This is a genomic window from Vibrio tapetis subsp. quintayensis, from assembly GCF_030409945.1.
Taxonomy (GTDB): Bacteria; Pseudomonadota; Gammaproteobacteria; order Enterobacterales; family Vibrionaceae; genus Vibrio; species Vibrio quintayensis.
The window spans coordinates 1-115,343 of the sequence record NZ_JAUFQV010000011.1; the positions used below are offsets into that span (position 1 = coordinate 1).

General features: G+C 41.7%; 104 protein-coding genes and 6 pseudogenes (1 of these 110 running past the window's edge). 21 read left to right on the forward strand and 89 right to left on the reverse strand.

The window, feature by feature from the left end; genetic code table 11:
• The 9 genes from QWZ04_RS03425 to fkpA form a co-directional block, all read right to left on the reverse strand.
• Positions 1–469, reverse strand: a 469-nt coding sequence (locus tag QWZ04_RS03425) for a GTP-binding protein (protein WP_290324954.1), incomplete at its 3' end; no start/stop codon positions are given.
• Positions 470–613: 144 nt separating this feature from the next.
• A complete protein-coding gene (gene fusA, locus QWZ04_RS03430) occupies positions 614–2,710 on the reverse strand; it encodes an elongation factor G (RefSeq protein WP_290324956.1) in 2,097 nt (698 codons plus the stop codon).
• Positions 2,711–2,860: 150 nt separating this feature from the next.
• A complete protein-coding gene (gene rpsG / locus QWZ04_RS03435) occupies positions 2,861–3,331 on the reverse strand; it encodes a 30S ribosomal protein S7 (RefSeq protein WP_102523309.1) in 471 nt (156 codons plus the stop codon).
• A 105-nt stretch (positions 3,332–3,436) separates the two neighbouring features.
• Positions 3,437–3,811 carry a 30S ribosomal protein S12 gene (gene rpsL / locus QWZ04_RS03440; RefSeq protein ID WP_005417208.1) on the reverse strand — a complete coding sequence of 125 codons (375 nt, stop codon included), beginning with the start codon at positions 3,809–3,811 and terminating at the stop codon, positions 3,437–3,439.
• A 238-nt stretch (positions 3,812–4,049) separates the two neighbouring features.
• On the reverse strand, positions 4,050–4,331 hold the full coding sequence (gene tusB / locus QWZ04_RS03445; RefSeq protein WP_290324972.1) for a sulfurtransferase complex subunit TusB: 282 nt from the start codon (positions 4,329–4,331) through the stop codon (positions 4,050–4,052).
• 58 nt (positions 4,332–4,389) lie between these two features.
• Positions 4,390–4,746: a sulfurtransferase complex subunit TusC gene (gene tusC, locus QWZ04_RS03450; RefSeq protein WP_290324974.1), complete on the reverse strand. Its 357-nt coding sequence runs from the start codon at positions 4,744–4,746 to the stop codon at positions 4,390–4,392.
• Entirely contained in the window at positions 4,743–5,147 is a 405-nt protein-coding gene (gene tusD / locus QWZ04_RS03455) for a sulfurtransferase complex subunit TusD (RefSeq protein WP_290324976.1), read from the reverse strand. The genes tusC and tusD overlap by 4 nt, the downstream gene beginning before the upstream one ends.
• Positions 5,144–5,824, reverse strand: a complete 681-nt coding sequence (locus QWZ04_RS03460; RefSeq protein WP_290325513.1) for a helix-turn-helix transcriptional regulator — start codon at positions 5,822–5,824, stop codon at positions 5,144–5,146. The genes tusD and QWZ04_RS03460 overlap by 4 nt, the downstream gene beginning before the upstream one ends.
• Positions 5,825–6,060: 236 nt before the next feature.
• Complete coding sequence (gene fkpA / locus QWZ04_RS03465; protein WP_290324978.1) at positions 6,061–6,840, reverse strand: FKBP-type peptidyl-prolyl cis-trans isomerase; 780 nt, start codon at positions 6,838–6,840, stop codon at positions 6,061–6,063.
• 191 nt (positions 6,841–7,031) lie between these two features.
• Between fkpA and QWZ04_RS03470 the strand changes: the two genes are divergently transcribed.
• On the forward strand, positions 7,032–8,030 hold the full coding sequence (locus QWZ04_RS03470; RefSeq protein WP_290325515.1) for a WD40 repeat domain-containing protein: 999 nt from the start codon (positions 7,032–7,034) through the stop codon (positions 8,028–8,030).
• A complete protein-coding gene (locus QWZ04_RS03475; protein WP_102523314.1) occupies positions 8,023–8,253 on the forward strand; it encodes a SlyX family protein in 231 nt (76 codons plus the stop codon). Before QWZ04_RS03470 ends, QWZ04_RS03475 begins: the two co-directional genes overlap by 8 nt.
• 181 nt (positions 8,254–8,434) lie before the next feature.
• On the opposite strand, the gene slyD is transcribed toward QWZ04_RS03475, so the two are convergent.
• The 4 genes from slyD to kefG all read right to left on the reverse strand — a co-directional run bounded on the left by slyD (position 8,435) and on the right by kefG (position 11,733).
• The gene (slyD, locus tag QWZ04_RS03480) at positions 8,435–9,022 is read right to left on the reverse strand and encodes a peptidylprolyl isomerase (protein WP_290324981.1); all 588 of its coding nucleotides are present in this window, start codon (positions 9,020–9,022) and stop codon (positions 8,435–8,437) included.
• 97 nt (positions 9,023–9,119) lie between these two features.
• Positions 9,120–9,320, reverse strand: a complete 201-nt coding sequence (locus QWZ04_RS03485; RefSeq protein ID WP_290324983.1) for a YheV family putative zinc ribbon protein — start codon at positions 9,318–9,320, stop codon at positions 9,120–9,122.
• A gap of 17 nt (positions 9,321–9,337) precedes the next feature.
• Positions 9,338–11,122: a glutathione-regulated potassium-efflux system protein KefB gene (gene kefB, locus QWZ04_RS03490; protein WP_290324985.1), complete on the reverse strand. Its 1,785-nt coding sequence runs from the start codon at positions 11,120–11,122 to the stop codon at positions 9,338–9,340.
• Entirely contained in the window at positions 11,122–11,733 is a 612-nt protein-coding gene (gene kefG, locus QWZ04_RS03495; protein ID WP_435433581.1) for a glutathione-regulated potassium-efflux system ancillary protein KefG, read from the reverse strand. Before kefG ends, kefB begins: the two co-directional genes overlap by 1 nt.
• A gap of 115 nt (positions 11,734–11,848) precedes the next feature.
• Here kefG and QWZ04_RS03500 point away from each other — a divergent pair, with 115 nt between their 5' ends.
• The 6 genes from QWZ04_RS03500 (at position 11,849) to crp (ending at position 17,515) form a co-directional block, all read left to right on the forward strand.
• Positions 11,849–13,768: an ABC transporter ATP-binding protein gene (locus tag QWZ04_RS03500; protein WP_290324987.1), complete on the forward strand. Its 1,920-nt coding sequence runs from the start codon at positions 11,849–11,851 to the stop codon at positions 13,766–13,768.
• Positions 13,768–14,256, forward strand: coding sequence for a TIGR02444 family protein (locus tag QWZ04_RS03505; protein ID WP_290324989.1), 489 nt, complete (start codon positions 13,768–13,770; stop codon positions 14,254–14,256). Before QWZ04_RS03500 ends, QWZ04_RS03505 begins: the two co-directional genes overlap by 1 nt.
• An 8-nt stretch (positions 14,257–14,264) precedes the next feature.
• On the forward strand, positions 14,265–15,269 hold the full coding sequence (locus tag QWZ04_RS03510; RefSeq protein WP_290324991.1) for a hydrolase: 1,005 nt from the start codon (positions 14,265–14,267) through the stop codon (positions 15,267–15,269).
• Between the two features lie 198 nt (positions 15,270–15,467).
• A complete protein-coding gene (locus QWZ04_RS03515) occupies positions 15,468–15,680 on the forward strand; it encodes a YheU family protein (RefSeq protein WP_290324994.1) in 213 nt (70 codons plus the stop codon).
• A gap of 89 nt (positions 15,681–15,769) precedes the next feature.
• Positions 15,770–16,639 carry a phosphoribulokinase gene (locus QWZ04_RS03520; RefSeq protein ID WP_290324996.1) on the forward strand — a complete coding sequence of 290 codons (870 nt, stop codon included), beginning with the start codon at positions 15,770–15,772 and terminating at the stop codon, positions 16,637–16,639.
• A gap of 243 nt (positions 16,640–16,882) precedes the next feature.
• Positions 16,883–17,515 (forward strand): cAMP-activated global transcriptional regulator CRP, encoded by a 633-nt coding sequence (gene crp / locus QWZ04_RS03525; protein WP_102523323.1) that lies wholly within the window; start codon positions 16,883–16,885, stop codon positions 17,513–17,515.
• 157 nt (positions 17,516–17,672) lie between these two features.
• On the opposite strand, the gene QWZ04_RS03530 is transcribed toward crp, so the two are convergent.
• The 7 genes from QWZ04_RS03530 to QWZ04_RS03560 form a co-directional block, all read right to left on the reverse strand.
• On the reverse strand, positions 17,673–18,464 hold the full coding sequence (locus tag QWZ04_RS03530; RefSeq protein ID WP_290325002.1) for a DUF1338 domain-containing protein: 792 nt from the start codon (positions 18,462–18,464) through the stop codon (positions 17,673–17,675).
• 211 nt (positions 18,465–18,675) lie between these two features.
• Positions 18,676–20,133 (reverse strand): succinylglutamate-semialdehyde dehydrogenase, encoded by a 1,458-nt coding sequence (astD, locus tag QWZ04_RS03535; RefSeq protein ID WP_290325004.1) that lies wholly within the window; start codon positions 20,131–20,133, stop codon positions 18,676–18,678.
• Positions 20,134–20,158: 25 nt separating this feature from the next.
• Complete coding sequence (astA, locus tag QWZ04_RS03540; protein WP_290325007.1) at positions 20,159–21,178, reverse strand: arginine N-succinyltransferase; 1,020 nt, start codon at positions 21,176–21,178, stop codon at positions 20,159–20,161.
• Between the two features lie 146 nt (positions 21,179–21,324).
• A complete protein-coding gene (locus QWZ04_RS03545) occupies positions 21,325–22,545 on the reverse strand; it encodes an aspartate aminotransferase family protein (protein WP_290325009.1) in 1,221 nt (406 codons plus the stop codon).
• 376 nt (positions 22,546–22,921) lie between these two features.
• Positions 22,922–23,500, reverse strand: coding sequence for an aminodeoxychorismate/anthranilate synthase component II (locus tag QWZ04_RS03550; protein ID WP_290325011.1), 579 nt, complete (start codon positions 23,498–23,500; stop codon positions 22,922–22,924).
• A gap of 165 nt (positions 23,501–23,665) precedes the next feature.
• Positions 23,666–26,929: an ExeM/NucH family extracellular endonuclease gene (locus tag QWZ04_RS03555; RefSeq protein WP_290325013.1), complete on the reverse strand. Its 3,264-nt coding sequence runs from the start codon at positions 26,927–26,929 to the stop codon at positions 23,666–23,668.
• A gap of 23 nt (positions 26,930–26,952) precedes the next feature.
• Positions 26,953–28,026, reverse strand: a complete 1,074-nt coding sequence (locus tag QWZ04_RS03560) for a porin (protein WP_290325015.1) — start codon at positions 28,024–28,026, stop codon at positions 26,953–26,955.
• Positions 28,027–28,834: 808 nt separating this feature from the next.
• On the opposite strand from QWZ04_RS03560, the gene QWZ04_RS03565 reads away from it, so the two are divergent.
• Together QWZ04_RS03565 and QWZ04_RS03570 are read left to right on the forward strand one after the other, a co-directional pair.
• Positions 28,835–31,786 (forward strand): ExeM/NucH family extracellular endonuclease, encoded by a 2,952-nt coding sequence (locus QWZ04_RS03565; RefSeq protein ID WP_290325018.1) that lies wholly within the window; start codon positions 28,835–28,837, stop codon positions 31,784–31,786.
• Between the two features lie 22 nt (positions 31,787–31,808).
• Positions 31,809–32,684, forward strand: coding sequence for an endonuclease I family protein (locus tag QWZ04_RS03570; protein WP_290325020.1), 876 nt, complete (start codon positions 31,809–31,811; stop codon positions 32,682–32,684).
• 99 nt (positions 32,685–32,783) lie between these two features.
• Here QWZ04_RS03570 and trpS read toward each other — a convergent pair whose 3' ends face one another.
• From trpS to pilM, 12 genes are all read right to left on the reverse strand, one after another.
• The gene (trpS, locus tag QWZ04_RS03575) at positions 32,784–33,800 is read right to left on the reverse strand and encodes a tryptophan--tRNA ligase (protein ID WP_290325023.1); all 1,017 of its coding nucleotides are present in this window, start codon (positions 33,798–33,800) and stop codon (positions 32,784–32,786) included.
• Positions 33,801–33,920: 120 nt separating this feature from the next.
• Positions 33,921–34,607 (reverse strand): phosphoglycolate phosphatase, encoded by a 687-nt coding sequence (locus tag QWZ04_RS03580; protein WP_290325025.1) that lies wholly within the window; start codon positions 34,605–34,607, stop codon positions 33,921–33,923.
• 72 nt (positions 34,608–34,679) lie between these two features.
• On the reverse strand, positions 34,680–35,354 hold the full coding sequence (rpe, locus tag QWZ04_RS03585) for a ribulose-phosphate 3-epimerase (RefSeq protein ID WP_290325027.1): 675 nt from the start codon (positions 35,352–35,354) through the stop codon (positions 34,680–34,682).
• Positions 35,355–35,502: 148 nt separating this feature from the next.
• Positions 35,503–36,324 (reverse strand): Dam family site-specific DNA-(adenine-N6)-methyltransferase, encoded by an 822-nt coding sequence (locus QWZ04_RS03590; RefSeq protein WP_290325029.1) that lies wholly within the window; start codon positions 36,322–36,324, stop codon positions 35,503–35,505.
• A gap of 69 nt (positions 36,325–36,393) precedes the next feature.
• On the reverse strand, positions 36,394–37,839 hold the full coding sequence (locus QWZ04_RS03595) for an SPOR domain-containing protein (protein WP_290325031.1): 1,446 nt from the start codon (positions 37,837–37,839) through the stop codon (positions 36,394–36,396).
• Positions 37,840–37,964: 125 nt separating this feature from the next.
• Positions 37,965–39,050, reverse strand: coding sequence for a 3-dehydroquinate synthase (gene aroB / locus QWZ04_RS03600; protein ID WP_290325033.1), 1,086 nt, complete (start codon positions 39,048–39,050; stop codon positions 37,965–37,967).
• Positions 39,051–39,074: 24 nt separating this feature from the next.
• Positions 39,075–39,593 (reverse strand): shikimate kinase AroK, encoded by a 519-nt coding sequence (gene aroK, locus QWZ04_RS03605; RefSeq protein ID WP_102523338.1) that lies wholly within the window; start codon positions 39,591–39,593, stop codon positions 39,075–39,077.
• Positions 39,594–39,784: 191 nt separating this feature from the next.
• Complete coding sequence (locus QWZ04_RS03610) at positions 39,785–41,224, reverse strand: type IV pilus secretin PilQ (protein WP_290325037.1); 1,440 nt, start codon at positions 41,222–41,224, stop codon at positions 39,785–39,787.
• 143 nt (positions 41,225–41,367) lie between these two features.
• Entirely contained in the window at positions 41,368–41,907 is a 540-nt protein-coding gene (locus tag QWZ04_RS03615) for a pilus assembly protein PilP (protein WP_290325039.1), read from the reverse strand.
• The gene (locus QWZ04_RS03620) at positions 41,897–42,514 is read right to left on the reverse strand and encodes a type IV pilus inner membrane component PilO (protein WP_290325041.1); all 618 of its coding nucleotides are present in this window, start codon (positions 42,512–42,514) and stop codon (positions 41,897–41,899) included. The genes QWZ04_RS03615 and QWZ04_RS03620 overlap by 11 nt, the downstream gene beginning before the upstream one ends.
• Positions 42,511–43,077 carry a PilN domain-containing protein gene (locus QWZ04_RS03625; RefSeq protein WP_290325043.1) on the reverse strand — a complete coding sequence of 189 codons (567 nt, stop codon included), beginning with the start codon at positions 43,075–43,077 and terminating at the stop codon, positions 42,511–42,513. The genes QWZ04_RS03620 and QWZ04_RS03625 overlap by 4 nt, the downstream gene beginning before the upstream one ends.
• The gene (gene pilM / locus QWZ04_RS03630; RefSeq protein ID WP_290325045.1) at positions 43,061–44,056 is read right to left on the reverse strand and encodes a type IV pilus assembly protein PilM; all 996 of its coding nucleotides are present in this window, start codon (positions 44,054–44,056) and stop codon (positions 43,061–43,063) included. Before pilM ends, QWZ04_RS03625 begins: the two co-directional genes overlap by 17 nt.
• A gap of 142 nt (positions 44,057–44,198) precedes the next feature.
• Between pilM and QWZ04_RS03635 the strand changes: the two genes are divergently transcribed.
• Entirely contained in the window at positions 44,199–46,709 is a 2,511-nt protein-coding gene (locus QWZ04_RS03635) for a penicillin-binding protein 1A (RefSeq protein ID WP_290325048.1), read from the forward strand.
• A gap of 175 nt (positions 46,710–46,884) precedes the next feature.
• Here QWZ04_RS03635 and oxyR read toward each other — a convergent pair whose 3' ends face one another.
• Positions 46,885–47,781: a DNA-binding transcriptional regulator OxyR gene (gene oxyR, locus QWZ04_RS03640; protein WP_290325050.1), complete on the reverse strand. Its 897-nt coding sequence runs from the start codon at positions 47,779–47,781 to the stop codon at positions 46,885–46,887.
• Between the two features lie 305 nt (positions 47,782–48,086).
• Between oxyR and QWZ04_RS03645 the strand changes: the two genes are divergently transcribed.
• From QWZ04_RS03645 to QWZ04_RS03655, 3 genes are all read left to right on the forward strand, one after another.
• A complete protein-coding gene (locus tag QWZ04_RS03645; protein ID WP_290325052.1) occupies positions 48,087–48,815 on the forward strand; it encodes a glutathione peroxidase in 729 nt (242 codons plus the stop codon).
• A gap of 92 nt (positions 48,816–48,907) precedes the next feature.
• A complete protein-coding gene (locus QWZ04_RS03650; protein WP_290325054.1) occupies positions 48,908–50,359 on the forward strand; it encodes a dihydrolipoyl dehydrogenase in 1,452 nt (483 codons plus the stop codon).
• A 186-nt stretch (positions 50,360–50,545) separates the two neighbouring features.
• The gene (locus QWZ04_RS03655) at positions 50,546–51,880 is read left to right on the forward strand and encodes an MATE family efflux transporter (RefSeq protein ID WP_290325056.1); all 1,335 of its coding nucleotides are present in this window, start codon (positions 50,546–50,548) and stop codon (positions 51,878–51,880) included.
• A gap of 132 nt (positions 51,881–52,012) precedes the next feature.
• Here the strand turns inward: QWZ04_RS03655 and cysE are convergent, their stop codons facing one another.
• The 4 genes from cysE to QWZ04_RS03675 form a co-directional block, all read right to left on the reverse strand.
• Positions 52,013–52,834: a serine O-acetyltransferase gene (gene cysE / locus QWZ04_RS03660; RefSeq protein ID WP_290325057.1), complete on the reverse strand. Its 822-nt coding sequence runs from the start codon at positions 52,832–52,834 to the stop codon at positions 52,013–52,015.
• A 127-nt stretch (positions 52,835–52,961) separates the two neighbouring features.
• The gene (gene gpsA, locus QWZ04_RS03665) at positions 52,962–53,996 is read right to left on the reverse strand and encodes an NAD(P)H-dependent glycerol-3-phosphate dehydrogenase (protein WP_290325059.1); all 1,035 of its coding nucleotides are present in this window, start codon (positions 53,994–53,996) and stop codon (positions 52,962–52,964) included.
• 179 nt (positions 53,997–54,175) lie between these two features.
• Complete coding sequence (secB, locus tag QWZ04_RS03670) at positions 54,176–54,646, reverse strand: protein-export chaperone SecB (RefSeq protein ID WP_290325062.1); 471 nt, start codon at positions 54,644–54,646, stop codon at positions 54,176–54,178.
• A gap of 203 nt (positions 54,647–54,849) precedes the next feature.
• Positions 54,850–55,284 (reverse strand): rhodanese-like domain-containing protein, encoded by a 435-nt coding sequence (locus QWZ04_RS03675; RefSeq protein WP_102523351.1) that lies wholly within the window; start codon positions 55,282–55,284, stop codon positions 54,850–54,852.
• Positions 55,285–55,659: 375 nt separating this feature from the next.
• On the opposite strand from QWZ04_RS03675, the gene gpmM reads away from it, so the two are divergent.
• Together gpmM and QWZ04_RS03685 are read left to right on the forward strand one after the other, a co-directional pair.
• The gene (gpmM, locus tag QWZ04_RS03680) at positions 55,660–57,198 is read left to right on the forward strand and encodes a 2,3-bisphosphoglycerate-independent phosphoglycerate mutase (protein WP_290325064.1); all 1,539 of its coding nucleotides are present in this window, start codon (positions 55,660–55,662) and stop codon (positions 57,196–57,198) included.
• An 82-nt stretch (positions 57,199–57,280) separates the two neighbouring features.
• Positions 57,281–58,432, forward strand: a complete 1,152-nt coding sequence (locus QWZ04_RS03685) for a murein hydrolase activator EnvC family protein (protein ID WP_290325066.1) — start codon at positions 57,281–57,283, stop codon at positions 58,430–58,432.
• Positions 58,433–58,508: 76 nt separating this feature from the next.
• On the opposite strand, the gene QWZ04_RS03690 is transcribed toward QWZ04_RS03685, so the two are convergent.
• The 33 genes from QWZ04_RS03690 to QWZ04_RS03850 form a co-directional block, all read right to left on the reverse strand.
• A complete protein-coding gene (locus QWZ04_RS03690) occupies positions 58,509–60,422 on the reverse strand; it encodes a polysaccharide biosynthesis protein (protein ID WP_290325068.1) in 1,914 nt (637 codons plus the stop codon).
• Between the two features lie 80 nt (positions 60,423–60,502).
• Positions 60,503–61,051, reverse strand: a complete 549-nt coding sequence (locus QWZ04_RS03695) for a sugar transferase (RefSeq protein ID WP_290325071.1) — start codon at positions 61,049–61,051, stop codon at positions 60,503–60,505.
• 12 nt (positions 61,052–61,063) lie between these two features.
• A complete protein-coding gene (locus QWZ04_RS03700) occupies positions 61,064–62,002 on the reverse strand; it encodes a UDP-glucose 4-epimerase family protein (RefSeq protein WP_290325073.1) in 939 nt (312 codons plus the stop codon).
• A gap of 12 nt (positions 62,003–62,014) precedes the next feature.
• Entirely contained in the window at positions 62,015–63,136 is a 1,122-nt protein-coding gene (locus tag QWZ04_RS03705; protein ID WP_290325075.1) for a glycosyltransferase family 4 protein, read from the reverse strand.
• 39 nt (positions 63,137–63,175) lie between these two features.
• A complete protein-coding gene (locus QWZ04_RS03710; protein ID WP_290325077.1) occupies positions 63,176–63,982 on the reverse strand; it encodes a glycosyltransferase family 2 protein in 807 nt (268 codons plus the stop codon).
• A complete protein-coding gene (locus QWZ04_RS03715) occupies positions 63,972–64,892 on the reverse strand; it encodes an NAD-dependent epimerase/dehydratase family protein (RefSeq protein ID WP_290325079.1) in 921 nt (306 codons plus the stop codon). The genes QWZ04_RS03710 and QWZ04_RS03715 overlap by 11 nt, the downstream gene beginning before the upstream one ends.
• The gene (locus QWZ04_RS03720) at positions 64,889–65,326 is read right to left on the reverse strand and encodes a dTDP-4-dehydrorhamnose 3,5-epimerase family protein (RefSeq protein ID WP_290325081.1); all 438 of its coding nucleotides are present in this window, start codon (positions 65,324–65,326) and stop codon (positions 64,889–64,891) included. Before QWZ04_RS03720 ends, QWZ04_RS03715 begins: the two co-directional genes overlap by 4 nt.
• On the reverse strand, positions 65,327–66,427 hold the full coding sequence (rfbG, locus tag QWZ04_RS03725; protein ID WP_290325084.1) for a CDP-glucose 4,6-dehydratase: 1,101 nt from the start codon (positions 66,425–66,427) through the stop codon (positions 65,327–65,329). It lies immediately after the preceding gene.
• 5 nt (positions 66,428–66,432) lie between these two features.
• Entirely contained in the window at positions 66,433–67,203 is a 771-nt protein-coding gene (rfbF, locus tag QWZ04_RS03730; RefSeq protein WP_290325085.1) for a glucose-1-phosphate cytidylyltransferase, read from the reverse strand.
• Between the two features lie 21 nt (positions 67,204–67,224).
• On the reverse strand, positions 67,225–68,163 hold the full coding sequence (locus tag QWZ04_RS03735) for a glycosyltransferase (RefSeq protein WP_290325086.1): 939 nt from the start codon (positions 68,161–68,163) through the stop codon (positions 67,225–67,227).
• Between the two features lie 3 nt (positions 68,164–68,166).
• On the reverse strand, positions 68,167–68,847 hold the full coding sequence (locus tag QWZ04_RS03740; protein WP_290325088.1) for a class I SAM-dependent methyltransferase: 681 nt from the start codon (positions 68,845–68,847) through the stop codon (positions 68,167–68,169).
• A 3-nt stretch (positions 68,848–68,850) separates the two neighbouring features.
• Positions 68,851–70,350, reverse strand: a complete 1,500-nt coding sequence (locus QWZ04_RS03745; protein ID WP_290325090.1) for a lipopolysaccharide biosynthesis protein — start codon at positions 70,348–70,350, stop codon at positions 68,851–68,853.
• 17 nt (positions 70,351–70,367) lie between these two features.
• Positions 70,368–71,510, reverse strand: coding sequence for a hypothetical protein (locus QWZ04_RS03750; protein ID WP_290325091.1), 1,143 nt, complete (start codon positions 71,508–71,510; stop codon positions 70,368–70,370).
• A 19-nt stretch (positions 71,511–71,529) separates the two neighbouring features.
• Complete coding sequence (locus tag QWZ04_RS03755; RefSeq protein WP_290325093.1) at positions 71,530–72,300, reverse strand: oxidoreductase; 771 nt, start codon at positions 72,298–72,300, stop codon at positions 71,530–71,532.
• Between the two features lie 4 nt (positions 72,301–72,304).
• Positions 72,305–73,105 (reverse strand): nitrilase-related carbon-nitrogen hydrolase, encoded by an 801-nt coding sequence (locus QWZ04_RS03760; protein WP_290325095.1) that lies wholly within the window; start codon positions 73,103–73,105, stop codon positions 72,305–72,307.
• The gene (locus tag QWZ04_RS03765) at positions 73,105–74,424 is read right to left on the reverse strand and encodes a glutamate-1-semialdehyde 2,1-aminomutase (protein ID WP_290325097.1); all 1,320 of its coding nucleotides are present in this window, start codon (positions 74,422–74,424) and stop codon (positions 73,105–73,107) included. Before QWZ04_RS03765 ends, QWZ04_RS03760 begins: the two co-directional genes overlap by 1 nt.
• A 3-nt stretch (positions 74,425–74,427) precedes the next feature.
• On the reverse strand, positions 74,428–75,144 hold the full coding sequence (locus QWZ04_RS03770; protein ID WP_290325099.1) for an acylneuraminate cytidylyltransferase family protein: 717 nt from the start codon (positions 75,142–75,144) through the stop codon (positions 74,428–74,430).
• On the reverse strand, positions 75,144–76,205 hold the full coding sequence (locus QWZ04_RS03775; protein WP_290325101.1) for a nucleotidyltransferase family protein: 1,062 nt from the start codon (positions 76,203–76,205) through the stop codon (positions 75,144–75,146). The genes QWZ04_RS03770 and QWZ04_RS03775 overlap by 1 nt, the downstream gene beginning before the upstream one ends.
• A gap of 16 nt (positions 76,206–76,221) precedes the next feature.
• Entirely contained in the window at positions 76,222–76,875 is a 654-nt protein-coding gene (locus QWZ04_RS03780; RefSeq protein ID WP_290325518.1) for an acetyltransferase, read from the reverse strand.
• Positions 76,868–77,941 carry an N-acetylneuraminate synthase gene (gene neuB / locus QWZ04_RS03785; protein ID WP_290325103.1) on the reverse strand — a complete coding sequence of 358 codons (1,074 nt, stop codon included), beginning with the start codon at positions 77,939–77,941 and terminating at the stop codon, positions 76,868–76,870. The genes QWZ04_RS03780 and neuB overlap by 8 nt, the downstream gene beginning before the upstream one ends.
• Before the next feature lie 38 nt (positions 77,942–77,979).
• A complete protein-coding gene (neuC, locus tag QWZ04_RS03790) occupies positions 77,980–79,146 on the reverse strand; it encodes a UDP-N-acetylglucosamine 2-epimerase (RefSeq protein WP_290325106.1) in 1,167 nt (388 codons plus the stop codon).
• A 64-nt stretch (positions 79,147–79,210) separates the two neighbouring features.
• Positions 79,211–80,356, reverse strand: a complete 1,146-nt coding sequence (locus QWZ04_RS03795; protein WP_290325520.1) for a LegC family aminotransferase — start codon at positions 80,354–80,356, stop codon at positions 79,211–79,213.
• A gap of 484 nt (positions 80,357–80,840) precedes the next feature.
• Positions 80,841–81,818: a polysaccharide deacetylase family protein gene (locus QWZ04_RS03800; protein ID WP_290325108.1), complete on the reverse strand. Its 978-nt coding sequence runs from the start codon at positions 81,816–81,818 to the stop codon at positions 80,841–80,843.
• A 97-nt stretch (positions 81,819–81,915) separates the two neighbouring features.
• Positions 81,916–82,899, reverse strand: a complete 984-nt coding sequence (locus QWZ04_RS03805; protein ID WP_290325111.1) for a hypothetical protein — start codon at positions 82,897–82,899, stop codon at positions 81,916–81,918.
• Positions 82,900–82,952: 53 nt separating this feature from the next.
• Positions 82,953–84,164 (reverse strand): acyl-CoA reductase, encoded by a 1,212-nt coding sequence (locus QWZ04_RS03810; protein ID WP_290325112.1) that lies wholly within the window; start codon positions 84,162–84,164, stop codon positions 82,953–82,955.
• On the reverse strand, positions 84,148–85,266 hold the full coding sequence (locus QWZ04_RS03815; protein ID WP_290325114.1) for a LuxE/PaaK family acyltransferase: 1,119 nt from the start codon (positions 85,264–85,266) through the stop codon (positions 84,148–84,150). Before QWZ04_RS03815 ends, QWZ04_RS03810 begins: the two co-directional genes overlap by 17 nt.
• Before the next feature lie 15 nt (positions 85,267–85,281).
• Entirely contained in the window at positions 85,282–86,691 is a 1,410-nt protein-coding gene (locus tag QWZ04_RS03820) for an AMP-binding protein (RefSeq protein WP_290325116.1), read from the reverse strand.
• Positions 86,692–86,704: 13 nt separating this feature from the next.
• Positions 86,705–87,412, reverse strand: coding sequence for an MBL fold metallo-hydrolase (locus tag QWZ04_RS03825; protein WP_290325118.1), 708 nt, complete (start codon positions 87,410–87,412; stop codon positions 86,705–86,707).
• Positions 87,390–88,430, reverse strand: coding sequence for an N-acetylneuraminate synthase family protein (locus QWZ04_RS03830; protein ID WP_290325120.1), 1,041 nt, complete (start codon positions 88,428–88,430; stop codon positions 87,390–87,392). Before QWZ04_RS03830 ends, QWZ04_RS03825 begins: the two co-directional genes overlap by 23 nt.
• Before the next feature lie 6 nt (positions 88,431–88,436).
• Entirely contained in the window at positions 88,437–90,221 is a 1,785-nt protein-coding gene (locus tag QWZ04_RS03835) for a thiamine pyrophosphate-binding protein (RefSeq protein ID WP_290325122.1), read from the reverse strand.
• 20 nt (positions 90,222–90,241) lie between these two features.
• Positions 90,242–90,718 (reverse strand): 3-hydroxyacyl-ACP dehydratase FabZ family protein, encoded by a 477-nt coding sequence (locus QWZ04_RS03840; protein ID WP_290325125.1) that lies wholly within the window; start codon positions 90,716–90,718, stop codon positions 90,242–90,244.
• Between the two features lie 9 nt (positions 90,719–90,727).
• Positions 90,728–90,964: an acyl carrier protein gene (locus QWZ04_RS03845; protein WP_290325127.1), complete on the reverse strand. Its 237-nt coding sequence runs from the start codon at positions 90,962–90,964 to the stop codon at positions 90,728–90,730.
• A 179-nt stretch (positions 90,965–91,143) separates the two neighbouring features.
• On the reverse strand, positions 91,144–92,334 hold the full coding sequence (locus QWZ04_RS03850; protein ID WP_290325129.1) for a UDP-N-acetylglucosamine 4,6-dehydratase: 1,191 nt from the start codon (positions 92,332–92,334) through the stop codon (positions 91,144–91,146).
• Positions 92,335–92,730: 396 nt separating this feature from the next.
• On the opposite strand from QWZ04_RS03850, the gene wecA (QWZ04_RS03855) reads away from it, so the two are divergent.
• Both wecA (QWZ04_RS03855) and wecA (QWZ04_RS03860) read left to right on the forward strand, forming a co-directional pair.
• Positions 92,731–93,810 carry a UDP-N-acetylglucosamine--undecaprenyl-phosphate N-acetylglucosaminephosphotransferase gene (wecA, locus tag QWZ04_RS03855; protein ID WP_290325131.1) on the forward strand — a complete coding sequence of 360 codons (1,080 nt, stop codon included), beginning with the start codon at positions 92,731–92,733 and terminating at the stop codon, positions 93,808–93,810.
• Positions 93,811–94,040: 230 nt separating this feature from the next.
• On the forward strand, positions 94,041–95,120 hold the full coding sequence (gene wecA / locus QWZ04_RS03860; protein ID WP_290325133.1) for a UDP-N-acetylglucosamine--undecaprenyl-phosphate N-acetylglucosaminephosphotransferase: 1,080 nt from the start codon (positions 94,041–94,043) through the stop codon (positions 95,118–95,120).
• Positions 95,121–95,228: 108 nt separating this feature from the next.
• Here the strand turns inward: wecA (QWZ04_RS03860) and QWZ04_RS03865 are convergent.
• Positions 95,229–95,480, reverse strand: a pseudogene (locus tag QWZ04_RS03865) (transposase domain-containing protein); the annotation flags it as partial.
• A 45-nt stretch (positions 95,481–95,525) separates the two neighbouring features.
• Between QWZ04_RS03865 and QWZ04_RS03870 the strand changes: the two are divergent.
• Positions 95,526–95,747: pseudogene (locus QWZ04_RS03870) on the forward strand (IS21 family transposase); the annotation flags it as partial.
• A 9-nt stretch (positions 95,748–95,756) separates the two neighbouring features.
• Positions 95,757–96,497 (forward strand): IS21-like element helper ATPase IstB, encoded by a 741-nt coding sequence (istB, locus tag QWZ04_RS03875; protein WP_290325136.1) that lies wholly within the window; start codon positions 95,757–95,759, stop codon positions 96,495–96,497.
• A gap of 104 nt (positions 96,498–96,601) precedes the next feature.
• Here istB and QWZ04_RS03880 read toward each other — a convergent pair.
• From QWZ04_RS03880 to QWZ04_RS03915, 8 genes and pseudogenes are all read right to left on the reverse strand, one after another.
• Positions 96,602–98,152 (reverse strand): annotated as a pseudogene (locus QWZ04_RS03880) (IS3 family transposase).
• 10 nt (positions 98,153–98,162) lie between these two features.
• Positions 98,163–98,384, reverse strand: a complete 222-nt coding sequence (tnpA, locus tag QWZ04_RS03885) for an IS66 family insertion sequence element accessory protein TnpA (protein WP_290325138.1) — start codon at positions 98,382–98,384, stop codon at positions 98,163–98,165.
• A 193-nt stretch (positions 98,385–98,577) separates the two neighbouring features.
• A complete protein-coding gene (locus QWZ04_RS03890; RefSeq protein WP_290325140.1) occupies positions 98,578–99,642 on the reverse strand; it encodes a DUF1972 domain-containing protein in 1,065 nt (354 codons plus the stop codon).
• Entirely contained in the window at positions 99,639–100,187 is a 549-nt protein-coding gene (gene rfbC, locus QWZ04_RS03895; protein ID WP_290325142.1) for a dTDP-4-dehydrorhamnose 3,5-epimerase, read from the reverse strand. The genes QWZ04_RS03890 and rfbC overlap by 4 nt, the downstream gene beginning before the upstream one ends.
• 12 nt (positions 100,188–100,199) lie before the next feature.
• Positions 100,200–100,772, reverse strand: a pseudogene (locus QWZ04_RS03900) (SDR family oxidoreductase).
• A 104-nt stretch (positions 100,773–100,876) separates the two neighbouring features.
• Positions 100,877–101,014, reverse strand: a pseudogene (locus QWZ04_RS03905) (dTDP-glucose 4,6-dehydratase); the annotation flags it as partial.
• Positions 101,015–101,027: 13 nt separating this feature from the next.
• A complete protein-coding gene (locus QWZ04_RS03910; protein WP_290325145.1) occupies positions 101,028–102,464 on the reverse strand; it encodes a phosphomannomutase in 1,437 nt (478 codons plus the stop codon).
• A 62-nt stretch (positions 102,465–102,526) separates the two neighbouring features.
• Positions 102,527–103,960: a mannose-1-phosphate guanylyltransferase/mannose-6-phosphate isomerase gene (locus QWZ04_RS03915; protein WP_290325147.1), complete on the reverse strand. Its 1,434-nt coding sequence runs from the start codon at positions 103,958–103,960 to the stop codon at positions 102,527–102,529.
• A 139-nt stretch (positions 103,961–104,099) separates the two neighbouring features.
• Between QWZ04_RS03915 and tnpA (QWZ04_RS03920) the strand changes: the two genes are divergently transcribed.
• On the forward strand, positions 104,100–104,273 hold the full coding sequence (tnpA, locus tag QWZ04_RS03920; RefSeq protein ID WP_290325149.1) for an IS66 family insertion sequence element accessory protein TnpA: 174 nt from the start codon (positions 104,100–104,102) through the stop codon (positions 104,271–104,273).
• A 685-nt stretch (positions 104,274–104,958) separates the two neighbouring features.
• Here the strand turns inward: tnpA (QWZ04_RS03920) and QWZ04_RS03925 are convergent.
• From QWZ04_RS03925 to QWZ04_RS03970, 10 genes and pseudogenes are all read right to left on the reverse strand, one after another.
• A complete protein-coding gene (locus QWZ04_RS03925) occupies positions 104,959–105,975 on the reverse strand; it encodes a hypothetical protein (protein WP_290325152.1) in 1,017 nt (338 codons plus the stop codon).
• Between the two features lies 1 nt (position 105,976).
• Positions 105,977–107,191: a glycosyltransferase gene (locus tag QWZ04_RS03930; protein ID WP_290325154.1), complete on the reverse strand. Its 1,215-nt coding sequence runs from the start codon at positions 107,189–107,191 to the stop codon at positions 105,977–105,979.
• A gap of 81 nt (positions 107,192–107,272) precedes the next feature.
• Positions 107,273–108,280 (reverse strand): glycosyltransferase, encoded by a 1,008-nt coding sequence (locus tag QWZ04_RS03935; RefSeq protein WP_290325156.1) that lies wholly within the window; start codon positions 108,278–108,280, stop codon positions 107,273–107,275.
• Positions 108,277–108,891 carry an acyltransferase gene (locus tag QWZ04_RS03940; protein WP_290325157.1) on the reverse strand — a complete coding sequence of 205 codons (615 nt, stop codon included), beginning with the start codon at positions 108,889–108,891 and terminating at the stop codon, positions 108,277–108,279. The genes QWZ04_RS03935 and QWZ04_RS03940 overlap by 4 nt, the downstream gene beginning before the upstream one ends.
• Positions 108,892–109,016: 125 nt before the next feature.
• Positions 109,017–110,396, reverse strand: coding sequence for a lipopolysaccharide biosynthesis protein (locus QWZ04_RS03945; RefSeq protein ID WP_290325159.1), 1,380 nt, complete (start codon positions 110,394–110,396; stop codon positions 109,017–109,019).
• Between the two features lie 145 nt (positions 110,397–110,541).
• A pseudogene (locus tag QWZ04_RS23530) lies at positions 110,542–111,606 on the reverse strand (ISAs1 family transposase).
• Positions 111,607–111,837: 231 nt separating this feature from the next.
• Positions 111,838–112,875 carry a glycosyltransferase family 4 protein gene (locus tag QWZ04_RS03955; RefSeq protein ID WP_290325162.1) on the reverse strand — a complete coding sequence of 346 codons (1,038 nt, stop codon included), beginning with the start codon at positions 112,873–112,875 and terminating at the stop codon, positions 111,838–111,840.
• Between the two features lie 3 nt (positions 112,876–112,878).
• Positions 112,879–113,412 (reverse strand): acyltransferase, encoded by a 534-nt coding sequence (locus QWZ04_RS03960; RefSeq protein ID WP_290325164.1) that lies wholly within the window; start codon positions 113,410–113,412, stop codon positions 112,879–112,881.
• Positions 113,405–114,466 (reverse strand): glycosyltransferase family protein, encoded by a 1,062-nt coding sequence (locus tag QWZ04_RS03965; RefSeq protein WP_290325166.1) that lies wholly within the window; start codon positions 114,464–114,466, stop codon positions 113,405–113,407. The genes QWZ04_RS03960 and QWZ04_RS03965 overlap by 8 nt, the downstream gene beginning before the upstream one ends.
• Before the next feature lie 87 nt (positions 114,467–114,553).
• On the reverse strand, positions 114,554–115,343 hold the 3' portion of the coding sequence (locus QWZ04_RS03970) for a DegT/DnrJ/EryC1/StrS family aminotransferase (protein ID WP_290325168.1). It continues 332 nt past the right edge of the window; the window shows 790 of its 1,122 coding nt (coding positions 333–1,122); the start codon falls outside the window, past its right edge; the stop codon is at positions 114,554–114,556.

The following is a 115,343-nucleotide window of genomic DNA, read 5'->3' on the forward strand; positions in this document are numbered from 1 at the left end:
GTTCACGAACTTCCATCTCAACTAGCTCTAGAAGCTCTTCATCATCAACCATGTCACATTTGTTCATGAATACGATGATGTAAGGGATACCAACTTGACGACCAAGTAGGATGTGCTCACGAGTTTGTGGCATAGGGCCATCTGTCGCAGCAACAACTAGGATACCGCCGTCCATTTGCGCAGCACCAGTGATCATGTTTTTAACGTAATCGGCGTGTCCTGGGCAATCTACGTGTGCGTAGTGACGTTCAGGTGTATCGTACTCAACGTGAGAAGTAGCGATTGTGATACCACGCTCGCGCTCTTCTGGAGCGTTATCGATAGATGCGAAGTCTTTCGCTTCACCGCCGTATACTTTTGACAAAGTAGTACAGATAGCAGCAGTTAGAGTTGTTTTACCGTGGTCAACGTGGCCGATAGTACCAACGTTTACGTGCGGTTTCGTACGTTCAAATTTTTCTTTAGACACGATCGTGTTCCTTCCTAGTTATGATTCACATCGGAATAAGCTCCGATGTGCGCCAGAATTTGCTATTTTATGCGCCAACACGCGTTAGCGCAATATTTGAACTCATTGATCTTCCAAAAAAGAAGAAAAAATGTGCTCAGTTTTTTAACCACGCTCTGCAATGATTGCATTTGCAACATTTTTTGGCACTTCAGCGTACTCACTAAACTCCATAGAGTAAGAAGCACGACCTTGTGTCGCAGAACGTAAATCAGTTGCGTAACCAAACATGACAGACAACGGAACTTGTGCACGAATTATCTTCAGGCCAGCTGTCCCCTCGTCCATGCCTTCGATGATGCCGCGACGACGGTTAATGTCACCAACAACGTCACCCATCCAGTCTTCTGGAGTCGTTACTTCAACTTTCATCATAGGCTCTAGCAGAACCGGTTGCGCTTCAAGTGCACCCGATCTGAAAGCCATAGAGGCAGCGATTACAAACGCCATCTCACTTGAATCTACTTCATGGTAAGAACCATCATATAGTGTAGCTTTGATATCCAGAACTGGATAGCCAGCAAGCACACCATTATTCATTTGCTCTTCAACGCCTTTAGCGACAGAGCCAATAAATTCTTTTGGCACAATACCGTTAGCAATGTCGTTAACAAAGACAAAGCCTTCGCCAACTTCTGATGGTTCTAGTTTCAGCCATACGTGACCGTATTGACCTTTACCACCATGTTCACGGATAAATTTACCTTCAGCATTTGCTGTACCACGAATGGTTTCACGGTAAGCAACTTGCGGATTACCAACGTTGCAGTTCACGCCAAATTCGCGCTTCATGCGGTCAACGATGATATCTAAGTGCAGTTCACCCATACCCGAAATCAGGGTTTGGCCTGTTTCGTCATCCATATCAACACGGAATGATGGATCTTCTGCCGCTAGTTTACCTAACGCAATAGTCATTTTATCTTGATCAGCTTGAGAGCGAGGCTCTACAACGATCTGAATTACTGGGTCTGGGAACTCCATGCGCTCAAGAACAATCTTATGGTTCTGATCACACAGTGTTTCACCAGTCGTGACATCTTTTAAGCCAATAATAGCTGCGATATCACCTGCTCGCACTTCTTTCACTTCTTCACGCTTGTTTGAGTGCATTTGAACAATGCGCCCTAAACGTTCACGCTGCTGCTTAACTGAGTTGTAAGCTGTTTTACCGCTTTCAACAACGCCAGAATAAACACGAATGAAAGTTAATGTTCCAACGAATGGGTCAGTTGCAATCTTAAATGCCAGTGCCGAAAACGGTTCATTGTCGTCTGCATGACGCTCTACTTCGTTCTCGTTTTCATCGATTCCCTTAATAGCAGGAACATCAACAGGAGAAGGAAGGAACTCAACAACAGCATCAAGAACAGCCTGTACCCCTTTGTTTTTAAACGCACTACCACAAGTAGCAAGCACGATTTCATTATTAAGAGTACGAGTACGCAGACCAAGTTTGATTTCAGCTTCTGTTAGCTCACCTTCTTCAAGGTATTTATCCATCAACTCTTCGTTTGCTTCAGCTGCCGCTTCAACAAGTTCTGTGCGGTACTCTTCAGCCATTTCTTGCATGTCAGCTGGAATGTCTTCGTAAGAGAAGGTCATGCCTTGATCGGCTTCATTCCAGTTAATTGCTTTCATCTTGATAAGGTCAACAACACCTCTAAACTCATCTTCTGCACCAATGTTTAATTGGATTGGAACTGGGTTTGCACCAAGACGATCTTTAATTTGGTCAACAACGCGTAGGAAGTCAGCACCAGTACGGTCCATTTTATTAACGAAAACCATACGTGGAACTTGGTATTTATCGGCTTGACGCCATACCGTCTCTGACTGTGGTTCAACGCCTGATGAGCCACAAAACACAACAACCGCGCCATCAAGAACACGCAAAGAACGCTCTACTTCAATCGTGAAGTCAACGTGCCCAGGGGTATCGATGATATTGATGCGATGATCAGGATACTGTGCTTCCATACCACGCCAAAACGTAGTGGTTGCAGCTGAAGTGATCGTAATACCACGCTCTTGCTCTTGCTCCATCCAATCCATGGTAGCAGCACCATCGTGAACTTCGCCGATTTTGTGAGAAAGACCGGTATAGAACAGAATACGTTCACTTGTGGTTGTTTTACCTGCATCTACGTGAGCAACGATACCGATATTGCGGTAGCGCTCAATAGGAGTTTTACGAGCCACGGTTGAATCCTCTTTACTTAGAGACTTAGGGACTATTGCTATGTCTAAATTGTGCCTAAAAAAGCCAAGCCCTAGATATAGCAATAGTTCCTAGCATACGCATAGGAACTAAAGAAGTGCTGCAGGGAACCCCACAGCACTATAAAGGTATTACCAGCGGTAATGAGCAAACGCTTTGTTAGCGTCAGCCATGCGGTGAACGTCTTCACGTTTCTTAACCGCAGTACCTTTGTTCTCAGACGCGTCTAGCATTTCAGCAGCTAGGCGTTGAGCCATAGATTTTTCACCACGCTTACGCGCAGCTTCAACTACCCAACGCATAGCAAGAGCGTTACGGCGAACCGGACGAACTTCTACAGGTACTTGGTAAGTTGAACCACCCACACGGCGAGATTTAACTTCTACCGCTGGACGAACATTTTCAAGAGCTTCTTCAAATACAGCTAAGTGATCTTTACCAGATTTCTCAGCCATAACTTCTAGTGCAGTGTAAACAATTTTCTCTGCAGTAGATTTCTTTCCGTCAACCATTAGGATGTTAACGAATTTTGCCAGCAATTCAGATTTGAATTTAGGATCTGGAAGGATCTTACGCTGGCCTATAACGCGACGACGTGGCATGGATGTATCTCCGTTGTCTTCTTCAGGTTATCCAAAACTTTTCAGTTTCTTCAAAAATTAAGAATTAAAATTAATTTAGTGTTTGGCCTTACTTAACGGAATCCATTAAGACTTAGGACGCTTCACACCGTACTTAGAACGACCTTTCTTACGGTCATTTACGCCAGCACAGTCAAGCGCGCCGCGAACAGTGTGGTAACGTACACCCGGTAGATCTTTTACACGACCGCCACGGATTAGTACAACACTGTGCTCTTGAAGGTTGTGACCTTCACCGCCGATGTACGAAGTTACTTCGAAGCCGTTCGTTAGACGAACACGACATACTTTACGAAGTGCTGAGTTAGGTTTTTTTGGTGTAGTAGTGTATACACGAGTACATACACCACGTTTTTGTGGGCACGCTTCTAGTGCTGGCACGTTGCTTTTAACAACTTGCTTTGCACGAGGCTTGCGTACCAACTGGTTAATAGTTGCCATTAACTAGCTCCTGATTTACTTAAAGTAAGCTTGATGAAAAATCTAGTCCTAGATGTACTATCGTACAAATAGGGACGCAAAATTCTATTCAGCGCAGAGGGATGTGTCAAGAAATATACAGATCTTTTTTCTTTGGGAGCTGAATAAGGGAATTTAGACTGAGTCACATTTTCGAATGCTTATTCAGCTTATTGCTTGTTGAGTATTTAGATTCGTGCTTTGACCGAAAATTAACCGCTTAATCCCATGTCATTGTCTGGCTATGTCGCTCTGTAAGCGTCACCCAGCCACTAAAGCCGACAACTTCAAGTCTTGCATCAACAAATCCATTCAAGCCGCGAGCGTCGACATCAGCACTTAATACGGACACTCGTTCTGTCACGCCAGAAATCAATTTGAAGTCTTTATGAGCCGTATTTGCCGCATAGGTAGCGGCTTCGACTAAGATAAACTCGTCATTTTCGCCTGAATACTGCATAGCATCATTCAAGCCAGTAATGGTTTTTATAATGTGAAGCATGCTGCTATTACCTAACTATCAGAGAAATGTTCAAGAAAAATCCGAGGAGAACGCCAAATTAAAAGGTCAGCAGTTTACCTGCGGATTGCAAATTGTCAGTAACTTCTGAATGAGTCAGAGACTGCACATCTATCGTTAAGGTAGCTTTTTCAAGCCCTCTTTCTGCTAACGACTGCTGGCAAACATACACGTTTTCTATGTCATAAAGATCGAATAACTTCAGCATAGGTGCGTAGTCTTTGCTTTGAATGGCTGCTGGGTTTTGTTCATTCACCAACTGGGCGACTCCGTCACCAAGAAATATGACGCTAATATCTTCACAGTATGCCGATGCCGCTAATAATGCATCCACACCCTCACGCCCTGCATTGGTATTATGGGGAGCACTGCGAAATACAAAGGTTAATTGGCTCAAAATTGCACCACCCTGTCTTGGATTAACATGGCTTCTGCTAGGCTACCTAACCCTGCTTGTTCAAAACCGTCGGCTAGGTTATGGCCATCTAACGCATGTTGTTTGGCCTCGTCTAAGCTCACAATGCCACGCCTTAACGCCGCCGCGACACAGGTTTCCAACCGCACGTTATGTTTTACTGCTAATTCTTGCCATGCACCTGTTAAGTCAAATTCATCATTCGCGGGGACCGTCAGCGCACTGCCATTTGTCACACCATCTTGATAGAAAAACACACTCACTAACCGGTGACCTTTGTCTATCAAGGCACACGCAAACTGATACGCATTACGTGCCGATTGGCTACCATAAACAGCACCGTTCACCACTAAACTATAGGTTAATGGTTCAGTTGTACTCACTTCTCGCCATCCTCTGTCTTGCGTTGGCGAATGTATAAGTAAACGGTATGCTTAGAGATATTCAGACGGTCAGCAACACGGTTGATCGCATCTTTAATATCAAAGATACCTTTATCGTATAAATCCATCACGATTTGGCGGTTCTTGGTGTTATTCGATACCGACTTATCGCCATTAATATCTTCAATGGTGCGCTCTACTGTTTGATCCACCAACTCTTCAACATCACTAGCAAAGTTAACCGAAGAGGCCGCATCTTTCGCATCACTGGCTGGCATAAAGGCAGCTAGCACCTGAGAAAATGGCGCATCCAAATTAATATTGATACACAAAAGCCCGATAACTCGATTGTCAGAATTACGAATGGCAATCGTAATCGACTTCATCAATACGCCGCCTTTCGCTCGTGTAAAATACGAACGAGAGAAATTGCGCTCTGAACCTTCAATATCTTGCAGCATTTTCAATGCAAGATCGGTGATCGGAGAGCCAACCTGGCGTCCGGTATTTTCACCATTAGCGATTTTCACTGCGGAAGTATTCAAGTCTTCCAGTGAGTGCAGCACAATTTCACAGTGCGGGCCAATCAAGCTAGCAAGACCATCCACGACTGCTTCGTAAGAACGAAGAATGGTGTTGTCATGCATGGTAAAGGGTTTTACATCCACAGATTCCATTTCCAAAAGTGAATCTGCATAATTTGCATCTGTTGTATTCACGAGCACCTGCCCAAGTTAAAAGCTTTATCTCAACTAATTAACGCAAGTTTATCAGAAAATTTGAAGAGGCAACGTCTACAAACATAAACAAGAAGTGACTTGGAGCAAACAATAGCGAATTTAAAGCGATGAGTTGCACAAAAAAAGAGCTCAATGAGAGCTCTTTCTATTCGTATTTTTATATCGATGAAGACTTATTGGGTCTTAGTCGCTGCGTCAGCACCATCAATGTTTAGCAACTCTACTTCGAATACAAGTGTTGAGTTTGCAGGAATTGTTGGTGTGTCTTGTGGGCCGTAAGCAAGCTCAGGTGGGATAACGAACTTGTACTTAGAACCAACTTGCATCAACTGAACGCCTTCTGTCCAACCCGGAATTACACGGTTTAGAGGGAAAGTAGCCGATTGGTCACGATCGTAAGAGCTATCGAACTTAGTACCGTCAATTAGCGTACCTGTGTAGTGAACTTCAACAGTGTCTGTATCTACCGGAGAAGCGCCTTCAGCAGGCGTCATCACTTGGTAAAGAAGACCAGATTCAGTCTTAGTTACGCCTTCCATTTTTTCAAATTCTGCACGGAAGTCAGCGCCTTCCTTTTCAGCTGCTGCTGATTTTTCAGCCGCTTGAGCTTGCATCTTCTCTGCAACACGCTTGTCTAGAGATTCTAGTGCAAGGCGAATTTCTTCTTCGTTTAACTCAGGGTTACCTGCAAATACGTGTTCGATACCTTTAAGAACGATGTCTTTTTTCAGCTCAATGCCGATTTCATTTGGTTTTTCGATGCTAGTATTTAGGTAGTTAGCAAATGAAACGCCAATTGCGTATGCCGCTTTGTCATCATCATTTTGGAAAGCAACTTGAGCTACTTGCTCAACCTTTGCGGTTTCTTCTACTTTTGGTGCTTCTTCTTTTTGACAACCTACAGCTAACACGACAGTCGCAGCAAGCAAAGACACTTTAAAAAAAGGTTTCATTAATATCTCCAAATTATGGCCTAGCCATTTTATTTATACTTAGCTAGGTAAGTAGATGTTTTCAAATACTGGCCTAGACAAATATACTCTTTTGTTCCGTACAGCATATATGGGCACGGCTTAGTGCAAATTCAATGTTGCATCAATATACTAGTATCATGTCCTTAGACACAAACCGGAATTTCTCAATGATGCGGACAGTCTCTCATTCCATTATTACAACCATTGTCATATTACTGTTAAATGGCTGTTTTTTTGATGCCAAGAACGATCAGCGATGGGCCATCGAACCTCAAGGTTCCACCAGCTTCGCTCTGAGCCGAGACGGTCGTTTCGCTTTACTCTATTCCAAACAAAGAGACTTACTCTTATGGGATCTTGAAAGCAATAGCGAGCTTGCCGAACTGGGCCCTCAAGACCCGCAAGCCAATACTGTTTCACATATCCGTATTGCAGACAGTGGCCGCTTTGCTGTCACCGCGACACAACAAAACTTTGCTGTGTGGGACCTTGGTTGGACACAAGCTCAAGGGCTTTGGTCTATCTCTGACGGTGTCATTCGAGATATCGACATATCCAGTGATGGTGAACAAATCCTATTAGGCCTTTCTAACGGAAAAGCCATTTACGTGGATTTAGTCACTGGAAGACGCTTAGAGTTCCTTGCTCATCGAGAAAAAGTTAATTCTGTGGCTCTTTCACCCAATGGCCGCTTCGCTTTATCAGGCGGAAATGACTATAAAGTATATTTATGGGATACCGAAACAGGCCAAGCCGTGCATCAGTTTGAGCACGACAACCGCATTGTTCGAGTCGCGCTTCAACGTGATGGGAAATATGCCTTTTCGTCAGACAGCGCCAATGATGCTTTCGTGTGGGATTTAACCACTGGAGAGAAAATATCCGAGCTGAAAGCGTTCGACCGCCAACTCATTTTTACCAGCGCTCGTTTTTCTGATGATGGTAAACAGCTTCTTACGGGTACTCCTGGAGGGCGAGTAATGTTGTGGGATGCAATGAGCGGGAAACGAATCGACTATTGGCAAGTTGAGCCACAAAAAGATGCTCGTCCACCACGTGCAGTGGTGTATGATGCCACTTTCGATAATAAGCAAAGAATTATCTCCGCAACTTCTGCAGGCATTGCGCAAGCATGGCGGATAGAATCTCAATGGTATAGTAATGACTGATCAAAACAGCACCGAAGCCCTATTCACACGCATAGATGACCTAGAATGTAAGCTGGCTTTTCAAGAGCAGACCATTGACGAACTTAACGATGCACTAAGTCAGCAACAATTGCTCATCACCAAGATGCAAGACCAGATGAAGTTTGTGGTGGGTAAAGTGAAGAATATGGATGGCTCGAACCTGGCCGATGCGTCAGAAGAGACACCACCGCCGCATTATTGAGGTGCTAAAAGCGAAGTACTAAAAGCGAAGTGCTAAAAGCGAGATTCACGGTCAAATAAAAAACGCCAACTGATGTTGGCGTTTTGTATTGGTCTTTAGCTCTTTGCTGTCAACTTAGCTTTTCGTACTTAGCTTTTAGCACTTCACAATTAGCTTTTAGAGCTTAGCACTTCGTACTTAATTAGTGCGAACCGCAGCTACCGCCACCGCAGCAGCCTTCTTTTTTCTCTTCGTGACCGTGGTCATGGCCTTCGCCACCACAGCAACCGCCTTCGTGATCGTGACCTTCGCTGCCACAACCGCCTTCTTTATGAATGTGACCGTGCTCTACTTCTTCTGCCGTTGCTTCACGAATCGCGACAACTTCTACATCAAAAGTCAGAGTTTGACCCGCAAGCATGTGGTTACCGTCAACCACAACTTCATCGCCATCTACTTCTGTTACTTCAACAGGGATAGGACCTTGGTCAGTATCCGCTAGGAAGCGCATACCCACTTCAATTTCTTCTACACCTTGGAATACGTCAGCAGGAACACGTTGAACTAGGTCATCGTTGTGCTCGCCGTAAGCTTCGTCAGGAGAAACCGTCGCAGAGAATTTTGCGCCCGCTTCTTTGCCTTCAAGCTCAGATTCTAAACCAGTAATTAGGTTGTTGTGGCCGTGTAAGTAATCCAGAGGTGCTTCAATCGTTGATTGATCAACAACAACGCCATCTTCTAGTTTTACTTGGTAAGCAACGCTAACCACTGTGTTCTTTGTAATTTTCATGGAGACTCCAAGGTTTAAGGTCCTAGGAGCAAGGAACAAGGCCCTAGGAAAAATAATAAAGACATCGCTATTATGGGGATGAATTATAAAAACTCAATCAATCTGGTTTAAATATCCCTATCATCTGATCTTGGCTATGCTCACTTTCGGCAACCGCTTCGCTGGTTTTTTGTTTCTGATAATCGCACTCAACACACTCTACCTGCTCGACAGCGTCTTGCATCCACCAGCGTAAGCTATCTTGGCTCTTACATTCAGGGCAATGAGCGCCGGCTATAAAACGTTTTTTAATTTTCATGGCTAATTCCACTTTACTCACTCCCAATTTTGGCGAGAATCATTTTCCATTTCTCTACCAAAGATTTCTTCTAATTCTTTACGGGCTTCTTTGGCTCGTAATGCGAGATCTTTATCTTCTGAATGCTGCGGCATCAGTTCTTTCAGCATGGTCATATCTAGCTTCTTAAAATGAGCCTGTGCTCTTTTGGCTTGATAAGGGTGCATCCCCAATTCAACCAAAGCCTGACGACCAAGGTCCAACGCCCCTAAAAAGGTTTCTCGGGAATAGTTTTGCACATCATGATTGAGTAGCTGATACGCCTCAACACGGCTTCGAGCACGAGCCAAAATTTTCAAATTCGGGAAATGCTGCTTACATAACTCAACAATTTTCACCACTTCATCAGGCGTATCGGTACAAATAACAATGGCTTCTGCCTTACTGGCTCCTGCCGCCCTTAACAGATCTAGCTGAGTCGCATCGCCATAAAACACTTTGTAACCGAAGCGCCGTAATAGCTGAATTTGGCTCACATCGCTTTCTAATACCGTAATACGTATTTTGTTGGCATACATCAAACGCCCGACTACCTGACCAAAGCGGCCAAAACCCGCAATGATCACCCGTGGGCTTCGATCGATGACATCCGTTTCCATTTCGTCCACATCATTAATGGTGCGGGCAAACCAATGCTTTTGAGCCAGCAGTAATAACGGAGTAGTCACCATAGAAATACTGACCACCACCAGCAAAAATGCCGCAAGCTCCGGGTCGAGAATATTTTCAGCTTGCGCGGCGGTAAAAATAACGAAGGCAAATTCACCACCTTGGCTTAAAATCACTGCAATGGAACTGCGCGCTTTAGGCCGAGTTCCAAACGCACGGCCCAAGCCATACATCACCAGCACTTTAATACCAATCAATACCACCACAGCAGACAATACCGCAACCGGCTCAAGCACCAACAGCCCTAAGTTCACCGCCATGCCGACAGCAATGAAGAACAGCCCTAGTAGCAAACCTTTGAAGGGTTCAATGGCAATTTCTAATTCATGTCGATACTCACTCTCAGCAAGTAACACACCCGCTAAAAACGTACCCAGCGCCATAGAAAGACCTAATTGATCCATGATCAAAGCGATACCAAGCACTATCAACAAGGCCGTTGCGGTAAAGAGTTCTCTTACGCCTGTCACCACCACAAATCGAAAGATTGGCCTTAGCAAGTAATGGCCACCAACCAGCAGCGCAATAATGGCCGCTAATGTAGATAACCCATCCAGCCAGTTACCCACCGTATTACCCGCTAATATCGGCAGTAATGCCAACATAGGAATAACGGCGATATCCTGGAATAACAAGACCGCAAAGCCCGACTGCCCGGTTTCACTGCCGCCTAGCCCTTGCTCTTCGATCACTCGCAAGGCAATCGCGGTTGAAGAGAGCGCAAGCCCCATTCCCACAACTAAACTCACTTGCCAATTCAGGCCAAACGCATTCACCAGCAAAGCAATAGCCGCGGTAGAAAGCACCACTTGCCCTCCACCTAGCCCGAGGATCGGTTTTCTTAGCTGCCAAAGCTTTTTCGGATTCAGTTCCAAGCCAATTAAAAACAGTAACAACACCACACCAAATTCGGCGAAGTGCAAAATGGCGTCGACATCGCTAATTAACCCCATTCCCCACGGGCCAATCGCAACCCCTGCCAATAAATAACCTAATACAGACCCAAGGCCTAAACGTTGCGCCAAAGGCACTGCGACAACCGCTGCACTTAGGAAAATAACACTGCTGGCAAGAAACTCATTGGTCGCTGACATTATTCCCCTCCTGTGTCATAGCATTCGAACTTAATCGGATTGATTAACCACTGAAGATAATCAGCGGCGTGAGTCTGCCTTTCAAAGTCACTGGTGTTTCGCGCCCAATATAAAATAAGAGGTTCTAACCAATGCATCCGACATAGCAAAGCCGTCAACTCAAAAGGCTGTAAAATTTCTTCCAATGGGTATTTATTGTAGCCACCGGGAGCAAAGGCGTCTTGCGCACCACCAGTTGTGATCACACTGCGCCAATACTTCCCTTCTAGCGCTCGGCCATTACCGAATGCGAAATCTTTACCTAACACACGATCGAGCCATTCTTTGAGCAAAGCTGGGCAGGAATACATATAAAGTGGATGTTGAAAGACGATCACGTCATGCTCTGCAAGTAATTGCTGTTCATGGGGAACATCAATAAAAAAATCGGGATAATGCGCATAGAGATCGTGCACAGTGACGTGTTCCAAGTCCTGGATCTGCTTGATCATCACTTGGTTAGCAATAGAATTGTCAGGATCGGGGTGAACATAAATGACCAAGATTTTTGGTAATGTCACCTGTTTTTCAGCATTTACAGACATACAGATTTGCGTCTTCCCTAATGGCATATTGTTGTCATTGTGTTAATCCATCATATCGTAAATTGTATAATGATCGACATTTATCCTTATTCCCCCTACTATTTCACGCGTTAAGCCAACTCTAACTCCAATAAAGAACATTATGATTATCTTTTCAGACATCCAATTGCTACGCGGCGGCAAGCCTTTACTCGACCAAGCCAGTGCGACTATTCACCCTGGCGACAAAGTCGGCCTAGTGGGGAAAAACGGTTGTGGTAAATCCACTCTATTTGCCTTGCTCAAAAACGAGCTGTCCATTGACGCTGGTAACTTCCAGATGCCAAGTCATTGGGAGTTAGCTTGGGTAGCTCAAGAAACCCCGGCACTAGAGCGCCCAGCATTGGACTATGTGATTGATGGAGATCGCGAATATCGCAGCCTTGAAGATCAACTATTAAAAGCCGAACAAACGGACAACGGCACCCTAGTCGCTGAGCTTCACGGAAAAATTGAAACCATTGGTGGCTACACCATTAAGTCTCGTGCTGCTGAACTGCTAGACGGTTTAGGCTTTAGCCAAGAGCAAATGAGCTGGAGCTTAACGCAGTTCTCTGGGGGCTGGCGTATGCGTTTGAACCTAGCACAAGCCCTGCTTTGCCGTTCAGACCTACTGCTATTGGATGAACCAACCAACCACTTAGACTTAGATGCCGTGATGTGGCTAGAACGTTGGCTACAAAACTACCCTGGCACCTTGATTTTGATTTCCCATGACCGCGACTTCTTAGACCCAATTGTTGGTCGTATTATCCATGTGGAAAACCAAGCGCTTAACGAATACACCGGCAACTACTCATCATTTGAAACGCAGCGAGCTCAAAAGCTCGTATTGCAGCAAGCCATGTACCAGAAGCAACAAAAGCAGATGAGCCACATGCAAAGCTACATTGACCGCTTTCGTTACAAAGCATCAAAAGCACGCCAAGCTCAAAGCCGAATTAAAGCACTAGAAAAAATGGAACAAGTGCTCCCAGCTCAGTTTGATAACCCATTTAGCTTTGAATTTAGAGAGCCCTCTGCGCTGCCTAATCCAATTTTGATGATGGATGAAGTGTCGGCAGGCTATGGCGATAATCTTATCTTAGAAAAAATTCGTCTTAATTTAGTCCCTGGTAGCCGCATTGGCTTGCTTGGTCGCAATGGCGCGGGTAAATCGACCCTCATTAAATTGCTCTCTGGGGAATTGAATTCTCAGTCTGGCGAGTTTAACTACTCTCAGGGCGTGAAGATTGGCTACTTTGCTCAACACCAATTAGAAACCTTGCACCCAGAAGAAACCCCGCTTCAACATATGATGCAAATAGCGCCGGGGAAAACCGAACAGCAATTGCGTGACTATTTGGGCAGCTTTGGCTTCCAAGGTGAAAAAGCACTCGATAAAGTCGCGCCTTTTTCTGGTGGTGAAAAAGCCCGTTTAGTGTTGGCCTTAGTCGTGTGGCAAAAGCCCAACCTGTTGTTACTCGATGAACCAACCAACCACCTTGATCTGGATATGCGCCAAGCACTAACTTTTGCCTTGCAAACGTTTGAAGGCGCAATGGTCATCGTCAGTCACGACCGCTACTTATTGCGCGCCACTACCGATGAGCTTTACCTAGTCCACGATCGCCAAGTTGCGCCATTTGATGGTGACCTAAGCGACTATTACAAGTGGCTAACTGAACAACAAAAAATTGAACGTAAAGAAGCGCAATCAACCCAACCGAGCAAGGATGGTGAAAACAGCGCCGCTTCTCGTAAAGAACAAAAGCGTAAAGAAGCCGACTTTCGAAAAGTGACTGCGCCAATTCGCAAAACGCTGACAAAACTTGAGCAAAAAATGGATAAGCTCGGTACTATTTTGTCAGAAGCAGAACAAGATTTAGCCGATACCAGCCTGTACCAAGCTGAAAATAAAGCTAAACTTAATCAAGTATTGGCAAAACAAGCTTCCGCTAAGTCTGAACTAGAAGATGTGGAAATGGATTGGATGTCTGCTCAAGAAACCCTTGAACAACTCGAAACGGAGTTCGCTAGCTAATGACACAACCGCAAGTCTCGATTTCACTCTCACTTGAACGCTTATGGCAATTCAGTTTGCAATATTACAGCGTGCGAGAAGTGAAAGAGGCTTGCTTAGCTCTGCAAAACCAATTCCATGGCAATGTTAACTTACTGCTGTTGTTCAAATGGCTTGATGAGCAGCAAGTTACCTTTGCCGAACAAGACTGGCATAGCGTACAAGAATACTTGGGCCGTTCTGAAACCCTATTACACAGTTTTCGCGAACTGCGTAAAAAGCTAAAATCCCACGTACCCGGCATCGTTTATCGTGAGTCGTTGCAATTTGAACTTCAACTAGAAAAACAACAGCAATCGGATTTAGTCGACTGCATCAATGGGTTAGTGCTTAGCAAAAACTACGCTGAACCGCTTACCCTGCGTTATTGCAAACAGTTAGGTGCCGAGCATCTATACCAAGCTTTTGCCCCACCGACAGACTTTGAAACACTCAGAGCAAAAAATTAGATCCCATTATGACTTCATTTAAAGCCGCTGCAGGCATACGTAATCCTCACCTGCAAACTATTTTACCTCGAGTTATCCGCCGCAAAGCACTGTTTACCCCACACAATGAAAGACTCAACCTACCCGACGGTGATTTTGTCGACCTAGCATGGAGTGCAGACCCTGCCTCTGAGCAAGCTCAAAACAAGCCCGTTTTTGTGCTATTCCACGGCCTTGAAGGCAGCTTTAACAGCCCTTACGCCAACGGATTAATGAATGCGTTTGCCAAACAAGGTTGGCTTTCTGTCATGATGCATTTTCGTGGTTGCAGTGGTGAGACAAACTTAAAGCCTCGCGCTTATCATTCAGGGGAAATTGAAGACGCTCGCTATTTTTTAACGCAGCTTGAGCAACGTTTTCCTCGGCAGAAAAAAGTCGCAGTAGGTATTTCATTAGGTGGCAACATGTTAGTGAACTATTTAGCACATTATCACCTAAACCCGATTTTAGATGCCGCCACCATAGTATCCGCACCACTGTCTCTTGATTCATGCGCTAAACGCATCGAGCAAGGGTTTTCTAAGGTATATCGCAACTACTTGTTAAGCTCGCTAAAACGCAATGCATTAAACAAGCTTCCTTTGATCCAGCAAGTTTTACCTATCGAGCCTGAACAGATAGAGCAACTCAAGCGGTTAGAAGAATTTGACGATTTGATCACTTCCCAGTTACATGGTTTTGATAACGCTCAGCACTACTACCAACAATGCTCTGGCATCCGATGCTTAGATCAAATCAGCATTCCAACTCGGATCATCCACTCGAAAGACGACCCTTTCATGACTGAAGACGTGATCCCTAACTTTCCACTACCCGAGCATATAAAATATCACCTGTTAGATCACGGTGGCCATGTCGGATTTCTAACAGGCAGCCTCATAAAGCCAAGGTTCTGGTTAGAAGAAACCTTACCTGAGTATTATGAAGTACTGAAGCGAAGTGCTAAAAGCGAGGTACTAAAAGCGAGGTACTAAAAGCGAGGTACTAAAAGCGAGGTACTAAAAGCGAGGTACTAAAAGCTAAGTTAAGAGCTTAGTATCGTTTATACTTCGCACCCGCTACTCTGGCTCTAGCTCTAGCTTTTTATACTTAGCTTTTTATACTTAGCTTTTTATACTTAGCTTTTAGTACTTCGCACTTCGCTTTTAGCACTTCACATTTAAGAGATATTTATGATCGTTCCATGGCAACAAATTGACCCTGATACATTGGAAAACCTAATCAAAGAGTTCGTACTAAGAGAAGGGACGGACTACGGCGAGAGCGAATTTAGCTTGGATCAAAAAGTAGAGCACGTTAAGCAACAACTCTCGAATGGCCAGGCTGTTGTGGTATTTTCTGAATTACATGAAACCGTGAATATCCAAGTGAAGCCACAGTACTAGGTTCTGTTTATTAAAAGATTTTCCCTACACTGACTTAACCCTATGTTAAAATAGGCATAACAAGTACGTTACTCAAGACAAGGCCCGTCATGTCAGCAAAGCACCCTATCATTGCCGTAACCGGTTCATCTGGAGCTGGAACCACCACAACCTCTGAAGCTTTTCGTAAAATGTTCAATATGATGGACATCAAAGCCGCTAAGGTAGAAGGGGACAGCTTCCATCGATTTACACGCCCAGAAATGGACATTGAAATTCGTAAAGCGAAAGAGCAAGGTCGCCACATCAGTTACTTTGGACCACAAGCCAATGACTTTGCTGCCCTTGAGCAATTTTTCCGTCGCTACGGTGATGAGGGAACGGGTGAAGTAAGACGCTATTTACATTCATTTGATGAGGCCGTTCCCTACAATCAAATGCCAGGCACTTTCACCCCTTGGCAAGAATTACCAGAAAACACCGACGTCATGTTTTATGAAGGGTTGCACGGTGGTGTAGTCGATGGCGATATCAATGTCTCTAAACATGTCGATTTTTTGATTGGCATGGTACCCATTGTAAACCTAGAGTGGATTCAAAAATTCGTGCGAGATACGCGAGACAGAGGCCATTCACGTGAAGCCGTAACGGACTCAATTGTACGCTCTATGGATGACTACTTAAGCTACATTACGCCACAATTTTCTCGTACTCACATCAATTTTCAGCGAGTCCCTACGGTAGATACATCTAATCCGTTAAATGCGAAAGGCATACCCAGTTTAGATGAAAGTTTCGTGGTTATTCGTTTACGCGGTATGAAAAACGTAGACTTCCCATACCTTTTATCAATGATTGAGGGGTCATTCATGTCCAGGCATAATACCCTTGTCGTGCCAGGTGGCAAGATGAGTTTCGCCATGGAATTGATCGTTCAGCCCATGCTTGCCCAATTAATAGAAACGGGCAAGATCGGTTAAATTTCATACAGAGATTGAAAATCATGCTCAAGGCGTGATCATGTGCACATTTTTGCTTAGGAATTCACGGTTGTGGCACGATCAAAGTCAAGAAATCGTTTTCGAAACACGCTACTATTTGTTACCGAACACGAGATAGCTTGCAGCACGACATCTATCGCCCTATTCAAAACAACCAGTTTATAATCTGGCTCAGTTGATACGGAAGCTGCTGAGCAAGCCCTGCAGAGGAAGAGAGATATTATGGTTCTAGGTAAACCTCAAACCGATCCAACATTAGAGTGGTTCCTTTCACATTGTCATATTCATAAGTACCCATCAAAAAGTACTTTGATCCATGCTGGTGAAAAAGCCGAGACTCTGTACTACATTGTGAAAGGTTCTGTTGCCGTACTTATCAAGGATGAAGAAGGCAAAGAGATGATCTTGTCTTACCTTAACCAAGGCGACTTCATCGGTGAACTTGGTCTATTTGAAGAAGACCAAGAACGTACCGCATGGGTACGTGCTAAATCCCCTTGTGAAGTAGCAGAAATTTCTTTCAAGAAATTCCGTCAACTGATTCAAGTTAACCCTGACATTCTTATGCGCCTTTCTGCGCAAATGGCAAGCCGTCTACAAACGACTAGCCAAAAAGTGGGTGACTTAGCATTCCTAGACGTGACTGGTCGTATTGCTCAAACGCTACTTAACCTAGCGAAACAACCTGACGCAATGACTCACCCAGACGGCATGCAAATCAAGATCACTCGTCAAGAGATTGGTCAGATTGTTGGCTGTTCACGTGAAACTGTTGGTCGTATCTTGAAGATGCTTGAAGAGCAGAACTTGATTTCAGCACACGGTAAAACGATTGTGGTTTACGGCACACGTTAATCCGCCGTATATATCGATGTAAATAAAAACCACCAGCGGAAACGTTGGTGGTTTTTTGTAAACAAAAGCGAAGTGCTAAACTCTAAAAGCTAAGTAGAGCTAAGCCACCTCACCTTTAATACTTCGATCTTAACACTTCGCTTTTAGTACTTCGCTCTCAACCATCCGTACTTTCAAAGATTTTATCCGCAGAGGCCGCGACAAACCCTTGATACAAACCACCATCGGCCATTGGGTAGCGCTTAGCGAACTCATAGAAGCCGCCAGGGATAGTCTCAGAGCCATTAATAAACTCAACAGAAACTTTATCAGCCATGGTTGAAGACTGCTCTAGCAGCACCTCTGGAGAGCCCTTAACTTCACCACCCGACTCATTGATCGTGAAACCAGCATCACGAAGGTGTGTATTCACATCCGACACTTCCTCAAAGCGATTCAGTTGATTGACGCTAACCGTAAAGTGGTTCGCACCAAAGCCATGAGCGGCTAACCAGCCTGCGTATTCGCTTTCTTTTGCTAACAACAAATAATCATCGTGACTCAAAGACCAACTCGTACCCGAGTACAAGAAATCACTTGAAGCAAAATGATTAACATCCAGTTGAGCCACCAGAGACTTAACAATGCCTTGCAACTGCTCAGAACATTCATCCACTTTTAATTCGCTAATGAAGACTTTTGGTTGCAGCGGGTCGGGGTGTTCGTAATGACGGGCATAGAGTTTTTTACTGACAAACTCATACTCCCCTGCTTGCTCGTAACCTAAATCCAAAAATGGTTTAGCCAATGTATCAATCCGAATTGGATCAATCGCAAACGTACGCAGGGCAATGTGGTCATTGATTAAGGCTTGTTCTTCAGTCAGCAATTGATGGATAGTCTCTGCTGAAGGGCAAAGGCGTTGAATATAGTCTTGCCACAAAGATTGGAATAGCGCGTCGGGGGTCATAACAGTTCCTTGTTGTCACGGTGGAGAGCTAAAAGCGGAGTGCTAAAAGCGAAGTTCTAAAAGCTAAGTGCTAGAAGCTAAGTATTCACTGCGTTTACTGCTAGAAACTAGGCCGCTTCGCTACTATCAGAGCAAAAGAAACAGCAACAACTCTAGTTTCAAGTAAGCAAAGCGCATCCTGCAATCGAGTAAGCGCAGCGAATTCTCTGATCTAAATCTTCAGGCCTGGGCTCAGGGTTTCGGGCAGCAAGGGCTCTGCGCCTTCCATTGAGGCCATTGGGTAAGCACAGTAATCGGCTGCGTAGAACGCACTTGGTCTTAAGTTTCCTGAAGCACCTGGGCCTCCGAATGGTGCGTCGCCGCTTGCTCCGGTAAGTTGCCGATTGCGGTTTACAATACCTGCGCGAATGTGGTCAACAAAGTAATCCCACTCTTCATCGTCAGTCGAGATCAAGCCAGCCGATAAGCCAAAGCGAGTCTCGTTAGCTAAGCTTACCGCCTGCTCTAATTTTCCGTAACGCACAACTTGCAATAATGGACCGAAGTACTCTTCATCGGGCAAGTTAGTAACCGAACTAACATCAATAATACCCGGTGTCACAAATGCAGCTTTCAAGGGTTTGGCCTCCAATAGGCTTTCCCCTCCTAACGACTGTAAGTGGCTCTGTGCTGACAAGATAACTTGTGCCGCTTGCAAAGACACTTGGCTGCCCATAAATGGGGCTGGCTCTGCAAAAGGTTCATCAACTAAGATCTGAGAAGTGGCTTCAACCAGCTTCACCAGTAAAGCATCGCCTTTGTCACCGTGGGGAACATACAAGCGACGAGCACACGTACAACGTTGACCTGCACTGATAAACGCTGATTGAATAGTTGTGTATACCGCCGCCTCTAAATCACCGAACTGCTCAGAGATCACCAATGGGTTATTACCCCCCATTTCTAGAGCGAGCATTTTGTCTGGTTGCCCGGCAAATTGTTTGTGCAAAATGTGCCCTGTATTAGCACTGCCCGTAAACAATACTCCATCAATACCAGTGTGACTTGCCAAAGCGATACCTGTTTCTTTAGCACCTTGTACTAAGTTAATCACGCCGTCGGGTAGACCTGCTTGTTGCCAAAGTTTCATGACAATTTCAGCCACCATAGGCGTTTGCTCTGAAGGCTTAAACACCACGGTATTCCCCGCAAGCAATGCAGGAACAATATGCCCGTTAGGCAAGTGAGCCGGGAAGTTATACGGCCCAAATACGGCCATCACGCCAAGAGGACGATGACGAAGTACCACATCATTACCTGCCACCTGCTTACGAGCTTCTCCCGTACGCTCATGGTAGGCGCGAATTGAAATGGCAATTTTCCCCACCATGGCACCCGCTTCTGTGCGAGTTTCCCATAATGGTTTTCCTGTTTCTTGAGCAATCGCAACCGCAATTTGCTCACTGTGTTCTTTTACCTTTTCACCGAAAGCTTGCACAACCGCTTCACGCTCAGCAAAAGAGAATTTCTTCCAACTTAAAAAAGCAGCTCGGGCAGATTGAACCGCCAGATCGACTTGCTCAGGGCGTGCTACTTTGCCTTGCCACACGACCTTATCGTTGTACGGGCTGATAGAGTTTAAAAGCTCTCCCGTGCCTTCTTGCCATTCTCCGTTGATCCACTGAGTCATGATGTGTCCTTACTGTTTTACTAATTTACTGAGGAAGTAAACGAACGTATTCGCCTTCGGCAACATTCAACGCTTGCGCGACGTCTTGGCTTAAAATGACGCTTTCACTTTCTAAATCAAACGCTGCTTTTGCTGCGGTTGCTCTGAAATGCTCAAATGATGTATTTGCGATTAGGTAGTCTTTGCTACTGGAATGATCGCTGATCACGACCTTGCCTCGGTAGGAATGCTTTACCGATTCAATATTACGCAGATCACACTCAACCGTTGGGCCAGCGTCGAAAATATCGACATAACCTCGACAACTAAACCCTTCGTTTTCAAGTAAACGTAAAGCAGGGCGAGTGTTGTCATGTACCTTACCGATAACCGCCTGCGCTTCTTTACTCAGCAAGTTAACGTAAATAGGCAGCTTCGGCATTAAGTCAGCAATAAAGCCTTTTTTTCCGATACCCGTTAGGTAATCCGCTTCGGTAAATTCAATGGAAAAGAAGTGCTCTTGCAACCACTGCCAAAAAGGAGAATTACCATTGTCGTCAGACACACCTCGCATCTCAGCAAACACGGTTTCTGAAAAACGTTCTGGATGCTCTGCCATCATTAGAAATCGGCATTTAGACATTAAGCGACCATTCAAACCTTGGCGGAAATCTGGTCGTAAAAATAAGGTGCAGACTTCACTGCATCCTGTGTAATTATTCCCAAACGTAAGCAGCTTAACGATGTTGTTCACACCCAACTTTGGCGAAGAGTGAACCACCTTACTGATATGATAAGTATAGAAAGGCACATCCCACCCGATAGAAGCCTCTATACCGGTAGTACCCGCGACTTCTCCGGTTTCAGAATCAAATCCAACCATCAAATACCCTTCATCACCAGGCCCGGTTACATTGGGCTTCGTAAAACTGGTAACGGAGTGATTAATCCGATTGGTTAACAGTTCTTCATTAACGGGTAATGAAGTAAATCCATGTCCAGATTCAACCGCGCACGTATGCAGCGCATCGTAATCATCTTTTGATATAGGGCGAACTACTAGCATCTCAACTCCCTCTGGTAACTGGTAAGTACTAGGTACTAAACCCTAAAAGCGAAGTAAAAGCCTTCCCTCCCAGAGCCCAACACCTACCCCTTCAAACTTAGCTTCTAGCACTTAACTTTTAACACTTCGCTCTTAGCCTTTAGTACTTAGCTTTTAGTACTTAACCCAGCAATCGCTTTTTCAAGCTTCGCTAGACCTTGTTCGATATCTTCTTTGCTGATCACTAAAGACGGTGTGAAACGCACCACATTTGCACCAGCAACCAAAACCAACAGCCCTTCATTACCAGCGGCAACCAAGATGTCTCGAGCTCTGCCTTGCCACTCATCATTGAGTGCGGCACCAAGTAACAAACCTTGACCACGGATTTCACTGAAAATCGGGTACTTCAGATTAATTCTAGTCAATCCCTCGCGAAATAGGGCTTCGCGCTCTTTAACGCCCGCTAGAGTTTCTGGTTGGCTCACCACATCAACGACCGCTTCTGCTACTGCACACGCTAACGGGTTACCGCCATAGGTAGAGCCGTGTGTGCCCACTTTCATGTGTTTAGCCAGCTTATCTGTCGTCAACATCGCGCCAATCGGAAAACCACCACCAAGCGACTTAGCGGTACTTAAAATATCCGGTATTACGTCAATGCCTTGGTAAGCATAAAAATTACCGGTGCGACCATTACCCGTTTGCACTTCATCAAAGATCAATAGCGCATTGTGCTCATCACATAATTCACGTACTGCTTGGGCAAATTCAGCGGTAGGAGAAACAATACCGCCCTCGCCTTGCAGGGGTTCCATCATGATGGCGCAAGTACGAGAAGACATATGTGCTTTAAGCGCTTCAACGTCGTTATAAGGTAAATGAGTAATATCACCGGGTTTAGGGCCGAAACCGTCTGAATAAGCAGCTTGACCACCCACAGTAACGGTAAAAAAAGTACGACCGTGGAAACCTTGCTTAAAAGCAATGATTTCAGATTTTTCTGCGCCATGTTCGTCGGCAGCCCAGCGACGTGCCAGCTTCAACGCGGCTTCATTCGCTTCAGCGCCTGAGTTAGCAAAAAAGACTTTTTCAGCAAAGCTTACTTCCGTAAGTTTTTTTGCCAAACGTAACGCTGGCTCATTGGTCATGACATTACTTAAGTGCCACAACTTATTCGCTTGATCGGTTAGAGCTGTAACCATCGCCGGGTGACAATGCCCTAAACAGCTCACGGCAATACCACCAGCAAAATCAATATACTCTTTGTCGTTTTGGTCCCAAATACGAGAACCTTCACCGCGGACAGGGATGATTTCCATCGGGCTATAACAAGGAACCATGACCTCATCAAACCAACTGCGCTCTACTTTGTTTTCCATAGTCATCACCTATTCCATTTTTTCCAATGCACCGACAAGTAGCCACTTATTACGTGGTGGTATTTTCTACTGATTCCGCATTGTATTTACATTTTATTAACTAATTCAATAGTCATTTGTGCTTTTGCACCCCATACATGGCAGAAAAACATCATGCCACATGACTATTTATGCAGGAAAGTGAATCAATAATGAAGTTATTTCTTAAACTATTTTTTGAACAATATAAATAGACAGGCACACAAAGGCTTATAAGCACTCAGCGCTTTATCTTGTGCATAATATTTCAAACTGAATTTGAATGGCGGTAAAAGCGACAGATGTTAAGAAAAGTGATCGGTATCGGGTTTGTATTGAGAACTAAATATAGGTGTTTAACCCTTTAGCGAGCTAAAAAATTGGCCAAAAGATCGCGACCTTGCTCGGTCTTGATGGATTCAGGGTGAAACTGCACCGCATCGATGGGTAATGTCTTGTGTTGGTAGCCCATGATCTCATCCATTTCGCCATTTTCTAATACCGTCCACGCGGTAATTTCAAAGCAATCTGGCAGGGTATCGGTCTGTACTACCAGTGAATGGTAGCGAGTCACCGTGAGTGGGTTATTTAAGGCTTTAAACACACTCTGATTGGTATGAGCGATTGGAGAGGTTTTACCGTGCATCACTTGTCTTGCACGTACGATTTTAGCACCAAATACCTGAGCTATGGCTTGGTGACCTAAGCAAACACCAAGAATCGGCAGTTTACCTGCAAAGTAATCAATGGCCGCCAGCGAGATACCGGCTTCGTTCGGTGTACATGGCCCCGGAGATATCACAAGGTGACTAGGGTTAAGCGCCTCTATCTGCTCAATGCTGATTTCATCGTTACGAATAACTTGTACTTCAACACCCAACTCGCAGAAATACTGGTAGAGGTTGTAGGTAAAGGAATCGTAATTATCGATGATTAACAACATAAAGGTGATCGTTTGCTTTTATTAGAGGGCGGTATTGTGCAATAGCCAAAAAGAAAGGCAAGTAGAATGTGAAGCTAAGATAAAAATAAGGCCAGCATACGCTGGCCTTCAAGCTTTACAGTTTCTTTAAGTTGCAAAGAAGGCTGTTAGAGTGACTTCTTCTACTTACTGACGACGACGGCGTAGGAAGCCAAAGCCGAACAGAGCGAATAGACCGCCTAGACCGAATGCACCACCTGAACCGCCAGTGCCATCATATTCTGGAATTGCGATCGAAGGAGTTAACGAATCACGCTTCACAACTTTAACTGATACTAATGAGTCAGTTTTAGGAATTGTAATGGTCTTTTTAACAGGTTCTACGCTTGATGCCATCGTCTGTACTGCTGGTGCAACTACCACTTCACCGGCCTCGTTAACCCAACGTTCACCGGTCAACTTAACACTAAAGGTATAATCACCAGCTTTAAAGCCAACTACATCAAATTTGATCGTTTGATTACCCGACTTAGTCAGCTTCACAGTAGGAACCGCAACAGGGTGATCTGGCATAGGAGAAATTACCAATTGTGCAATGTCTCCTGCTTTTGGTAAGTCTTCACCACCAAGCTCAGTTGAAGCACTAATATTGATTGGAAATGGTATCTCCATTCGATCACTCTTCACTGCTACTGTTACTCGGTTTTCCCCTGCTTCAGCATAACGGTAACTAAGCGAGATTAAAGCTGAATCATGATCTGATGAACGGAATGCCGTTTTCTCATAGAACGGATTTAAGTTCGTATCGTTATCGTTATCTTTATACTTGCCTTGATAATCAAACAACGTTGATTCAGCAGCATTGATATGCCAGTCCACAGCATCGATCATACGGCTATCAAGTGATTTAGAAATTAACACATGATCCAACGAGCCGACTTCATCATTGTAAGAATAACTCCAACTTTGCTTCCCATGTTCAGCATCTTTCTTACCTACGGCATTAATAAAGCCATATGTCTTAGTAATAACTGCACCATCTGCGCCAAACTGTGGTTTCTTGCCAATAAATGTATTAGCAGCCGCTTTCAACACCTTGCCCGTAGGGTTGGAAGTCAGAACTAACATTGGATCTTCATTTGCATAGGAGTTCATATCACCAACTACCACTTGGTCTCCTCCCATTTTCGCTAGTTGCTCACCCAATTGGTAAGCAGCCGCTACTCGAAAGTTCTCACATGAACCTTGGTAGTCATCATCCTTTACTTTGCCTTTTTTAGGATCAAAGCTTGTCCATTCTTGCCAACCAGCCCAATCATCATTACAAGTAGACCCTTTAGATTTCAGGTGGTTAACTGCAACCGTCACTTCTTTGCCGGTGTTAAGGACTTGGAAAGTCGCGGCAATAGAATCACGTTGATAATTTCGACCACTTTCAACCATCTCTCCATTCGATTTAACAATCGGTTGACCACTATCGTCAACAACCGGATCGCCGATTTGAGAAGGCATTGGAATCACCTTACCCGCTTTAAGCGACACTTTTGAGGGGCGATAGAACAAGCCAGTTGTAATCGCATCTCCACCAACAGAGTCCAACGCATCAAGTACTGTGTCACCATTAGAGTCAAAGCCAACAAACGTATAACGATTATGAATTGAATTTTGATTATTACGATTAGAATAGCGATCATCCGAGAACTTAGCATTTACGGCATTGAGTAGTTCTTTAATCGCACTACGATCACCAAAGCCATTATTCTCAACTTCCATCAAACCAACAATATCAGCATTAAGCCCATATATTGCTTCAACTATTTTAGCTTGTTGACGATCAAAATCTTCTTGGTTTTCTGCCCCTCGGTTTTCCCCATGGGTATTAGTATCTCCACCAAATGGTGAATTGAAATAGTTAAGTACGTTTTGAGTAGCTATTTTTATCGCAAAGCGATCATTTGTTGTAGAAGTGCTGATCTTAGGTTTAGCCTGACGAGGTGTATTATGAATAAAGGCATTTTTATCAACTGTATTTGTCACCATCATACGGAAATCTCCATATGAATAATGAATTACACCTTCTAAACCTATAACCGAATCATCAATACGAATATGATTGTCATAACTAAATGTAGGGTAAAAAGGCACCACACCATTACCTGGTGCCTCATCTGTATCGACAATTAGACGGTAATCATTATTCTGACTCTTTTGAGCTTTTGATTCAGCACTACCAGCCGCATGCTCTTGGTTTGGTTGCATATTAGGGCGTTTATAGGCCACTACCATATTGTTACGTCGGCTGCCATAATCATAACCAAAGGTACGAGAAACTCGCATATTTTGATCGTCTTCAGCGACTGAGTCCATGTCTTTGACAAGCTTGACAGGCATACCTTCATAACGCTCTAAAGTAGAGCGGAAAGTATCACCATCACTGGAAATTCGCACTAATTCAACCGGTGTAGGTATTACCACGCTTGCATTTTTCACTTCCCACTTATTATCGGTAGGAACAAGCATTGTAACGCCATAGTCTTCTTTCACTTTAGCTCTAACACAAATCTGTTGGCCAACCATATCTTGCGATACAGGAGCTGATGTTTTAACAAATACACCATCCGAAGTTTTTGCATTACCATCTGCATCTGCATCAAAAAGGAAAAAACCACCTTTAAGTAAAGTTTTTGATACAGCACTAACAACACCGGTGACTAAGTATTCATCTGTTGAAGTGTAACCCGAAGTAATAAGAGGAGAAGAGTAACCTTCACCTTGCACTTCACCAATCATCTTATGAGAGATAGATCCTTCAGCATCTGTACATGGTGTAGCTGCGACTGATTGAGGGGCCAATGCAGGATCACCTAAACCAGAAAAAGTGTTTTTTGCCTCTTGCAGCCAACTATCAGACTTGTAGGTTGCACTTTGTGCTTTATTAGCGTTATAACGACGCAAAGTTACATCTTTACCCCAATTGCTTGAGCTGCCTATAACTCCAATTACATCTAGCAATACTGGTGCACTTGAATTCGAAACATCACGCAAAGCCACAGCATCATTGCCATTATAGTAAACCTTTGCGTTTACAACTTGTGCCCCAAACTTGCTTTTCGCTGATTCAAGAGCATCAATTTGTGCTTGCTCATTGCTCGAACTTGACGGGTTTCGCAACACCAAGGATTTACCAGCCGAAAGAGTAATTCCGCTAAGTGCTGATGAGCCATCGTCTAAATCAATACGAGTCCAAGTTGCACCGTCTTTTTGATAAGCAATATCTATATTACTAGGAAAAACAAAGTCACTTGCTCCTAAGTTCGTAATCTCTACGGCTTTGTTATTATACCCACCTTCCATATATTCAGAAATGATGATGTCATTAATATCAGCTAGCGCAGAAGCACTCAAAATACTGGTGATTGCACCTGCCAGTACGGTCATTTTTTTGTTCATTTTCAATTCCTTAATTCCCTGGATTAGAAGTACACACGAGCATATGCGTAGGCACGTTGAGCGGCTTCACCACTGTTTAGCTCTAGCGCGATCACAGAGTCACGAGTTGGACGATAGTTGACACCATAAGTTTGCCAAGTACGCTCTTTACCCCAATCATGATTTTTGGTGTCCCAGGCAGGGCTTTCTTTATCCCACACTTCATATGTTTCATAGTTTGCAGAAACAGTCAGCTCCCATATATCAGTAAGAGCATATTTTGCAGAGACTAGAGCACCTTTATTTGTAACAGGTTGGTAATCGTTGTAGACATAAACTTTATTTAAAGGATCGGTGTTATCGACCAGCGTTGTTTCAAGAGCAATGTCTTCTTCTTCGTAGTAACCATTGATACCAATCCAAAGGTCATCTGTTGCACGATAGCGCGCACCAAAGCCAGCTAGTTGCTGCTTACCATATTTAGACTTTCCTTGAGAACCAGTACGGCGTTCGTAACCCAATACCGCTGAATAATCATCTGCAAAATAGCCGATGTAACTACTAGTGATATTACCTAGTTCAGAACCTGAGCTTGATTTGGCGTAGTAGGTATACGAAGCGCCAATTTTAAGATCGCCAAAGAAGCGGCCTTCGTATTTTACGGTTTGATCTTGATCTCCCGCTTCACCCGTTTCAACAGTAGTATCAAAGGTAAAATCACCCCACTTGTCATAATCATCAAACGCTGTATCGGTTAAGCCAGCCTCTAAGTAATGATTATCAAGCACGTCGTAGCCGATAAAAACTTTATCTATCGCGAGACGCATATCGCCTGAGCCATATTTCCAGTTCTCACGCTCATAATCGAGCTCTAGACGGAAGTGCATTTTATCTTTGATACCCTTCACGCCCATCGTGGCAAAAGAGTCATCAATATATTCTTTATCAGCATGAAATTCGCCATACTCGTAGCGAGCTCCAATATGGCCACCAACACCTACTTCTCCATATAATTTGAGGTAGTCGCCATTTTCATTTTCATAGATGGTTGCTGCATTCGCGCCACTGGCAGCAAACAATGCGGAAAGCGCGATTGCTATTGCATTCCTTTTAGTCATATCAATATCCTTGTGACTCATTATTTTATTAATTCTCAATCAATATATTTACAGCAAGTAGTTGCTGAAAGGTTTTTGCAAGAGCTTAAATAAGCAACTCATAATGTAAATTGGATTTTTATATAAAAAAGACCAAACAAGAGTAATTCTTGCGCGCAACCTTAATATCAGTAAGGTGCGTAATGTCTCCTTTTAACACTAGATAAAGAAGTTATTTTCACGGTCAATGAGAGATCTATCACTTATAAGTTGGCAATATTTAGATACAAAATACACTTTCAACACTTATAGGTATTGACTTTAATTTTTTCATTATCACCACCTAAAAACTAGAGCTAAGACTCAGTTTTAACTCCAATAATGATATATACCAGCCAAAACATCAAACAAGCAGCCAAACCAATAAAAAACAACAAATTAAGCAACATTCCCGCGTATTCAAAGACTCTGTAATATAAATTAATTTAATTATTCTTGCCTATTAAGCCACTCATACCCACAAAAAAAACCAAACATCACACTTTCAACAAAATTTGTTAACAATGAAAAACCAATCCAATAAATGTTCAATTATTGGACATAAATCACAATCATAATGTCGAAAAAACCCCTCAGAAGATAAAGTAATACCTAATAAAATAAACGCTAATATTTGTGATGATATCGTTTTCTGTTGAAAAAAGGATTGCGCAACTAAATAAAGGAACTTTGTCTGAACAATAACCAAGCTGTAGCTATTATCTCCTTAATAATAAAATTGATAATAAGTAATTAGTTATTAAATTTTAAATCTAACAAAGGTCATAATATGAAATTCAACTTACTCGCTCTATCCATTGGTGCGGTATGCTCATTTGGTGCCCAAGCCAATATTGTCATCTCGGAGTACATCGAAGGTGGTGGTCACAACAAAGCAATTGAAATTGCCAATACAGGCAACAGCGACGTGAATCTAGCGGGCTATCAACTTGCGACTAAAGTCAGCGGAAAAGGAGACCTCACTAAACACTACAGTTATCCAAGTGTCATTTTAAAACCCAATCAAGTGTTTGTTCTTAGCCACAAAGACGCCATTGCTGCGATTAACACAAAAGCAGAAATAATTGGCGAAGCCGTCATTAACCACAACGGCGATGAAACCTATGCCCTTCTTAAAGATGGAACGGTAGTGGATAGTTTAGGTACTGAGGGAGATGTCGACTGGGGTAAAGATAAAACTTATGAACGTACAGACTTAACCCCTTACCTATCACCGACATTTGATGAAAACAAATGGAATATAAAGCCCAAAAATAGCCACACGGATCTAGGGCTACTCAATGGAATCGACGCTGGCGAGCCCGACATGGGACCAAAACCCATCCCACTGACAAGTATTATGGAGCTGCAAGGCAGCAGTTGGAAGTCCCCTTTTACAGATCCTGCTAATGGCAAATACACCTCTGACGAAACTTTTGTGGTCCAAGGCGTGATCACCGCAATTCAAACCAGCAACACAATTGAAAAAGACCTTCCTACTGGCTATTTCATTCAAGATGAGCAAGGCGACAACAACCCAAAAACTTCTGATGCTATATTCGTAGTCGGCGAAATTACGGGCCTAAACATCGGCCAAAAAGTACAAGTAACAGGGTCCGTGGTTGAAGACTTTGGTTGGACAAAATTCACAGCAAACAGCGTTGAAATTGTCGGTTCTGGTACCATCACACCTACGGTTATTAAACCACTCTCAAGCGATACCAGCTATGATTTCACCTTAGAGCGCCATGAGAGCATGCTCGTTAGCCTGGAAGAAGAATCCAAACTGAAGGTCACCCGCAGTTTTAGTAAAGATTATGGCCCCGATCGTAACAATATGGTGGTCGCACACGAACGAATTAATGTTCACCCTAACCAAAATCACCTCGCGGGATCTAAAGAGGCGCAGAACCAAGCAAATTGTAACGAAGATAAGCGTTTAATTATCGAATCGTTTGAAAAAGCGGCCGTAGGCACAATCCCTTGGTATCCTGACTTTGCCATGCCAAACGCAGCACCAATGGATGATGGTACAACCACCTCAGAGCATTACATTCGTATTGGCGATACCATTAACGGCTTACAAGGTGTGGTAGGTTACTCACATTCCGACTACCGCCTGTACGTAACCAATAAAGCAAACCTTCATACCTTTTCCCGAGACCACGTACGCCCTACTCAGCCAGCCTTGGTAAAAAGCGGTTTACGTATCGCCACCTTTAACGTTTTAAACTATTTTAACTCTCCATTTGGTGGCGAAGACAACCCAACCAATACAAACCGTGGTGCGCAAAGTGCTGCCGAGTTTGAGCGTCAAGGTGACAAAATTGTCAGTGCTTTAATCGCTATGAACGCCGATGCTATCGGTTTAATGGAAATAGAAAACAACGGTTTTGGAGAGAACTCTGCCATTGCACATTTGGTGAATAAAGTGAATGCTCGCTTACCTGAAGCTGATCATTATGCCTATGTCACAGGAGACAGCACCGGTGATGGTAATGTCGATCAGCACATTGGTAACGGTGCGATTGCAAACCAAGTTATTTTTAAACCGACTAAGCTAACACTTAGCCAATACCGTATCATCAAAATGCCAGAGCAACGTGGAGGAAGCCGAACCAACTACCAACGCGATGCTGTAACACCTAGCTTTAAAATCAATGGCACAGAGCAAAGCATCACCCTATCGGTCAATCACTTTAAATCCAAAGGAGGAAGCTGCTTAGAAGATACCTCTGCAGGTAACAATAATGATTTACAAGGTGCATGTGAAAACTTTCGCGTGTCAGCGGCGAAACACCTAGCGACGGAACTCGAAAGTGTTGGTGGTTACAAACTGATCTTGGGTGATCTTAATAGTTATGCCAAAGAAGATCCGTTGTTGGTACTGACGAACATACCTGATGGCTACAAGATTACGCCGGCTAAGAACACCTTTATTGGAAATACTGCTATGGATGGTGAGACACCAACAACCATTACTCAGTCCTTCAACTACCGTAATCTCATCCAAGAAAAGCATCCACTAGCCTATAGCTATTCCTATCAAGATACCGTTGGTAGCTTAGATTATATTTTGGCCGATCAAGCAACTGCTGCAAAAGTTGCCGCCGCAGAAGACTGGAATATTAATGCGGCCGAGTCGACCTTATTTGAGTACCCTGAAAGCAAATCCGGTGACTTAACATCCTATACAGACGCGTACAGAGCTTCAGATCATAATCCTGCTCTTGTGGTATTGAAGTTAAATTCATCTGTGACTCCTCCCAAGAAAGTCACGCCACCAAATAAGCCTCTAAATCCGCCTAAAGCACTCAAAGAAAAACCTGATTCACCAAAGGCTGGCAAGCAAATCAAAGTACTTATGGATCTCACTTCATTAGGGATGTTTGATCTACATGTTGGTGATATCGCTAGTTTGAATTTTTCCAAAATCACCAGTTTTAACGCAGCGATGGCAGGTGATATTTCCACTCCAGTTACGTTGACAGAAGATTTGATTGAACAGGGATGGATTGAGCTCACTGCGCAGGTAAGCAAAAAGGGGAACTATCAGATGACTAAAGTCATTCAGGGTGCGACAGGTGAAACCTATCAATCTCCAGCAGTTGAAATAGAGGTCGCAACAAGTAGTGACACGAACGAATTGGAAGGCACGAGTAACTCTGGAGGCTCCACCGGACTTCTTAGTCTGCTGGCTCTAGCTGGTTTCACCATTTCACGCAGTAAAAAGCGTAAGTAACGCCACCTAAAAAGGACATTTGATGATGAATAAAATAACTATCGCATTACTTACTTTGGCTTCATTTACGGCAAATGCTGACTACATTCAGGCACATGATCCTCATGTTGTTGCCCCCTTAACCAAGATCTGCGAGATCAAAACCGATCCGACGCCACCAGTGGATCCAACCAACTATTACGCCGGGACTAACGGTGTATCAGGCTTGGCCCTAAAAACAAAACTGAACCAAATTATCTCAGCGAATACCGTAAAGCTACCTTATTCTAGTTCGTCATTCGATGTATGGGATGCTCTAGATATTACCGACGAAGACCCAGAAAATCCGAGTAACGTTATCTTAATGTATACAGGTCGCTCGCAAGAAAAAGGGCAAAAATCAGGACAAGGCAACCTTGGCCAAGATAACTGGAACCGTGAACACAGCTATCCAAAATCCAACGGTGGATTTAACAATAAAGGAGCAGCAGGATATACCGATATCCATCACCTCCGCCCAACAGATGAGTCTATCAACTCTGAACGCGGTAATTTGGAATATGATAACGGCGGCAGCCTAACTAACGAGTCACCAGAAGCGGGAAATAGAAAAACAGCAACCAGCTTTGAACCTCGCGATGAAGTGAAAGGTGATGTTGCACGAATGATGTTCTATATGGCAACACGCTACGAAGGACACGATGTCAAAACGCCAGATTTAGAGCTGGTTTCCACATTGCAAAACAATGGAACAGCTTTGGGTAATGTTTGCACCTTATTGACTTGGCACGCCGCTGATCCGGTTGATGATTTTGAATCAAAGCGTAATGACAAAATTTTTGCTATTCAAAAAAACCGAAATCCTTACATCGATCACCCAGAGTGGGCTGAGGAGATATTCCGTAGTGACTGTAATTAACTCCATTTAGCTAACTCGTAAACCACTGCATAAAAAAGCCGCATCAATTTATGATTGATGCGGCTTTCATGTTTCCAACGAGAAGTTATCTAAAAATAACTACGGGCGAGTAACAAACCCTACCGCTTTATACGCTTCTTTCAGTGTAACGGCTGCGCGCTCAGAGGCTTTTTCGGCGCCTTGCTTCATCACTTGATCCATGTAAGCGCGATCAGCACGAATACGGTGGTATTCAGACTGAATTGGCTCTAGCATTTCAACCAATGCTTGGCCAACGTCTTTCTTGAATGGGCCGTACATTTCAACGCCTTGGTATTGCGCTTCGATTTCAGCAAACGTTTTACCCGTTGCCGCAGAATACAAACCCATTAAGTTAGAAATACCCGCTTTGTTTTCCCAATCGTTGGCAATACGTGGCGGTGTTTCTGCGTCCGTTTGCGCTTTGTTGATCTTCTTGATGATCGATTTCGGATCTTCAAGCAGAGTAATCACGTTTTTGCGATTATCGTCTGACTTAGACATCTTCTTCGTTGCATCTTGTAAGCTCATTACACGTGCGTTCACTTCCGGGATGTACGGTTCAGGCACAGTGAAGATCGGGCTTTCTGGGCTGTACACGTTATTAAAGCGTTTCGCGATATCACGAGCCAACTCAAGGTGCTGTTTTTGGTCGTTACCGACGGGTACTTGATGCGCGCCATAAAGCAAAATATCAGCAGCCATCAGCACTGGGTAGCCAAATAAGCCCGCGTTCACATCGTTAGCGTAGCGCGTAGACTTATCTTTAAACTGAGTCATGCGGCTCAGTTCGCCCATTTGGGTATAACAGTTAAGAAGCCAACCAAGCTGAGCATGTTCCGGTACGTGAGACTGAACAAATAGCGTGCTCTTTTTCGGATCAACGCCCACAGCGAGACAAATTGCCAATGCGTCTAGTGTCGCTTCATGCAGTGCTTTCGGATCTTGTCGAACCGTAATCGCGTGAAGATCCACAACACAATATTGGCAATCATAGTCGTCTTGCATTTGGTGCCATTGACGAAGAGCACCCAAGTAGTTACCGATACTTAGTTCACCTGATGGTTGAACACCACTCAATACGATAGGCTTGCTCATGCTTTTGATTCCTTTGACTTCTTTAAATTCAATAAAAACCGCGCAGCTTGATCAACGCGGTTTATCCAGTGTACTCATTCACTAGGATATTACTAGTAGTGCAGCACAACTTTGTTGGCTTTAATCGGCTAGTGAAACCACAGCCAATAACTCAGAGATATTATCCGCAACATAATGCGGCTTAGAATCACTGATTGGCTCACCGTGGTTGTAACCGTAAGTCAGGCCAAACGAATAACACCCGGCATTTTGCGCCGCTAAGATGTCGTTTTTAGAATCGCCAACCATCAGCATTTGCTCTGCGCTAATGCCGTGCTTTTCAAGTAACCAATTTAGTGCCATCGGGTTCGGCTTTTTCTGATCAAAGCAATCGCCGCCCAGTACATCACAAAACAATTCAGTAATGCCGTGTTGTGCAAGAATGTCTGGCACAAACTTAGATGGCTTGTTGGTCACGATCGCCATTTTATAACCGGCTTTGTGCAATGTATTCAGCGTTTCTACTACGTTAGAATACAAGTGGCTAAGCTTATGGCCACTCTGATGATAAAAGTCATCAAAACGAATTCGAGCTGTCGCAAGGAATTCAGGTTCAAAATCAGTACGAGGTTCAATTGCCTGGCTCAGCGCTCTAGCAATCAACACATCGGCACCATTGCCAACCCAATCACGAACTTGTTCTTCATTAACGGCAGGGTAATCTAAACTGCGAACGGCTTGATCGACGGCCAGGGCTAAATCAGGAACACTGTCGAGTAATGTTCCGTCTAAATCGAATGCGATAAGTTTGATTGAATCTAATGACATGTTTTTAATCCCTAATAAAAAAGCGAGTAATCCACTAGGATTACTCGCTTCAATCATACTTAAAATGAACGATTAACGCTCGACTTTTGCAAGCTCCGCACGCATTTCATCGATCACTGCTTTGTAGTCAGGCTGGCTGAAAATAGCCGAACCTGCAACAAACATATCAGCACCTGCTTCTGCGATTTCACGGATGTTATCCACTTTAACGCCGCCATCAATTTCAATACGAATATCGCGGCCTGACGCATCAACACGCTTACGCACTTCACGCAGCTTGTCTAATGTGTTCGGAATGAAAGACTGGCCTCCAAAACCTGGGTTAACAGACATCAGCAAAATCATGTCTACTTTGTCCATGATGTAATCTAGGTAATGAAGAGGCGTTGCTGGGTTAAATACCACACCCGCCTGACAGCCACACTCTTTGATAAGCTGCATAGTGCGATCTAAATGCTCAGTCGCTTCTGCGTGAACCGTAATCATTGTTGCACCCGCTTTAGCAAAATCAGGGATGATGCGGTCAACAGGCTTCACCATTAGGTGAACATCGATAGGCGCTGTGATGCCGTAATCACGCAACGCTTTACAAATCGGCGCACCGAAAGTCAGGTTTGGAACATAATGGTTATCCATCACGTCGAAGTGCACGACGTCTGCACCCGCTGCGAGTACTTTTTCTACGTCTTCACCCAAACGAGCGAAATCTGCGGATAGAATTGATGGAGCGATCAAAAAGTCTTTCATGCCTGACCTCAAAAAAAGGGAATTATCGAGTAAATTTCGGGCGCAATTCTACCTAAGCAATCGGTTAAATCCTAGCGATTGTTCAGTTTAGACTCTCAGAAGTACGAATTAGTCGTATTGGAATAGAGAAATAGTTAGGAGTGATGCACTATTCTTTCTGATGATACAGAGCGAGTAACTCATCAACCTTGTTTCGCCCACCACCGTTACGGCTAATAGTGCGCTTTACTTTCACCACGTTCAATTCCGCACCGTGATACAGACGACGAGTCAATGTAGTGTCGTGATTAGAAAGAAGAACAGGGATACCACGCTCAAAAGCTGTTTTCTCAGCAACGTCAGCCAGTGCAGCTTGATCATCCAACGAAAAACCATTACCTGCGTATGAAGTAAAGTTTGCGGTTGATGAAAGCGGTGCATAAGGAGGATCGCAGTACACGACGGCCCCTTTACGAGCTCGGCTGAATGTTTCTGAATAACCTTCACACACGAACGTCGCTTTCTTGGCTTTTTCAGCAAAGAAAATCAGCTCTTTTTCAGGGAAGTAAGGTTTTTTGTAAGAACCAAACGGCACATTAAAGCCGCCTTTTTTGTTATAACGACACAGGCCATTAAAACCAAAGCGGTTCATGTACAAAAACGCAAGTGAGCGATAAAACACATCATCGGTTGCGTTAAATTGGACACGTATGTCTAAGAAAACTTCTTTACGGTTGTGCTCTGGAGTAAAGAAACGTTTTGCTTCTTCAATGTAACGCTCTGGTTCTTGCTTGAGCAAGTTATAGAGGTTGATGAGATCTGGGTTGATATCCGCAAGCAGGTACTGTTCGTAGTCCGTATTTAAAAATACAGAGCCTGCACCAACAAAAGGTTCGATCAGTTTTCTTGCAGGCGGCAGGTGACGTTGGATATCTTCCACCAAGCCATATTTACCACCAGCCCACTTTAAAAAAGCACGTTGCTTCTTCATCTACTGCTCAACCCAACAACTCAAAAATACGGTTGCGGAATGTAACATATTTCGCGACAAAGCTCAGCGTTATTTGCCACGTAATATCTCTCTTTGAACCTGATTTATTGATTTCGCCCAAGGGCCAACCGCTTGAAGTTCAGCTGAAAGTGAATTTACAGCGTCGCGAGCTTTTTGAATGGTGTCGTAGTCTTGGTAAGTAATAATGAACCACTCTACTTCATTACGAACGGTTGGGTAAATTCGAACTTGGCCATTTAATTGATGCAAGTTAATAAAGGCCTGAACTTCTTGCTTAGATGTCATCGCCGCCAATTGCAACGTGTACGCTCTTGGTGACAAGGCTTCTAATTCGTCTCGCGCATAAGAAAAGGTAATTCGGTTTTTGTCGCCAGCCGTTGGCTTAGCCTCAGCAACGACTTCATCGATCACTGCCGCGCTTGCTGGAGGTTCGCGATCTTCCATTAATGCATCCACTACGTCCGATGGAACAATCACTCGCTTTTCATCATCGGCCAATTGACCACCAACCGTGGCTGTTTCTGACATAACCGCAGGAGGCAGCGCCATCGCATCATCTTCAATTTCTGTTGCATCTTGTGTGCCATTACCTAAGGGGATTCGTACCGTTTCAGTGCTATTAGCACCAGAAACACTCAACACCATTTGAGAGTCTGGATTCGAGGCACTTTCTTCAACCACCATATTTTGAGAATTACGGCCAGGCGTCTCTTGCGAGAAAAACCACCAGTAGCCACCTGCAATAAGTAGCAGTAACACCAACACCAACGCGGCGATACGCGCAGGAGACTCAATAACAGAGCGGATAATGATCCTTTTTTCCACTTTTTTAGCCCCTAATGCAATCAGTTCACCAGGCAAACGTTGACACTTTTTCGCCTGCTTACGAATCTTTTGTTTCCCTTCAAGAGTTTGAGCATAGCGCACCACGAGCAGCTCAGTAAACTCTTCTGCTTCTTGTTCAGTAAATTTTTCTATTTCAAAATCAACCGGTTTGGTTTCTTGGCCATAGCCAATACGAGCAAGGATATGCTCAAGGCTGTCGCCCTCAGAAAACAGCACAACGTTGACCGACCATTTAGGATGGCTTTGTGCTTCAACGACGAGCATCCATAGTTCGGCCAGCAAGTCTTCAGTGAGCATTTGGGCATCATCCACCACAAACACCACATCGCATGGCTCATCGCCAACCAGCAGGCTGAAACTGTCTAATACCGAGTCACTTTCGTTAAACATGGCATCAGAAACCAGCTGATTAAGCATCATGGCACGTTGCTGAGCATCAGTTTGGGAAGGATAACAGAGCAGTAAAGATTGATTTTTTTCCGTGGCCCACGCTTCCAAGTAACGTTGCGCCAGCCAAGTTTTACCTGAGCCTTTCGCGCCACTGATATTAATAAGATTTGAACCAAAACGAGTAAGAAGCTGCAACCTATCCAGCAACTCTATTTGAGAAGCAATTTCTAATACTCGCATTTCATGTGCAAAACTCATCAAAACCACCTTAGGGCTGATAAACAAAAATCACGGCATTGAGCCGTGATTTCATACTTAAACGCAGAACCATGATTGCGCGGTTTATAAAGGGATACAAAAACCGCGACACGCAAATCTAGCTGTTAAATTTCACGACAAAACTCAATAGCCTGTTCAATAACTTGATTCGGAACATCGGACACCACTTCAGAAGTGCCAATCCCAGTCGGCAATACTAAACGCAATTTACCGGACAACACTTTTTTATCACGCATCATGTGTTTAATAAAGTCATCAAAACTCATGGTGTTAGGTGTATGGACTGGTAGCTTAGCTTTTTTTAGTATAGTGAGGATTCGTTCGAATTGCTGCTCGTCAATTAAACCTAATAGCTGAGCAGTCTTGGCCGCCATTGCAGTACCTGAAGACACGGCTTCACCGTGTAACCAAACGCCGTAGCCCATTTCAGCTTCAATTGCGTGACCAAAAGTATGACCTAAGTTAAGCAGTGCACGAATACCGGACTCTTTTTCATCTTGAGCCACAACATCCGCTTTAATTTGGCAACATCGAGCAATCGCGTAGCTCAGTGTTTGAGGGTTCAGCTCGTATAGAGAATCCATGTTCTCTTCAAGCCAAACAAAGAAGTCTTGATCGTAAATAATCCCGTACTTGATAACTTCAGCAACGCCCGCTGCGAACTCTCGCTCTGGTAACGTCGTTAAACACTGAGTATCAATCAGTACCGATTTAGGCTGATAGAAAGCCCCGATCATGTTTTTACCCAGCGGATGATTCACCGCTGTTTTGCCACCGACAGAGGAGTCTACTTGAGACAATAATGTCGTTGGAACTTGAATAAAATCTACACCACGTTGGAAGCTAGCAGCAGCAAAACCGACGATATCGCCAATTACACCGCCACCTAATGCAACCAAGGTAACGTCGCGACCATACGTGCCTTCCAATAAGAAAGACATTATGGTGTTAAACGTATCAAGTGTTTTGTATTGCTCACCGTCCGGCAATTCAAGTAACGCGGCTTCATGGCCTTGTTGCTCAAGTTGATTGATAACAGTAGATGCATACAAAGGAGCCACTGTGACATTACTTACCACAACGACTTTTTTAGACGCGATATGACAAAAGTACGCCGAGTCATTAAATAACCCGGCGCCAATAGAAATTGGGTAGCTACGCTCACCAAGTTCAACCGTAATCCGTTCCATGGGTTTGCTCTCCGAAAAATGAACTTAACGTTCTTCTAGCATTTTTACGATTTGATTGGCTACTACTTTTGCACTTTGATCGTCGGTACGAACAACGTAATCCGCAACTTCTTCATACAAAGTGTTGCGCTCGCCAGCTAGATTCTCTAGCACATCGCGAGGGTTATCCGTTTGCAGCAATGGACGCTTTTTATCGCGGTTGGTGCGTGCAAGTTGTTTTTCGATAGTCGTTTCTAGGTAAACAACAATGCCGCGTGCCGAAAGGCGATTGCGGTTTTCTTTGCTCTTCACCGAGCCACCACCGGTTGCCAGAACAATACCTTGTTGTTCTGTCAGATCGTTAATGACCATCTCTTCGCGTACACGGAATCCGTCTTCGCCTTCTACATCAAACACCCAAGCAATGTCGGCGCCAGTGCGCTCTTCAATGACTGTGTCAGAATCAACAAACTCCATATGGAGTTGTTGAGCTAGGTGTCTACCAATTGTACTTTTGCCAGCCCCCATAGGGCCCACAAGGAAAATATTTCGTTTCTCAGCCATGTTCAGCAGTATATTACAACGTTAATTCAATGACATTGCCTCAAGGTAAGCCAATTTTTGATTGGTTATATCACCCTCGAAACACCGATTCCTCACAGATAATTCGTGATCAGACCCGAAATTATCTCAATTAAGGCACCTGTTTTGCAACTTTATTTTTCATTCATTTTAATTAGTTTGTTTTCATAGACCTATTGAAGCACGACTTTCGGGGTAATAAAGATGAGTAATTCGCTTTTTCCTAAGTTTTCATAACTGCGTCTAAACAGCGCACCAAGGTAGGGAATATCCCCCAGAAAGGGCACTTTATCAACGCTATTAGTGACACTTTGCTGGTAAATTCCACCAAGCACTACCGTCTCACCATTGCTGACTAACACCTGCGTACCGATCCGTTGTGTTTCGATGGCTACCGCTTCACCATCCCCCGTTTTCACTACTTTACCGGGTCTATCTTGCGTCACACTTAAATCTAAAACCAAGCGATTATCGGGGGTGATTTGTGGCGTCACCTTTAAACTGAGCACCGCTTTTTTGAAGGCAATAGAGGTTGCCCCGCTAGACGAAGCTTCTAGGTACGGAATCTCTGTTCCTTGCTCGATATAGGCCGGTTGTTTGTTGGTAGTGATTAAACGCGGACTAGAAATAATTTCGGCTTTGTTTTCTGTTTGTAAAGCTGACAATTCCAGATCAAGTAAGGTATCTGAGCCCAATTTTGCCACCTGAAACGCGATACTGGCCGCATTGGGGTTCGTTGCGGCCAAATTGACACTCAAGAAATCATCTATTTCCACCGAACTTTTTCCATCATCCTCGCCGCCATCACCGGAATCGTATAACCCGACCACAGCTAAATTACTTTCAATTGAACCACCGGCTGAAAAGTTACCGTTGGTTGAAGAAAAACCCCAACGTACCCCTAACTCTTCCAGTTCCCCTTCCGTTACCGTTACAATTCGAGCTTCAATTTGAACCTGCTTTACCGGTATATCCAGCACGCTGATGATGCCTTCAATCACCTCTATATTATCTGCCACATCGCGAATCAAAAGAGCATTGGTTCGCTCATCAATGCTGATTGAGCCTCGATTTGAAAGCATCGACACTTCACCCTCACCTTGAATCATATCCGCCACATCAGACGCTTTTGCGTATTTGATTTTTAGAATTTTAGAGGAAAGCAGCTGTAACCCTTGAGCCAGTTTTGCCTGCTCTAATCTTGCTTGCTCTCGAGATTCAAACTCCGCTTTAGGCGCAATCAAAATCACATTGCCGTCAATGCGTTTATCTAACCCTTTTACTTTAAGGATGATGTCCAACACTTGTTGCCAAGGCACATCGTCCACTTTCAAAGTAAGATTGCCACTGACCGCATCAGAGGTGACTAAGTTAAAACCGTTGTAGTCGGCGATCAACTGCAAAACGTTCCTCACCGGAATGTCTTGGAAGTTAATGGACATTCGATTACCGGTTTTTTCACTGGTTACATTAAATTCCGTACTGTTGAAATCAGAGCTTTGATAGTCAACATCAGACGCTTCGTTTCCCTGCGCTGACATGCTCGCGGTAACACTCAAAACCAGCATCAACCATAGCCAATTAAACGTTACGTACTTCGTAACTTGCTTCATTACTCAATCCTTTTTTATTTAAATCCATGCAAATATCCAGTTATGGACGCTTAGCTACACAGATCTTAATCTGCTGTATATCCTTGTAGTGCTAGCTGCACGACTTAGTTGTGATGCTTAGCTGTTATGCTTAGTTGTTATGTCTAGTTATGATGCTGAGTCGTCGTATTCAGTGATAACTTCGTTTGCCGTTTCTGCCAACAACCGAGACCATCAGGCAGCACCTCTTGAATTAACACGTATTGGCTGGAGACCTTGATCACCCTGCCATTGTTGCGGCCTATAAAGTTCCCTCTTGATACCTTACTCATGGTTCCTGTGGGTAAATGGATAATGCCGGACAACTTACCTCCACTTCCCATGACACCACTGAGTTTTAATTGCGCGAGTGGGTATTGCTCTAATTTAGATCGCTTGCTACGTGCCTTGGGTTGCCAGCAGTTGTGGTCTTCCTGCGGTTTGAGCGCGATTTTTGCAACGTCGGGTAAGACAAAAGGCTCTCGACTTAACCCTGCATCAAATGGAATGGGTTCAAAAGACTGCACTTGCTTAAGGTCGCTAATATTGGCTTTCGCATTTAAACGAGATTGAGCAATGAACACGTCGACGGGCTCTGATTCTGCCTGACAACCAACCAACAGCCATAGACCCACGATTACGATGCTGGTGTGGCTATTTTTCATCTGTCACCTCCGGTTTAAATTGGTAGGTGTAAGCGCGCACACGAAAATGCAATGTTCTGCTTTCTTGGCTCACTCGTTGCCAACTCACATCTTCAAAGTTAATCACCCTAGGCAGCGTAGCAATGGACTCAACAAAGCGACCGATGTCTTGGTAACTTCCGGTTAGCTCTATATTCAATGGCAATTTATATAAAAAGGGCTGGTTGATTTTTTGCCCCCAGTCAATTCGAGTAAATGTTAAGTCGTGCTTGATGCCTTGCTCATTCACTGCCGCCAGTAAACTGGCCAACTCTTTTTGTTCCGGCAATTGTTTCAATAAAAACTCATACCGCTGATTAAGTTCGTCCAGTTGGTTGTTCAATTTAGGCACCACGGCCACTTGGTGTGTTTTCGCCACCAGCTGAGCTTTTAACGTCTGCTCTTGATCTATCATCCGGGTAAGCTCTTCGTTCTCTGCGGTTAAATAAAACCAACTGCCAGCCAGTTGAATCAGGACAACGATGATGATCAACACAAGCGCTTGTGGCAGTCTCGGCCACTCGGCTAGCTCCTCAACATCCAAATCTCCAAAATCTAAGCCTTTAAAATTCAAGTCTTGCCAATTCATTCGTGCCCTATATCCCTAGTACTAAGCAGTACAAACGACACATTAAATGATTTAAATAGTTGACCGAACAAATGTCGCCCCGAAACGATCGAGTGGATCTCAATCTCTACAACTGAATTTGAACGTTCGAGTTTATCTAGCATGGTGGCAAGATCTGCGGTGCTGTCACTGATGCCATTAATTTCAACCTCGAGCCCATTCATCTCTATTTTGTCGACATACACACCATCAGGAATCAAGGTGGGCAGCAGGTTCATAAACTGCGTGACTTTATTTCGGTTGTGCTGCAGTGTTTCAACCGAACCCAAACGACTAACGATGCTTTTATGGTTCGATTTTGCTTTGTCTAGGCTGCGAATTTGTTGGTCTAAGTAGTGGATGTGCGCTTGTATCTCAGCATTTCGTGATGATTGAATCGATTGCTGCTTGGTCAGGTAATACCCCGCCAGCCATTGAGTTAGAACGGAAAACGACACCATCAAAATCAATGCAAAGAAGAAGTACTGCCGATATTGTGCTCTGCGGGTTTCACGCCAAGGTGTAAAGTTAATGTTCGTCATCACGCACACCTTTCAACCAAGCAAAGCCTCCGAGCGCCAAGCCAAATGCGGTAGCATAGTGACAATTGGGGTTGCTGACTCGGAGCCGTTTACTGCTTTTTGGGCTGCTGTGTTCAACTAAAGAAAGAGGCGAAAGCAAAGCAATGTCCACATTACCGTGCGTTTTAAAGCACTCAACAAGCGACTGGTCACTCGCTCCACCACCGATTAACCACATCCCTTTAATGGCCTTGCCTCCGTTTATGGAGTTGTACAAGTTGATTTGTCGTTTGATGTTGTCGACCAACGCTTCCATCGCTTTGCTCTCTATACTGATATTCGATTGAATTTGCTTCATCCCGTAAGGAATGTCTTTATAAAACACAGAACCTGAAAACACATGACACAACGAAGTATGTTGATAACCTACATCCACCAAGATCCACTGAGATTTATCGTTATACCGCTCAGCTGTGATTCGCCAAAGACTCGCAAGCGCGTGGCTATGGATGTCTATCGAGATGGGCTTGAAACCAGATTTTTTGAACGCAAATAATCGGTTATCAATGACTTCTTTACGCGCTGCGTGAACTTGATAAGTCGCCGTGCTATTGGTGGCGCGTTCTGATTGTTCAAAATGAGAAAAGTCAAAACTCAGTTCCTCGATAGGAATGGGAGATTCCAAACCAAAAGCCTGTCCAATCGCAAACTCTAACTCTCGCCCTTCAAGCCCTTTGGCTACTTGCACCATCTTACTGTTGACCACGCTATCCGGTATGGCCGCCGCTACTTTTCGCCCACGCCATGGCAATGCACGTTTAAGTTCTGCCAGTTTTTTAACAATATTCTGATGATCAAGCGTGTGGTTATCGGCAAAAATACCCTCAGGCATCAACAATTCATGGAAGTGCATCAGCTCCAGTTGCTCCTTTGACTCTCGCAGCACCACCGCTTTGATGCTGTAGTGCCCGATATCAATCCCTGTAACTAAGACTTTCCCCATGACGACGTTGCCCTTAAATCAGTGGTACAATTGCGACTAATGACGATACTTAGAAAAAAACATAGCCGAACCATGTGGTTACTTTGTATCCTAGTCTAAAATGTTTTGTTATATATCAGCCTAATCAATCAGGGATTATTCGGTGAAACTCATAAAGAATTTATTAATATTTTCATTGGTTTGCATAATTTTGGGAGTCGGTACAATTATTGGCTTCTATTATTACGTGAAGCCTGAACTGCCGGATGTAGCAACACTACGTGATGTGCAGCTTCAAACACCGATGCAGGTTTTCAGTCAAGACGGCAAGTTAATTGCCCATTTTGGTGAGAAACGTCGAATCCCGGTGAAATATGAAGATATCCCGCAACACCTCATTGAAGCCCTAATCGCAACCGAAGACAGCCGCTTTTATGATCACCCCGGCATAGACCCTATTGGTATTACTCGTGCCGCCTTGGTTGTCGCTATGTCTGGTTCGGCAAAACAAGGGGCGAGTACCATTACTCAGCAATTGGCTCGTAACTTTTTCTTATCCAATGAGAAAAAGATAATGAGGAAAATCAAAGAGATTTTTATTGCCATCCATATCGAACAGCTTCTCAGTAAAGAAGAGATCATGGAGCTGTACGTTAATAAAATTTTCTTAGGGCATCGTTCTTACGGTTTCGGCGCCGCGGCGCGTGTGTATTTTGGTAAAGATTTACCCGATTTAACGCTAAGCGAACAAGCAACCTTAGCTGGCATGCCAAAAGCGCCTTCTACGATGAATCCTATTTATTCAGTCAAGCGCGCGACTCATCGTCGTAACGTTGTTTTGATGAGAATGCTAGACGAAAAGTACATAACCCAAGAAGAATACGACCAAGCCCGAGCAGAAGACATCGTGTCTCGTTATCATGGCGCTGAAATTGAACTCAGTGCCCCTTACGTTGCAGAGCTTGCACGTGCTTGGATGGTAGAGCGATACGGAGAAGAGGCTTATACCTCTGGCATGCGTATCTACACAACGATTAAGTCGGACTTACAATCATCAGCCAATGATGCTGCTATCAACAATCTATTAGATTACGACGAAAGACACGGCTACCGTGGTGAAGAGCGTATTTTATGGAAAGATGGAGAAGCGAATTGGGACGATGAAACCATGGCAAAACACCTGAAGAAGGTGCCAACCTATGGCCAGATCACGCCTGCTATTGTGCTCAATGTTACGAACAAGGCTGCCGATGTTTACATCAAAAATGAAGGGCATACCACACTAGAGTGGGATGGCATGAAATGGGCTCGCCGTTTCATTACCGACAAAAAACAAGGTTCAGCTCCAAAAAATGCAACAGAAATCATCACAACAGGTGAGCAAATTTGGGTTCGCCAAGTGCAATCCCCCGCTACTGATGAAGAGCTAGAACAACAAACCACATGGAAACTAAGCCAAGTTCCGGTAGCCAATACCGCTTTCATTGCGATGAACCCTGAAAATGGCGCGGTCATGTCTTTGGTCGGTGGCTTTAATTTTGTTCACAGCAAGTTTAACCGTGCGACTCAATCTGTTCGTCAGGTGGGGTCGAGTATTAAACCGTTCATCTATTCTGCTGCTATCGATAATGGCCTAACGCTCGCGAGCCTGATTAACGACGCACCCATTAACCAGTGGGATAAAAGCCAAGGTACAGCATGGAGACCTAAAAACTCGCCTCCGACTTACGTAGGCCCTACGCGTTTACGCATTGGCTTAGCGCAATCTAAAAACGTCATGGCCATTCGCGTTTTACGCCAAGTTGGTTTGGATAAAACTCGAGAATACTTAACTCGCTTTGGTTTTGATATCAACCAAGTACCTCGTTCTGAAACTATTGCTCTTGGTGCCGGCAGCCTAACGCCAATGAAGATGGCTCAAGGATACTCAGTATTTTCTAACGGCGGTTACTACGTAGAACCTTTCTATATTGAGCGTGTTGAAACCCCATTTGGTGAGTTAGAATTTGAAGCATCACCAAAAGTGGTCTGTCATAACGATTGCCAAAAACCGACAACGGATAATCAATTCGATGAGCAAGATGTCGAAACTGAAACGCAATATGCGCCACAAGTTATCTCTGAGCAAACCGCATTCTTGGTTCGTGAAATGATGTACAGCAACGTTTGGGGCGGAGGCAACTGGCGCCACAAAACAGGTTGGAATGGCACAGGCTGGCGTGCACAGAAACTAGGCCGTCGTGATATCGGTGGTAAAACCGGTACCACCAATGACTCGAAAGACGCATGGTACAACGGTTACGCCCCTGGAATGGTCGCTATTTCTTGGGTAGGTTTTGATACTCATGATCGTAACTTAGGCCGCACCACTAAAAATTCGAACCTAGGTAAAGAGCAAATAACAGGCGCTGAAGCCGGTGCAAAAACAGCGCAACCAGCGTGGGTTGATTTCATGCGTGTCGCATTGGAAAACGTACCAGCCCAACGCAAGCAAGTACCCGCTAACATCGTTCGCGCTCGTATTGATTTAGAAACTGGATTACTAACGCACAAAAGTGACGAAAGCACCATGTTCGAATATTTCTTACGCGGTACTGAACCGACAGAGTACGTGAAGAAAACAATGACCGATACGATCTACAATTCCGGCGATGAAGGTGAGGAGTTGTTTTAACGATGAAGTACTAAAGCGGTCGCAAGCTCCCTACTAAAAGCTAGACCGCTTCGCTTCGAGTAAGAGTAAGAGCAAGAGCTAAACGTTCTAATTTAGCCCCTTGCTCTTCTATTCTCTTTTCTCTTTTCTCTTCTTATTACTTAGCTTTTAGCACTTCGCCTTTAGTACTTCGCCCTTAGCACTTCGCGCCCACCACCACTTCACTAATACACTTTGCCAATTGCTCAAAGCGGTGTCTTAACGGTGAACCTGGGCGGTATGCCAATACAATTTGGCGGCTTGGTTTAGGCTCTGTTGCGTGTAAATAGCACACACCATCTCGTTCTTTATCTTGGGGAACCGATAACTCAGGCAATAACGTAATACCGCCACCAGCGGCGACCATATTACGCAGCGTCTCTAAACTGGTGGCTTTAAAGCGCTCGTCATCTTTCGCTCCTGCGGCAAAACAATAGCCTAATGCTTGATCTCTCAGGCAGTGCCCATCACCAAGTGAGAGTACCGTTTTTCCGTTTAGCTCTAGCATTTCAATCTCATCGAGTTTCGCCCACTCATGCTCACAAGGCACGGCCAATCGAAGCGGCTCGTCATACAAGAGAAGTTCTTTAAACGGTTCTGTTTCTTTAACAGCCGCCAACACGAGGCAATCTAACTGCCCTTCAGCCAATTGACGCACCAACTGATGTGTTTGCGCTTCATAAAGATAGAGCTCTAAGTCAGGAAAACGAGATTTAAGCTCTGGCACAATCTTTGGCATTAAGTATGGCCCGACCGTAGGAATAAACCCCACATGCAGTGGCCCACACATTTCATTACCTTGCAGGCTAGCCAATTCTTTAAAGCTTTTTACTTCCGCCAAAATGCGCTTCGCTTGATCGACTAGCTGTAATCCCGCTTGAGTAAACAACACCCGACGACTACTGCGCTCAGTCAGCACAACATCCAACTCTTCTTCAAGCTTCTTTATTTGCCCACTTAACGTTGGCTGACTCACAAAGCACGCTTCAGCAGCTTTACGAAAATGCTGATGCTCCGCCAATGCAACCAAATACTCCAAGTCCCGAATGTTCATTACTCCCCCTTATAAATAAAGAATCCACCACTTCCAATACTTAGCTCTTAGCACCTAGCTTTTAGAACTTCGCTTTCAGCACCTAGCTTTTAGCACTTAGCCTTTAGTACTTAGCTTTTAGTACTTAGCTTCTAGCACTTCAATAGCTGTTACCTATCAAAACGATAACACCAAACGATTAGAGCTATCAAACGTTTTGTTTGATAATAGCTCCATCGACACAAAACGGGCTGAAGCAATCAGCTAAACTATAAGCAACTCAACACTGATTGTTGAAGCTAACCAAAACGTTAAAGGAAAAAATTATGTTTACATCTAAAGAAGGCCAAGCAATTCCACAAGTGACTTTCCCTACTCGCCAAGGTGATGCATGGGTAAACGTAACAACTGAAGAACTGTTCAAAGACAAGACCGTTATTGTATTCAGCCTACCTGGCGCATTCACACCAACGTGTTCTTCAAGCCACTTGCCACGTTACAACGAGCTACATTCTGTATTTAAAGATCACGGCGTGGATGACATTCTTTGTGTTTCAGTAAACGATACGTTCGTAATGAACGCTTGGAAAAACGACCAAGAAGCCGAAAACATCACCTTCATTCCAGATGGTAACGGTGACTTCACAGACGGCATGGGCATGTTAGTTGACAAAAATGACCTAGGCTTTGGTAAGCGTTCATGGCGCTACAGCATGCTGGTTAAAAACGGCGTCGTTGAAAAAATGTTCATCGAAGAAGACGTACCGGGTGACCCGTTCAAAGTTTCTGATGCTGACACAATGCTTAACTTTGTTGCACCAGAGTACAAATCACAGGAATCAATCACCGTATTTACTAAACCTGGTTGTCCTTTCTGTGTGAAAGCGAAACAAAACTTGATTGATCACGGTCTTCAATATGAGGAAGTGGTTTTAGGTAAAGACGCGACAACCGTCAGCCTACGAGCAATTACTGGCCGCACAACCGTTCCACAAGTGTTCATCGGTGGTAAACACATAGGCGGCAGTGAAGAGCTAGAACTGCACCTCAAGTAACAAGTACGAAATACTAAGTGCGAGGTTCACATTATGCGTGACCTCGCTCTCTCTAGAACTTAGAACTTAGAACTTAGAAACAGGGTTTCCTTATGAATCAATTAAGTGTAGATGTTGCAATTATCGGTGGTGGTACTGCTGGTTTGGGTGCTTACCGAGCTGCTAAAGCTCACGGAGCTAAAGTAGTCATGATTGAAGGTGGCCCTTATGGCACCACATGTGCCCGTGTGGGTTGCATGCCATCTAAACTCTTGATTGCAGCAGCAGAAAGCGTGCATCAAATTGAAAAAGCACCGGCTTTTGGTGTTTACCCTCAAGGTGAAACCGTCATCAATGGCCGTGAAGTCATGGACCGCGTAAAACGTGAACGTGACCGCTTTGTTGGTTTTGTGATTGAAGGCGTCGATGAAATTCCAGCTGAAGATAAAATCTCTGGCTACGCAAAATTCGCTGACAATGAAACTCTCATTGTGGACGACCACACTGAAATTAAAGCAAAGCGCATTGTAATGGCAACGGGTTCTCGCCCTGCCTACCCGGGTGTTTGGAATGAACTGGGCGATCGCCTAATTGTGAACGACGATTTATTTGAGTGGGACGATCTTCCTGAGTCTGTTGCCGTATTTGGCCCGGGCGTTATTGGCCTAGAACTCGGCCAAGCACTGCATCGCTTGGGCGTGAAAGTGAAGATGTTTGGTCTTGGCGGTCAAGTTGGCCCAATAACCGACCCAGAAGTCATGGCTTATGCCAATAAAACATTCCAACAAGAGTTTTACTTAGACGCTGATGTAAAAGTAGAGAGCATCAAGCGCATTGAAGACAAAGTAGAAATTCAATTCATCAATCACGATGGTGAACTGGAAACATTTAATACCGACTATTTATTAGCCGCAACAGGTCGTAGACCCAATGTTGACAAGCTAGCACTAGAAAACACAGACGTAGCTCTGGACGAACGCGGCGTGCCAACGGCCGACCACTACACATTACAAACATCAGTGGAAAGCATTTTTATCGCTGGTGATGCAAGCAACCAATTGCCGCTACTGCACGAAGCCGCAGACCAAGGCCGAATTGCAGGTGACAATGCAGGTCGCTTCCCTGACATTCGCGCTGGTTTACGTCGTTCATCGATTTCAGCCGTGTTCAGCGACCCTCAAATTGCGATGGTCGGTGAAACATACAAACAAATTACAGAACGTCTTGGTAACTGTGGCTGTTTTGCAACGGGTGTGGTTTCATTTGAAAACCAAGGCCGCTCTCGCGTTATGTTACGTAACAAAGGCGTTTTGCACGTCTATGGCGAACAAGGTACTGGCCGCTTCTTAGGTGCCGAAATGATGGGGCCTAATGCGGAACATTTAGCCCACTTACTGGCATGGGCTCACCAAAATAAGATGACGGTATCTGAAATGCTAGACATGCCTTTCTATCATCCAGTCATTGAAGAAGGCGTGCGTACTGCGCTGCGTGATTTGAATGCGAAACTGCACTTAGGCCCAGAGATGGTGAAACACTGTCTAGATTGTGGACCAGGGTGTTAGGAAACCGCTGCGCGGTTTAGGTTCTAGAGCGGTCGCAGCTCCCTATAAGGGGCTAGGCCGCTTCGGGTCTAAGTTCTATAAAAATGTTATCTCCACCGATAACCAATATTCTACATTCCTCCTCGACTAAATTTCACTACCTCGTTATCCTGTTCTGCTTTCTTATAGATAAAGTTGTTCCTATAAATGCAAGATAAACACGGATTGCTGACCGCACCTATTGATGTGGTGCTGCGTCAAATGACAGTACCTATGGTGTTTGGCATCGTTGCAATTTTAATGTTTAACTTGGTTGATACCTTTTTTATCTCTTTGCTTGGTACCCAAGCGCTTGCTGCTATTAGCTTTACCTTCCCTGTCACCTTTGCCGTGAACTGTATTACGATGGGGATCGGAATGGGGCTTTCAACCAATATAGGCCGACTTCTAGGCCGAGGGGATAATCAACAAGCGGCTCGATTCTCTTCTCACGGCCTGTTACTTGCTGTGCTGTTGGTCATCATCGCATCCAGCTTTGGCTTAATATCTATAGAACCTTTATTTCGCTTATTAGGTGCTGAACCACAACTTATTCCACTCATCGAGCAATACATGCAGGTTTGGTATTTGACCATCCCATTGCTTGTTATCCCGATGGCGGGCAATGCAGCGATTCGTGCCAGTGGCGATACAAAAACACCTGCAAAAATCATGATGTTAGCGGGCTTAATCAACGGCATACTCGACCCGTTGTTAATTTTCGGAATTGGCCCTTTTCCTGAGCTGGGCATTCAAGGTGCGGCAATCGCCTCAGGGCTCAGCTGGCTAGGAGCACTCACAGGCTCGCTTTATGTCCTGATCAAACGCGAAAAATTGCTGGCGTTACCTTACTTCCCTACTCTATTTTCTGACTGGCGACAGATCTTAAAAATAGGCACACCTGCCGCTATTTCCAATGCCATGACCCCGCTTTCCGGCGCAGTACTGATGATTCTGTTAGCCAAACACGGTACAGAAGCTGTGGCTGCTTATGGTGCGGCTCAGCGAGTGGAATCGGTATTATTGTTGGTGATGATGGCGCTCACCTCCGCCTTAACGCCATTTATGGCGCAAAATATCGGCGCCAACAACTACCAGCGAAGCTTCAAAGCGCTGTTCTTAAGCATGCGTTTTTCTATTGTTTTTCAACTGCTGATATTCATTATGATGGTGCCTTTAAGCCACGCCTTATCTGAACTCTTCTCCCAAGAGCAAAGCGTTCGCGACCTACTCTGGCACTACTTACTGTTCGTACCTTTCAGCTATGGTTTCCAAGGCATCATGATGGTATTAATCAGCGGATTAAATGCAATGCACAAACCGATGCAGGCATTTTGTTGGAGTGGTTTTCGATTATTCGGATTAACCCTGCCCTCCGCATGGATAGGCAGCTTGATATACAGCATTGAAGGATTGTTCATCGGTATCGCCGTTGGCAATATTCTAGGTGGGATTTTAGGGTATTTGTATGCGGTAAGGTTTAGGAAAGAGTTTCAAGGCTAGAGGCGGAAGGCGGGCTATCTTCAACAATTTCGAACACCCGTCTTATCTTTTCCTTCTGCCTATAGGACAAAGTCCGTCCCTATGCCTAGAACCAAGTACTTAGCTTTTAGTACTTAGCTTTTAGTACTTGCTCTATATCCCATCCCCACCAACAAATGTTTGTGATTTACCATTAAACTGCTGATCCATATCCAGTGATGGCTTGTCTGTTTGTGGTTTACCAACGATTTTTGCGGGAACGCCAGCCACTGTGGTGTGCGCCGGTACGGCTTGTAATACGACAGAGCCTGAGCCAATTTTAGCGCCTTGGCCAACTTCGATGTTACCTAAAATTTTCGAGCCAGCGCCAATCATTACGCCTTCTCGAATTTTAGGGTGTCGATCACCGCACTCTTTACCTGTCCCCCCCAGCGTCACGTCTTGAAGAATAGAGACGTCATTTTCTACAATGGCCGTTTCACCAATAACAATCCCGGTAGCGTGATCGAGCATGATGCCATGACCAATACGCGCCGCAGGATGAATGTCGACTTGGCAAGCCACTGAAATTTGGTTTTGCAAATAGGTCGCTAAAGCACTTCGCCCTTGCTTCCATAACCAGTTAGCGACACGGTAGCCTTGCAGTGCATGGTACCCTTTCAAATAAAGCAATGGCATAGAATACATAGCAACTGCAGGGTCACGATTTACCGTCGCGCAAATATCACAAGCCGCCGCACTAGTAATAGACGGATCTGCAGCAAAAGCTTGCTCGACAACTTCACGCACAGCCATCGCTGGCATCGATGCCGTCTTAAGTTTATTCGCTAAGATATAACTTAACGCAGCGCCTAGGCTATCGTGATTAATGATAGTGGCGTGATAAAAACTCGCCAACATCGGCTCTTGCTCAGACTGCTCACGCGCCTCACGAACAATCGCTTCCCACACTACTTGTTTTTCACATCGCTTCATTTACTCGGTCCTTCGTTCCTCGAAGTGCTAAAAGCTAAGTACTAAAAGCTAAGTACTAAAAGCTAAGTAAAGCTAAGATTTAGGCCTTACTTCGCTTTTAGTATTTAGAACTTAGCACTTCGACTCATTACGCCTCTGACTTCTTATCTCTAGCTAATAGATCTTGCGCAGCCATACGTGCATCTTTGCCTTGATACAGTACTTGATAGATTTGGTCAACTATCGGCATCTCTACGCCTATGCGTTTTGCTAGTACCCACACCTCTTTGGTGTTGCGGTAACCTTCAACCACTTGGCCGATTTCTTCTTGTGCTGTGTCGACATCTTTACCAGTGCCTAGCGCCAAACCAAAACGACGGTTACGAGATTGGTTATCGGTACAAGTGAGTACCAAATCACCTAAGCCGGCCATGCCCATAAAGGTTTCTTGCTGCGCACCTAATGCCGTGCCTAAACGAGTCATCTCTGCTAGGCCGCGAGTAATCAGAGCTGTTCGAGCATTAGCACCAAAACCAATACCATCAGACATACCAGCACCAATCGCAATCACGTTTTTCACTGCGCCACCCAACTGCATGCCGATAAAGTCAGTATTTGCGTAAACACGGAAGGTTTTGCTGCAGTGGATTTTTTCTTGCAGATCTTTTACAAATACTTCATCAGGAGACGCGACAGAAATCGCTGTCGGCATGCCCATAGCTAATTCTTTAGCAAACGTAGGCCCAGAAAGCACCGCTAGCGAATAATCTTCACCGATGATGTCGTGAGCCACTTCTTTTAATAGACGGCCGGTTTCTGGCTCTAGCCCTTTCGTTGCCCAACACATACGAGTATCGTCACGTAAATGCGGTTTCAAACTTTTTAACACAATACCAAATACATGGCTTGGCACGACCACCAGCAAATCTCGGCTAGCGTGTACGGCTTTTTCTAAATTCGATTCAACAATCAAAGATTCAGGAAAGTCGATACCAGGCAAAAACTCATGATTAGCGCGATCCGCTTCTAGGCGATCCATATGCTGCTTTTCATGGCCCCAAATCACTACATTTGCACCGTTACGCGCCAATGAAATCGCCAGAGATGTGCCGTAAGAACCTGCGCCAATCACCGTCATCGCAATGTCTTTGCCGTAAACCTGTTCGCCGAAAGCTTGTGTCATTTTTCTGCCTGATAGGTAAGAGTCAATTAAGACTATTCTAAAATAAAAAAATGCACATCGCATCGAAAGATTTGATGTGCATTTGAAATGCTAAAAGCTAAGTTCTAAAAGCTAAGTACTAAAAGCTAAAAGCGAAGTGTTGTTACTTAGCACTTCGAGTTTCGTACTTAGCACTTCAACTACGCTTCTGTTTCTGCTTCTGCAGAGCCTTCAGCTTGGTTTTGTAGGTAGTTCATGAACAATGCATCAAAGTTAACTGGTGCTAGGTTCAATTGTGGGAACGTACCTTTAACCACTAGGCTTGAGATAGTTTCGCGAGCGTATGGGAATAGGATGTTAGGGCAGAATGCGCCTAGGCAATGCGCTAGTTGACCCGCTTCCATTTGACCAGCAGTGAAGATACCACCTTGCTGAACTTCACATAGGAACGCCGTTTCTTCTTCGTTCTTAACCGTAACCGTTAGACGAAGGATGACTTCGTAAACGCCTTCACCAAGCTCACGGCTTTGCGTGTCTAGGTCTAACTTAACATCTGGGTTCCATTCTTTTTGGAACATGTCAGGAGAGTTAGGCGCTTCAAAAGAAACGTCTTTAAGGAAGATGCGTTGGATAGCGAATTGTTGTGCTTCTTGAGGTGCTGCTTCAGCCATGATTAAAGTCCTTTAAAATATTCTATCAGTTTGCACCGAGCCTAACCGAGCCGAAATGGTTTGACTAGGAAACCTTGGCAGTACGTGCCAAAGCTCACATCTCTTCGCCTTGGTTGACGAAAAATCACTCAGTGCAATAAAAATCGAGTGTGTGCTACTTATTGTTTGACGGTTTGCCAGAGCCCACCGCATTCAACAATCGTCTATTTTTTGCCACGTACTAGCGGCATGTTTGCTTCGTTCCAAGCAATAAGACCATTCTTCAATAAGTGAACATTTTCAAAACCTGCTTTAGCCAGTTCATTTGCACTTGCTACTGCGGTTTGGCCCGTCTTACATACAACTGTAATTGGGCTCGATTTGTACTTTTCAAGGCTAGAAATAGAGCCATTTTTAATATCAGACGGCAAAATGTGAACTGCGCCCGTAATGTGGCCCTGCTTGTACTCATCCAATGAGCGAATATCAATCACTACGCCTTCATCACGGTTGATGAACTGAGTCACTTCAGCTGGCGTCACTTCTTTGTAACCGGCCGTTTTCGCTTTAACAATGTTCATAATAAGGGCAACAAAAAGACCAGCCCATACCACAACCATAATCATATTTTGAGAAATAAAATCCATGTACTCTTGCATATATTACGCTCTTGCAATGTGTTTGCTTAAATTATGAGGGCACGAGTATAGCGTGAGGGTGCACGAGATGCGAGAGGTGTAGACATAAATGAGAATTCGCGTTGCTCATTTTAAGTGCGAAGTGCGAAAAGCTAAAACGGTCGCAAGCTCCCTACTAAGTAGAAGAGCACGTATCTCGCCGTACTTCGCTTTTAGCATTTCGCCTTTAGTACTTCGCTTTTAGCACCTCGCCTTTAGCACTTCTCACTCTTTCCGTTAAAAACTTTTACTACCGAAATATAATTAGGTCATTTATTGACGCAAAGCGGTAAAACTGTAGTAAAATTACGCTAATTTGTTTTGTAAGTTACTTTGAATTTGACGAGGTCGGAAATTATGTCTACTAAGAAGCCAATGGCTTTAGTAATCCTAGACGGTTGGGGATACCGTGAAGATAACTCTAACAATGCGATCGCTAACGCGAAAACGCCAGTAATGGACGCATTGTTTGCAAACCAACCAAACACGCTGATCTCTGCATCAGGCATGGATGTAGGTTTACCAGATGGCCAAATGGGTAACTCAGAAGTGGGTCATACCAACATTGGCGCTGGTCGCGTGGTATATCAAGATCTTACTCGTATTACTAAGTCTATTTCTGACGGCGAATTCGAGCAAACTGAAGCGCTTGTTAATGCTATCGATAAAGCAGTTTCAAATGGTAAAGCCGTTCACCTAATGGGCCTTATGTCTCCAGGTGGCGTTCACAGCCATGAAGATCACATCTACGCAGCCGTTAAAATGGCAGCAGCACGTGGCGCTGAAAAAATCTATCTACACTGTTTCCTAGACGGACGTGATACTCCGCCACGTAGCGCACAGAATTCTCTACAACGTTTCCAAGACCTGTTCGCAGAGCTTGGTAAAGGCCGTGTTGCTTCTCTTGTGGGTCGTTACTACGCAATGGACCGTGATAACAACTGGGATCGCGTTCAAGTTGCTTACGACTTACTGACTCAAGCAAAAGCAGAGTTCACTGTTGATAGCGCAGTAGCAGGCCTTGAAGCCGCTTATGCTCGTGACGAAAACGATGAATTTGTTAAAGCGACAGAAATCAAAGCTGAAGGCCAAGAGTCTGCAGCAATCGTTGATGGCGATGCAGTTATCTTCATGAACTACCGTGCTGACCGTGCTCGTCAGATCACTCGTACTTTCGTTGAAGACTTTGCAGGTTTTGAGCGTGCTGTATTCCCAGCAATCGACTTCGTTATGCTAACTCAGTACGCAGCAGACATCCCGCTAGCGGCAGCATTCAAGCCAGCTTCTCTTGAAAACACGTTTGGTGAGTGGCTATCGAAAGAAGGTAAAACTCAGCTTCGTATCTCTGAAACTGAAAAGTACGCGCACGTTACTTTCTTCTTCAACGGCGGTGTTGAAAACGAATTTGAAGGCGAAGTACGCAGCCTAGTTGCTTCACCAAAAGTAGCCACTTACGACCTACAACCAGAAATGAGCTCAGCTGAGCTAACAGAAAAACTGGTTGCTGCGATTAAGTCTGGCGAATACGACAACATCATTTGTAACTACCCTAACCCAGATATGGTTGGTCACACTGGCGTTTACGAAGCAGCTGAAAAAGCAATCGAAGCCATTGATGAGTGCATGGCGAAAGTCATTGCTGCAATCAAAGATGTCGATGGCCAAATGCTAGTAACCGCTGACCACGGTAACGCAGAAATGATGGTTGACCCGGAAACCGGTGGCATCCACACAGCACACACTAACCTTCCTGTACCGCTAATCTATGTTGGTAACAAAGAGCTAGAATTTGTTGAAGGCGGTAAGCTTTCTGATCTAGCGCCAACGATGCTTAAGCTAACAGATATGGAAATCCCTGCGGAGATGTCTGGTCAGGTTATCGTTAATCTGAAATAATCATTCCCAGTATCAAGAGCCGAGCCCATTCTCATAACGATGAGTATACGCAGGCTCTTTTATTGGCGATAAGATGATTCAGATGTCCCTGATTAAGCAAACTGCATTCTTAAACGCCAGTGCCCTACGCACTGGCGTTTTGTCATGTCTAATAACTGTTAGCCTCTGCTCTGCACTACCAGCAAATGCCAGTCAAGCAGAGCTTAAAGGCGTAAAGTCTGAAATTACTCGCCAACAACAACAAATCAGTTCAAACCAAAAACAATTCAATAAACAACAAAACGATCTTAAAAAACACGAGCTGGCTATTTCGGGCCAAACTAAAAAAATTCATCAAACTGAACAACAACTCAAAACGGCCAATAAAAAACTCTCTCAGTACCAGACTCAATTTGGTCAACTTGAAGAACAAAAACAGCAACAGCTAGAAACCTTAAGTGAGCTGGTAAAAACCTATTACATCACTCGTCGCAAGTACGATACGGCCACGCTTTTCCAAGGCAATAACAAAGCCGAGTTAGACCGAATCAGTCATTATTTCCAACATCTTGCGACCCAGCGCGCCGCCGCCATTGAAGATTTAAGCCAAACAGAAAGCCAAATCGACTCAACGCATCAGGCACTCAAACAAGAACAACAGCAGATCGCCAACTTACTCGACGCACAAAAAAAGCGCCGCAGTGAACTGCAGCGCTCTCAATCTAGCCGTAAAAAGACCTTAGCCAAAATACAAACCAACATCCGTAGCGACAAAAACTATCTTGCCGAACTGCAAAAAAATGAAAACCGCCTAAAAGCCGAGATAGCAAAAGCGGCCAAACGTAACGCCGTATTAATGGATGGCTTAGCCAAACAGCGTGGTAAACTGCCATGGCCATTAAAAGGTAAAATACTGCACAGCTTTGGCACCAAGCAAACTGGCCAGATCAATTGGAAAGGCGTCGTAATCGCCGCCAAGTATGAGCAACCAGTGAAAGCCGTTTACTCTGGAACAGTGGTATTTGCAGAGTACTTACGGGGTTATGGGTTGTTGGTACTGCTTGATCACGGCAAAGGTGACATGACCCTGTACGGATTCAACCAAACCTTGATGAAGAAAGAAGGCGATAAAGTTAGGGCTGGAGAGACGATTGCATTAGCTGGGGATACTGGCGGGCAAGATCGCGCTTCGCTGTATTTTGAAATTAGGCGAAATAGTCAGGCGCAGAACCCTAAGAGGTGGCTTACAAGGTAAAGTGTACACGGAATTCGCTTTGCTGCTATAAGAAAAAGAGCCTGAACAGGCTCTTATCGTTTCTAGTTTCTAGTTTCTAGCTCTTTTCATTCGCATTCCAAACCAGATCCCCAATCCCATCAGTCGGATTAAACCCTGTTGGTGCATCTAGTAAAATATCGCGAATGTCTTGATGCTTAAACTCATGGCAAGCTTTATCTAGTTTATCTAACACCATAGAGAACTCATTCAATTCCAAATAACTCTCGTTGGCACTCATGATTCTTTCATGCTGCGTTTGCTCAACGTTATCGCCAATTAAAAGCTCTTCAAAAAGTTTCTCGCCAGGGCGTAAGCCTGTAAATTTAATTTCAACATCACCATCTGGGTTGTTATCCGACTTTATCTCAAGGCCGGATAGTTGAATTAAATTGGTAGCCAAATCGACAATCTTGACTGGCTCCCCCATGTCCAATACAAACACATCGCCACCTTTCCCCATCGCACCCGCTTGAATAACCAACTGAGCAGCTTCAGGAATCGTCATAAAGTAACGAATAATGTCAGGGTGAGTGACCGTAATAGGGTTCCCTTCCGCAATTTGTTTTTTGAATAATGGAATAACGGAACCCGATGAGCCCAGAACATTACCAAAGCGAACCATGGTAAAACGCGTCCCGCTTTCTTTGGTTGCTTCTTGTTGAGCGAGAGCTTGCAAACCTAACTCTGCCATACGCTTTGTTGTGCCCATGACATTGGTCGGGCGTACGGCTTTATCGGTAGAGATGAGAACAAAAGATTCCACTTTAGCTTCAATTGCTGCTTTAGCCGTGTAATAAGTACCGAACACGTTATTACGAACACCTTCAACTACATTGAATTCCACTAACGGAACATGTTTGTAAGCTGCTGCATGGTAAACCGTCTGCACGTTGAATGACTTCATCACAGCTAGTAAGCGATTACTACGCTGCACTGAACCCAGTATTGGTACTACTTTACAATCTATTGCGTTAGATTTAGCATAATCTGTTAACTCTTTATCAATCTGATATAAGCCAAATTCAGATAACTCAAATAGCACCAACTTACTTGGTTGTTGAGTTAAGATCTGACGACAAAGCTCTGAACCGATAGAGCCTCCAGCACCCGTAACCATAACGATTTTGTCTGTAATGTTAGCAGAAAGCAGAGCTTCGTTAGGTGCAACAGAATCTCGACCCAATAGATCTTCGATCTCTACCTCTTTCAACTGATCAATAGAAACTTTACCGTTAACAATGTCTGCAAAATTTGGAATGGTGAGCACATCTAGTTGCTTCTCGACGAGAAACTCGACTACCTCTCGGCGCTCTGCTCTACTGGCTGAAGGCATTGCAAGTAACACTTTTTTAATGTGATGCTTTTTAACCATACGTTCAAGGTACTTACGCCGATATACGGTAATCCCATGAATACTTGTTTTATGAATCTTTCTATTATCGTCAATAAATACAACCGGATTATATTCATTTCCCTGACCTAAAACATTAGCTAACTGACGCCCCGCTTCACCTGCACCATAGATAAGAACTGGCTCTTTATTACGTCCTATCAGTTCTGACACTAATAAACGCACAACAAGGCGCGAACCACCGCAAAGTAGCACAATAAAAGTACCGTAAATGATGGGAACAGAGCGAGGTAAGAATGTTTGGTCATAGTATGCAAACAGAACAAATGATAATGCCGACAAAACAGATGAAATGCATATACTCACAACTGCGTGCAAACTTAAATAACGTAAAATCGCTCGATATAAGCCACTTTTTGCAAATAATAATAGAGTGAATAACTCAACCAGAGCTAATAATCGCCAATACTCAGGTTCGTTAATATAGCTATCTAAATAACCCAAACGTGCATAAAACGCCCCCCAAAAGGCAATACCGATAAAAACAATATCAATACACACGCTCACAATGCGCTTTAACGGCCTTGCCATAGTCCAAATTGGGTTTAAAAAAGTCACTGACGTTATCTCTTGTGCTAAATTAAGCTCATGCTACCAAAAAGAGCCGCATTATGCGGCTCTTATCCAATACAAATTAACTAATTTACCCGGTCACCAGAACCACCACCTGTCGCAGTCATAACGATGTACTTAAAATAATTTTTAAAGCTAATCGTTTCCAGCATTTGTTTATCCGTTTTTGCTAGTCGCTCTGGTGTAGACATATCAATATTACTGACCTGCGCTAGGCCAGTGATACCAGGTAAAACATCATAAATACCCAGCTTATCTCGCTCCTTGATGAGTTCTTCTTGATTAAACAAGTTGGGACGAGGACCAACTAAGCTCATTTCCCCCTTAACCACATTGATCAATTGAGGCAGCTCATCAATTTTAGTTTTGCGTAGCAGCGCTCCCACCTTTGTAATAGAAGCTCTGCTTGCGAGGTGACTAGCAACAGATGCCGTATCGACACTCATGGTACGAAACTTTATTAACTTGAATGATTTCTTATTACGGCCAACCCTTTCCTGGATAAAAATAGGTGAGCCAGTATCGTAGTACCCAACTATCGTCACTATCAATAGAATAGGAAACGTGACAATCAAACCAATGGTCGCAAGAACAAAATCCAAAATTCGTAACATAACTTTCTCGTTCTAGTTATACTTCAGCTCATCCATCATGCGCTGTAAGCTTTGTTGCATTGTATATGGTGGCTTCCAGTTTAACATGCGTTGGTTTTTTTGAATATCAACCTGCAATGAACCCGCTAAACGATCAATAACGGCAGTTTTCCCCGTCAGCTTACCAACCAACTGAAATAACCTTAGCGGCACAGGAATCATCCAAGGCGCTTTACCTTGTAAATTAGCCAACCTTTCAACCAAATGGCGAATGGAAATGTCTTCACCATCAGAGACTAGAAAAACCTGATTTGCGGCTTGCGGCACCATCAAGCAAACATTAATGAAGTCGATAAAATTATAGATAGAAACCATGCTACGGAGATTTTTGTCTATGCAACCAAGAGGTAATGGTAGACCTTTACCTGCGATCTTAAATAGCGAAGCAAAATTCGCTTTAACACCTGGCCCATATATCAATGGAGGACGAATAATAACCACCTCCATTCCTGTTTCTTCAGCTAATGCAAGTAGCAGAGATTCCGCTTCCGCTTTAGAAACACCATAATCATCACTTGGATTTGGCTGATCGCATGCGCTAAAAGCAGTATTTATCGTGCTTTCACCATTAACTTTTATAGAACTAATAAACACAAAACGCTTGACCCCATGCTCAGCAGCTCGCTTAGCGAGTGCTACCGTCGAAGTAGTATTAATCTTGCGATATTCATCTAGCGGGTTATTCGACGTATCTTGCATAATATGAGCACGAGCTGCGCTATGAACAACAGCATCAAAGCCCGATAAATCGAACGGAGTCGTCTCTATTTTTTCGAGTTCTCCTTTAATAAATGCTCCTTGCCAACACTCTGGCACTTGGCGACCAAAACAAGTGATGTCATGCTGGTTTTTAAGCAGCTTTAAGATCTGTTGACCGACAAAACCACTACCGCCGGTAAGAAGTACTTTCATTGCTCTTCCTAACTAGTTGTTATAGAGCGTATCAAACGACGCAAGAACACTACTATAATCATATTTTTCTTCAGCAATTTCACGACTACGAACACCGAAGCTCTGCCTAAGGGCATCATCCTCAACAAGTGTTTGAATTGCATCAGCCAAATTTTCTGCTTGTTTTACGGGAACTAATAAGCCATTAGGTGCATTTATATCAATTAATTGCCGACATCCAGGGGTATCACTCGTAACAATGGCCAAACCACAGGAGGCGGCTTCGATAAGAGATTTTGGCAGCCCCTCACGATAAGAAGGTAAACAAGCAATGTCGGCTTGTTGATAGATCTCTTTTACATCAGTACGATGGCCAAGAAACTCAATCACCCCATCATTATGTGCCGCTGTAAGCTCCGCTTCTTTTAACGAAGAAATGTTCTCATCGTCCACACCGCCTACCATTTTCATAACAACATCAACATGGCGGTGCTTTAGAATTCGAGCAGCCTCAATAAACTCGCGCGCGCCCTTATCTTTAAGCATACGAGCAAGAAACACAACAATAGGAAATTGACCAGTACTTTCCTGAGGAAGAAAGTATTGAGTATCTATACCAGCACCATTAACAAGTGCAGTGCGCTCTTCAGGGACGATGTCTGCACTGACAAACAAAGCACGATCGTCACTATTTTCAAATACAACCGTCGCCTGAGGCTGAGAAAGAGCCAATTTATAAACTGACTCAACAATTCTCCAGAGCGCTTTTGCTTTAGTACTCTCCGACAGCGATAACGAACCTAAACCCGTAATTGAAAAAACAGCACGAGACGGACGAATACTTTTGAATATTTTGGTTAGTAAGCCGCTATAAAGCACAGGCTTAATCGTAAACGCGTGCAAAAGATCAGGTCGAATATTCTTTAATAGTTTAAATAAGCGAATGACCACTTTAAGCTCATTCAATGGGTTAGTCCCATCACGAGTAACGCCATAATTATGATAGCTAAACCCTTGATTCTCGTACTCTCCTCGCTTTTCCTCGTCACCAGTAATGATGTAAACAGTATGACCTTTTTCCAAATTATGCTTAGCAAGCTTATAGAAGTGGGAGTGGAAAAACCAAGAGACATTGACTATGTATACTATTTTCAATTTAAGCCAACCCCAAATAAAGCATTGCATTCATATTCATCATTTCAGCCCAAGCAGACGTAACCGGGCGAATCTTAAGATATTTGAAAAAAGTGTAATGAAAATATATTTCTCTTGCTTCGATTCAATAAGAAATTGACTGGTCGCCATTAACGATCTTAAAGCAAATGCTCTTTTCCCTGCATGCTGCCCCAAAGAACTCGCCATCACACGGTATCTGACCAAAGGAGAGCTAAGGTGAATCAAGTGACTCTCTTCTTTGTTCAGCACAGTCAACCAAAGTAAATAATCTTCACACGTGTTCATCTCTTTACTTTCATTAAAGCGCGAGTCACCTAGAAGCCCTTTAGAAACAACCACAGACGAAGTCGTAATTGTATTTCGGAATAGGAGAGCTTTTAACCCGTAAGAGCGGTTCTTTTTGGGTTTCTCACCAGTCACCTTGCTAAGAAATTCAGATTGCTCATCGATATAGCGAGAATTGGTACAAATAAAGTTTGCATCATCTTCAATATAACACTTCACTTGTTCTTCCAGTTTCAATGGCTCCCAAACATCATCAGCATCAACAAAAGCAATTAGCTCGCCGCTTGCTTGTTCAATGCCATCATTACGTGGGGCTGCGGGTCCACCAGAATTTTTTTCTCGCTTGATTACATTAAGCTCAGAGAACTGGCCAGAAAATTCATTGACAAGAGCAATACTACTGTCCGTTGAAGCATTGTCTACGACGATAACTTCATAATTGTCATAGGTTTGATTTGCTATTGAAATCAAAGTCTCGCGTATATAACTCTCTGCGTTATACATAGGTATAACAATACTGACGACAGGATTAGTGCTCATTATTTGCTCTCAGCAATGATAAAATACTTATAATTTCTTCATCAACTTTATCTTCAAATGAATAATCAATAAGAGTCATAATTTTTTCATTGGAAACCGTCAAAGGCATTGGTTTTGTCGAGTCAGAATGATTAACTTCGAGATCGATATTATTTGCGCCGAACTGACGACGAACTCGACTCACCAAGTCGAGCACTGATAGTGTGATACCAGAAGATAAGTTCAAGACCTCATTTCGAGTTGAGCTGTGAATTAACTTATCCACAACTCGAACTACATCACCCATCCAAATATAATCCCTACGCGCTAGTCCATTACCCAACAGCACAATTTTACTTGTTCGGAATGCTTGTCGACAAAGATCGTTAAGAACTAGGTACCATTTATTGGTATCAACAGTGCTTGGACAGCCGTAGCTATTTGTTAACCTTAAAATCACATAATTGAGACCAGAAGATCTTTGATGCTTCTCAATATACTTTTCAGCAAAGTAATGAGTAAGACCATAGTCATTTGCAGGTCTTACCTCACTTTTTTCGTTCACAAAACCATCACTCGCGCCATACACATGGAATGTACTAAAGTAGATTAGCTTCCCAACACCATGACGCTTCAATACTTGGCATAAGTATTCAGTACCAAGCGCATTGATTAACAAAGCATCCTTTGCGTAGTTTTCTTTAAAGTGCTCGTTGAAACTTGCAGTATGAATACAAACATCATAGTAACAATCGACCGCATCACGAAGTAACTCTAAGTCAGTTAAGTCAGCTTGAATAAATCTATAATTAGGGTGTGTAATGCTGAATGATTCATTTCTCGATAACACAGTAACCTGATGAGCATCCAAAAAGTGCTTGGTTAACCAACTTCCTAAGTTCCCCAGGCCTCCTGTGATAAGAATTTTCATTCGTCACTCCAGTTATACTCAACTTGACTAATAGGTTGGCTCACACTTTCTTCAGGATCATGCTCGATACTCGCTATGTTCAGAAGTAAATTCAGTTCACAGCCTACACCTTGAAATGCCAGCCAAACACCATAAGGTACCGTTAACCTAGCATAGTTCTCTGGACCAAGAGTAAAACGACTGAATTGGCCATAAGTTGAAGAATCAGGTCGATCATCATAAATAACAAACTTAATCGCCCCAACCGGAACGATTAAATTGAGCACCATTTTACGATGCTTCTTCCACCCTTTAATTTCACCATTAGTAATACTACTAAAGTAAGCCTCTCCAAAAGAAGAGAAGCTCGCCTCAGAAGCTTTAAGCCCCCGAAGAATATCTCCTTTAGGATGCTCTATGCGTAGTAAAGGAGTATAAACAACACCCTCAATCATCTACTTACTCCATGATAGCTCTTGATCTATCGCTGACTGTTGGTATTCATCAATCTGTTGTTCAGTGAACATCATCATATCAGCACGACCTTCGTAAAACTTAAAGTACCATTCGCTAACAAATTTGATGCACTGCTTATAGTTAAGGTTTGCTTCCCAATGAAGATGGAACAATGCCTTATCACAGTTAAGTTTTAATAAACCGGCCTCATGAAAAGGAATATTATCAGTCACCTCATACGCTTTTTCTTGAGCATCAAAATCCCAGTACGCACTCAGATCGGAAAGCAAATCGACAACGGTATGATTTTGTTCCGATTTAGGCCCAAAGTTGTACTGTTCGCCGTGGTGTTTAATATCATTGTCTAATGCCTGCCCTAAAGCCAAATAACCACTTAACGGTTCCAAAACATGTTGCCATGGACGGGTCGCATTAGGGCATCGAATCTCGACTAAGCGTTTTTCACTCCAGGCTTTCATACAATCAGCGACAATTCGATCCGCCGCCCAATCACCGCCACCGATCACATTGCCAGCTCGACCAGTTGCTAGCCTTACTTTGCTATCAGGTTTCGAGAAAAATGAGTTTTTATAAGCATGGAAGATAACTTCTGCCGCGCCTTTTGAGCCACTATAAATATCTTTTCCGCCAAGATGGTCCGTTTCCTTATATCCCCAGACCCACTCAACATTTTCGTAGCACTTATCACTCGTAATAATTACCGCATTACAGCGTTCATTATATTGTCTAAGCACTTCAAGAACATTCGCGGTACCAACTACATTTGATGTAATGGTCTCTAAAGGATCGCTGTAAGAAAGAGAAACTATAGGCTGTGCTGCGAGATGGAATACAAAGTCAGGCTTAAACTCTACCAAGATAGATTTTAGCGTCGCGAGATCGCGGACATCAGCAATATGGTGCTCGATTTTCTGATCAAGTTTTAACTCTTGAAACATCGAAGGCGTTGTTGGAATATCTTTAGACACACCACAAACCTTAGCTCCTAACTTCAAAAGCCATGCGGTCAACCAAGTACCTTTGAAGCCAGTATGTCCTGTAACTAGGACTCGTTTATCTTTGTATATATCTGCAAACATTGTTATTACCATGTTTTCCATTTAGCTTTATTACTCACAAACATTTCATTGAGCTTTTGTTTATCATTTAAAGAGTCCATACATTTCCAGAACCCATCATGTTTAAACGCCATCAACTCATTGTCTTGTGCCAGTTTCTGTAACGGTTCTTGCTCAAATACAGTGCTATCACCACCAGTAATGTAATCAAAAACATTGGGATTACATACGAAAAAGCCCCCATTAATCCATGAGCCATCGCCCTTCGGCTTTTCTGCAAAATTTTCAACTACAGAGTCATTGATTTCCAAAGCACCAAAACGACCGTCTGGTTGGACTGATGTCATTGAAATAGATTTCCCGTGGGATTTATGAAACTCGACCAATTTGCTGATATCGACATCTGACACACCATCTCCATAAGTCAGCATGAAAGATTCATTTCCGATAACATCTTGTGCTCGTTTAATACGACCACCTGTCATAGTATGTAACCCAGTATCAAGCAGAGTGACCTTCCAAGGTTCAGAGGTGTTTTTATGGATCTGCATTTCATTTGTAGATAGGTCAATCGTAACATCACTTTGATGCAGGAAGTAATTCGCAAAATATTCCTTAATGTAATAGCCTTTATAGCCCAACAGAATAACAAATTCGTTAAATCCATGTTGCGAATACATTTTCATTATATGCCACAAAATCGGCTTGCCACCAATTTCAACCATCGGTTTTGGGCGAATATCTGTTTCTTCACTTAATCGAGTGCCAAAGCCTCCAGCAAGCAATACGACTTTCATATAAACTCCATATAGATATAATTACGTAATGTGTTTTTTGTATAAGCCTAAAATAATCATCAACTTAAACATTGTATTTGACAAGAATTTTTTGCGATAAAAAGGCCCCCAAAATGCTATCTTAATTCTCGTCAAGAGATCAGAGTCTAGTAACTGCATTTTACTAACTATTGTACGAGAGCTTTCATAATCATCAAAAAAACTTAATTTTTCTAACTTAACTGCCTCGTCAATTATTGAATTTTGATAAATAGAGGCATTTATGTTCTTCCTGATGCTTGTTATTTTTTTTCCAAAACTACGCTTCGCTCCAACGACATTATTTTCGTGTTGCCGATAAAGAATATAAGAGTGGTCATCCGCAATAATATTCCCCGTAATTCCAGCTATATAGACAATCCAAGTATCATGCATCATAACGCCATACTTTTGTACAACAGGTAAACTCATGGATACAAAGTGTTTTAACCTTTCATTGAAGAACATTGTACACCCTGCAACTGATGCTTCACAGAGTGTATTAGGCAGGTCAAGCTCTCCTAACTTGGGACTCATCGACAGAAATTTCAATTCGTGATCGACATTTTGAAGGCGACTGCAGTACAAAGCCGGTGTGCCTTTCTCGTTGAATGAACGCAGGCTAGATTCTGCTTTTAGTAGCTTGTCTTCTAACCACACATCATCTTGATCAGCAAAACAGTAGTAATCGTATCCATCAATTTCGGTAAGCTTAGTTAAAAAACTAAGAGCTGGCCCGAGATTTTGGCCAAACTCTACTTTGATATTCTCGGGATATCTTCTTGAATAATCCTGTAGGATGGCTTTTGTTTCATCCGATGAACCATCATCTCTAATATAGATAATTTTCTTTCCTGGCCAGTTGCAACTAAGGATGCTGTCTAACTGCTCTGAAATGTACTTACTTCCATTATAAGTAGACATGATTACTGCTAATTTCACTAATCAATCCTTAGATGCTTTGGGTTTTAGACGAAAGCCAAACTGAAGATAACGAGTATCCCCCCCTAGCACAAGAAAAAAGGGCCAATAAACAATCGACTTAATCCAACGCTTAGCATTCGAATTTGAATTCACAATAGAATTAATTCCGCGCATATCTTCAACCTCAAGATCAAGATCTGCAAACGTCCTCTTTAAACTTTTCTCAGTAAAAAAGCGTACATGAGTCCTGTCTAGAACTCCAAAATCTTCATACTTCCAATCTTTATTGAGCAAAAGCCCTTTTAAATTATCTAAATATCGAACATTGGGAATGGAACCAGCAATAACACCATCAGGGGCAAGCTTCGTTTTCAATGATTCAATAAAGCCATTATGATCATATATATGCTCAATCACATCATTGCAGACAATCAAATCAAAGTGTTTATCTGGTATGCCTTCACATACTTCATCGTAAAAACCGTTAATGAAACGATCTTGTTGGTTAACAAGGCTCTCTTTCGCTAATTCTATTGATGCCGAATCTGGTTCAACCCCCCAGTATTCGATATTAGTATCGAGATTCGTCCTAAAAATGGCACTACCACAGCCAATCTCTAGAACTCTTTTGTAATTTTTTGGTAGAAAGCCGACGACTTCTTCGCGGCGATGCATTCGGTAATCATCCTGAAATTCGTTCACTCATTAACCTCTAAATCGTTGTACTTTATTATTAATTATTGACAAAACATTCATACCAACTTCTATTTTCATGTAAAAAGTACAAAATGCGAAGATAAAAATAGAATAAATAATTGAAAAGCTCAAACCTTGATAGAACAAATTGTCAAACATAGCAACCACAGTCTTTTGAAGACCGAATGAAAATGCGACCATCACTACCAATGAATATATTTGATACCAGAAACTATACTCTGTCTCTTGAATTCTACTTATGAGCCATAAACCGATATTAACCATAACAATCTGAACCAAAACCATTTTTAAGGATAATGCTATTGAGCCTGATGGGAAAAAACCGCTTGATATTAAGCCATAAGAAACAATGATGCTAACAATCATTCCGGAAATACCCAGTTTCATATAAGTTTTTGTTTCTGACATTGCGTAGAACATTACACCAACTAGTTGCCCTAAGCTCTGATGAATAGGAAAAAACAACATAATTGAAAATGGAATTATTGCCTCATAATAATCAGCCCCAAGCAACTTGGTAATAATCACATCTGACCAGGGCATCAAATATGCTGCAATACATAATGAAGCCAAATAGATCATTTTAGTTGCATTGGCAAACAATTTTTTAACTTTAGCCTTGTCATTCTTTTCTTCTGCTTCTGCAATTTCCTTCCAAATAACCTTAGAAAGAGAGGCCGAAAACAATATACTTATCGCTGCAATTTTACTAGCTACAGAGAAAAAAGCTTGCTGTTCAACACCGTTGAATTCTTGCAAGAACCAAGCATCCAAGAACTGATATAAAAAGTTAAATATTGAAAAAATAATAAGAGGTTTACAATATGTTAAGAATTCATTTTTGAATTGATTAACATTGTATGGCAGTTCCCTATCTAAAAATAAATCCTTATTTCTTTTAAGGAAAATCGCTAAAAATATGAACGCTATAACATAAATAATTATAGTAGCAGCAAAAACGAACATCGGACTAACTTTTCCAATGCTAGCTAATGCATACACTGTGACCATCATAACTACAGAAATAAAAACATTTATTTTCTGTACGTAAAATGTCTCTCTTAATGACTCTGCAACTTGAGTAAATGCATTCCATAAGTGATATTGAAAAAACACGGCAGTAAATGAAGCAAGAATTATTATTTTTTCATTTGTAAAAAGAAACCTATTAATTATAGAGTCTGGTACAAAAACAAACAATAGCAACAAAAAAAACACATACTGAGAACAAATAAGCGAGAGATAATATTTAAAAAATCTGTTCGACCTTTTACCTTTAGAAATAAAAGTATAGAAAGCACTTGATGCACCTAAATCAAACAGAGATATTGATGCAATAAAACTAGCTAGAAGAAAACTATATATACCAAAAAGTTCACTCCCCATACTTTTCGCCAAAATTATCCCAACACTAAAAGACGTGATAGCTTTAATTATATTGGCAATAAATGTAATGGCAAATCGACTAGAAATACTATGACTCTTCAAAATAACCTACCTAATTCTCATAGTTTTCTATTTTTTATATAATCGAGTAATACATCTATATTGTCTTGGTTTGGATTATCGATAGAGTTGATATAATCTTGATATAGTGTTCTATACTTTTCTTTTGCCATAGTTATGTTGTAATTTCCATTAAACTCTTCTGTAGTAGAAATAGTCTCGCATCCCAGAAGATGAGAATAGCTTTTCAAAACTCCTCTCTCATTCTTCTTTAAGATTTCATCATCTAACATAACTACAGGTTTATCATAGATTACTGCATAACTAAGAGCGGTACTATAATGAGTCAAGCACCAAGCACATCTCTGAACTAATTCGTTGGTACTTTTATCATAGACGGCACGCTTACCTATATACCTTTTGTATGCTGGGTGATCTTTCATTCTCGGATGAGGAGAAATCAACACACGCAAACCAAATTTATTTTCAACTCGAACCATAAAGTTTTCAAGTCTAGTAAAGTATCCATCAGCTTCATTTTCAATGTTGTAACCTACTTTCACATTATCACTGTGAAACGGTAAGCACTGGTCAATCAAAAGTATATATGGAAGGGTATCATGACTAATTTCCGACTTCTGGTGATATGCTGAAAATCCATCGAAAGACTGACCTTGAAGAATATCAGTTTTGGTCCCAACACCTAAATAATTATCCTTAGCTTTAATACCTCCAGACTGAACAAAATCATAGCTGTACTTTTGTCGCTTGTAAGTCCAAATTTTAAATAGTTGAGCAACTATATTTTTTACCGACTTACCAGAAAGTTTGTCTAGAATCGATTTTCTTTCGACTACAGAATTTGGCTGAGCCCCCATCAATTGAATGCCTACGCAATTAGATTTTTTCATTGCTAATTTATGTAACTTAAGTTTGGCATTACCATTGAAAATTAAAATGTCATTTTCATCGACATTATGCATTAATTTTTCATAATCATCTATGGTATGGCATATAGAACACTCGACGTGATCTGGGGTAACAATACTAGGTACTACATCTGATAGATTCCATTCAATTTCGCTAATGTCGACTATATGAACGGGGAAACCTAAGTCTGCTAGCTTTTTTAATCCAAAGCTCAAATACTCTCGCTCTGAAACTCTAACAATACTTATATACCAAAATTTAAACTTTCTCACAAATACCTAGACCTTAAAATTATATAGTAAAACCATCATCAATCACTATATTCTGACCTGTAACATATTTAGAAGAGTCAGATAGTAAGTATATTGCCGTTTCCACCATATCTTCAGCTTTTAACATTCCAGTGCCATTTGTTTGTTCTTTATAAGCTTGTATAAACTCTTCTGGTTGTGAATCTATTAGCCCTCCAGGACTAATGCTATTTATTCTAAACTTGCTATTTTTCACATAGGCACATATATACTTATTTAAATGTAATATGGCTGACTTTATTACTGCATACTCAACAGGCATAGTCATCGATGTACCATCATATATTTCGAATTTTGGTGCAATTACACCATAAACTGACGATACATTCACTAGAGCAAATGGGCTATCATTTTTCATAAAGTAATTAGCACACTGTTGAGAAAAAAGAAATGCCGAGCCCAAATGAAGATTTATATTTTCATTGAAACTATCTAAGGTAACGTCAAAAAATTTCTTACCATAGGTGGTATTCCTAGGGTATGTGCAGTTAACTGCTCCGGAAACGTTTTCCACATTTTCCCAAAACTCTGATAGCATCTTACTATCATTAATATTGAGTTCTTCTGTGTGGATTTTTTCTTCTGAAATTGCAATGCCTACGCTTACAAACCTTTCCTTCATAGCTTCGATATTAATATCAAGGGCTATCACCTCACCACCAGATTTCAAGATTCCTTTGACTACCTGAGCTCCTAAAAGGCCGCCAGCACCAACAACTACTATCTTTTTATTTGTAAGCAATTCAGCCACCCTGCTACCTATCAAACTTTCTATAAATGTCTTGCTGCCTATCATCAATAAATGGGAAATTTTTCCTGATAACCTTCACGGTTTCCAAGTCAATTTCAAATAATTCCCATTCATCTGTAGAGTGTGCAGGACTGATTCTATCTCCTTGAGGATCAAAAATGGCTGAAGATCGTTCATACTTCAAACCTTTTCCATCCTCCCCCGTGCGATTAACACCAATCACAAAACCTTGAGTCTCTATCGCTCTAGCTTGTAACAAGGCCAACCATTGATTTGTCCTAGTTGAAGGCCAGTTAGCAATGTTTACAATCGCTGTCGATTGATGTCGATACGCTTGGTAGATTTCGGGAAAGCGGAGATCAAAACAAATTGTAGCGCCAATAGAGCTTCCCCCGATATCAAATACCTTTAAGGCCTTGCCTTTTCTTATATACTCACTCTCTCCTGCATAGGAAAATGTATGTATTTTATCATAGTGCCCAAGTAAGTGACCTTCGGAGCCTATAGCTTGAAGCCTGTTTGTAACACCTCCGTCCTTCCCTTTTGCAAGGAAGCCAAATAAGTGTTCGGTATTAGTTCGCTTACTTAAGCCAGAGAAAAACACCTCGGCTTCAGATGCTCCGTCGACCAGCTCTGGCAACGCGGGATTATCAATAGAAAAGCCTGTTAACGTTAGTTCTGGGTAAATGATCAGATCAACATCCGGACAGGTTTGCTTAATCTCATAAGAGATTCGTTCACAATGAGACTTATTGGCAGTTTTGTCTTCCCACACTTGGTCCAGAGACACCAAAGCAACTTTCACTAGTTAACACTCCGAAATACGGGCTTTATGGCATCTCCTACCAGCCACTCCTCAACAGAGCCGGCATCTATTGCTTTTTTATAAACAGAGAAAGCATGCTCCAATGCAACCTCAGTTAATTTCAGCTCAGCTTCTCCATGACGTTGGCACAAAGCTATCCAAGGCATTAATACGCCATTTTTTATCATTTCTTGAGAAAAAAGCGTTCGAAACTCTAGACTTGCCTGCCCATCGGGACCATAAGTCATGTACCAAGGAGAACAAGAAACACCACCAGCAACAAAGTATTCACCAACACCCGCTTCTTTTGCTTTTCGGTTCATTAACTGAATAAGCTTTTCACCGTATTGCCACAAATGCTCTACTGTATTGTTTTCTTTTAAATATTCCACTGTTTTCACAAACGCACCCAAACCACACATCTCCGCCCCATGCGTAGTAGAAAGCAAAAATAAGCGCTCTGTTCCCAGCTTTTCGATAGAGCCGAGTTCCATGATTTCCCGTTTACCACCAACTGCAGCAACAGAAAAACCATTCGCCATCGCTTTGCCGAAAGTACATAAGTCTGGTTCAACATTATAATAATGTTGCGCGCCTTTAATATCCCAACGAAAACCTGTAATCATTTCATCTAATACAAAGACAATTCCGTGTTTATTACACAGCCGTTGTACATCATGTAAAAAAGTTTCTCCTTCTACTTCGCTAGAGGGAGCTGGGTGAGCCATCGTACTAGGTTCTAAAACAACACACGCGATCTGATCAGGGTATTCTTTTATTAACGTTTCTAACGAGTGAATGTCATCATAAGAAAACATTTTGGTTTGATCTATGACCTCTTGAGGAATACCTTTCTTAATCACCGTAGAGCCAATAAACCAATCATCATAAGAAAAGAAAGGATGCTCGGCACAACGAGCTACAAGCTTACGGCCAGTATAAGCACGCGCCAGCTTTACAGCAGCTGAGACAGCAGTTGAACCATTCTTAGTAAACTTCACCATTTCAACAGAATCAATTAGGTCGACAAGCAACTCAGCAGCTTCTAATTCGATCAAAGACGCACGAGTAAGGTTGTTACCATTCTTAATTTGCTCGAATGCAGCCATATCAATAGCATCTTCTGCATAGCCAATATTTACTGCCCGCAAAGCCATACCATAATCCAAATATGATTGGCCATTGGCATCAAAGCAATACGCGCCCTCACCCTTAGAAAAGATTTCAGGAGCATTTTCAGGATATTGATCATAACCTCGAGAATAAGTATGTGCTCCACCAGGTATCGCTTTTAATAGACGTTGCGTATAACTTTTCATTTTTTACCTTCTAACAAGCTCAATATTTTTCAAAATGGTTTCGATAAAAAGAAAATCAATAAGTGTATCGACTTCATACCTTTTCCAAGGGTCACTCAAGTAACCCATTGTGTTTCCATGGTAGAAATTTTTTTTATTTTTATATGTTTCAACATCTGAAATATACAAGCTACCATCGAAACAGTACGCATCATCGATATCTTGTCGTCGTTTTGGGGTTTCAAAGTCACCACCAAAATACTTTTCAATTTTTCCGGATGGCAAAGTCTTAACACAAAATTCTGGATGACTATCTTCAACTAGAGAAATTCCAACTATCGCTGTATGCTCACTTTCATGCAACAACAACAGAGCCCTATCGATATCTTCTGTTTCCGTTAGTGGGGACGTCGCTTCCAACAGCACGATATAATCATATTTCGATTCTTTTTCACAAAAGCTTAAAGCATGCAAGATAGCATCAGAAGAAGGCGATGAATCTGCAGCAAGATGCTTAGGCCTCATGAATGGGACTGTCGCTCCAGCGGCTTTCGCAGCTTCAGCGATACGTTCTTCATCGGTGCTCACAACAACTTGATCAACATACTTTGAATTAAGAGCTGCTGAAATAGGCCACGCAACCAATGGTTTACCTAGCAAGGGTTTAATATTCTTGCCCGGAAGCCCTTTACTGCCTCCACGCGCAGGAATAACCACTAGGACTTTTTTATTATCAATCATTATACTATCCCAAGTGAATGAATATCTGTTTGAGCACGGTTAAAATCATCCATACGACCAATATCTAGCCAATACTCATGGATAGGAAACATAAAAATGTTGTCCCTCTCATTCATATGTCGTTCTAGTAGTGTGGGCATATCAATATGGTAGTTTTCAGGAACCGATTGGATCACTCGTGGTGATACAATATAGATCCCCGCATTTACGAAGAAACGTTGAATAGGCTTCTCAACCATACTGTTTATTTTGTTCCCCTCACCATTAATCACACCATAAGGGATTTGGTAATCATATTCACGAACACACATGGTTGCATCGGCTTTGTTTTCAATATGAAAATCCAACAAACGCTCAAAATCTACCTTTGTAAGTACATCACCATTAATCATAATCAACGGCAAATCCTGAGGTATGTCGTCTGGTAGCAAACCTAATGCTCCCCCCGTACCAAGAGGCTCATCTTCATGTACGTACGAAATACTAATACCCAAATCACTACCATCACCAAAGTGTTGATGGATTTGTTCAGGCATATAGTGAGTTGAAATATAAAAGTTACTAAAGCCTGCTTTAATGAAACTTTTAATCACCGTTTCTAATATCGGCTTGTCGCCAACTTTTAGCATAGGTTTAGGGCAGTTATCAGTAAGAGGACGCAAGCGAGTACCAAAACCACCAGCCATAATAAACACTGGATTCTGATATCTTTCTTTGCTTAATGCACTATGTAGAGTCTCCAACCCAACAACTTGATTGTCTTGGTCAAGCAGCGGCACGGAAAGTATTTGCTTACGCTCCATTAGCTCCACAAGTTTTTCTTTTGAAGTGCCTTGTAAAGCAGTTATTGGATTTGTGTTCATCACCTCGGCAACAGAATCTGTTAGCATTAAGTCATTAAGAAGGCCACGTCGGATGTCACCGTCAGTCACCATCCCTCGTAATTTCTGATGACTATCGATGACTACAGCCACACGCAATGCTTCATTATTAATAATCTCTAATGCATGCTTGATTGTGCTTGTTTCAGTAATTAACGTTTTCTGCCAACAATGACTCATGATCTACCTTTATTTTTTATAAGTTCTTTCTGATTAGGGCTCTAGCGGGATATGCCGTAGTATTAGCGGCTAAAGACTTTGAAAGGTTGACACCAGATCCTACGACAGCACCTTGACCAATTGATAGCCCTTGAATAACTACCGCACCAGCACCTATATAAGCATTTTCTTCCGTTACTACCTGACCACAAAGAGTCGCCTTGGGTGCAATATGAGTATACGCACCTACATTACAATCATGTTCTATCAGCGCACCTGTATTCACAATACAGTGGCTACCAATCGTGGACCCTGCTTGCACGATCGACATTGACAGTATTTGTGCTCCAACCTCTACATTTGAAAAGGGCGAAACTAGCGCACTATTCGATATGACCGTTTCAAACTGATAGCCCAAAGAGAGGAAGTATTCATTAACTTTTCGCTTCAGGCCTGACCTAGGCATCATGCCTACCCCATTTACTAAGCGCACTTGGTCTTTTGGAAAATCGAGAACGTCATCATCATTTTTCAGATGTGTGATGCCTGAGAAAACTGCCCTTTGGCTTATATCTTCAGGGCTCACAACAGCAAGAATTTCTTTTCCTTGCTGCAGAAGTATGTCTATTAAAACGGAAGCATGACCTCCCCCACCAATCATTACGATGGGGTACACCGGCTTATCATTCAACAATTATGTCTCCCGCTTGATAGCTTTGGCCTGCAGGTTTATCTATTAAATCCCAGAAGCGATAAGGCGACATTCCGGTACCCGGACGTTTGATCGTCAGATTCTGACGACTAAAGCACTCTCCCGCTTTAATTGATTTCGCTGCGACTAAACTCTTCCTCGCTACAGCTTTATTCTTCACTTCAGAGACCGTTGGGGTTTTTACACCAGCTCCTAACGCAACCTCAACCTGACGAATCCCGTTGACCATGGCCGCAAGCTCACTTGGTTCAAGCGAAGCTTTATGATCAGGGCCTTCCATGTTCTTATCTAAGGTAAAGTGTTTTTCAATCAACACCGCACCACGAGCCACAGCCGCTATCGGGATAGTGATCCCTTCACTATGATCTGAATATCCAGCAGGCAACTCAAAAGCTCTACCCAATGTATCCATCGCTTTTAGGTTAATTTCGGCCATTGGCGCGGGGTATTCTGTTGTGCAGTGAAGTACGGTGACTTTTTTCTTAAGCATTTGTTGGCCAGCAGTTGAAGCATAAGCTTGCTGAAAAGCACCTACACTCGGCAAAGCTGCGTCATCGGCAGTATAACCGAAGGCAATTACACCAAGTACCGCTTCAACTTCCGATAACGTCGCCATACCTGTTGATACAATTAAATCACATCCAGTGCGAGCATGCTCCAACACCAAAGGCGCATTGGTAATTTCACCTGATGGGATCTTTAATCGAGTTAAGCCTAAATCATTCACTAAGAAATCGAGACTTTCAGAGTCAAATGCGGTTGAAAGAAATTCAATGCCTAGCTTCTGGCAATGCTCAACCAGCTGATGATGCACTTGATAAGATAACTCCAAGCGACTTAACATCGCCAGTTGTGACTCCTGCTTTTGGGTGTTAGTTACTTGATATTCAGCTTGTTTTGCATCTTCCGTGACTAGATTTTTTGCTTTAAACGTCTGAAATTTAACGATATCAGCGCCCGCTTGATGCGCAGCATTAACCAGTTCAAAAGCCAGTTTTTCATCACCATTATGATTAACACCAGCTTCTGCAATTATTAACGTCATAGGGTTCTCGCTTGTTCTCGTTAACGTAAGTTATTGTTCTATTTCTTTGTACTACTCAGATCGTAAAAAGCTTTGCTCGGCTCAAATTGTAGCGACTTAAGCATATCAATCACTTGCTTGCTAACATCCCCTTGCCCATATGGATTATAAACAACCTCATCAGTCTGCTTATAATTACGGCTCACAGCAGCACCAATAGCCGCCGAAATAGCTTGTTGATTAGGAGCGCAATGCAACACACTTTTTGCAGCTAAACGCCCTTTTTGTCTGACCCCAATATTAACAGTAGGGACATCAAATGCAGGAACCTCGATAATACCGCTTGAAGAATTACCAATCACCGCAGTCGCATGCTTCACCGCACTTAAATATCGAACTTGTCCTAAAGATGGAATTGCCAATATACGCAATGGCCTTTCACGCGCATACCGTTCCAAAATAGGTATAATACTCCGGCCACCGTCATCTGCATTGGGATAAGTCAAAATTACTTGATGATCTGGGAATTCGTCTAACGCATCTAACAACGCTTGAAAGCTGGCTTCTGGCAATTCTTCTCCAAGCGTTACTGGGTGATAGGTAACTAAAAAGAAAGGTTGAGATAGTGGGAAATTAAGCGACTCCGCTAACGCTTCGACCTCCATGAACTCGGCACGTTTCAAGTGGTCAAGCCCAATAGCCCCAACATTACGTACTCGATCGGGGGCTTCACCTAACTGGATCACTCGTTGACGGTATTCCTCAGTAGAAGTGCCGTGCAAGTAACTTAATTTAGTAATTGCATGACGAATTGCATCATCATAAGCCCCTTCGGTGATCTCCCCACCATGCAAATGTAAAATAGGAATACGCAGAATCATCGCTGTCTGTGCCGCAGCTAAAGCTTCAAATCGGTCACCTAGAATCACTAACACATTTGGCTGTAAGCGCGCTAATGCATCAGCAAAACCCAACACCCCTAGGCCCATACTCTTTGCTGTGCCCACAGCAGAATCAGATGAGAGTAATATCTCGATTTTTTCATCAATCTTAAAACCATCACTCTCTATTTGTTGGTATGTTTCGCCAAACTCAGGGGATAAATGCATCCCAGAAACCAACAGTTGAAGATCAAGTTCGCAATCACTCTGAATGTCTTTTAACAACCAAAAGAGCAGACCATACTCAGCCCTTGTACCTGTAAATACCGCGATTTTTTTATTCATGACTTATACTCGCTACCAAAGTGCTCATCAAAATTAACGACGTCCAGAGCTCAATTAGAGCAACCTAAAGCGATACCGGACTACTCGGCAAGTTAACCAAATGCCCTTCAATATGCTCAGAGTGCGTTAAATCACCACGTGGCGCATCTTTAAACATAGGTAAACGATGCATTAGCTGCCAAATTGGACGAGTCATGACCCCTGCATCATTAGTCTGCTTGAGCAGTGCATCACGCGAGTCCGCAGAAGGACAAATAACTGCATTAAGCCAGTAATTCGACTTAGCATATACCGGTTCAACCACAAATTTATAGTAACTTCCGACAAAGAAATTCTGATACTTATTTGCCAGTTCTCGCTTACATATTAGGTATTGTGCTAACACTTCCATCTGTGCACAACCTAATGCAGCATTAAGGTTAGGCATGCGATAATTAAAACCTGCCTCATCATGAAAGAACTCATAAGGATGAGGAACCTTTGCTGTTGTCGTAACATGCTTTGTATGCGCTCCCTGCTCTGCTGTTTTACAAAGCACCATACCGCCACCACCTGTGGTAATGATTTTATTACCGTTAAAACTCACAGCACCAAAATCACCTAGCGTTCCAGTATGCTTCCCTTTATAAAACGACCCTAAGCTCTCAGCAGCATCTTCGACCAGAGTCACTCCCCACTTTTGACAAACTAACAACAGCTCATCTAATTCTACTGGGTGGCCAAATGTGTGCATTGGTACTACTGCACGTATTGGTCTCTGAGTTTGTTTATGGATGCAGCCGGAGGCGGTGAGCTGTGCATGCTCTGAAAGATAGTTATCCATCGCTCTCGGGCACAACCCCAAGCTTTCCGGTGACACATCAACAAAAATTGGCTGAGCTCCCATATGGTGAAGTGCATTACATGTAGCAACAAAAGTTAGCGCTTGCGTAATGACAAAATCCCCTTGTTTTACACCCGCCATATACAGCGCAGCATGCAATGCTGCCGTACCGTTTACCGTAGCCACCGCTTTTGCAGTTCCGGTATAGGCCTCAATTTGGCTCTCAAACTGATCAACAAACTTACCTACGCTGGATACAAAAGTACTTTCTATTGTTTCCAATACGTACTTCTGCTCATTACCATTAAAGGTAGGGGCGTGCAGTGGAATAAAATCGTTAGTTTGGTACACATCGCGTACAAACTCGACAAGAGGTGTTTGGCTCATCATTGAGGCCTCATTTGTATAATTATAGGGATGTACTTAGGAAAGTCTCATGTGTTGATGAGTCAACAATATCGAATTCTCAGATCACAAAAAGAGCACCAGCGTGCTCTTTAGCTTTGATTTGTAAGATAATTATATTCTAACAAACTCTGTATCAAAAAACATTTTGCGGTGCTCAATCATCGATAACACGTAGTTAAACTCAAATCGATGCACGCTACCGCCCGGAGGTTAAACGCACCCTCAAGGCATAAATGGGCAATTTTTGAACGACACATCGCCGCTATCGCCGCTATCGCAAAACTCAAACCAAAACTTCGCTTTAGCTTCATTATATAGTGTGATCTTAGTACTAGAAGAATACAAGAAGAATCCCCCCTATCGTAGTGATACACAATCATAATTTAAGACTCTTTCACCCATAAAACCTGTAGAAACCGATTTGAGCACTTCAATTAGACCTACAAAATCGAATGCGTTTTTTTTACGCTAACCCTGTGTACCAATGATTTACCTTTGCTTCTCTATCCTTAGGCAAGTCATTGGTATCCAATCTAGGTAAGAGCAACGGATGATCAGCAGAAAAATCGGCGACTCTTACTTCCGTTGTAAAGGCAGCATTACAACCTTGCCTCAGCAACTCAGTGACGACAGGATCACTAAAAGAACCATACGGATAACAAGCTGTCCACTTAGTCATATCACAACCAATAGACTCCAAAAACGTTTTCGATTGCTCTATTTCTTGTTGCAATGAAAGGCTATCTAATTTATTCCACCAGTAGTGATCATAGCCATGACAACCAACATGCATTCCATCACGCACTAATTGCTCTAATTGATACTTATCCATATAGAGCTCTCGGCAAAATGCTTCTTCATTCATACCCACATGCTTGATAAATAGTTTATCTGCAATAATATTGCGTAATTTTTCAGGTAGTGCATGCTGAAGCATACGTTTAATGAAAATAACTTCTTTACAATCAAATCGGTCTGCCACGGCCAACTCATTAAAGTACTCATCAAATTGTTTTAAATCGTGTTCGTTCTGATAGATTTCGACTTCAGTTTTCAATGACTGGACTAAGTCATTCATATTACCGACCGATGCCAAAATAAAATGCACTTTATTAACATCTAAAACTTTATGCTCAAGCACAGTCTTCGCTGGCACATAAAAAGACCCCTGCATATTCATTTTTTTCAAAATAGGATATACATGAGTAAAATGCTCGGCGTATCCATCATCAAACGTTAATAACAGTGCTTTCTCTGGTAAAGCTTGTTCTTGAGTTTTGGCAGCCAGTACCTGCTCCATAGTAACGACATTATAATGCCTTGCAAAAAATTCAAGCTGCTCCACAAACAGATCCAACTCCAAACCTTTCACTTCCTGATAACGCGACTGCTTAATACGACGTACATAGTGATACATGACCACTGTCAATGATTGGGACATATCGATTCCTCAAATTAAATTACCTTGGGTCGGCCTTAAACTGTTAGCCTACGTTTCCTTTTAACCATAGGTATTACATCAGTGTCGGCCATAGACATCACGTATTTGGCCTGTCCTGATCACCATCGCCTTTAAAAAATAGTGCGTTCTTATTTTTGTAAGACACATATATATCGATATTCTCTTGTATATATGGCGAAAAATAATTTGGAATTACATTTAAGTCATCACTTGTTCTTTGGACAAAGCCTGCACTTTTCAAGATGTTAGATTCAAACCCAAAGCTATATAAGTCTATATATTCATATTTAAAGTCTCTAACAAGATTAGCCAGGAAGGAACCAGAGTAAGACAATAACGTTCTGTCACCGACATAATCTATAACTCGAAACACCTTTCTATTCGAAACTTCAACTTCTCTGCCAATCAATAGAGCCATTGATTGCTTTCCTTCAAGCTTATAAATACAGTATTTATAATGAGGATGCTTAAAGTATCTTTTTATAAGGTATTCTGAGTTTTTATACGGAACCTGTTCTATATCATTATTAATATATGTAAAATCAACATCCGAGGTATTGGAGATTTTTCCAAAACTCACATCCAAGCTGTTTTCGCAATATTGGCCATGAGCAAAATCAACAATTTTGGCGATCTTAAAGTCATCTTTGTATTCTTCATTCAATAGGTAAAAGTGATCCATTAAAGAAACACTGTCTTTAAAAAATGACTTATATATTTTTTCAGTCGTTTTCTTATTTATACCGATTTCTAATCTATTCCTATATGGAGTAAACTTTTTCAGATTTCTTATTAGCATCGCTCCAAGCATAGGCGCTCTGACATCATCTCTAATATGCCAAAAACTTCCCCATACATCAAACAATGTCGAGTTAAGCGCTGACTTCATGAAACCATGTATACCTACGATTTCATTTGTTTCTTCATCGATAGCCAGTATCATATTAATGGTATCTTGCTCTTTAAACTCATATAAGAACAGCTCAACATCTCGTGACATTATATGATTACTACGCCAATGCTCGCCAATATAGTTCATTATGGCTTCTACATCAGACATACTCGCAATTCTAATGTCGTATTTCTTTCTATCGCTCACAGGCTAACCCCAAACTAACGAATATCAATGACGCGACTTAGCCCTAATATAAGGTCTACGCCATCCCAAACCAGATCAAAATCCATCGTCTTTCCAATCGGGACCACCCTATCGATACCTTTTGGTTTTTTACAAAAAATAAATTCATGTAGCGATAATTGAAGATCACCCAAGTAGCCAATAGTTTGGCAACGAGTACTGTTACAAAAATCGAAAAGTTCATCCATTGACTCAGCATCATATTCTAAAAATAGACCCGAATTACCATGATTGCTCACTGTCGTTGCAGATGGTTGATCCATTTTAACGCGTGTTATCAAATTATCTTTGGATGAGACTAACGAAAGTTCACTATTTAGTGCGCTCCACTCCAAAAGTTTAGTGTACTTGGCCACAGACTGAACCGCTTGAAGCGCATACTCATGGTGAACTTTTGCGTACAAATGCCCCCAAAAAGCCTCTTTTGCCTCTTCCTTACGTTTACCAAGCCAGAAAATCATAACCGGCGAAGTACATGCATTTTGATCAGATAAATAGGTATCATTAAAAAAATCTATTGCGATTTTTTCTTTATTTTTATCTTCTAAGTAGTCATCCGCATTGATAACAGCGATAGAATAACGATCACTGAACGTTATTTCATTTGATCGAGGAGGTAATACCGAATGCCTAATATTTTCAATTGTCGCATCACCGCCCCAGATAAGACGAGAATTTGCTATGTTAGTGAACGCATCATTGATGCTTTTCTCGCGGTTATAGCGCACGCAAACAATCGAGTTTCTCATATTAACATGAGTATCTAACGCGACTTGAATAGCATTTAAAATAATATCAACTTGCTCAAAAGCTATAGAAGGGACTTTAACAATATTTGCATTTCCCGCCAAAAGAGCGGATACCAATGAATACGCAAAGTTCACAGGAACATTAGAAGGAGCGATATGAAAAACAATCCCTCTTCCAAGCCTATTAACAATAGAAGATTGATAGGATTTCTGCTTTTCAGACAAAGAGGCTTTTCTAATCCAGAAAGCAAAAGTAATGACTTCTGGGTATTCTTTTGCCTTTTTGTCTTTTAGTAACGTCTTTGATAGTGAATTTAAGAACTCCAATATCTCACAGTCAAACGGGCGATATGAAGAAGTCCCCTCTTGCATGGTACCAACGATGTCGGCACCACCAAGTAACCATTGAATCGGTAATGAATCAAAATTGTGTTGCATAAGTATCACTACATCCTCTGATCTCTGCGTTTTTTAGCCTGCCAAATATCTTAAAATATTTCCCTTTTCTTCCGCATGGACAATTATCTTCACCAAGAAGAACACCTTCATCTTCAGTAAGTAATGAGTGTCCAGGATAGGAATGAGGCAAAACAGAAAGCACTTGAATTATGCCTCTTTCGCCAATATCGCAAATCGAAAAGTCTGCAGCTCGTCGGATAATAACGTCAGAATAATGGCTAACGTGCAAATGCCCATGAGAACACTGCATATAGATACTACCTGTTTGTTCGACCATACCGTAATAGTCATGTATTTGTTCTTCCGGAATCGAACAGACACGATTCAACGCCTTACCAAATTCTTCAGGCGTTACCGATTCATTTTGAAGCTTTTTCCAGCCTCCCCCATGGATCAGTACCGCATTAGAAAGATCGATTTTACGCTCGTTTACTTGATTATATTCTTTCAATTTCTGATAGAAATGCTTCCAAACCATAAAAGTAAAACCAAACAAGAAGATCGTTCTATCTTGATGCTTCTCTACGAACTCCATAATTTGGTCAACATTCAAGTTCATCTCATCATCAAGTGCATAAGCTCTTTTAGAACCGAAGATTGAAAATCCTAATATCCCTGCACCTCTAGCAGAGAACATCTTTCTATTCTTTAACACCGACGGCGAGTCAATTATCAGCATCGGCATTCTAGAGCCCCCAGTATAACTAGAGACAATTTTAGTCAACGCTTTTTGCTGGCTTGCAACGGTAGATTTGTCCAGATAAATCTTAGATACGGCTTGGCCTGTCGTCCCTGATGAAGTCATTGTTTTAAAAACATCAGCCTCTGGAATACTCTTTAAACTGAGGCTCTTAAATAGACTTACTGGCAAAAACGGCACATCACTAATAGAAGATAATGCCTCGGAAGTAACACCGAGAGTATTTAACATGTTCTGATATTGAGAACAGTTTGCACTATGATATGAAGTGAGTAACTTCATACTCTCTAGGAACATTGTTTCTTTAGCAACTTTACCTAACTGATAAGGTGCCATTTCGTGATAATTTTTTATATCTTGGTCTAATCGTTTTTGATTCATGATAAGAGCCTGATTTTAAAAGGGTAGTTTTTTGTATTGAACTTTACCTGACTCATTTTTAGGAATCGAATCTATGCTTTCGATCTGCAGCCCTGAAAAATGGATACCAATTTTATGAGAAAGATATTTCCTAACTTCAGCTTTCACTTCGCTATTGTCCGTAGTAACGAAAACATACATTTTGTCATCATTACCAGAACAGACACTCTCAAAATCTTTAAAATGACTGCGAACGATTTGTTCAGCGCTATCTAGATTAATACGATTTCCAAATAGCTTAATAAATCTCTTCTTGCGACCTACAATTTTGAAATGTCCGTCAGTATCAAATTGGGCCATGTCGCCAGTATAGAGCGTCCCATTATGCTCATTGCCTTTCATCAGGTCTTCTCTGACTTCAGAATACCCTAAAAAAACATTGGCACCTTCGTAGACAAGTTCTCCGGTTACGTTTGCTTCATTTACTTGATTTCCAGCATCATCTATAAGAGAAAATTCACCACCAGGAATAGCAATCCCTACGTAGCCACACTTACTCAATGATTCATGCCATGGCAGGTAGCCCATTCTTGCTGTCGCTTCTGTCTGCCCGTACATAACGACAAATTTAAGAGCGTTTTTTTGCGCGTATTCTGCAAACTCTCGTTGTAAATCAGGTTCTAATCTACCGCCAGCTTGAGTCATGTAACGCAAAGAAGGCAAAGACATTTTGAAAAATCTTATCTTTTTAAGTATTTGATAATTATATGGAACACCAGAAAGTGACGTGGCTTTTTGTTCCTTAAAGAAATCCCAAAATTCTCGTTGCATGATGCTTTTCGTCGTTAATAGAATAGTTGCACCAGCAATTAAGTGAGAGTTTATAATAGATAAGCCATACGAATAATTCATTGGTAAGCTAGTAATTGGTCGTTCTGACTTATCAATCTCTAGATAGTTAATAATTGATAAGGCATTGCTTTCTATATTTTCATAGCTCAGTTTCACCAACTTAGGACTACCAGTAGAGCCTGAAGTTGGAAGTAAAAGCGCCAGATCATCATGCATCGCCACGTCATCAAAGCCTGTCGAAATCAGTTCGTAACCAAAAGCCTCCATGACTACATTAGTGGTGTCCGAATAGAAAATATTGGCGAGATCTTTAGGGATCCAAAAATGGCTAGGCTTGTAGCGTTTGACCAAGCCTCTAACAAGATCCTCATCAAAGTCTCTATTTAGCATTAATGGAACAGATCTGTTATTGATAAATGATACATAACCGAACAAAGCGCCAATACTATTTTCACAAAAAGAGAATATAAAGTTTCTTGTTGGTAATTTTAGAGCGACTTCGTTTGAAAAAGTGACAAGCTCTGCATAAGTTTTATTATTTCCGTATTCATCTATTGCGACTATTTGTTCTGAGTATTTAGCTAAGTCGAACATGATAATTAACCTTTTATATACGAAGCCACTTTAAGGGATCGCCTTCTATATCTTTGAAAGAATAAATTTCACCATGACCTGGCAATATCAGTAATCCCTTATTTACCTTTTCAAAGTAAGGTATCGTGATATTATTCAAGTCATAATTGCTACTATCTTTAAATCGAGTAATAATCGGTGTGTTTTTTATTAAATAATCACCAGTAAATAATAACTGATTATTAAACTCGATAGCAACCGAGCCTGGAGAGTGCCCTGGGGCAGAGGTTAGTAGTATGGGGCATCCATACCAATCTATTTTCTTCTCTTTATTGAAAGTAACATCAGCAAAACAAGAATAAGGTGGGTTGTTTTTTTTATACTCTTGAGCAAGTTTAGTTCCACTCTTTTTATCTATTTCAGTTAACTGCATTAGAATTACAAGCGGTGCATTATTTCGTTTCTTTGCTATTTTTATCGCACATATATCATTACAAACTAAACTCGCTTTAAAGTTTGATTTGAAAAAGTTGACACCAGATGTGTGATCTGGATGTTCATGCGTTAATAAAATAGTAATATTATCAACTGTATTGGATTCTAAGATTTCCAAAGCTTTAAGAGAGTAATGGGGATCAACGACTATTGCGTTGCTCCCCTTACAAATCAAAAACATATTAGATTGAACTGGATATAGCTCAAACTGGTAAACTTGTATATTACCGAGAGATAATATCTTCATCTAATATCAATGTGTCACTTTCAATATCACGAGCTAGTGTAGTACCAATAACTTTTTCATACTGATCTGGTGCAATACCTGTGCCTGGGCGTTTTGCGTACAAATCTTCTTTGGTTAAGACTGTACCCGCTTTTAAATCTTTTTTGGCAATAATACTTCTTCGCATGTTTTCACGTTGTTGCAACTCATCTTCGGATACAACGCGGTCATAACTGCCCATCGCTCTCTGAACAGTATTACAATTATCGACTAACTGTTTCATCTCTTCAGGTTCAATAGCCATGTTGTTATCCATACCCATACGACTGCGGTCTAAAGTAAGATGTTTTTCAACAACAGAAGCCCCCAGTGAAATAGCTGCACCCGCGATTTCAGTTCCCAAGGTATGGTCTGAAAAACCGATTGGGTATTGAGGGTATTCGCTCTTCAACATAGTAATGTTATTTAAGTGAATAGTCTCAGGTGGCGCAGGGTAAATCGAGATACAGTGCAATATCACCAAGTTTGTATTACCTGTGCCTTCAATTATTTCCACAGCACGTTGTATCTCATCAAAGTCAGCCATACCCGTTGATAAGATGATTGGAGCACCGGTGTTACCTATATATTCAAGAAACGGAAAGTTATTTATATCCATCGATGCGATTTTTATAAATGGCGCATTACACTTATCTAGTAGAAAATCCACTTCCACTTCAGAGTATGGTGTTGAAGAGTAGCCAATACCTTTATCATTACAATATTGGGCAACTTCTAACAGCTCTTCTTCCGATAAAGACATCTTTTTAACAATTCGCTTGGCAATCGGATTCTTTTCGTAATAGGTCTTTGAATATAGTGTATCTGGTGTCCATGATTGGAACTTCACACAAGAACAGCCTGCATCAACGGCCGCATCAATCATTTTTTTCGCGGTCTCAACACAACCATTATGGCTAGAGTTAACTTCAGCAATAATATACGGCTTCAAGTTATTACCAATTAACGTTCCATCTTTAAAATTTATTTTAGCCATCATAATTCTCTATTGATCAATTGGTGTCACAATCATTTCTTTAAGAAATAGGTCTCTATCCATAAAAGGAGCCTGATCTTCCAGACCTCTTCTTACAAAGCGACGTTTTGCATTTCGACCTAAATCATTCTTAATATATTCCTGACCTTCTAGCCCCATAACTTCACATAGTACCGGGCCGGACAAATTCAGCACTTGATTAACCTTATTTTGAAGGTCTTCAGAGTTCTCAATTTTCACGTAAGGCAAATCAAATGCATCCGCTACTTTTTTAAAATCAGGGCAAGAGACACCATCATCTTGGTTCGTGCCTATCGTTCTACGCCTAAACAGATCTTTTTGTCGCTTATTAATTACTGCATAACAATTATTATTAATAACAAATACTTTAACGGGTAGGTTTAGGTGACTGATGGTTTGCAATTCTTGCAGGTTCATCATGATAGAACCATCACCATTGACAGATACCACTTCATTGCCACTTTGTATTTGCGCGCCAATGGATAAAGGAAGAGCCGCACCCATTGCACCTTGTGATGCAGGATGAATGAAACGCTGACCGTTTCTCAAACCAATCCCTGAAGGGAAAATAAGTTCTGCCATTCCAGCATCTGTTGTTACTATCGTATTGTCTTTTAAGCCATGACCAAGAGTCTCAGCCAGATAATAGCTATCCACTAATTCTGATTGCTTGTACTTATCTTCACATTTCGGAAATACTTGTTTCCAATGCTTAGCTTTAGCAACCCATTCGGTATTTACTTCGTCTATCTGCTGATCATTTAGTTTATCCAAGAAGGCTTTCGCATCTCCATGAACAAACAAATCGATTTTGACTGTTTCCTTTCTATGTTCAACTTCATCGATATCTACGACAACAACTTTGCCTTCTCGAACAAACTTGTCATATTCGTCACCGGTAGTTAAAGGGGACAATCGACAGCCAAGAACCAATACATAGTCTGAGTTTTGAATAGCAAAATTGCCCGCTCTATTACCACCAAGGCTACCAACCGCCCCGATAGAAAGTTCATTCTCAGATGGGTAAATATCAACGGCAGCACAGTCGTACACGACTGGGATGTTTATCTTTTGAATTAACGCATTCAGCTCACTTTGCGCAAGAGCCGATCTCACACCAGAACCAAGCATCAATACCGGGCGTGAGGCTTGAGAAAGTTCCTTTGCAATAGTTTGAACAACGTCGTTATCGATTGATTGAGGGTAAGCACTCTTCTCAGCCGTAAAGCGCTCTAACTCATCAGGTTTGATGTGTGTATTTTGAATATCAAGAGGAATATCTAACCAAACAGGTCCTTGGTGCCCATCGGTTGCTTCAAATAGTGCTTTATCAAGCTCATATCCGATAGTATCTGCACAAGTTACCATTGATGCATATTTAGTTATAGGTTCAACCAGCTCTATAATATCGGCTTCTTGGTTACCAAACGTTCGCATTGGTATTTTGCTAAAACGCGTGGTTTCATTGAGCATATTTTGCCCAGAGATAAATATACAAGGCACGCCATCTTGCCATGCGGTCAAGAGCCCTGTGATCGCATTTGTCGCCCCACACCCTGTGGAGACAAGGCAAGCCCCGAAGCTTTCGCTTTGTTGAGCATATGACACTGCAGCATAAGAACAGCTTTGCTCGTGGTGTAACGATACGCCTTCAATGTTTTCGTTTTTGGCTACTGCGTCGGTTAAAAACAATATTCCACGACCAGTAACCATGAAAACATGGCCTACACCAATTTCTGCTAATCTTTCTACAATATAATCAGCTACTCGCATTATTCACTCTCAATCTAAATTCATTTCTGAGGTCGAAAACCAATCAGAACATCGGGTATGGCAACAACTAGCTCTAATTCACAAGCCACTACCCCATCGATATAACCTATTGATGTTCCGCGTGCTAACCCTCTTTTAAATGAAGTAAGGTTAGCTTCGATATCTAGTCTTTTTCCTGGAAGAATTTTCTGTTTGAATTTCGCTTTTTCGATGGAAACAAAACCTGTTTTCTTTCCTTTAAACTCAGGAAAAGTCAAAAATGTCATCAAAAAAACTTGTGTTAAAGTCTCTACTTGAATAAAACCTGGCACATTAGGTTCATCAATGAAGTGAGCAGGAAAAAACCACTCATTAAATGTGAAATTCTTATACCCTTTAGCGTACTTCCCAGGAACGGCTTCATGAATAAAGTCAACAAAAAAGCAAGGGTATCTGTTTTGCTGATATTGCTGAATAGCCAGGGCATTGAGGTCCGTTAACTTTAGGTTATCAGTCATCTCTTATGCCTATAGTTCTACAGAATATTTCTTCAAAATATCCTTGCCTACTTGGTAGCTTGAAAAGTCAATAATATCGTCTGTATCTAGTTCAATTTCAAATACTTCTTCTAGTTCAGCAATAAGCCCCATATGGCCAACAGAATCCCAAGCTTCTACATCAAGGTATTTTAGCTCTGCTAGTTGTTCTTCAGTTACTTCTAAAGCTTCGATAAATACTGTGTTATATTTAGCTAAATTACTCATTTATATACTCTTTTTGTTTTATTTCGATCAAATCAATACCAATATTGATTTGAATTCTAACTTGCTTTGTTCGTTAAATCTAGGGCGTTGTTGGCGAAATTGAACGCAGAAAGCACGCCAACACCCCCGTAAATACTGACTTTTAAAAACCGGACTTAAGCTAATTTTTGCAACATTAGCTACATCTTACTATCAAGGTATTTACCGGTCTCTTTGTGACCAAAGTCTGGGAGCATAGTAAAGAACAGCTTAACAAGCTCTTCCTTACTCCATTCACGACCCAACTTCATTCGGCTTACTTCTTGCTCAAACAACGCCAATAATTCTTGCTGATAAAGCGGTTCATTCTTAATGATGCCCAGGTTTTCAAAGCGCGCCATATCCAACGTTTCTTGATCAGTAAAGAACTCTTCGAAGTCTTTTTCGCCCGTAGTATCACTCGACGTAAATAAACAAGGCCATTTACCCTGTGCTGGCAGAGTTTTTGCTAGTTCTCGCGCTTCATCTTCTGTTTCACACAAGTGAGGTTCAAAACCACGTTGCTCAAGGTACTTTATCGCAATATCTGCAAAAGAAATAAGATGCAGGGCTTCACTTAATTTAGGAAAAAAGATGTCGCGGTTTTCACCAAAAATACAAGACATTAAGCAGAGCTCGCCAGACTCTTGCGGAGTCACGAAATAACGTTTGATATCATTTGGGGCAACTATCGGTTGATTTTTCTGAATACGCTGATTAAAGCCATGCAGTAATGAACCGTCTGAAAACGCTACGTTTGCAAAGCGCGCGGTTGAAATCGCTATCTGTTCACTTTTACGCATCAGGAACATTTCCATAATACGTTTAGACGCTCCCATCATGTTGACAGGGTTCGCCGCTTTGTCTGTCGATACGCAAAAGTACTTCTTTACACCAGCATCAATTGATTGCTGAATGGTTTTATCTGTATTAAATACATTCACATCAATCATGCGCATTAAGGTAAATGGGTCTTTCTCGCTACGAACATGCTTTAATGCAGATAGATTTAAGACGTAGTCATACTGACCATCGGCTTTGATAAACGCATCGTATTCGATGGAGCCAATATCTAACGCAAAGGTTTGGAAGTCGCCATCGATATAACCAAACGAACTACGAATATCACGAACCAGCTCAACCATATTGTTTTCGCTAATATCGACCACATGCAACTTGTTAGGATTACGCTTGAAGATCTCTTTTGTGACCGCCTGACCAATAGAGCCTGCGCCACCTAAAACCAAGAAACGAGCCTTAGAAACAATACTTTTCAATTGCTGCTCATTGCCTTGTATGTCCGTATCAAATAGCGCTTTTTGTCGCCCAATTAAAGAAAGTATCGTATTCATATGCCATAAACCAAAAAGAAAAATGTACGCTACCGCCCTAAGGTTAAACGTGCCCTCAAGACGCATTAACATGCTAGGGCATGTATAAGAATTTTATATCGGGGCAATTATACCCCGATTCCCTGACTAAACACCAATGCACCGCGACCAATCCAACAATTTGAGCGAGAACTTTACTTATAGCCCACAACACATCTCATTTATTCAATTAAAGTCGCCGCAATACTATTCAAATTCTTCCTTTTCATACCTTGCTTTTCATTAAAGCCTGTACGATATTTAGACAACAGCAATCAAAAGGATTCGATTCTGAGAGGCTTCTATGTACACATCCACTTAACCTTAGCTGAATGATTCTAATAAAAAACAATCACAATCATCAGCGGTAGGTACATCATGGCTTTTACACTTCTGGGCGTATTCGTATTCGCGAGTGTGCTATTAATTTTTGGGCGCAAACTCGCCCAACAGGTTCAACTTGTTGACAAACCTAACCACAGAAAACATCACTCCGGGGCTATTCCACTCATTGGTGGTATTGTTATTTGTATTGCCCTTTGCTTTATGCTGGCATTCCAACCGACTGTTGTTGATAACCAACAATGGCTTATCTTTTCAATGCTTATTTTAACCAGCATGGGCGTATGGGATGATAAAAACGACTTATGCTGCAACATTCGTATGGCCGTTCAGGCTTTACTCAGTATCGGCATGATCTTTATTGCAGGAATAGAATTACACACATTCGGGAACCTATTTGGTCATGGTGACGTTGATTTAGGCGGCCTACTTTCTACTGCCATCACCATCATTGCTGTTATAGGTGCCATTAACGCATTTAACATGGTAGATGGTATCGATGGCTTGCTCGGCGGGCTCAGTATCATTACCTTTTTAGCTATGGGTATTTTACTCACTATTAGTGACCAACCTGCCTTAGCTATGATCTGCTTTGCCCTCATCGCCGCACTTATTCCATTTATGGCGTTCAACCTTGGGCTGTTTGGCCAAAAACGAAAAGTATTCATGGGAGATGCGGGCAGTATGATGATTGGCTTTTTAGCCATTTGGATATTGCTGCAAATGAGCCAACCAAACCAATTAGCTGTAATTCGACCAGTGACCGTCCTTTGGCTTATTGCTGTACCACTGACCGACATGGTCGCAATTATGTATCGCCGTATTCGTAAAGGCCAATCACCACTAAAACCAGATAGAGAGCACCTGCATCACATATGCCAACGCATTGGCCTTTCCAACACACAAACGTTGATTTTTATCTATTGTGTTGCCGCTGCTTATGGCGCCTTTGGCATTTATGGCGAAATGCACCAAATACCAGAAAATACCATGTTTATTTCTTTTTTGGTTTGCTTTGGTGTTTACGTGATAGTACTAAGTCATATTTGGCGAATCACATCATTCATTCGTGCAAGAAAAGATAAACAGCAAGTCTTTGTAAGAATGAATGACTAATTTCTATTAGGCAAAAGAAGGCTCGCTGCTTTCTTTTGCCAGCCTTCCTAAATGCACTAGTCCGCCTACGTTTCGTTAGCTGCTCACTACAAATCAATACATATAGTCTCATACCTAGAACAGGGCAAAAGGTTGTAACAACTTACCGCCGTCTATGCTTTATAATCGAACCAAAATCGACTAGAATGTCGCCACAAAAAATATAATCACACGGACACGTCGGTTGCATCATGTTGTTAGAACTTTCTTTCATATTTTTCTTTTCCTTTGCAGTACTTTTTTTAATGCGCAAAGTAGCAAGACAAATCGGCTTAGTGGATAAACCCAATGAGCGTAAATTCCACAGTGGTGCCGTACCTTTAGTGGGTGGCATATCCATTTGCATTACTCTTGCTCAATTTATTCTACATAAGCCAGAGATTATCCACCATAGCCAGCTATTTTTAGGCTGCATAGCCTTGCTTACACTTTTAGGAGCTGTGGACGATAAATACGACGTAAGTTTTAAAATACGCTTACTCATTCAAGCCTCGCTTTCCATCATCATGATCGAACTCGCAGGCTTAAACCTACAGTTTTTAGGTAATATGTTTGGTTTTGGTGAAATTTGGTTAGGCAGTGGCATGGTAGGTGGTTTGATTACTATATTCGCCGTAATTGGTGCGATCAATGCCTTTAATATGGTAGATGGCATCGACGGCTTATTAGGTGGCTTATCAATGGTTACTTTTGCCGCCTTAGCTATTCTACTTAAGCTCGATGCTCAGCAAGGGTTAGCGTATTTATGTATTGTAATTGTAGTTACCATGCTGCCGTACATCTGCATGAACCTTGGCTTATTGGGGAGAGAACGAAAAGTCTTTATGGGTGATGCGGGCAGTATGTTAATCGGTTTTAGTGTTATCTGGATTTTACTGAGCGCTAGCCAAGCCAATAAAGACACTGCCGACATATTAATGCGCCCAGTCACTGCCTTGTGGATTATCGCCATCCCACTGATGGACATGGCCGCGATTATGATACGCCGCGTGCGCCGTGGTGACTCCCCCTTTAAACCAGACCGTGAACACCTGCACCATATATTCCAACGTTTGGGTTTAGGCCCTCGTTCAACCTTACTAACCATTTGTAGTTTTGCAAGTGCATTTGCAGGTTTTGGAATTTACGGTGAACTAGCAAGCATCCCAGAACCTATTATGTTCTGGCTATTTATTGCAACCTTTGGCGCTTATGCTGTATTACTTTCTTACGTGTGGCGCATTACCAAAGCGATAAGAAAGTGGCGCGGAATGCCAGAAAAGGCATTTTGAAAGTAAGCTGAAGATCAAAAGTCAGATACAAAAATGGCACCTGCATTAGGTGCCATTTTTATATGTCTAGCTCGTTAAAGCGTAAGCGTCTAATCATGCAGTGAGGCCTTATTCGGCCTCATCTATTTCTAAGTTCCACGGCATAAGAGCAGTCAGATCGTCTTGAAGGGCTCGTGTCGGCAGCACTTTGAACAAGTGTACAAAGTAGTAATACGGGTTGATATTATTTGCCCGACACGTCATCACTAAGCTATACAAGTTAGCACTCGCTGTCGCGCCCTCAACTGAGGTTGAGAACATCCAGTTTTTCCGCCCCGTTGTAAACGGGCGGATATCTCGCTCAGTCACATTGCTATCTATTAGGCGACAATTAGCTTGGCCGGCCAAACTAGTTGACGTCTAATACAAGCTTATCGTAGCTGCCTTGGCTTATTGAACCTGAGTAAAAAATACGGCGATGTTCGTCTAGAGCAAGCCTGTAAGGATGCTCTTCTAATCAATAAACCCTATCTTAAGTTCGTCAAAAACTTGTTAGTAAACCAGCGGGAAGGCCAACTCTCATCAGAAACTCAAACCACACCCAACATAGAGCACAGCAATGTTCGTGGTCCTGACTTTTACCACTAGGAGTACGTAATGAACCAGATAAATGAACAACTAAAAGCACTTCGCCTTGGTCATGCAGCACAAGCTTTAGAGCAGCAACGTGAGCAGCTATCCACTTACGCAGAGCTAGCGTTCGAAGAAAGGTTAAGCTTACTTCTAGAGAGTGAGTTGCTTAACCGAAACCAAACTAAGATCCAAAGGTTCAAGCGACAAGCCAAGCTCAGAGTAGATGCGCAGGCAAGCCAAATTATTTACAAAGAAGGCCGAGGTCTAATGCGGAGTCAGATGAGTGAACTTCTGACAGGAAGCTATCTGCACAAACATCAAAATATCTTGATCACTGGCCCTACAGGAGCAGGAAAAACCTATATCGCTTGCGCTTTATCGGCTCAGGCTTGCGAGCAGCAACATAGCGTTCGATATTACCGTTTGAGTCGCTTACTGGATGATCTAAGTTCAGGACGTCTTGATGGCACATATCAAAAACAACTACTGGCACTATCGAAAAAAGGCTTACTCGTCCTAGATGACTGGGGAATAGAAAAGCTCACTCAGGATCATGCAGGTCATTTACTGGAGTTACTTGAAGACAGATATCAGGTCAGCAGCACGATGATGATAAGCCAACTTCCTGTAAAAGAATGGTACAACATGATAGGTAACGCCACGGTTGCTGATGCTGTTTTAGACCGATTAATCCATAACAGCCACCGATTAGAACTAGGAGGGGAATCAATGAGAAAACTGGCGCAATCCGATCAGTTAGAGTAAAACTAGAGGTAGAGAAAAACGGCAGGGTCAGGTGATCGGATTAAACCGAAACGCTGTTTTTCAAGCAAGTTGTCGCTATTTTTACAATTCAGCAACGTGAATGATTACGCCGCACACTTTTCAGGGTTCAAATACACCTCATCGATATAACTCCAGTCTCTCGTCTGCCGACTCCATCTGCCTGGATTCGTCAATTGAGCACGTCGATAGACTTGTATACGCTGTCGGAGAATTTCATTATCCTCGCCGCAATGCCTCTGCTGAGGTGTTACATACTTTATGCCACTGTGTTTATGCTCATTGTTATACCAATCAACAAAATTACTAACCCAACACCGAACATCTTCAATGGAAGAGAACCCATCCACTGGCCATGACGGACAATACTTTATTGTTTTGAACAACGACTCAGAGTATGGGTTGTCATTGCTTACTCTTGGCCTAGAATAAGAGCTTACGATCCCAAGGTCATACATCTTTGCAAAGCATGGTGTAACTTCTCATAGGAGCACCGTTGTCAGAGTGCAAAGTAATGTTGCCTTGCACACACTTTTCCCGCCATGCTGTTCTTTGGAGTAACTCCGCTGCATATTCACCTAGCTCCTGATCATACACTTCTGCACCTACTACTTTTCTACTGAAGATATCCATTATCAAATAGAGGTAATAGTGCTTCCCTCGTATTTTCGATGGCAGATAACTGATATCCCAGCTCCATACCTGATTCGGTTTGCAGGCTTTTTGAACCTTTGGTCGAGAAGGGCTTGTGCCAGCTTTGTTACGAGTTCGCTTACCTAGCTGGTTGTTTGCTTTTAATACACGATAAAATGTTGATTCTGAGGCAATGTAAATGCCTTCATCAGCCAACATTGGAACGATAATATTCGGCGGCAAATCTGCGTACTCTGGTGTATTGCAGATATCTAATATCTGCAGCCTTTCGGCTTCTGATAGCTTATTATGAGGCTCGTGCTGCCGAGGATGCTGACGCATATCACTTGTGACTTCAGCAGAGTTTTCTGTCCAACGTTGAAACGTTCGTATTGATAACCCAACGGTGGAACAAGCCTTTGTCTTTGTTGCCCCTTTACGTACAGCTTCATCAACAAGTGTGACTATTTTAAGCCGCTCTGAGATAGGAATCAGTCTTCCTCGCTGGTTTCCCAGAGGGCATTGAACTTTTCCCGCAAAACCAGTAGCGCAGCCGTTTCAGCAAGTGCTTTCTCTTTACGTGCCAACTCCTTCTCCAGTGCTTTTACCTTTCTGCGTTCCTCACGTAGTTGCTTATTTTCTTTGTGTGATATTGAAGTCGATGTTGCGCTCTGCGCCTTGATAGATAGTATTCGCCAGGCTTTAACGTCATCGACAAATAACCCTTTAGACCTACAGTATTCAGCTAACTCACGTTCAGACATTGTTGCAGTTTCAATCACTATGAAAAATCTCTGCTCCGCTGAATAATCAGTAGTAGTATTTTCTAACGGCGGCTCTGTAGACAATAGGCCGCTTTCAACAAGTTCATTTCTCCACTTAGATACCACGGAAGGACTCACATCTAATTCTTTAGCAATTCTTCGATGAGACCAATTATATGGTGGTAACAACCAAGTTTGACCTTTCGTTTTTACATCAATTGGAACTGGATTAGCTGGCATAGTTATCTCCTTAAAAATCTAGACGACAACTATGCTGACACAGGGGGGAAACGCCCGATCGGAATCGCCGAAATACGCACTCATCATCAGTTTGTTTGAGTTTCTTCAACCAATAATGAAAAGTGGCGTAATTGATGTCGTGCTCTTTGCAAAACTGCGGAACAGAAAGTCCGCTTTCTTGCTGATTAGAGACAATGGCTGTCCAATGTTGATGTTTTTCTGATTGAGTCATAGTTCCTCCGTTAGGTTGGTAAAACTATGACAAAGGTAGAGCGGAATTAGAACGTGTGGTTAATTAGACGCTTACTGAGGAGCGTCTCGAAAAGCACGTTAAACTAAATGGCAGTTACACAGAATTATTTACAGGGTCGTTACAGCCTCGTCAAATATATGGGTGTCCTGTGTTTTTCCTTTCTTTATTGTTTCTACAAGTAAGTCCCTTCATATTTATGTGCGATTATTTCCCAAGTATAACGACTTATCGCAACCTCTCTCATAGCCTTACCATTCGACTTGAGTTCTTTTGTATTGCTATCGGCATTTAATAGCTTTGCTAAGTCAACACTACTCTTAAAATAACACGCCTTTTCTTCCGTACTATATCGATTAAAGTTACAATCGAATGCAAGAATAGGGACACCAAAATGCATCATTTCCACCAACGATGGGTTTGTCCCACCTGCTGAATGTCCGTGCAGATACAAAGAACAGTCACTTCGCAGTCTATAAAGCTCTTCGATGTCATAAATAGGATCTAACAATTCTATATTAGTGTATTTTGAGTAGGTTCTTTTTAACTTACGACCAAACTCACTGGCTGCCCAATTTCCAACAAACTTAAGGTGCTTCGTAGTTCTTGAGTAAGCTTCAAGAATCATCTCAACATTATTTTCTGGCTCTATCCGACATAGACCTAGAGCATAGTTACCTTTTTTCGCTTCGTAATGAGCTGAATTTTTTGGTATTGCATGGTCACCTCCATACGCAATAGTTTCAGATTTCACTCCATATTCGTCAAATACATAATCAGTAATTGCTTGGTTATCGGTAACTATTACATCAGAATGCTTTACCGCGATTGATTCTGAAAACTTTAAGAAGCGCTTCACCCACCTCCCCCATTTTTCGCGTTTCCATTCTAATCCATCAATATTAGTAACTATTTTTGATTTAGAAAAAAACTTGAATATTGGAAGGAAAACACACCCAGAAACTCCTAAGATGAGTACTACATCGGGTTTTATTACCCACGTTTTCATCATTGATAAAATATCGTAAGGTATACTTTGAATACCATTAGCTTTCAATGGTAAATAATATAACTTCGCCGTATTATGTTCATCTAGCCTATCTGTATAGCTTTTGCCTGAACAAAAAACTGAATATTTAGTACCATGATTTTTATTTAAAGTCAGATTTTCGACTAGCGATTCAAAACCACCATAACAAGCTGGTATCCCAACAGTACCGATAACAACAACTTTTCTCATAACAACTGCTCAACTTTGCATAATTCTTTTACTTGTGCATCCTTTGGCGATAACCGTAGTTCATTATCTAGAGGCCATTCAGTGCCTATATCAGGAGCATCCCACTTAATAGAATGCTCAGCCGACGAGTTATAGTAATTTGGACACTTATAGACAAACTCAGCCTCATCACTGGTCACATAAAACCCATGCACAAAACCTTCCGGGCCCCAAAGCTTGCACTTATTCTCTACCGATAAGTAGACACCTACCCACTGACAAAACTCCAAAGAGTCCTTACGCACATCCACGGCGACATCAAACACTTCACCTGAAACGACTCGCACCAGTTTCTCTTGCGTGTTTTCCGTTTGGTAATGCAAACCACGCAAAATCCCTTTGCTGGATTTAGAATGATTATCCTGAGCAAAGGTCGTCTGCTTTCCCGTTACTAACTCTTCAAATTTCTTCTGCTGCCAGGTTCCCATAAAGAAACCACGCTCATCGCCAAATACTTGCGGCTCAATGATTTTAATGTCGGGAATATTTGTCTCAATTACTTTCATAATATCTAATACCTAGCTGTAGGCTTTAATTTTTTTAAGAGCCCCTTGCCAATCACTTGGGGCAATACCAAATACGTCTTGCTTACAGAAATTCAACCGTGAATTGGCTGAGTGCTGCTCTGCAGAGTCAAAGATGGTTTGGGTAAACTGATAATGAGGCTCACCCACAAAGTGGTACACCTCTGATTGCTCAGGGCTGGAGAACTTATCCATTATCACCACCAGCGCTTTGGCAATATCACCCGCATACGTAGGACCACCAAACTAGTTGCCGATAACGCCTAGCTCCGAGCGCTCTTTACCAAGACGAAGCATAGTTTTGACAAAGTTATTCCCATGCTCACCAAATACCCATGCAGTGCGCTGTATCGCAAAACGAGTACAATGCCTCATTACGACTTGTTCACCCGTTAGCTTGCTTTGACGCTCCCGCCCCTTTGAGTTGAGTATGTCGGTTTCTACGCAAAGCTGTGAACTGTCACCGTCAAACACGTAATCGGTTGAAATGTGCAAAATCAAGGCACCCAGCGTCTGTACCACTTTCGCCAAATACAGCGGGCCATCACGATTAATGGGGTAACTCATATCAACATCGCTTCGCGTTGGATAGTTAATTAATCAAATAGTGACCAACCTGACCATGACTCCCGTAATTAGTACTTTCATGACTGCTGTGCTTTCTTGGTTTTATCATCGACAAGACGTGACAAATACTCTAGGTTACAGGCGTATGTCAAGCAATCAACATTGTCGACACTGTCTGATGTGTTGTTGATGATGTGGCGCACAACGGCTGAACTGATGAAACCTGCGCCTTCGGGGCTAATATCTTAATATTATTCATAGACGCTCATTAAAAGCTAGAGTTGTAACTTTTTCTAACGCGGTTTTCACAATAGCGTACGCTATTTCTTTACTGTTTGCCTCTGCATAGAAACGTAGTTCAGGTGCGTTTCCAGAAGGGCGGAGGTGTATTATTCGATTATCAGATAACGTAACACGCAAACCATCCGTAGTATCTACATTGTTAATATCCACACCAGTCACACCAAGCTGCTCTAGCAGTGCTTTCGGATTTTCCAAACCTTGTTGCAAAATGCGCTTACTTCGCTCTGTAGCAAAATTCTGAACTCGGTCACTATAAGTTACACGTTTAGGTAGCGCATTTACAAGTCGGGCAATGCCTTTATCAGCGGCTGCAACAAACAACATCAATACCGGTAAAACTGCGTCGCGGGTTGGTAACGCTTTAATATAGTTATAACCAACCTGTACATCACTACCTAACAAGTAACCACCGTTCGCTTCGAAACCTGCAAACGTTTTATATTTATTTTTATAACTATCAAACTGAGCAATAACATATGGCGACCCAATTTTAGTTCGCTCCACGTGGTTAAACAAAGCACAACTTTCTATAATTGTATTACAACTTACTGGTACAGCTAAAGCTTCTATATTCATAGCCTTAGAGCAAAGTAGACCAAGAATATCACCACGCAACCATTCACCATCCTCATCAGCCACTAATGGACGGTCACCGTCACCATCAGTGGAGAAAATTGCATCCAAATTGTACTGCTTAGACCAGCTTTGGGCTTTTAGTTTGTCACTATCAGCTACTGCTTCAGTATCAATAGGGACAAACTCATCACTACGCTCTAGTGAAACAACCTCAGCACCAAGACTGGTAAATAGAGGCTTATATAAATCACGCCCCGCACTAGAGTGCTCGTAAATACCAATTCGTTTTCCTTTAAGCAATGACTCTTCAAATAGGTCCGTATAGCGAGCAATATAATCTGTAGCTGCTTGTTGATTAATTAACAATTCGGGTAAGTCTTCAATTTTAGAAAACGGTACATCAACATTTAAAATCGCTTGTTCATCGGCTTTACTAATCTCACCATCAGGTCGATAGAACTTAAGACCATTGCGATCGAAAGGAATATGGCTCCCGGTAATCATAATACAAGGTATGCTAGCTTGCATCGCTGCAAAAGCAAGCGCAGGCGTTGGCACTACACCATAATAAATAAACTCAAGACCTAACTGATCTAACGCTTTGACACATGCTTGCGCCATCGCGGGGCTGCTTGGGCGATTATCAATTGCTAATGCAACTCTCTTAAAATCAAACTGGTTTTGCATGCATTGAATAAATGCATGAGTAAATGCAGCGCATACATCACCAGTAAATTGCTTGACTAGACCGCGCGCCCCACTAGTACCAAACTGAATGCCTGACTCATTAATTACTCTTGAACTAATTAACATACTAAAACTCTACATATATTTTAAAGAAGTGAAGCAACTTAAAAAGGCCCCGCACTGTATTCTTAAGCACGTCCGTATCTATCTTTAAAGCGAACGATATCATCTTCACCAAGGTATGAGCCCGTTTGAACCTCAATCATTTCTAATGGGATTTTCCCTGGATTCTCAAGCGCGTGAATAGTCCCTAAGGGGATATAGGTCGATTGGTCTTCCGTGACTAACATAACTTCCTCACCATTGGTAACACGCGCAGTGCCCGCAACGACAATCCAGTGTTCACTGCGATGGAAGTGTTTCTGAATAGAAAGTTTTTGACCTGGGTTCACTGTTATACGTTTAACCTGGTCACGAGAGCCACAATCAATCGAATCGTATTTACCCCAAGGACGATATACTTCACGATGAATCCTATATTCTGCGCGTTCAGTGTCCTTCAGCTGCTGTACAATAGATTTAACATCTTGTACTTGCGCTTTATCTGCGACCAAAATTGCATCTTTTGTTTCTACTACAACTAAATTATCAATACCGATTGTCGCAATCATTTTATTTTCAGCATGTATATAATTATTGCTAGATTTAACCGCGAGCACATCACCTCTGTGTACATTATTCTGAGAATCTTTTTCAGAAACATCCCACAGGGCTGACCATGACCCTACATCACTCCAACCAGCATCCATAGGAACAACAACTAACTTACCTGAACCTTCTGGCGCACATACTGGCTCCATTACCGCATAATCAATTGAGTTTGAGGGGCACTCTTCAAATGCTCGTTTATCTACACGCACAAAATCCAAATCGTCTTGGGTTGCATTCATGGCTTTTACGCAAGCTGCTAGAATTTCAGGATGATGCACTCCGAGCTCTTTAATATATTGAGAGGCTTTAAACAAAAACATCCCGCTATTCCAATAGTACTCATCAGAATCTAAATAAGCCTTAGCGGTACTTAAATCAGGCTTTTCAACAAAACTATCTACCTTGAATGCAACATCGTTGGGGGTTCCACGCTTAATATAACCATACCCAGTTTCAGCTGCAGTTGGTACAATACCAAAGGTAACTAACTGCCCCGCCTCTGCATGAACTAAAGCTTGATTCACTGACTGTTGAAAGGCCGTTTGGTTTTGTATCAAGTGATCAGCTGCAAGCACTAACAATATTGGCTCAACATCGGTACCTTCAACTTGCTTCAAAGCATGCAGCGCTGCTAACCCAATAGCAGGGGCAGTATTACGCCCAACTGGTTCTAAAATAATCCCAGAATGCTCAAAACCACCTATACGTACTTGTTCTGCAGCGAGAAAACGATGCTCTTCATTACAAATAAGTAATGGTGCTTTATACTCAAGGCCCTCCAAACGAGTAAAGGTCTGCTGCAGCATGGACAGTTCACCCGTTACTTTTAAAAACTGTTTTGGATACAACTCTCGAGAAAGAGGCCAAAGTCGACTGCCGGTACCTCCGGCCATAATTACAGGGTATAGCATATTAATTCCTTAATGAAACAAATATTAATTGTTCTGTTGTTGAGCTCTAGATAAAAGCACAGAATGTAAGTACGCAATTAACCCCACATTCTAATATCAGCAAGCCTTTGTGATAGTTTCCTAAACAAACGGAGGAACTATGGCTCAATCTGAAAAACAACAACCTTGGACAACCATTCTCTCTAATAAGCAAGAAAGTGGACTTTCTGTTCCGAGCTTTTGCAAAGAGCACGGCATCAATTACGCCACTTTTAATTACTGGTTGAAAAAGCTCAAACAGCCGATGATGAACAAGTCGTCCACCAAGTGGTAATGATTGAGCTTCCATCTTTAAGTTCTGAGACCGTTGTTGTACACCCTACCTAATGGACTTAGAGCTGAGCTGCCAAGCTCGTTACTTCAAACTTGGCTTAAGGCGCTGTAATTCTCCCAAGTGGTACTGTTTATCTCGCCTCTGATATTACCGGTATGAGAAAGTCGATTGATGGCCTATCTCTCATTGTTGCGGACATATCAGAAATGGATCCATTGAGCAAGAAACTAAAAGCTTAAGTGCTTCTGACGCGCCCCCTTCGAGACGACCTGACCCATATTATGCATTGGTACCCAAAAATAGATGAAGTCGAATAAGACCTCACTGGTTAATCAGGCGCTTACAAATTTTTAACTGATGCCTCAATCTGAATGTGCCGTCAACCCTTTAAATATTGGCATGTTCGTGAATTTTCCTTGATATAGTTGCCGTTGGTAGTAATGAAGTACTACAGGCATTGATAGATCCAATTCGCCGTAAATTCATGAGGTCAGTGCCAATGCTACTATGGCACAAAATACTACCATCAAGCATTGCAGCGAAAAGTTACGAAACCATTAATTCCACTGCATTCAGTATAGCCTTGTCACCCAAGAATTTGGCTACTAAAGCTTTACAAAATGGTCAATCAGCCAGCACCTTACAAAAGCAGCTCTAATGAGCAGGCTTTATGTACTAACAACGTTTAAATTGGCGATTTGAAAACCCACTTATCACTTTTTAAAAATAAATATCTACTAATAGAAATAATAAAAATGATATTAAACGATGCAGCTCCAAAATTTAATAAGAGAAAAGTTAGCAAGATGACATCAAATCTATTACGGCAAACGCACAAAAAGTAACCAAACAGACCTAAAGCTCCGACGTCATAGAAAAAGGAGAATAGGAATCCAGATCCATTTTCAACACCAAAAGAATTAAATAAAGGGGTTAGCGCTTTATCACCTAAACCAATACCAGAACCAAAAACCCATTGACTAAAATCCATCGACGGAATTAAGTTAAGGCCAATTAACCTTATTAGCCCTGAATTAGAAAAATATAATTCAGGAAAAGCTAATAGAAAGGGGAAGAGAAAAAATGAAAAAATCAAAGATGTAATTATAATCAAATTAACAAACCGCCTAAATATAAGAAGAACAAAGTACAAGATTGAATAATAACTTTGAGAAATTACAAATAAAAAAGAATAAATACAAATTTTTAAACGGCTAGCACTCAAGAACAAGAAAGCGACAACTATCATACCAAAATAAGAAGCCTCATCTGAAAACATTCTTAACCTAGGGAAGCCTCCAAGTTCCTCTTTTGTGGAACTCCATAAAGTAAAATCATTAATTCCCGCTAAGTTTAAAGCCAAAGTAAAAAGAAAAAACACTATAATTATAAAAGAAAAACGCTCCAAAAAATCGACATGCGAATCAACTGGCTCATTTTTAACTAGCAAATTAGCGCATAAAAAAACCAGGATCAACCCAGATGAAAGAATACTGGATTGATTTACTATAGTTGTGGAAAAAAAAATAATAAAGCCAATCAACCATCTTTTCTCTACCTTTCTTGTACTGCAAGTAAATACGAAAATGATAAAAAACAAAAGCAATGTAAAAATGGAAATAAAACCACTACTTGAAGGAAACTTAACTTGAACAGAACTAAAGAAAACAAAAACTAATAAGGCCAAGTATAAAATTCGCATATTAAGAATCCAAGAATTTTTTTAATTCTGCCAAAGTAAATTCATGTGTAAACTTACTAGCTAGATTCGCTGCCTTGTCTGAGAAAGCTTCATAATCAGTCCATATTTCTCTCAATAAGCTCTCTGCTTTAAGTACAAAATCGTCTCTATCCAAAAAATCTATCCCAAGCTGATAACTACTCTCTAGAAATGCTGAGATACCAAAACCATTTACACATACAACAGGACTGCCACATGTAATTGATTCAATGGGAGCAGTCCCTCCTGCTTCGGAAGAAGTTTGAAGCATTATAGTCTTGTGCGAACACAAAATCTTTTCAACCTCAGAATGGTCGACTTTACCCTTAACCAAAACCCTATCGGGAAAATCACTTTCTAAACTAATCAAATCTTCACTAACTTGCCCTGCACTATCACCTAAAATGACCACTTTCATTGTTGGTCGAACAAGCAAACACCTCCGTGCTACGTGAATAAAAAGGTCTAAATTCTTGAAGTCAAGGTGCTTTCCTATAAAAAGTAAAACTTCTGCATTATCGCGACTAAATGTTGTGTTCTTCATTTCACTATGTACAGGTGATATTACGATCCTATCCTTGACTAGAGACCATGGTAATCTATCTATACTCTTCTTTGATATACCTATTGCCTTAGTACTTACAAATGCATTGAGCCAATTGAGAGGGTTAACTCGTAGAATGAACTTGATAACATATCTAATTCGAGAACGGTAAAAATCTGGACTGGAGTTGTTAAAATTAGGAGGTTGAGATCCTAAAGGTCCAAGAACCTTTTTTTTGTAAGGTAGCAAAAAAAATGGAGTCCATATCCAATCAGAAACCCAAGTAATATGGAAAATATGAGTAGAATAATTCCAACCCTTATTTCTAATAAGAATATACAACACCTTCAACAACCAAAAATAATAAACTACAGCTAGAGATCTTGAACTTTTAAAAAAATACGAGAATTTGTTCAAAATCGTAAGGTCATCAACAGCTATCAAATTCACATTTTCAATCTGCAATTTATCCAGTTCTAATCTTATCCTTTCCTGTTGTTCCTCTGCATTTCTAACATATAGATTAACGCTAGCAAACAACTTACTAAGCATTAGTAAGTAATTCCAACCAACTCCCCACTCTGAGCCTGAGTTTGGACGACATGAAAAAGCTACGATTGTTGCAGCTTGTTCCGTGTTACTTGTTTCTTCCATATTATAATTTCTCAAAAAATAACCATAACGTTTTGCTTCAAATATTCAAGCACACTAGCAATTAACGTACACTGAATTTGACTACATTTCTAATATTAACTGCTTCCACCGCAACGAGAAGTTTGAAGTGCAACATACTTTATTAACATGAGATTTTACTTGATTCCTAAGTAGATCACTCTCCTTAGGCGACGTAATTATCGCGTCAATACAACTTATTAAAGACTGCAACTCATACTCTTTGACATATAAATCTTTAGAGAACTTCTCCCATATTTCAAGATAGGCATACGAATCCGTAAAGATAGGAAGAGCACCACAAGCAGCGGCCTCAGCACCAACTAAACCAAAAGTTTCTCGCCAAAACCTATTATCAGTTAGCACAAGAACTATATCGAAATCGTTGTATATTTGAGGATTTAAACTTCCACTAAAAGAATATTTGGAAATAAATTCCTCATCTGTAGTGGACAATATCCCTCCCCCGTTTAATAAAGAGCGATCAAAAGTTTCTCTAAAAGAATGAAAAAGACGACTTCCTTTATATTCCCTAGAACCGTCTACAAACAAAATATTAACACTTTCAGTAAAACTGCGCTTCTTAGGTGTATAGCTAAGGTAATCGTTTTTCAATTTATTGTTTATAATTCTCCATTTACACATCGGTATATCTAAATCGAGGTAAGCCTGTTTAGAAGGCGTTACAACAATATTCGCACAGCTAATACTTAAAGGTATTGAAATTTTGTATAGTACATTTTTTTTGCTGCTTTCATGTAAAACCAATACAATTTTCTTACGAAATAGCCTACCTAAAATCACGAAGAACCAAGTAAGAGATGTATTACAGATAATCATTTCAGAAGCGATAAATGACTTCAAAAATGACAAATTAAACAACAGAAACAGTATAGAGAAAGGATACATAGTTGCTGAATCAGAATAACAACCGAATCCAGAGCTTTTATATAATGGAGATGAGCTTTGTCTCAAATTATAAATATTTAACTCCAAAGTTTCTGCAATTTCATTACAAATCAAAGGAGCACCTGATAAATTATTAACATTATCAATTACAATACATTTCAAGACGTCAACTCCTTTTTTATAATAGCTGGAATACCCGCGATCAACACATGGCTTTTAAACTCCGAGCGAGTCAAAGACATAGCTGCAACTGTCGAAAAGTCTGAAATTTTTGACCCGTCAAGTATTGTCACTTTAGCACCTATCCATACATTACTTCCAATAATAATTCCTTCCTCAGTTGTGCCTGTATTGTTATGTAATTTAGATTGTTTCTCACCATTGCTATGAGAGTGGTTTTGTGGATGTATTGATACATACTGCCCTATCGAATTATCAGTACCAATGTTAACCTTACCAGCACCACCAACAAAGCAATATTCGGCGAATGTTGTACGATCCCCTACAATTATACCAGTTCCGATTACGTGCGGTGCACTAGGAACCCTCATAATGCTATATTTTCCTACTTTGCAATAAGAACCTATGGATATGCCTTCTGTACCAAATCCGTCTAGTTCAACAAAATCTTCTATGCGCGTAAAGCTCCCAATTCTGATATTATTCTTTGATCTAAGAGTTACACCTTTACCGATAAAAACAAGAGGATATCCATGTAGCAACCCCCTAATAAAGCACAAACTAAGATTGAAACACAGACCAAGCGTAGACATTATACCTCGCTTCGAAGCGTAAACTCGAACTTTATAAACTAAATTATTTATCACTGTCTAACCCCAAACAACAAACACTTCATACAAACACTTCATACAAACATTACCTCACAGTAAATAAATGATTAGCTATAAATGGCACCACTACACACCGCTAAAGGACTCAACATCAAACCCAGAAAATAAGAAAACAACAAAGAACATAATAAGCAGGTAATAAATATGGTTATAATCTTACCCAAGTACTTTTTTCTAATATTTATCAAATTCAAAGTTGCAATAAAAAACACCAAATAGAAGATAAAGGAAAAAAAGCAATAAGCCTCTACAACATAAGTAGGATAATAAAGGGCAACAAAAATAACACCTATAACACGCAGACCAAATCCACAAGAATTAAGAATTGATGAAACACGAACCTTATCCACAACATTAAGAGATATTGAGATTGGCGAAACTATGAATTGCATGATAAGCCAAGGAATCATATACATTACTATTTCACCAGATCTCGCCCATTCGCAACCAAAAGTCATTGAAAATATTTCTACAGAGAAAAAACCAACAAAAACTAAAAGTGGTAATCCAATTATTGTTAACTTGCTAATGATATTTGTTACGTACTGATCTAACTTATTATCCCTATATTTTTGTCCTGCTGTTGATATAAATACTTGGCTAACAGAACTGCCGACCAAACTTAATGGGGCTAACATCACACGTGTAGCCAATGCTAAAAAACCAGCCTCTGGGCCAATCGAATAAGTAGCAATAATTATAATTGGTAACTGCGTGCCTAGAGAATTGAACAGCGCTTCAATAGTAGAATATGTAGGATAATCTTTATATTTTGTATAAACCCTTTTAAGCTGTAACGCCTTAACAGGGGTTAGTCTAGGGGCATCACTTTTGTAAAATTCTTTAATAAAAAGTAGTACACCTATAACAGAGTTCAAAGCGTAACCCAAAATCAGCCCTAACTTACCAAGAGCAAAGTACCCAAAAACTAGCTGCAATAGTGCCCCTGAAGCTGATTGAGAAACTCGACCTATTGCAATTAACTTAAACCTCTTCTCACTGTTATGCCAAAATTGCATAGACGCATACAAACACCCAAAAAAAACACCAAGAGGTAATATATAAAAAAGAGTACTAGACAAATAATTACTGTGTATATCTGGTAAATATACTTCAACTAAAAATATTGCACATAAAGCAAAGGTCGAGACAAATAAAGATGAAGTAACCGATAGAACTAACAAGGATTTTCGAGCATTTAAACTTTTTGCTATAGGTATGGCAAGCTCAAACCTTAAGCAACCTACAGTAGTCAGTATAGTCATTAGCGCTGAAAAAAAAGCAAAGAATTCGAATTCATCGGGGGTATAAAGCCTAGTTAATATTGGAATAACCAAAACCATTATCAACTGAGATAATCCAGTTCCAACAGCTAAGATAGATATTGAACGAAACGACTTATTAGTTATACTATTAAATAATAACAAAAAACACCTTCAAAATCTAAAACAGTATAGATTATCAGAAATATAGAACTTATCTTCATCAAAAGAGTATTTTGATAAGTTGCCATAAGTCACAGGAACACGGAAAACCATGAACATCCCCGCCAACAAAGGCTTGCCAGAACCTTCAAAGGTCTTCAGAATCCTTCGCACACATCGACCTGTTGTGTTTAATGCTAGCTTTCCAAGTTGTTTCACTCTTCTCATGTTCAAACACACCTGCCTGAGTCTCGCGAAATTTTCCGCACTCTCTTTCGCTCGTTTCGGCAAGCGTCTTCACCAAATGTCGTACAATGCATCGACTCAACCAACCAGTGTGAACGTATTTCACCTAACAATGCCTTAACACTTAAGTCCTTAGAACCAATGTAGTATCTCATTGTGATTTCCGACTCTTTTACCACGGCTTCTTCTTACCTTATTGAAACGACGATACCCATTGCTTTTAGCTCTGACCCATCAAACGCTAAGTCACCTAAAATACTCAAATCTGCGTTCGTTAATGCCAAACTGATTTCTTGTCTGCCACATGATTTTTCTTGCGTGCTGTATAAATCACCATCGCGTGTTTGTGGCATACTCATGTCGAAGTAATTATCGAATGCTCGCTCTAAACGACCTTGATTACCTTCCACCGCTAACAAGTAATCTACCTTTTTGTTTAGCATTTTTTAGCAATTTTCTTTTAGCCCCCATTGCATTAATAGTGACCAAACAGCCCCATATATCAAGCAGTTCGATCAACTCTGGGATAGCGCTGATCTCGTTGCACTTTATGTTGTCCGAAACGAATACCATTTTCAGTAACAAAAGCGTTCACCATTTGAATTACGCCTAGGCCGCGAGATTCATCATAGGAGCCCTAACGGTTTCACCACCGAAATGGCAATGATTTCACCTTTAGTCAGCTCACAGCAACCCTTCATTCAATAAAGCATTTTTTTGTAGACGAGTCGCTCGCATTATTCATTCCATAACTCTAGCTATCGTCGACGTTGCAGGAACCCATGGGCAAAATCGCAAAACTGCTTAAAAAAGTCCAACTTACCTTTACCGTAAAGACTAATCGCTTATCAGTCGTCTGACCCAACAGCAAAGCACGAATTGTTAACAAAATGATATCAATTAACTTGTGCTCCAATTTGCCTATGGAGGTATTAGAAATCACTGAAAATGATCGGTCATCGGACAACTGATTGTTATGTGATAAGGCTAACTAGCGAAGTTCAAAAACCGAGAACTCACTGCACGGCAAATCCTTTAAATATTAGCATGTTAGTGAACCTTCCCTGATCAGGAAAATGAAAAATCAACTTGAAAAACTTGAGAGAGCATTAAAAATAGCATTCTAGTAGATACTAGTACGATATAAAGAGCATATTACCCTTCACATTAAGGAGTAAACAAATAAGCTTATAAAGTTTTACGCAGATACTAAAGTTATCAAATCATGCCATTCTTTTTCAAACCTTTCTTTCGAATAGGTCTCGTTAATCTTTACACAATTATTGTTGACTTTCATCCTATACGACTCATCTTGTTTGAATCTATTTAGCTTCTTTCTTATCGACTGTATATCTAGGGCAACCTCCAACCCTATACTATCTGGTGTAAATTCGAGTAAACTTGTCACATCAGACGTCAACGTCGGCGTATCAAAGCTTGCAGCCTCCACCACAGGAAAACCGAACCCTTCAGAGTAACTAAAAAGCAACACACACTCACACCCATTATATAATTCTGCCAAATAATTATTATCAACATTTGAAATCAGTTCTATTTTATCACATCTATAGCCATTAAGATTCACTTCGAATGTACCTACTACTTTTAGAGTATATCCTGACTTTGCGTATTCACTTTCCAAAAATGCTTTTACGGTATTATCTATATTCTTTCTAGGGTGTGCATTTGAAAGCAATAGCAGATACTTTTCATTTTTCTGTTTTTTAGGTAGATTTTTAAATTCAGAATAGGGTGATATAACTGTAATTTTTGACTCATCAAGGCCAATTCGATTAACCATGTCTGTCTTAACATATTCCGAAGGGGTTACGACATGATGTTTAAATACCTTAATTATATACAAATTCATCTTAAAATACATTATTTCTTTATAACTGTAGCAATCAGGATAATCCAAAAACGCCAAATCATGAAATACGATAATTGATTTACTTTCACCAAAGGAGATTGGTGCAGAAAACGCTGGTGATATAAGAATGCTTCTCTTATTCATTATCAATTTACTAGAAGCTATAATCAATTCATAAAACACAACAAAAATAAACCGAATATATTTCATAAACCTACCACCTCTGTAAACACAATTGTGAGGGGCATTATTAACAACTTCGAATTGAGAATTATCAAGGCTGTCTATGGTTTGTCTGGCATACCTGCCAACTCCCGATATTTTTCTCTTAAGATAATGTCCATTAAATATTATTTTTATTGACATAAATTAAAGTCCCCTTATTCTTATAGCCGGGCTTCCACCTATTACCACATTGCCTTCTGGAAATGACTTAGTTACTACACTACCTGCCCCAACTATTGTGTTAGCGCCAAGCTCCACGCCTGGAAGAATCACAGAATTCATTCCAACCCAACACTTATCCCCTATAACTACATCTTCCCCTGGAATATGCTTATCGATATCAGCGGAGTCATGATTAGCTGTAATAATCCCAACATTAGGCGCAATATAAACACCTTTACCAAGTACTATTTTTGCTGAAAAGTTTTGAAAATAAGTACCTGGAGACCAAAAAATAGCAACATCTTCATCTTCAAAAACAATATTCTTAGGCTCTGATATTCGACATGTTAAATTGGCTGGCCACGGGTATGGTTTCTCTATTCTAAGGATATTTCTTTGCCATATTGACCTTAAAGCCATTTTATAGCCGAAATATCCAAGTTCAAACAGTTCTGACTTTAGGTATTTTTCCGAATAAAATAGCCTTATAATTGAACGGATAATTACTTTAGTCACTGTCAATTTCTCCTAAATATTTCTTGGATTTATCGAATAAGGTCACTTCGCTATAATCATCCAGGTCAATATATGGAGAAGATAACTTAAACGGCTCTTTTAAAAGGTTGCAAAACTCAATACTGTTTTCCACGACAGACACACCAATCTCTTTACATTCTTTAGCTACATTAGCTGCAATAATAGGTTTATCAAACTTTACCGCCGCTAAAACTTTAGCTGTAACATAAAGCAAATCATTAATCACTCCGATCTTTTTGTATGGAATATACATAAAATCAGATATTTCCAAGACGGAATATATATTGGGCAAATCCGTATACCCTAATAAAATGACGTTTGAAGGGGTTTTATTTATAATATAATCTCCAAAGATCAAGAACAATGTATCCGGTGATTTTACAGCAACATCTCTTATTAAATCAAAGTCCAACTCCAATTTTCCGTAATATACTCCAACTAACCGATACTTATCAGTAAGCCTTTTAATCCTATCTAACTCACCGTATGCCTCATTTGATATATGAGTTATTTTTATAGGATTATATAAGACTTTATACTTGCTATTTTTTTCTTTCAAATTTCCTTCCATTAGAAGATGGTTAGGAGTCCAAACCTGATCAGACCTAGAAAGCAAAAGATTTTCCCCCTTAAACACTCGCGGTTCATCACTGATTAATGATATAGGATCCGACTGCCGATATATTAAGAACGAATAACTTATAGTTGAAAGTAGCTTTTCCATTAAACATAATAAATAGGGATCGCTATCTACGATTAAGTAGTCACATGTTATTCCTTTAGGTAAAACTGAAAGATTTTCAAAAAGTTTAAAATAGGATAAACCTAGAGGAACAATTAAATTTATATTATTTTTTTCTATAGCTTTGCTTTTCCAGAACTTATTGACACTTATAAACTTCACTACATAGCTATCATCACTCTTAAATTTCGAATAATATTGCATAAACCCATTTGCATTTGCATCTTTTTCGTCATAAGGGCTAATGAAAACAATAACTTTTTTTCTAATTACATTCGATTTATTTTCCATTTTTTGCACCATGGTACATATACACTATATCCTTCACGAAAAGTATCGAAATTGGTATGTCAGTTAAATGATAAGGATTAGTGTTACTTATAAATCTGTCGTTAACATCATAAGTTTTAAATCTTCTTCTTTCATATAAGGAGAAATAGGTAGGCTAAAGACTTTTTTAGAAAGTTGGGACGCAATGGCCCATTTAAGATTTGGCTGTAAAGAGTCATTAAATGCTGTTTGTTGATGCATACAAGTTCCATAGTACACCATCGTCGGAACACCCTGTGCTTTATACTTAAGCATTTCAGCTTCACGATTATCTGCAACTAACGTATATTGTGCCCAGGAGCTCTCGTAACCCTCAGGTACAAATGGTGTTTTGTATTTTGATGACAATTTCTCTGTGTATTTTTCAGCTATTTGATTTCTACTAATTAACTCTTGAGGGAATGCAGCAAGCTTTTCTAACAAGATAGCCGCTTGGATGGTATCTAGTCGTGAGTTTACTCCAATACGCACATTGTCATATTTATCTTTACCTTTTCCGTGTACGCGGTATGAGCGAAGTAGCGCTGCATACTCATCATTATCGGTAAACACTGCGCCGCCATCACCGTAACAGCCTAATGGCTTAGCTGGGAAGAAGCTGGTTGTCGCAATATCACCAAAACTGCCAGCTCGTTTTTTAATACCATTTTTATCGCTAATTGAGCCACCAAAACCTTGCGCCGCATCTTCAATAACCTTTAAATTGTATTTCTTAGCAATACACTCTATTTCAGGATAATTTGCAGGTAAGCCAAAGAGGTCCACTGCAACAATTGCTTTAAGGTTTAACTGACCTTCTTCAATCGTCTGTTTAATGCGTTTTTCTAGGTCAATTGGA

Bases quoted from the DNA above. Each gene is read 5' to 3' on its own strand.
- QWZ04_RS03800 (WP_290325108.1), bottom strand. From the start codon at position 81,818: ATGTCCCAATCATTGACAGTGGTCATGTATCACTATGTACGTCGTATT.
- QWZ04_RS03830 (WP_290325120.1), bottom strand. From the start codon at position 88,430: ATGATGGCTAAAATAAATTTTAAAGATGGAACGTTAATTGGTAATAAC.
- QWZ04_RS03795 (WP_290325520.1), bottom strand. From the start codon at position 80,356: ATGAGCCAAACACCTCTTGTCGAGTTTGTACGCGATGTGTACCAAACT.
- QWZ04_RS03590 (WP_290325029.1), bottom strand. From the start codon at position 36,324: ATGAAGAAGCAACGTGCTTTTTTAAAGTGGGCTGGTGGTAAATATGGC.
- trpS (WP_290325023.1), bottom strand. From the start codon at position 33,800: ATGAGCAAGCCTATCGTATTGAGTGGTGTTCAACCATCAGGTGAACTA.
- QWZ04_RS03910 (WP_290325145.1), bottom strand. From the start codon at position 102,464: ATGTTAATTAGTTCAAGAGTAATTAATGAGTCAGGCATTCAGTTTGGT.
- QWZ04_RS03560 (WP_290325015.1), bottom strand. From the start codon at position 28,026: ATGACTAAAAGGAATGCAATAGCAATCGCGCTTTCCGCATTGTTTGCT.
- QWZ04_RS03915 (WP_290325147.1), bottom strand. From the start codon at position 103,960: ATGCTATACCCTGTAATTATGGCCGGAGGTACCGGCAGTCGACTTTGG.
- aroB (WP_290325033.1), bottom strand. From the start codon at position 39,050: ATGGAACGGATTACGGTTGAACTTGGTGAGCGTAGCTACCCAATTTCT.
- QWZ04_RS03655 (WP_290325056.1), top strand. From the start codon at position 50,546: ATGCAAGATAAACACGGATTGCTGACCGCACCTATTGATGTGGTGCTG.
- tnpA (WP_290325138.1), bottom strand. From the start codon at position 98,384: ATGACTCAATCAGAAAAACATCAACATTGGACAGCCATTGTCTCTAAT.
- wecA (WP_290325131.1), top strand. From the start codon at position 92,731: ATGGCTTTTACACTTCTGGGCGTATTCGTATTCGCGAGTGTGCTATTA.
- rpe (WP_290325027.1), bottom strand. From the start codon at position 35,354: ATGAAAGACTTTTTGATCGCTCCATCAATTCTATCCGCAGATTTCGCT.
- istB (WP_290325136.1), top strand. From the start codon at position 95,757: ATGAACCAGATAAATGAACAACTAAAAGCACTTCGCCTTGGTCATGCA.
- QWZ04_RS03685 (WP_290325066.1), top strand. From the start codon at position 57,281: ATGTCCCTGATTAAGCAAACTGCATTCTTAAACGCCAGTGCCCTACGC.
- neuC (WP_290325106.1), bottom strand. From the start codon at position 79,146: ATGAATAAAAAAATCGCGGTATTTACAGGTACAAGGGCTGAGTATGGT.
- tnpA (WP_290325149.1), top strand. From the start codon at position 104,100: ATGGCTCAATCTGAAAAACAACAACCTTGGACAACCATTCTCTCTAAT.
- QWZ04_RS03770 (WP_290325099.1), bottom strand. From the start codon at position 75,144: ATGATTGATAATAAAAAAGTCCTAGTGGTTATTCCTGCGCGTGGAGGC.
- astA (WP_290325007.1), bottom strand. From the start codon at position 21,178: ATGCTAGTAGTTCGCCCTATATCAAAAGATGATTACGATGCGCTGCAT.
- astD (WP_290325004.1), bottom strand. From the start codon at position 20,133: ATGACTCAGTGGATCAACGGAGAATGGCAAGAAGGCACGGGAGAGCTT.
- QWZ04_RS03965 (WP_290325166.1), bottom strand. From the start codon at position 114,466: ATGGAAAATAAATCGAATGTAATTAGAAAAAAAGTTATTGTTTTCATT.
- QWZ04_RS03595 (WP_290325031.1), bottom strand. From the start codon at position 37,839: ATGAGTTTTGCACATGAAATGCGAGTATTAGAAATTGCTTCTCAAATA.
- QWZ04_RS03715 (WP_290325079.1), bottom strand. From the start codon at position 64,892: ATGAAAATTCTTATCACAGGAGGCCTGGGGAACTTAGGAAGTTGGTTA.
- QWZ04_RS03460 (WP_290325513.1), bottom strand. From the start codon at position 5,824: ATGGAATCTGTGGATGTAAAACCCTTTACCATGCATGACAACACCATT.
- QWZ04_RS03545 (WP_290325009.1), bottom strand. From the start codon at position 22,545: ATGACTATGGAAAACAAAGTAGAGCGCAGTTGGTTTGATGAGGTCATG.
- QWZ04_RS03475 (WP_102523314.1), top strand. From the start codon at position 8,023: ATGACTGATCAAAACAGCACCGAAGCCCTATTCACACGCATAGATGAC.
- QWZ04_RS03615 (WP_290325039.1), bottom strand. From the start codon at position 41,907: ATGAAAAATAGCCACACCAGCATCGTAATCGTGGGTCTATGGCTGTTG.
- wecA (WP_290325133.1), top strand. From the start codon at position 94,041: ATGTTGTTAGAACTTTCTTTCATATTTTTCTTTTCCTTTGCAGTACTT.
- QWZ04_RS03850 (WP_290325129.1), bottom strand. From the start codon at position 92,334: ATGAATACGATACTTTCTTTAATTGGGCGACAAAAAGCGCTATTTGAT.
- QWZ04_RS03555 (WP_290325013.1), bottom strand. From the start codon at position 26,929: ATGAACAAAAAAATGACCGTACTGGCAGGTGCAATCACCAGTATTTTG.
- QWZ04_RS03580 (WP_290325025.1), bottom strand. From the start codon at position 34,607: ATGTCATTAGATTCAATCAAACTTATCGCATTCGATTTAGACGGAACA.
- QWZ04_RS03775 (WP_290325101.1), bottom strand. From the start codon at position 76,205: ATGAGTCATTGTTGGCAGAAAACGTTAATTACTGAAACAAGCACAATC.
- QWZ04_RS03500 (WP_290324987.1), top strand. From the start codon at position 11,849: ATGATTATCTTTTCAGACATCCAATTGCTACGCGGCGGCAAGCCTTTA.
- QWZ04_RS03955 (WP_290325162.1), bottom strand. From the start codon at position 112,875: ATGTCAATAAAAATAATATTTAATGGACATTATCTTAAGAGAAAAATA.
- pilM (WP_290325045.1), bottom strand. From the start codon at position 44,056: ATGGGGAAAGTCTTAGTTACAGGGATTGATATCGGGCACTACAGCATC.
- gpmM (WP_290325064.1), top strand. From the start codon at position 55,660: ATGTCTACTAAGAAGCCAATGGCTTTAGTAATCCTAGACGGTTGGGGA.
- QWZ04_RS03815 (WP_290325114.1), bottom strand. From the start codon at position 85,266: ATGAATCAAAAACGATTAGACCAAGATATAAAAAATTATCACGAAATG.
- QWZ04_RS03515 (WP_290324994.1), top strand. From the start codon at position 15,468: ATGATCGTTCCATGGCAACAAATTGACCCTGATACATTGGAAAACCTA.
- QWZ04_RS03675 (WP_102523351.1), bottom strand. From the start codon at position 55,284: ATGCAAGAGTACATGGATTTTATTTCTCAAAATATGATTATGGTTGTG.
- QWZ04_RS03845 (WP_290325127.1), bottom strand. From the start codon at position 90,964: ATGAGTAATTTAGCTAAATATAACACAGTATTTATCGAAGCTTTAGAA.
- QWZ04_RS03530 (WP_290325002.1), bottom strand. From the start codon at position 18,464: ATGACCCCCGACGCGCTATTCCAATCTTTGTGGCAAGACTATATTCAA.
- neuB (WP_290325103.1), bottom strand. From the start codon at position 77,941: ATGACGTTAATAATTGCAGAAGCTGGTGTTAATCATAATGGTGATGAA.
- QWZ04_RS03645 (WP_290325052.1), top strand. From the start codon at position 48,087: ATGTTTACATCTAAAGAAGGCCAAGCAATTCCACAAGTGACTTTCCCT.
- QWZ04_RS03700 (WP_290325073.1), bottom strand. From the start codon at position 62,002: ATGAAAGTACTTCTTACCGGCGGTAGTGGTTTTGTCGGTCAACAGATC.
- QWZ04_RS03650 (WP_290325054.1), top strand. From the start codon at position 48,908: ATGAATCAATTAAGTGTAGATGTTGCAATTATCGGTGGTGGTACTGCT.
- secB (WP_290325062.1), bottom strand. From the start codon at position 54,646: ATGGCTGAAGCAGCACCTCAAGAAGCACAACAATTCGCTATCCAACGC.
- rpsL (WP_005417208.1), bottom strand. From the start codon at position 3,811: ATGGCAACTATTAACCAGTTGGTACGCAAGCCTCGTGCAAAGCAAGTT.
- QWZ04_RS03840 (WP_290325125.1), bottom strand. From the start codon at position 90,718: ATGACTGATAACCTAAAGTTAACGGACCTCAATGCCCTGGCTATTCAG.
- QWZ04_RS03940 (WP_290325157.1), bottom strand. From the start codon at position 108,891: ATGTCTACGCTTGGTCTGTGTTTCAATCTTAGTTTGTGCTTTATTAGG.
- QWZ04_RS03610 (WP_290325037.1), bottom strand. From the start codon at position 41,224: ATGAAGCAAGTTACGAAGTACGTAACGTTTAATTGGCTATGGTTGATG.
- QWZ04_RS03510 (WP_290324991.1), top strand. From the start codon at position 14,265: ATGACTTCATTTAAAGCCGCTGCAGGCATACGTAATCCTCACCTGCAA.
- QWZ04_RS03695 (WP_290325071.1), bottom strand. From the start codon at position 61,051: ATGTTACGAATTTTGGATTTTGTTCTTGCGACCATTGGTTTGATTGTC.
- QWZ04_RS03720 (WP_290325081.1), bottom strand. From the start codon at position 65,326: ATGATTGAGGGTGTTGTTTATACTCCTTTACTACGCATAGAGCATCCT.
- QWZ04_RS03565 (WP_290325018.1), top strand. From the start codon at position 28,835: ATGAAATTCAACTTACTCGCTCTATCCATTGGTGCGGTATGCTCATTT.
- QWZ04_RS03550 (WP_290325011.1), bottom strand. From the start codon at position 23,500: ATGTTGTTAATCATCGATAATTACGATTCCTTTACCTACAACCTCTAC.
- QWZ04_RS03485 (WP_290324983.1), bottom strand. From the start codon at position 9,320: ATGAAAATTAAAAAACGTTTTATAGCCGGCGCTCATTGCCCTGAATGT.
- QWZ04_RS03470 (WP_290325515.1), top strand. From the start codon at position 7,032: ATGCGGACAGTCTCTCATTCCATTATTACAACCATTGTCATATTACTG.
- QWZ04_RS03620 (WP_290325041.1), bottom strand. From the start codon at position 42,514: ATGAATTGGCAAGACTTGAATTTTAAAGGCTTAGATTTTGGAGATTTG.
- crp (WP_102523323.1), top strand. From the start codon at position 16,883: ATGGTTCTAGGTAAACCTCAAACCGATCCAACATTAGAGTGGTTCCTT.
- QWZ04_RS03570 (WP_290325020.1), top strand. From the start codon at position 31,809: ATGATGAATAAAATAACTATCGCATTACTTACTTTGGCTTCATTTACG.
- QWZ04_RS03930 (WP_290325154.1), bottom strand. From the start codon at position 107,191: ATGGAAGAAACAAGTAACACGGAACAAGCTGCAACAATCGTAGCTTTT.
- QWZ04_RS03710 (WP_290325077.1), bottom strand. From the start codon at position 63,982: ATGAGCACTAATCCTGTCGTCAGTATTGTTATACCTATGTATAACGCA.
- QWZ04_RS03810 (WP_290325112.1), bottom strand. From the start codon at position 84,164: ATGCAACACAATTTTGATTCATTACCGATTCAATGGTTACTTGGTGGT.
- rfbG (WP_290325084.1), bottom strand. From the start codon at position 66,427: ATGTTTGCAGATATATACAAAGATAAACGAGTCCTAGTTACAGGACAT.
- rpsG (WP_102523309.1), bottom strand. From the start codon at position 3,331: ATGCCACGTCGTCGCGTTATAGGCCAGCGTAAGATCCTTCCAGATCCT.
- tusB (WP_290324972.1), bottom strand. From the start codon at position 4,331: ATGCTTCACATTATAAAAACCATTACTGGCTTGAATGATGCTATGCAG.
- QWZ04_RS03925 (WP_290325152.1), bottom strand. From the start codon at position 105,975: ATGCGAATTTTATACTTGGCCTTATTAGTTTTTGTTTTCTTTAGTTCT.
- aroK (WP_102523338.1), bottom strand. From the start codon at position 39,593: ATGGCTGAGAAACGAAATATTTTCCTTGTGGGCCCTATGGGGGCTGGC.
- QWZ04_RS03765 (WP_290325097.1), bottom strand. From the start codon at position 74,424: ATGAAAAGTTATACGCAACGTCTATTAAAAGCGATACCTGGTGGAGCA.
- slyD (WP_290324981.1), bottom strand. From the start codon at position 9,022: ATGAAAATTACAAAGAACACAGTGGTTAGCGTTGCTTACCAAGTAAAA.
- QWZ04_RS03805 (WP_290325111.1), bottom strand. From the start codon at position 82,899: ATGTCTGATGTAGAAGCCATAATGAACTATATTGGCGAGCATTGGCGT.
- QWZ04_RS03890 (WP_290325140.1), bottom strand. From the start codon at position 99,642: ATGAGAAAAGTTGTTGTTATCGGTACTGTTGGGATACCAGCTTGTTAT.
- QWZ04_RS03520 (WP_290324996.1), top strand. From the start codon at position 15,770: ATGTCAGCAAAGCACCCTATCATTGCCGTAACCGGTTCATCTGGAGCT.
- kefB (WP_290324985.1), bottom strand. From the start codon at position 11,122: ATGTCAGCGACCAATGAGTTTCTTGCCAGCAGTGTTATTTTCCTAAGT.
- rfbC (WP_290325142.1), bottom strand. From the start codon at position 100,187: ATGAAAGTAATTGAGACAAATATTCCCGACATTAAAATCATTGAGCCG.
- QWZ04_RS03820 (WP_290325116.1), bottom strand. From the start codon at position 86,691: ATGTTCGACTTAGCTAAATACTCAGAACAAATAGTCGCAATAGATGAA.
- QWZ04_RS03825 (WP_290325118.1), bottom strand. From the start codon at position 87,412: ATGAAGATATTATCTCTCGGTAATATACAAGTTTACCAGTTTGAGCTA.
- oxyR (WP_290325050.1), bottom strand. From the start codon at position 47,781: ATGAACATTCGGGACTTGGAGTATTTGGTTGCATTGGCGGAGCATCAG.
- QWZ04_RS03835 (WP_290325122.1), bottom strand. From the start codon at position 90,221: ATGCGAGTAGCTGATTATATTGTAGAAAGATTAGCAGAAATTGGTGTA.
- cysE (WP_290325057.1), bottom strand. From the start codon at position 52,834: ATGAAGCGATGTGAAAAACAAGTAGTGTGGGAAGCGATTGTTCGTGAG.
- rfbF (WP_290325085.1), bottom strand. From the start codon at position 67,203: ATGAAAGTCGTATTGCTTGCTGGAGGCTTTGGCACTCGATTAAGTGAA.
- QWZ04_RS03505 (WP_290324989.1), top strand. From the start codon at position 13,768: ATGACACAACCGCAAGTCTCGATTTCACTCTCACTTGAACGCTTATGG.
- gpsA (WP_290325059.1), bottom strand. From the start codon at position 53,996: ATGACACAAGCTTTCGGCGAACAGGTTTACGGCAAAGACATTGCGATG.
- kefG (WP_435433581.1), bottom strand. From the start codon at position 11,733: ATGCCATTAGGGAAGACGCAAATCTGTATGTCTGTAAATGCTGAAAAA.
- fkpA (WP_290324978.1), bottom strand. From the start codon at position 6,840: ATGAAACCTTTTTTTAAAGTGTCTTTGCTTGCTGCGACTGTCGTGTTA.